The organism is Citrobacter sp. R-1.5.2 (genome assembly GCF_035064245.1).
Taxonomy (GTDB): Bacteria; Pseudomonadota; Gammaproteobacteria; order Enterobacterales; family Enterobacteriaceae; genus Citrobacter.
Genome location: NZ_JASEYC010000002.1, coordinates 171910 through 287252, shown reverse-complemented (window position 1 = coordinate 287252; position 115343 = coordinate 171910). Strand labels below are relative to the sequence as shown.

91 protein-coding genes and 2 pseudogenes are annotated in these 115343 nt (G+C 53.1%); 33 read left to right on the top strand and 60 right to left on the bottom strand.

Going from position 1 to position 115343, the window contains the following annotated elements; all coding sequences use genetic code 11:
* Positions 1 to 77: 77 nt before the first annotated feature.
* From QMN38_RS05335 to QMN38_RS05320, 5 genes and pseudogenes are all read right to left on the bottom strand, one after another.
* Positions 78 to 455 (bottom strand): annotated as a pseudogene (locus QMN38_RS05335) (transposase); the annotation flags it as partial.
* A 250-nt stretch (positions 456 to 705) separates the two neighbouring features.
* On the bottom strand, positions 706 to 951 hold the full coding sequence (locus QMN38_RS05330) for a hypothetical protein (RefSeq protein ID WP_267455941.1): 246 nt from the start codon (positions 949 to 951) through the stop codon (positions 706 to 708).
* Entirely contained in the window at positions 948 to 8039 is a 7092-nt protein-coding gene (locus QMN38_RS26960; RefSeq protein WP_416348256.1) for a hemagglutinin repeat-containing protein, read from the bottom strand. Before QMN38_RS26960 ends, QMN38_RS05330 begins: the two co-directional genes overlap by 4 nt.
* A gap of 117 nt (positions 8040 to 8156) precedes the next feature.
* Positions 8157 to 12854, bottom strand: coding sequence for a two-partner secretion domain-containing protein (locus tag QMN38_RS26955; RefSeq protein ID WP_416348255.1), 4698 nt, complete (start codon positions 12852 to 12854; stop codon positions 8157 to 8159).
* A gap of 12 nt (positions 12855 to 12866) precedes the next feature.
* The gene (locus tag QMN38_RS05320) at positions 12867 to 14504 is read right to left on the bottom strand and encodes a ShlB/FhaC/HecB family hemolysin secretion/activation protein (protein WP_323604745.1); all 1638 of its coding nucleotides are present in this window, start codon (positions 14502 to 14504) and stop codon (positions 12867 to 12869) included.
* Positions 14505 to 15101: 597 nt separating this feature from the next.
* Here QMN38_RS05320 and narP point away from each other — a divergent pair.
* Complete coding sequence (gene narP, locus QMN38_RS05315) at positions 15102 to 15749, top strand: nitrate/nitrite response regulator protein NarP (RefSeq protein ID WP_202038243.1); 648 nt, start codon at positions 15102 to 15104, stop codon at positions 15747 to 15749.
* A gap of 95 nt (positions 15750 to 15844) precedes the next feature.
* Here narP and QMN38_RS05310 read toward each other — a convergent pair whose 3' ends face one another.
* From QMN38_RS05310 to napF, 15 genes are all read right to left on the bottom strand, one after another.
* A complete protein-coding gene (locus QMN38_RS05310) occupies positions 15845 to 16894 on the bottom strand; it encodes a cytochrome c-type biogenesis protein CcmH (protein WP_271440095.1) in 1050 nt (349 codons plus the stop codon).
* Positions 16891 to 17448 carry a thiol:disulfide interchange protein DsbE gene (gene dsbE / locus QMN38_RS05305; protein WP_005129316.1) on the bottom strand — a complete coding sequence of 186 codons (558 nt, stop codon included), beginning with the start codon at positions 17446 to 17448 and terminating at the stop codon, positions 16891 to 16893. The genes QMN38_RS05310 and dsbE overlap by 4 nt, the downstream gene beginning before the upstream one ends.
* Entirely contained in the window at positions 17445 to 19400 is a 1956-nt protein-coding gene (locus QMN38_RS05300) for a heme lyase CcmF/NrfE family subunit (protein WP_323604653.1), read from the bottom strand. Before QMN38_RS05300 ends, dsbE begins: the two co-directional genes overlap by 4 nt.
* A complete protein-coding gene (ccmE, locus tag QMN38_RS05295) occupies positions 19397 to 19876 on the bottom strand; it encodes a cytochrome c maturation protein CcmE (protein WP_005129319.1) in 480 nt (159 codons plus the stop codon). The genes QMN38_RS05300 and ccmE overlap by 4 nt, the downstream gene beginning before the upstream one ends.
* The gene (gene ccmD, locus QMN38_RS05290) at positions 19873 to 20085 is read right to left on the bottom strand and encodes a heme exporter protein CcmD (protein ID WP_020996676.1); all 213 of its coding nucleotides are present in this window, start codon (positions 20083 to 20085) and stop codon (positions 19873 to 19875) included. Before ccmD ends, ccmE begins: the two co-directional genes overlap by 4 nt.
* Entirely contained in the window at positions 20082 to 20819 is a 738-nt protein-coding gene (locus QMN38_RS05285; protein ID WP_271440097.1) for a heme ABC transporter permease, read from the bottom strand. The genes ccmD and QMN38_RS05285 overlap by 4 nt, the downstream gene beginning before the upstream one ends.
* 88 nt (positions 20820 to 20907) lie before the next feature.
* Complete coding sequence (gene ccmB / locus QMN38_RS05280) at positions 20908 to 21567, bottom strand: heme exporter protein CcmB (protein ID WP_005129323.1); 660 nt, start codon at positions 21565 to 21567, stop codon at positions 20908 to 20910.
* Entirely contained in the window at positions 21564 to 22181 is a 618-nt protein-coding gene (gene ccmA, locus QMN38_RS05275) for a cytochrome c biogenesis heme-transporting ATPase CcmA (RefSeq protein ID WP_086523394.1), read from the bottom strand. The genes ccmB and ccmA overlap by 4 nt, the downstream gene beginning before the upstream one ends.
* Positions 22182 to 22194: 13 nt before the next feature.
* The gene (gene napC, locus QMN38_RS05270) at positions 22195 to 22797 is read right to left on the bottom strand and encodes a cytochrome c-type protein NapC (RefSeq protein ID WP_005129332.1); all 603 of its coding nucleotides are present in this window, start codon (positions 22795 to 22797) and stop codon (positions 22195 to 22197) included.
* A gap of 9 nt (positions 22798 to 22806) precedes the next feature.
* Positions 22807 to 23256: a nitrate reductase cytochrome c-type subunit gene (gene napB, locus QMN38_RS05265; protein ID WP_048212558.1), complete on the bottom strand. Its 450-nt coding sequence runs from the start codon at positions 23254 to 23256 to the stop codon at positions 22807 to 22809.
* 132 nt (positions 23257 to 23388) lie between these two features.
* The gene (napH, locus tag QMN38_RS05260) at positions 23389 to 24240 is read right to left on the bottom strand and encodes a quinol dehydrogenase ferredoxin subunit NapH (RefSeq protein ID WP_323604652.1); all 852 of its coding nucleotides are present in this window, start codon (positions 24238 to 24240) and stop codon (positions 23389 to 23391) included.
* Positions 24227 to 24922 (bottom strand): ferredoxin-type protein NapG, encoded by a 696-nt coding sequence (gene napG / locus QMN38_RS05255; protein ID WP_137384108.1) that lies wholly within the window; start codon positions 24920 to 24922, stop codon positions 24227 to 24229. Before napG ends, napH begins: the two co-directional genes overlap by 14 nt.
* A gap of 6 nt (positions 24923 to 24928) precedes the next feature.
* Positions 24929 to 27415: a nitrate reductase catalytic subunit NapA gene (gene napA / locus QMN38_RS05250; RefSeq protein ID WP_271456608.1), complete on the bottom strand. Its 2487-nt coding sequence runs from the start codon at positions 27413 to 27415 to the stop codon at positions 24929 to 24931.
* The gene (gene napD, locus QMN38_RS05245) at positions 27412 to 27675 is read right to left on the bottom strand and encodes a chaperone NapD (RefSeq protein ID WP_048211123.1); all 264 of its coding nucleotides are present in this window, start codon (positions 27673 to 27675) and stop codon (positions 27412 to 27414) included. Before napD ends, napA begins: the two co-directional genes overlap by 4 nt.
* Entirely contained in the window at positions 27665 to 28156 is a 492-nt protein-coding gene (gene napF / locus QMN38_RS05240; RefSeq protein WP_202038234.1) for a ferredoxin-type protein NapF, read from the bottom strand. Before napF ends, napD begins: the two co-directional genes overlap by 11 nt.
* 413 nt (positions 28157 to 28569) lie before the next feature.
* Between napF and eco the strand changes: the two genes are divergently transcribed.
* Entirely contained in the window at positions 28570 to 29067 is a 498-nt protein-coding gene (gene eco / locus QMN38_RS05235) for a serine protease inhibitor ecotin (RefSeq protein WP_271449636.1), read from the top strand.
* A gap of 97 nt (positions 29068 to 29164) precedes the next feature.
* On the opposite strand, the gene mqo is transcribed toward eco, so the two are convergent.
* On the bottom strand, positions 29165 to 30826 hold the full coding sequence (mqo, locus tag QMN38_RS05230; RefSeq protein WP_271440102.1) for a malate dehydrogenase (quinone): 1662 nt from the start codon (positions 30824 to 30826) through the stop codon (positions 29165 to 29167).
* A 278-nt stretch (positions 30827 to 31104) separates the two neighbouring features.
* Here mqo and QMN38_RS05225 point away from each other — a divergent pair, with 278 nt between their 5' ends.
* Positions 31105 to 32352, top strand: coding sequence for a SulP family inorganic anion transporter (locus QMN38_RS05225; protein ID WP_323604651.1), 1248 nt, complete (start codon positions 31105 to 31107; stop codon positions 32350 to 32352).
* Here the strand turns inward: QMN38_RS05225 and mgtE are convergent.
* The 6 genes from mgtE to QMN38_RS05195 all read right to left on the bottom strand — a co-directional run bounded on the left by mgtE (position 32315) and on the right by QMN38_RS05195 (position 39641).
* Positions 32315 to 33751: a magnesium transporter gene (gene mgtE / locus QMN38_RS05220; protein ID WP_323604650.1), complete on the bottom strand. Its 1437-nt coding sequence runs from the start codon at positions 33749 to 33751 to the stop codon at positions 32315 to 32317. The genes QMN38_RS05225 and mgtE overlap by 38 nt on opposite strands.
* Positions 33752 to 33856: 105 nt before the next feature.
* Positions 33857 to 35500: a multidrug ABC transporter permease/ATP-binding protein gene (locus tag QMN38_RS05215; protein ID WP_271440104.1), complete on the bottom strand. Its 1644-nt coding sequence runs from the start codon at positions 35498 to 35500 to the stop codon at positions 33857 to 33859.
* Between the two features lie 75 nt (positions 35501 to 35575).
* Positions 35576 to 36226, bottom strand: a complete 651-nt coding sequence (gene alkB / locus QMN38_RS05210) for a DNA oxidative demethylase AlkB (RefSeq protein WP_416348253.1) — start codon at positions 36224 to 36226, stop codon at positions 35576 to 35578.
* Entirely contained in the window at positions 36226 to 37290 is a 1065-nt protein-coding gene (ada, locus tag QMN38_RS05205) for a bifunctional DNA-binding transcriptional regulator/O6-methylguanine-DNA methyltransferase Ada (RefSeq protein ID WP_323604649.1), read from the bottom strand. Before ada ends, alkB begins: the two co-directional genes overlap by 1 nt.
* 79 nt (positions 37291 to 37369) lie before the next feature.
* The gene (apbE, locus tag QMN38_RS05200) at positions 37370 to 38425 is read right to left on the bottom strand and encodes an FAD:protein FMN transferase ApbE (protein ID WP_323604648.1); all 1056 of its coding nucleotides are present in this window, start codon (positions 38423 to 38425) and stop codon (positions 37370 to 37372) included.
* Between the two features lie 115 nt (positions 38426 to 38540).
* Positions 38541 to 39641, bottom strand: coding sequence for a porin OmpC (locus tag QMN38_RS05195; RefSeq protein WP_271440107.1), 1101 nt, complete (start codon positions 39639 to 39641; stop codon positions 38541 to 38543).
* Positions 39642 to 40382: 741 nt separating this feature from the next.
* Between QMN38_RS05195 and rcsD the strand changes: the two genes are divergently transcribed.
* Positions 40383 to 43052, top strand: coding sequence for a phosphotransferase RcsD (gene rcsD / locus QMN38_RS05190; protein WP_271440108.1), 2670 nt, complete (start codon positions 40383 to 40385; stop codon positions 43050 to 43052).
* 16 nt (positions 43053 to 43068) lie between these two features.
* Entirely contained in the window at positions 43069 to 43719 is a 651-nt protein-coding gene (gene rcsB / locus QMN38_RS05185; RefSeq protein WP_003027592.1) for a response regulator transcription factor RcsB, read from the top strand.
* Positions 43720 to 43831: 112 nt separating this feature from the next.
* Here rcsB and rcsC read toward each other — a convergent pair whose 3' ends face one another.
* Complete coding sequence (rcsC, locus tag QMN38_RS05180) at positions 43832 to 46678, bottom strand: two-component system sensor histidine kinase RcsC (protein ID WP_323604647.1); 2847 nt, start codon at positions 46676 to 46678, stop codon at positions 43832 to 43834.
* 168 nt (positions 46679 to 46846) lie between these two features.
* Here rcsC and atoS point away from each other — a divergent pair, with 168 nt between their 5' ends.
* The 6 genes from atoS (at position 46847) to QMN38_RS05150 (ending at position 54109) form a co-directional block, all read left to right on the top strand.
* On the top strand, positions 46847 to 48685 hold the full coding sequence (atoS, locus tag QMN38_RS05175) for a two-component system sensor histidine kinase AtoS (protein WP_271457298.1): 1839 nt from the start codon (positions 46847 to 46849) through the stop codon (positions 48683 to 48685).
* Positions 48682 to 50067, top strand: a complete 1386-nt coding sequence (gene atoC, locus QMN38_RS05170) for an acetoacetate metabolism transcriptional regulator AtoC (RefSeq protein ID WP_323604646.1) — start codon at positions 48682 to 48684, stop codon at positions 50065 to 50067. The genes atoS and atoC overlap by 4 nt, the downstream gene beginning before the upstream one ends.
* A gap of 195 nt (positions 50068 to 50262) precedes the next feature.
* Positions 50263 to 50922 (top strand): acetate CoA-transferase subunit alpha, encoded by a 660-nt coding sequence (gene atoD / locus QMN38_RS05165; RefSeq protein WP_323604645.1) that lies wholly within the window; start codon positions 50263 to 50265, stop codon positions 50920 to 50922.
* A 2-nt stretch (positions 50923 to 50924) separates the two neighbouring features.
* A complete protein-coding gene (locus tag QMN38_RS05160) occupies positions 50925 to 51575 on the top strand; it encodes a 3-oxoacid CoA-transferase subunit B (protein ID WP_202038220.1) in 651 nt (216 codons plus the stop codon).
* Positions 51572 to 52894: a TIGR00366 family protein gene (locus tag QMN38_RS05155; protein ID WP_318044346.1), complete on the top strand. Its 1323-nt coding sequence runs from the start codon at positions 51572 to 51574 to the stop codon at positions 52892 to 52894. The genes QMN38_RS05160 and QMN38_RS05155 overlap by 4 nt, the downstream gene beginning before the upstream one ends.
* A gap of 30 nt (positions 52895 to 52924) precedes the next feature.
* Positions 52925 to 54109 (top strand): acetyl-CoA C-acetyltransferase, encoded by a 1185-nt coding sequence (locus QMN38_RS05150; RefSeq protein ID WP_323604644.1) that lies wholly within the window; start codon positions 52925 to 52927, stop codon positions 54107 to 54109.
* A 43-nt stretch (positions 54110 to 54152) separates the two neighbouring features.
* Here the strand turns inward: QMN38_RS05150 and gyrA are convergent, their stop codons facing one another.
* Positions 54153 to 56789 (bottom strand): DNA topoisomerase (ATP-hydrolyzing) subunit A, encoded by a 2637-nt coding sequence (gene gyrA / locus QMN38_RS05145; RefSeq protein WP_271440115.1) that lies wholly within the window; start codon positions 56787 to 56789, stop codon positions 54153 to 54155.
* A 158-nt stretch (positions 56790 to 56947) separates the two neighbouring features.
* Here gyrA and ubiG point away from each other — a divergent pair, with 158 nt between their 5' ends.
* The 4 genes from ubiG (at position 56948) to yfaE (ending at position 61946) form a co-directional block, all read left to right on the top strand.
* Positions 56948 to 57676, top strand: coding sequence for a bifunctional 2-polyprenyl-6-hydroxyphenol methylase/3-demethylubiquinol 3-O-methyltransferase UbiG (gene ubiG / locus QMN38_RS05140; protein WP_271440116.1), 729 nt, complete (start codon positions 56948 to 56950; stop codon positions 57674 to 57676).
* Between the two features lie 488 nt (positions 57677 to 58164).
* On the top strand, positions 58165 to 60450 hold the full coding sequence (gene nrdA / locus QMN38_RS05135; RefSeq protein WP_271448514.1) for a class 1a ribonucleoside-diphosphate reductase subunit alpha: 2286 nt from the start codon (positions 58165 to 58167) through the stop codon (positions 60448 to 60450).
* A 111-nt stretch (positions 60451 to 60561) separates the two neighbouring features.
* On the top strand, positions 60562 to 61692 hold the full coding sequence (gene nrdB, locus QMN38_RS05130) for a class Ia ribonucleoside-diphosphate reductase subunit beta (protein ID WP_003834668.1): 1131 nt from the start codon (positions 60562 to 60564) through the stop codon (positions 61690 to 61692).
* Positions 61692 to 61946, top strand: a complete 255-nt coding sequence (gene yfaE, locus QMN38_RS05125) for a ferredoxin-like diferric-tyrosyl radical cofactor maintenance protein YfaE (protein WP_115643144.1) — start codon at positions 61692 to 61694, stop codon at positions 61944 to 61946. Before nrdB ends, yfaE begins: the two co-directional genes overlap by 1 nt.
* 3 nt (positions 61947 to 61949) lie before the next feature.
* On the opposite strand, the gene QMN38_RS05120 is transcribed toward yfaE, so the two are convergent.
* Positions 61950 to 63140 carry an MFS transporter gene (locus QMN38_RS05120; protein ID WP_323604643.1) on the bottom strand — a complete coding sequence of 397 codons (1191 nt, stop codon included), beginning with the start codon at positions 63138 to 63140 and terminating at the stop codon, positions 61950 to 61952.
* 217 nt (positions 63141 to 63357) lie between these two features.
* Between QMN38_RS05120 and QMN38_RS05115 the strand changes: the two genes are divergently transcribed.
* Positions 63358 to 64236 carry a LysR family transcriptional regulator gene (locus tag QMN38_RS05115; RefSeq protein WP_271448516.1) on the top strand — a complete coding sequence of 293 codons (879 nt, stop codon included), beginning with the start codon at positions 63358 to 63360 and terminating at the stop codon, positions 64234 to 64236.
* Positions 64237 to 64298: 62 nt separating this feature from the next.
* On the opposite strand, the gene glpQ is transcribed toward QMN38_RS05115, so the two are convergent.
* Positions 64299 to 65366, bottom strand: coding sequence for a glycerophosphodiester phosphodiesterase (glpQ, locus tag QMN38_RS05110; RefSeq protein ID WP_137384133.1), 1068 nt, complete (start codon positions 65364 to 65366; stop codon positions 64299 to 64301).
* 3 nt (positions 65367 to 65369) lie between these two features.
* Positions 65370 to 66728, bottom strand: a complete 1359-nt coding sequence (gene glpT, locus QMN38_RS05105; protein ID WP_137384134.1) for a glycerol-3-phosphate transporter — start codon at positions 66726 to 66728, stop codon at positions 65370 to 65372.
* Positions 66729 to 67000: 272 nt separating this feature from the next.
* Here glpT and glpA point away from each other — a divergent pair, with 272 nt between their 5' ends.
* The 5 genes and pseudogenes from glpA to QMN38_RS05085 form a co-directional block, all read left to right on the top strand.
* Positions 67001 to 68629 (top strand): anaerobic glycerol-3-phosphate dehydrogenase subunit A, encoded by a 1629-nt coding sequence (gene glpA, locus QMN38_RS05100; RefSeq protein ID WP_323604642.1) that lies wholly within the window; start codon positions 67001 to 67003, stop codon positions 68627 to 68629.
* Entirely contained in the window at positions 68619 to 69878 is a 1260-nt protein-coding gene (gene glpB, locus QMN38_RS05095) for a glycerol-3-phosphate dehydrogenase subunit GlpB (RefSeq protein WP_271448517.1), read from the top strand. Before glpA ends, glpB begins: the two co-directional genes overlap by 11 nt.
* Positions 69875 to 71065, top strand: coding sequence for an anaerobic glycerol-3-phosphate dehydrogenase subunit GlpC (glpC, locus tag QMN38_RS05090; protein ID WP_323604641.1), 1191 nt, complete (start codon positions 69875 to 69877; stop codon positions 71063 to 71065). The genes glpB and glpC overlap by 4 nt, the downstream gene beginning before the upstream one ends.
* A gap of 185 nt (positions 71066 to 71250) precedes the next feature.
* On the top strand, positions 71251 to 71355 hold the full coding sequence (locus QMN38_RS26950; protein ID WP_416348252.1) for an Rpn family recombination-promoting nuclease/putative transposase: 105 nt from the start codon (positions 71251 to 71253) through the stop codon (positions 71353 to 71355).
* A pseudogene (locus tag QMN38_RS05085) lies at positions 71346 to 71720 on the top strand (Rpn family recombination-promoting nuclease/putative transposase); the annotation flags it as partial. The gene QMN38_RS26950 and the pseudogene QMN38_RS05085, both read left to right, overlap by 10 nt.
* A gap of 38 nt (positions 71721 to 71758) precedes the next feature.
* On the opposite strand, the gene QMN38_RS05080 reads toward QMN38_RS05085, so the two are convergent.
* Positions 71759 to 72955: a nicotinamide mononucleotide deamidase-related protein YfaY gene (locus tag QMN38_RS05080; RefSeq protein ID WP_271440128.1), complete on the bottom strand. Its 1197-nt coding sequence runs from the start codon at positions 72953 to 72955 to the stop codon at positions 71759 to 71761.
* Positions 72956 to 73034: 79 nt separating this feature from the next.
* Entirely contained in the window at positions 73035 to 73577 is a 543-nt protein-coding gene (locus tag QMN38_RS05075; RefSeq protein ID WP_048211092.1) for a YfaZ family protein, read from the bottom strand.
* Positions 73578 to 73894: 317 nt separating this feature from the next.
* Between QMN38_RS05075 and nudI the strand changes: the two genes are divergently transcribed.
* The 8 genes from nudI (at position 73895) to arnF (ending at position 81989) form a co-directional block, all read left to right on the top strand.
* Positions 73895 to 74326, top strand: coding sequence for a nucleoside triphosphatase NudI (gene nudI / locus QMN38_RS05070; RefSeq protein WP_271457288.1), 432 nt, complete (start codon positions 73895 to 73897; stop codon positions 74324 to 74326).
* A gap of 289 nt (positions 74327 to 74615) precedes the next feature.
* Positions 74616 to 75755, top strand: a complete 1140-nt coding sequence (arnB, locus tag QMN38_RS05065; RefSeq protein WP_323604640.1) for a UDP-4-amino-4-deoxy-L-arabinose aminotransferase — start codon at positions 74616 to 74618, stop codon at positions 75753 to 75755.
* A 2-nt stretch (positions 75756 to 75757) separates the two neighbouring features.
* Positions 75758 to 76741 (top strand): undecaprenyl-phosphate 4-deoxy-4-formamido-L-arabinose transferase, encoded by a 984-nt coding sequence (gene arnC, locus QMN38_RS05060; protein ID WP_005129419.1) that lies wholly within the window; start codon positions 75758 to 75760, stop codon positions 76739 to 76741.
* Positions 76738 to 78720, top strand: coding sequence for a bifunctional UDP-4-amino-4-deoxy-L-arabinose formyltransferase/UDP-glucuronic acid oxidase ArnA (gene arnA / locus QMN38_RS05055; RefSeq protein ID WP_271440130.1), 1983 nt, complete (start codon positions 76738 to 76740; stop codon positions 78718 to 78720). Before arnC ends, arnA begins: the two co-directional genes overlap by 4 nt.
* Complete coding sequence (gene arnD / locus QMN38_RS05050; protein ID WP_271448524.1) at positions 78717 to 79619, top strand: 4-deoxy-4-formamido-L-arabinose-phosphoundecaprenol deformylase; 903 nt, start codon at positions 78717 to 78719, stop codon at positions 79617 to 79619. The genes arnA and arnD overlap by 4 nt, the downstream gene beginning before the upstream one ends.
* On the top strand, positions 79616 to 81271 hold the full coding sequence (gene arnT, locus QMN38_RS05045; protein WP_323604744.1) for a lipid IV(A) 4-amino-4-deoxy-L-arabinosyltransferase: 1656 nt from the start codon (positions 79616 to 79618) through the stop codon (positions 81269 to 81271). The genes arnD and arnT overlap by 4 nt, the downstream gene beginning before the upstream one ends.
* The gene (gene arnE, locus QMN38_RS05040; protein WP_040230124.1) at positions 81268 to 81603 is read left to right on the top strand and encodes a 4-amino-4-deoxy-L-arabinose-phosphoundecaprenol flippase subunit ArnE; all 336 of its coding nucleotides are present in this window, start codon (positions 81268 to 81270) and stop codon (positions 81601 to 81603) included. The genes arnT and arnE overlap by 4 nt, the downstream gene beginning before the upstream one ends.
* On the top strand, positions 81603 to 81989 hold the full coding sequence (gene arnF / locus QMN38_RS05035) for a 4-amino-4-deoxy-L-arabinose-phosphoundecaprenol flippase subunit ArnF (RefSeq protein ID WP_323604639.1): 387 nt from the start codon (positions 81603 to 81605) through the stop codon (positions 81987 to 81989). Before arnE ends, arnF begins: the two co-directional genes overlap by 1 nt.
* Before the next feature lie 2 nt (positions 81990 to 81991).
* On the opposite strand, the gene pmrD is transcribed toward arnF, so the two are convergent.
* The 9 genes from pmrD to QMN38_RS04990 all read right to left on the bottom strand — a co-directional run bounded on the left by pmrD (position 81992) and on the right by QMN38_RS04990 (position 90349).
* Positions 81992 to 82255: a signal transduction protein PmrD gene (gene pmrD, locus QMN38_RS05030; RefSeq protein ID WP_271440133.1), complete on the bottom strand. Its 264-nt coding sequence runs from the start codon at positions 82253 to 82255 to the stop codon at positions 81992 to 81994.
* A 106-nt stretch (positions 82256 to 82361) separates the two neighbouring features.
* Positions 82362 to 83792, bottom strand: coding sequence for an o-succinylbenzoate--CoA ligase (gene menE, locus QMN38_RS05025; protein ID WP_323604638.1), 1431 nt, complete (start codon positions 83790 to 83792; stop codon positions 82362 to 82364).
* Positions 83789 to 84751, bottom strand: a complete 963-nt coding sequence (menC, locus tag QMN38_RS05020) for an o-succinylbenzoate synthase (RefSeq protein WP_323604637.1) — start codon at positions 84749 to 84751, stop codon at positions 83789 to 83791. Before menC ends, menE begins: the two co-directional genes overlap by 4 nt.
* Entirely contained in the window at positions 84751 to 85608 is an 858-nt protein-coding gene (gene menB, locus QMN38_RS05015; RefSeq protein WP_323604636.1) for a 1,4-dihydroxy-2-naphthoyl-CoA synthase, read from the bottom strand. Before menB ends, menC begins: the two co-directional genes overlap by 1 nt.
* A 14-nt stretch (positions 85609 to 85622) precedes the next feature.
* Positions 85623 to 86381, bottom strand: coding sequence for a 2-succinyl-6-hydroxy-2,4-cyclohexadiene-1-carboxylate synthase (menH, locus tag QMN38_RS05010; protein WP_323604635.1), 759 nt, complete (start codon positions 86379 to 86381; stop codon positions 85623 to 85625).
* Positions 86378 to 88048: a 2-succinyl-5-enolpyruvyl-6-hydroxy-3-cyclohexene-1-carboxylic-acid synthase gene (gene menD, locus QMN38_RS05005; protein WP_323604634.1), complete on the bottom strand. Its 1671-nt coding sequence runs from the start codon at positions 88046 to 88048 to the stop codon at positions 86378 to 86380. Before menD ends, menH begins: the two co-directional genes overlap by 4 nt.
* Positions 88049 to 88135: 87 nt before the next feature.
* Positions 88136 to 89434, bottom strand: coding sequence for an isochorismate synthase MenF (gene menF, locus QMN38_RS05000; protein WP_323604633.1), 1299 nt, complete (start codon positions 89432 to 89434; stop codon positions 88136 to 88138).
* A 94-nt stretch (positions 89435 to 89528) separates the two neighbouring features.
* On the bottom strand, positions 89529 to 89834 hold the full coding sequence (gene elaB / locus QMN38_RS04995) for a stress response protein ElaB (protein ID WP_137384151.1): 306 nt from the start codon (positions 89832 to 89834) through the stop codon (positions 89529 to 89531).
* A gap of 53 nt (positions 89835 to 89887) precedes the next feature.
* A complete protein-coding gene (locus QMN38_RS04990; RefSeq protein ID WP_271455129.1) occupies positions 89888 to 90349 on the bottom strand; it encodes a GNAT family N-acetyltransferase in 462 nt (153 codons plus the stop codon).
* Positions 90350 to 90416: 67 nt separating this feature from the next.
* Between QMN38_RS04990 and rbn the strand changes: the two genes are divergently transcribed.
* Both rbn and QMN38_RS04980 read left to right on the top strand, forming a co-directional pair.
* Complete coding sequence (rbn, locus tag QMN38_RS04985; RefSeq protein WP_271440140.1) at positions 90417 to 91334, top strand: ribonuclease BN; 918 nt, start codon at positions 90417 to 90419, stop codon at positions 91332 to 91334.
* Between the two features lie 64 nt (positions 91335 to 91398).
* Positions 91399 to 92403: a chemotaxis protein gene (locus QMN38_RS04980; RefSeq protein WP_271440141.1), complete on the top strand. Its 1005-nt coding sequence runs from the start codon at positions 91399 to 91401 to the stop codon at positions 92401 to 92403.
* A gap of 58 nt (positions 92404 to 92461) precedes the next feature.
* On the opposite strand, the gene nuoN is transcribed toward QMN38_RS04980, so the two are convergent.
* From nuoN to lrhA, 14 genes are all read right to left on the bottom strand, one after another.
* Positions 92462 to 93919 carry an NADH-quinone oxidoreductase subunit NuoN gene (gene nuoN / locus QMN38_RS04975; RefSeq protein ID WP_003027689.1) on the bottom strand — a complete coding sequence of 486 codons (1458 nt, stop codon included), beginning with the start codon at positions 93917 to 93919 and terminating at the stop codon, positions 92462 to 92464.
* 6 nt (positions 93920 to 93925) lie between these two features.
* Positions 93926 to 95455, bottom strand: coding sequence for an NADH-quinone oxidoreductase subunit M (nuoM, locus tag QMN38_RS04970; protein WP_005129465.1), 1530 nt, complete (start codon positions 95453 to 95455; stop codon positions 93926 to 93928).
* A gap of 251 nt (positions 95456 to 95706) precedes the next feature.
* Positions 95707 to 97548, bottom strand: coding sequence for an NADH-quinone oxidoreductase subunit L (nuoL, locus tag QMN38_RS04965; protein ID WP_323604632.1), 1842 nt, complete (start codon positions 97546 to 97548; stop codon positions 95707 to 95709).
* Positions 97545 to 97847 carry an NADH-quinone oxidoreductase subunit NuoK gene (gene nuoK, locus QMN38_RS04960; RefSeq protein ID WP_006683663.1) on the bottom strand — a complete coding sequence of 101 codons (303 nt, stop codon included), beginning with the start codon at positions 97845 to 97847 and terminating at the stop codon, positions 97545 to 97547. The genes nuoL and nuoK overlap by 4 nt, the downstream gene beginning before the upstream one ends.
* Positions 97844 to 98398 carry an NADH-quinone oxidoreductase subunit J gene (gene nuoJ / locus QMN38_RS04955; protein WP_003028059.1) on the bottom strand — a complete coding sequence of 185 codons (555 nt, stop codon included), beginning with the start codon at positions 98396 to 98398 and terminating at the stop codon, positions 97844 to 97846. The genes nuoK and nuoJ overlap by 4 nt, the downstream gene beginning before the upstream one ends.
* Positions 98399 to 98409: 11 nt before the next feature.
* Positions 98410 to 98952 (bottom strand): NADH-quinone oxidoreductase subunit NuoI, encoded by a 543-nt coding sequence (gene nuoI / locus QMN38_RS04950; protein ID WP_005129470.1) that lies wholly within the window; start codon positions 98950 to 98952, stop codon positions 98410 to 98412.
* A gap of 14 nt (positions 98953 to 98966) precedes the next feature.
* Complete coding sequence (gene nuoH / locus QMN38_RS04945; protein WP_003028063.1) at positions 98967 to 99944, bottom strand: NADH-quinone oxidoreductase subunit NuoH; 978 nt, start codon at positions 99942 to 99944, stop codon at positions 98967 to 98969.
* On the bottom strand, positions 99941 to 102667 hold the full coding sequence (nuoG, locus tag QMN38_RS04940) for an NADH-quinone oxidoreductase subunit NuoG (protein WP_271455131.1): 2727 nt from the start codon (positions 102665 to 102667) through the stop codon (positions 99941 to 99943). The genes nuoH and nuoG overlap by 4 nt, the downstream gene beginning before the upstream one ends.
* Before the next feature lie 80 nt (positions 102668 to 102747).
* Positions 102748 to 104085 carry an NADH-quinone oxidoreductase subunit NuoF gene (nuoF, locus tag QMN38_RS04935; protein ID WP_202038192.1) on the bottom strand — a complete coding sequence of 446 codons (1338 nt, stop codon included), beginning with the start codon at positions 104083 to 104085 and terminating at the stop codon, positions 102748 to 102750.
* Positions 104082 to 104582: an NADH-quinone oxidoreductase subunit NuoE gene (gene nuoE, locus QMN38_RS04930; protein ID WP_006683660.1), complete on the bottom strand. Its 501-nt coding sequence runs from the start codon at positions 104580 to 104582 to the stop codon at positions 104082 to 104084. The genes nuoF and nuoE overlap by 4 nt, the downstream gene beginning before the upstream one ends.
* Before the next feature lie 2 nt (positions 104583 to 104584).
* The gene (nuoC, locus tag QMN38_RS04925; RefSeq protein ID WP_137384160.1) at positions 104585 to 106387 is read right to left on the bottom strand and encodes an NADH-quinone oxidoreductase subunit C/D; all 1803 of its coding nucleotides are present in this window, start codon (positions 106385 to 106387) and stop codon (positions 104585 to 104587) included.
* 211 nt (positions 106388 to 106598) lie between these two features.
* Positions 106599 to 107261 carry an NADH-quinone oxidoreductase subunit NuoB gene (gene nuoB, locus QMN38_RS04920; RefSeq protein ID WP_003028075.1) on the bottom strand — a complete coding sequence of 221 codons (663 nt, stop codon included), beginning with the start codon at positions 107259 to 107261 and terminating at the stop codon, positions 106599 to 106601.
* A 15-nt stretch (positions 107262 to 107276) separates the two neighbouring features.
* Complete coding sequence (nuoA, locus tag QMN38_RS04915) at positions 107277 to 107720, bottom strand: NADH-quinone oxidoreductase subunit NuoA (protein WP_040230134.1); 444 nt, start codon at positions 107718 to 107720, stop codon at positions 107277 to 107279.
* A gap of 626 nt (positions 107721 to 108346) precedes the next feature.
* On the bottom strand, positions 108347 to 109285 hold the full coding sequence (gene lrhA, locus QMN38_RS04910; RefSeq protein ID WP_271440146.1) for a transcriptional regulator LrhA: 939 nt from the start codon (positions 109283 to 109285) through the stop codon (positions 108347 to 108349).
* 924 nt (positions 109286 to 110209) lie between these two features.
* Between lrhA and alaA the strand changes: the two genes are divergently transcribed.
* On the top strand, positions 110210 to 111427 hold the full coding sequence (gene alaA / locus QMN38_RS04905; protein WP_005129483.1) for an alanine transaminase AlaA: 1218 nt from the start codon (positions 110210 to 110212) through the stop codon (positions 111425 to 111427).
* An 83-nt stretch (positions 111428 to 111510) separates the two neighbouring features.
* Positions 111511 to 112110 (top strand): 5'-deoxynucleotidase, encoded by a 600-nt coding sequence (gene yfbR / locus QMN38_RS04900; protein WP_137384161.1) that lies wholly within the window; start codon positions 111511 to 111513, stop codon positions 112108 to 112110.
* Positions 112111 to 112266: 156 nt separating this feature from the next.
* Here yfbR and QMN38_RS04895 read toward each other — a convergent pair whose 3' ends face one another.
* The 3 genes from QMN38_RS04895 to QMN38_RS04885 all read right to left on the bottom strand — a co-directional run bounded on the left by QMN38_RS04895 (position 112267) and on the right by QMN38_RS04885 (position 115341).
* Complete coding sequence (locus QMN38_RS04895) at positions 112267 to 114099, bottom strand: SLC13 family permease (protein ID WP_137384162.1); 1833 nt, start codon at positions 114097 to 114099, stop codon at positions 112267 to 112269.
* Positions 114100 to 114176: 77 nt separating this feature from the next.
* Complete coding sequence (locus QMN38_RS04890; RefSeq protein WP_271440258.1) at positions 114177 to 114854, bottom strand: sugar phosphatase; 678 nt, start codon at positions 114852 to 114854, stop codon at positions 114177 to 114179.
* A complete protein-coding gene (locus QMN38_RS04885; protein ID WP_003028086.1) occupies positions 114847 to 115341 on the bottom strand; it encodes a YfbU family protein in 495 nt (164 codons plus the stop codon). The genes QMN38_RS04890 and QMN38_RS04885 overlap by 8 nt, the downstream gene beginning before the upstream one ends.
* Positions 115342 to 115343: the final 2 nt, after the last annotated feature.

The following is a 115343-nucleotide window of genomic DNA, read 5'->3' as shown; positions in this document are numbered from 1 at the left end:
CCCTAAACTACCTGCTACACCAGGCTTTGTTGAATAAATAAGATTCTGTGCGAACGTCCCTGTAGCTGGCTGGATTTTCAGGCAATACGCACGCTTTCTGGCATACCTGCCTTCGCCATGTTGTTCAGCGCACGTAGCCTCTGCAACCTGACCATCGTAGTCACGCAGTGTCAGTGAACCTTCGAACAGCTGCTTTATCTAATACATAGCTGTTTCCGCTGTAGCGCGACGGTTATATTCCGTTGTCCATTTCCACAATGCATTGCTTCTACTCAGCCGCTGATTAGCAACGGCGCGATTGCGGTCCTCATACTCACCAGGCCTGTAACCCGCTCCCTTCCGGGGAGGAATGAGGGCGCGGATTATCTTACGGGCAGTTCATCGTGACATAACCGGGTATCGTAAGCGCCATCGGCAGCGGCCGACCTGATTTTCCGGAGGGTCTGCCGGAATACGCGTTTCATCACCAGAACGGTAGTGATGGCAAGGTCAGAAAATCATGCAGCCACGGTTGATTAGAGCTATAGGTGTGCCAGTGGGTGATTCTGAACTTCTGCTTTGCCACGGGACTGCCTGCGTTGTCAGGGAATGCGTGATCTGATCCTTCAACTCAGCAAAAGTTCGACTTATTCAACAAAACCATTCTGGAGTGTCTCTTTCATCAGCTCAAGCTCTGTCTTATCCGATACACTCAGGAAGTTATTCTCAACGACGTTTATGCAATTTATTTTTCAACCATACTCCAGCACCTAATACTACTCCTGCGATGCTCCCTTTTTTCAATGCGATATATAGTGCCTCTTCCCATGAAAAAAGGAATGCCCCATCCTTGATGAAGAAAATTGTTGACACTCCTAGTTGACATATGAAAAGAACAACAGAAATTAAGGCAGTACAGTACACAACCAGGAAAAGAAGCCAAAAGATACCAACCTTGTTGAAGAGATTCATTGCTTCTTCTCCCGCTTGTCTAACTCATCTTTTACAGCTTTTCCTGTAAGTTCAGAAGCAGTCGAACCTGTAACTGCACCAATAATATCCTTTGTCACTTGATCAGTTACCGGAGACAATGAATCAACATATTTTCCCCCTAAACTACCAGCCGCACTACCAAAGCCAGTGCTTATCACAGAGTTAGTCGGATCTTCCCCTTTAATCACACTGCCAATCGCAGCACCTCCCATATTGATCGCTGCTGATGCCTGCCAACTTTTACCTGTAGTCGCGGCAGCTGTCACACCGGCGAGAATTGCATCAACATAGCTGAAAGGATCATTCCCGCTAAGTTGTACGGTCGTATTCACGCCCACACCGATTGCCGCATTAAGCACCATACCTTCTTTTATTGTGGTGCCAAGGACACTGCTACCAAATAACAATACCGGGTCTCCAATACTGGTGTTGGATTTATGATAACCCCAGGTATTCATGATGGTTTGTGCTTTCTGCTGCGCCTCTGTCTGTGGCGCTGACTTCATATAATCCTGCCCAGTCAGCATTCCTGCGATCAGCTCTTTAGTTACTGCCTCACCATATTTTGCCTGCATGTCAGATGCATATATCTTCAAATAACTTACCAACTCGGTTCGCTCTGCCGTGCTCAATTCCGCTGGTTCTTTATTGAACTTAGCAACCAGTGCATCGCTACGTTTATCGGCATTCTCAAGTTGTAAAAACTCTTTCGCAGTTTGCAGGGATTTATCGCCTTTTAAGACTTTCTCTGCCAAAGCATCACGTTTTTCCGAGGAGGTACTGCTCAGGAAATTATTCTCAACCGCATTTTTCCCGGCCTGCGCCCCGGCAGCCGCCGACGCCGTACTGTCACCCGACAGACCACCGGCCATCCCTGCTGATATCGTTGCCAGCGTGCTGATGGTCTGCTTCTGATCCTCACTCAGTTGCGACAGATCAGTCACATCAGGATACAGCATACCTGCAATCGCCCGGGCCGCAAGTTCACCCGTTGCCGCACCCGCTGCGCCCGCTGCCGCGCTGTTTCCCTGCATCGCCGCCACTGCACCGCCCAGTATCGCGTGGGCAATAACATTTACCGCAGTATTGCCCTCTGTCGATTTAAGTAGATGCGCTAGCTCCGGTGCTGACGCCCCCGCCAGCGCGGCCCCCATATCACCACCAGCCAGCCCCTGAAGCGCCGCCGTTGCCGCCTGAATCCCCCGCTGAATATCGCTGCCCGTGCCATACTTCGCCAGTTCTTCCTTATACTTCGGCGTATCTTTCAGCTTATCCGCAGGCAGATTCGGATTGTCCTTGCGCGCCTCTTTCAGCGCATTTATCTCTCCCTGTGTTCTGGCAATATCCGCTGCCTGACCGCCAATATCACTGATGAGACTTACCGTCTGCAGCCGCTTCTGCTCTTTCTCTTTGTCAAAAATCGGGCTGATGCTGTCGTTCGCATGTTCTGTATCACGGCTCAGACCGGATATATCCTGCTGCTGGTTCGCTGTATCACGAACCGTAATTGTTCCTACCGCTACCGCCGCCTGCGTAGTTCCTTCCGCATGCCCGCTGTTGCCACCCGCTGAAATCATTCCACCCGGCATATTGCCTTTGAACGTGTCGCCGCCAAAAGAACCGCCGCCGCTCAGGCTGACGCCTGAATGACTGACCTTAAAGTCCGCTTCGTTATGAATGTCCCTGAAACCCAGCGTTCCGGTATCCAGGCTGTTTTTGTCCCCCGTTGCCGTCGAAGCGATTACCGCACCGTCCAGTTGCGTGTGACGTCCCACCGCCACATCAAATCCGCCATCGCCCGCAAAAAGCCCTGTCTGCTCCTGAACCGAGTCATAAGTGCTTTTCATCTTGTCCTGGCTGGCGCTGATATAGCCCGAACCGGTCATGCTACCGAAGGTAAAACTGCCGCCTGCCGCTACGCTGTTCTGCTTCGATTTGTAGTCGTTGCTGTCCTGCTGGCTGCTCATCCACAGGTCTCGACCAATATCCGCGACCACTTTATCGCCGCTGACCTGCGCGCCATTCAGAAGGGCATCGCGACCACTGCTCATCGATACTATGCCTCCGCTGTCCAGCGTGGTCTCCGTCCACGCCGTGCCGTTACCCTTCTCATGTCCTTTTGCCGCATTCACGTTGGCGAAGACGCTGATACCATAGCCATTGGTTCCTCCGCCAATGCTGACCCCTACACCGCCGCCGCTGCTGCTATTTTTCCCGGTTGTCTGTTGAGTGTTTGCCGCACCGCTCAGTACGATATCATTCGCTGCTGCAAGCGTGGTGTCCCCACCCGCCTTTATCTGGCTGCCGCCGATCAGAATATCGCCGCTGTTCCCGCTCTGACCTTTACCCGTCGCCGTAATAGCCAGATTGTTGCCTGCATTCAGGGTGCTGCCTGCCACAGTATCACTCCGGGCATGCTGCTCAGACTTTGATTTCTGGGAAGTCAGAGAAATGCTGACGCCTATACCGTTATTCGGATCGCCACCGGCCTGAGCAACTGCAACCCCCTGCGCAGCCTGCACGCCGGAAAGCGCCGCTTTCGTTGCCTTCAGAGCCGCAAGACGATCGTCACTCTCATCTTTCGCATCCTGCGCTGCTGAAACCGCGCTGTTCACCGCACTGCCCACAGCCCCTGACAACGCCACCGTCAGTCCGCTGGTTTTCTGCTCAAACTTCTCATCACGGGTGCGTTTGTCGTGTCCCGGTTCAATAAGTACACTATCGCCGCGAACAGCAATATCTTTCTGGGCGATGATATCCGCGCCGCCGATATGTGCCTGCTGGCCTGCGGTGATACTGACGTTGCCCCCCGTAGAACCGACCGTACTGAAGCTCTCGCTTTGAGTGGTGCCTTTTTCGCGCAGATCGTGCGTCGTTTTACTGCTACCGATGGTGAAGCCGATCCCGCCCGACCCCATCAGCCCGCTCTTTTTCGTCTCTTTAAAGCGCCATGAGGTATCCGTATTGGTGGCGGCAACGATATCCACATTGTTGTCAGCCCCCAGCGCCACATTGCCGTCACCGGCAACGGCTGAACCCTGTACCAGAATGTTATTCCCGGCGGCGACAGTCACATTGTCCCCGCTCAGCAGCGCACCTTTTTCCCGCGTAGCGCTGTCTTCTTCAATCGTATGGGTAGTCTTTTTACTGAGGAATCCTTTTTTGGTTTTCGTGGTTTCCTGGTAGTGATAATCGCTCTCTGTGGCGGTCGTGAGATTCACATCCCGGCCTGCCGTGACGCCGATATCGCCCTGCGCCGTAACATCCGCTGCCTGCGCACTCACATCGCGCCCGGCAATAATGACGGTGTCGCCGCCGCTGGCAATTTCCGTCCCCTGCTGGCGTACGGCGTCATTGACCACGGTTTTCTTCTTCGCACGATAGCTGTCGCCGTCGGTTGTTGCTTCAGCCAGCAGGTTGACATCACGCCCGGCCAGCAGACCCACATCATTTTCCGCTGCCAGCCCGGCCGCGTGAGAATTAATATCCTGACCCGCTTTCAACACCAGATTGTCACCCGCTGAGACGGTGGTACGGGAAAGCCCGGTGCTGTGCGATTCACTGCCGCCGTTACGGCTATTCTGCTGAGTGGTGGCCGCATTCAGATTGAGATCGTTAACCGCTGTAAGCTGAGCATTCCCTCCCGCGTTAACATTGCTGGCGGTGACGTTGAGGTTATTCCCGGCATTGATACCGAGGTTACCGCCCGCGTTAATGGTGCTACCCTGCCAGTCCACTGACGAACGCCCCGTCTCTGTTATCCAGCGTCCAGAGTGGCTCCGGGCATCGTTAATCTGGTTGGCATTTACCGCAATATCTCCCCACGCATCCATCAGCAATGAGCCACCCGCAGAGAGATTCGCGCCAGTGACGGTGATATCCTTGCCTGCCGAGAGCGACAATCCGTCCTGTGCGGTAATGGATGCCACAGACCCCAGCAGCGTATCTTTAAAGCTCACATTGCGGTATTTATCCCTGGCACTCACATCAATCTGTTCCGCCAGCGTCAGGTTATTGATGTCGCCGCCCAGACTTTCCAGCGTCACCGTTTTTCCGCTAATGGCGGAGCTGACGTTATTGATATCGCCAATCGCACTCAGCGCAAGGTTGCCCCCGGCCTGCATCAGACTATTGTTAAGGTTGTTGATGCTGTTCTGACTGTCGAGAGTGAGATCGTTTCTCGCCAGCAGCGTACTGCCAGCGTTGGTGATATTCCCGCTGGTAAGCTGAACATTATTCCCGGCAATGACGCTACCGTTGTTCACCGTGATATCTTTTGGCGAGAGATATAGCTTCGGTATCATGACCGTCTCACCGTTGACGGTCGCGGCTTCCCACCACAGCATGCTGTGCTCAAGGTTCGCTATCTGATCGGCCGTCAGGGCCACCCCAAATTTCAGCCCCAGCGACTGCTGGGTACTGGCAGCGCTGTCCATCAGATAACGCATCTGGTCAAGATCAGAACCTATACCGTTGATGTAACGACTTCCCGTCTTATTCAGCATGGCGTTACTGACATAGCGGGTATCGAACGCCGCATCACCGAGGAAACGGTAGTCATATTCCGGGTTCAGTTTGAGACGATCGAGCATATAGGCCGATCCCAGAAACTGGTTTTGATCGGTATACGCAACGTTAGTTTCACGCGGCGCTTCGCCCGGTTTGATACCCAGCATGGCATTCAAATCACCAAACAGGCTGGGATCGAGTTGACCAAGGCCATTCAGTTTCGGGTTGACGTTGATCAGGTACGGGCTTTTCGGATCGTCGGAGACGACGAAATAACCGTTCTTTCCGGAAGGCAACGGATACACGCTGGTATCCACCGTTTTGCCCTGATTTTGCCCGGCGGTATTCACGCCCTTCTCGCCTGGGTTAATCAGGCCATTCAGTTGGCCGAGGCTGGCATCACCTTTCTGCGTGGTAGAAACAGAGCTGAGCGTGGCGTCTGATACGCCACCGCTTTCCAGCGTGCCGCCGCCGTTAATCTGCTGCAATGCGTCATGCAGTCGATCGTTCCACGGTGGGGAACTGACGCTCACCGTGTCATTGCCTGCCAGCGCCTGCTTTTGCACCCCATTACTGAGGGTTTGGTTGCTGAGAGTGTTGAGGGTTGGCACAGAAATAGTGGTGCCAACTCCACTGTTCGCCGTGATGCTGGTATTACTAATGTCATTAGTGAAATTCGCTGTAATATTCCCACCCGCACTAATCACTGAGCGGTATGACTCACTATCAGCTGTAAACTCCTTTTTAATTTCCCCTAAAACATACGGAACCCCTATGTATTCGAAGCCATCTTTATTGGGTATAACCAGTCCTCCGTAAGTATCAGTGGACTGATACCATTTACCGTATCTGGGATAGCCCTTAAGTCTCTCAGGGGTTAAATTGCAATTATCAGAGAACCACTCACACCGGTATTCAGCCTCTTGATAAACGATTTCATGCCCGGCTTCGGCAGAAAGATTATTCAACGAATCTCCTCTCAGTATTGCCTCTCTGTCCGAAAGAATATGGCTTGCACGGTTATCCATTATTGTAGCGTTGATAACAATATCCCTACCTGAGGCAATACGTGCGGCATCCCCCGTAGCATTCGCTTCAACTATTGATTCACTTAATATAAAACGACGAATATCATTCCCAACTAAAAGATACTTATAGCTATCGTGGCAGATCTGACTATTTCCGGCACAACTTTCTCCCCAATAGCTCCAGATAATATTTTCAGGTGATTTCAGCCATTCCTGCAGACTAAGCGCAACATCCGGCTTTTTCTTACCATCACCAATCGTGATTGGAAATAAAAATGGTCCCGAAGGTAATGCATTAGAAAATTCCTGTTTTCTCTGACTGAAAGTCAACCCATCCCGCTGGTTTAGCAGATGCCCGGTTTTGATGGTGATATCACCATTCTGGGTTTCGATATTGCCGGAGGTGTTGACCACTTCGCTGTTGGCATTTCCCGCCGCATCTCGCTGCATCCACAGATTGTTGCCTGCGAGGATATCGCCGCGCTGGTTGGTAATGGTGTTGGCATAAAGCGCCAGATTATTTGCCGCGTACAACAGCGCCGTATTAACGATAGCGCCAGCCGCATTGAGCGTCAGAGAACCACGCGTGCCGGTGAAACCATCGACTGAAATATTACCGCGACTGGTCAGCGTAATATCGCCACCGCCCTGTAACGTTCCGGCGGCATTGAGCGCCACGTTGCTGCCGCTGAGGTGGCTCGCACCATTGCCCGTTGTGATTTGCCCGTTATTGCTGAGCTGCCCGCCCGCCGTCAGGTTGAGCGACTGCCCTTGAAGCACGCTACGGTTGTCGATAGCACCTTCGCTGGTCATGGTCAGCGTTTTACCCGCGGCAAACGCGCTTTGCGCAGTAAAGCCATTCACCAGTTTCAGCGTCAGATTACCCAGCGCAACCACCTGCCCCAACGCATCCAGCCCGTGGCTTTCAACGGTCAGATCGCCACCGCTGAACAGTTTGCCTGCCGCATTCTGATTAACCTGACTGGCATTAACACTCAGTTGCGAGTTGCCCAACAGCGTACCGTTATTCGTCACCTGCGTGTATTTCACTGCCAGTTGACCGGCCTGTGTCGTTCCCTGGTTGGTAAAATTGTTACCGGTAAGCGTGGCGCTGTCGGCCAGCCAGTTCCCGCCATTGGTGGCCGTTGCCGCATTCAGAATGAGGTTTGTCGCTTGTAACCAGCCTGCGCCGGAATACTGCGGCGTGGTCAGCGTCATTCCCGCGCCGGAAAGCAGTTTACCGTCATTGAGCGCGCGAGTTGTGGCGTTAAGATGGGTCTCTCCACCGCCCTGCATTAAACCGTAGTTGGACAGCACTGGCGTAGAAAGCGTCAGCTCCTGACGGCTGACAATCTCCCCGGAGGCCTGGTTTATCAAATCGCCGCTCAGCGACAGTGTTGCGCCATTATCCCCTTGTAGGCGTCCGCTGTTGGTCAATGTGCCGGACGTCATGCCCAGCGTCGCACCCTGAATTTTGCCCTCGTTGGTGACTGACGCCGCAGTCAGATCCAACGCGCCGCCGCTCAGCATACTGCCCGCTTTCTGCTGCCTGACCGCGCCGTTCATGGCAAGCGTGAGCGCATTTACGCCGCTAATTGCCGCACTGTTATCGAGGGTTGTCCCCTTCAGCGTAAGATTTTTCGCCGTTCATTGCCCGGAGTTAGTCAGAGAAAGCGCCTGTAGCGTCGCGTTACCCAGCGCGGTAATTTTGCTGCCCGCTGTGGAAGTCAGGTTATTCGCGAGCGTAAGCTGCAGGGCGTCGGCGCTGTGTATTGCCCCATTGTTTGTCAGCGTTTGCGCATTGAGCTGAATCGACTGCCCCTGCCATGTACCATTATTCGTCACATCGCCAGAAGTGAGTTTCAGCGTACCCTGCGTCAGCAGTGAACCGCCTGCTGCGTTAATCAATTCCTGTTGCGGTGAAGCCATCGCCATGCGCGCCATCAGACGCTGACGTGCTTCCAGCGTCAGGCTTTGCAGGCCGGTCAGCGCGCCCTGGTTGTGGATCCGGTTTTGCTGCAGGGTCAGGGTCTTTCCCTGTACCGTGCCGCTGTTATCAAGCTGTGCGCCGTCGAGCGTTACGTCGCTTTCGCTGAGCAGCTTTCCGCTGTTATCAAGCTGCTGCGCGGTCAGTGACATTCCGCCATGACTCATCACATCGCCTGACGTGGTAAGGCCGTTGTTTACAGTCGCCGTCAGATTACCCAGGCTTATCAGCGAGCCTTTGTGCAGCCAGTCATCAGCGGTCAGCGTAAGTTGCTGCCCCTGCAGCGTTCCTTGCGTCGTTATACTGCTGGCATCAAAGGTCAACGCGCCGCCGCTCAGCGTACGGGATGTTATGCCCGTCGTGAGTACATCGCCAGACAGGGCCAGTCCGTTTGTCCCCTGCCACAGACCTGTATTGTTTAACATCGAGGCTGCAAGTGTCAGCCTGTCACCGGCAATACGGCCGGCGCTGTTGATATCATCAGCCCTCAGCGTCAGTGCGCCGCCACTTTGAATGTGTCCGGGGTTGATAAGTCGCCCGGATAGCTTGCCTTCCAGGCCATGTAAACCGTTAAGCACGCCGCTGTTATTCAGCGAGCCGGCAGTGAATGTCAGGACATCGCCCTGCAGTATGCCGGCGTTTTCCATCGCACCGGTATGCACCAACAGCGCATTACCGGCCAGCCATTTGCCTGTGGCATCCGTGGTGAAGGTATTCGCAGAAACCGAGGTACTGTCATTACCCTGAACCAGACCGCTGTTACGGATGGATTTTCCATCCAGAGTGACACTTTTCGCCGCCAGCGTACCGCGGTTATCCAGAGAGGCGGTATTTATCGACGCCCCCTGTTTCGCCACCAGGTTACCCTGGTTTTCAACTGAGTTTGCCAGCGTCAGGTCCAGGGAATCGGCCTGAATATCACCGGCGTTAATTAATGTGCTGCCGTGCAGCGTGAAGTCGGTATTCGTCAGCAGCAGACCGTGGTTTTCCAGCGTATCGAGGCCTAAATCCAGCCCCGCGCCGCTAACCAGTTGTCCCTGCTGACCATTAAACAGATTGCGGGTGGCGAGCTGTAGCACCGAATTACCCTGCACAGTGCCGTTATTCATAAGCTCCGGCGCGGAAATGCTAAGGGATTTTGCTGCAATCGTTTTGTCGTTAAACAACTGCGCTGCAGCCAGTTCGAACAGATTCAGACTGCGCAGCGCTCCCTGATTGTCCAGTCGCTCGCTGGCAGTGATCTTCAGGCTATTCTGAGCCTGAATGCTGCCGCCGTTCCGCAGGATGTCCAGCGTAATCGCCGCCGTACGGGCCTCCAGTTGGCCATCGTTGTCGATACGCTTTCCGCTAAGATGCAACGCTTCGCCGCTGGTTACCTGCCCACCCGCAAGGTTAGTGAAGCGATTGCCATCCCAGGCGAGCGCCTGATTTCCCTGCAGGATCCCACTGTTGCTGAGATCGCCGTGTAATGCCAGCACCTTCGCCGCCAGCATTCCGCTGTTATTCGCACTGGCGGCATGCACGGTCATACCTTGTTGACTGAGTACCTTGCCCTGGTTAGTGAACACGTCGTGTACTGTCGCCGTTACCCCCGCTTCACCTAACGCATTACCGCTGTTTTGCCACGTATTTGCTTCCAGATTCAGCGTGCCGCCCTGCAGCAAACCGGTGTTGTGGAGGGTCTGATTCTTCAGGCTCAATTCACCCACCGACAACACATTCCCGTCGTTATTCACGTCCTGACTGTTCAGCACGAGCGTATCGGCGGCCATGAGTCCGAGGTTATCTGTCTGCTGTCCGTTAACAGATAATGACGTGTCCGCCAGCAGGCGCCCCGCGGTTTCGTTTTTTACCGTCGCATATTCACTTTGCAGATTAACGCCATTAATTTCTCCGCCATTAACCAACTGGCGACCGTTGAGGTGCAATGAACCGTCGGTGGTAATTAGCCCATGGTTGGTCAGATACGGTATATCCAGCGCCAGAGAACGCCGGGCATAGAGCGAACCGCCGCTAAGGTTATCTAACGTATCAATCTGCAGATCCAATGCTGCGTTGCCCTGCATCAGGCCGCTGTTCACAACATGCTGACTGCGAAGCGTTAACGTGTCGGCTACCAGAGAGCCGCTGCTGGTCAGCATTTCAGGTGCAATAATCGAGATGCGTTCAGCGCTGGCGCTACCGCTATGAGTCAGCGTCGCCGCGCTGAGCGTCAGGGTATCGGCCAGCAGTTCACCCTGGTTATCAACTGACTGCTGCGCGCTGAAACCAACGCGTGTGCCGGTGGATTTTCCGCCATGACTGAGCCTGTCCGCCGTTACGTCCAGCGAACCTTTTGCCGCCTGTACACCGTCCAGTGTGACGCTGTTGCCGGTAATCGCAAGGTCCAGACCGCTCTGCAGATGACCGTCCTTGCCAGTAGTCAGCTGCTTTGCGCCTACGTTAAGCGCACCAGCGGCATTAACCTGACCGTTCAGGTTCAGGTTTTGCGCAGCGTTTAACTGTATGCCCTGTTGTCCGGCGATCAGCGAATCTTTCGCGGCGTTGAGGTTTTCAGCATTGACTGTCACCCCCCGGTTGCCAGAGAGGACGCCATATTGTTCAACTGACGCGGCCTGAACCGCCAGAGTGCCATCAGAGAGCAACTTTCCACTATTACGCAGCGTGGCATCAGCCCGGATATCCGCATCGTTTTTCGCGCTTAGGATCCCCTGTTGGTTCAGCGTTGTTGTCTGTACTGAAAGCTGGCTCCCGCTCGCCAGCGTGCCCTTATTATCCAGCGCCCCGCTATGGACCGATACGCTGTTACCCTGCATCAGACCTGTGTTGCTAAGACGGCTGACAGAAGCATCAAGACTGCCGTTTGCCGCCAGTTGACCACCATTCACGAGGTGGTCACCGGAAAGAGACAATGCGCCTCCCGCATTGACCTGTCCCTGATTGTTCATTTCGCTACCGGCCAGGCTTAATGCTCCTTTCGCATCGGCCCGACTGGCGTTATCCAGCGCTATGCGCTGCGCCTTCAGCGTGAGTCCGTTACCTGCAGAGAGCAATCCCCCTTTAGCCGACAGATTACCGTGACTGTTAAGGCTAACATCAGCATCACTCCCTAGCGTGGAGCGGGTCAGCGTCAGCCCATTAGTACTCGCGACATCCAGTTTTTCTTTACTGGTCAGACTACCGTCGTTGATTGTCAGCGAACCGTCACTGCGCAGTGAGGTGTTTTTCTGGCTAACCAGAGTGGTTGCGGCAACGGCTACATTCTGTTTAGCAGCCACGTGCAACTCGCCAACTGCGGCAATCCCGCCACCCTCGATCGTCATCTTGCCATCGCTACCCAACTGCACGTTTGCGCCACTGGAGAGATTTGCTCCTTGTAGCGCTAACGCCCCGGTGCTGTTGATGACCATCCCGCTTGCAGTCTTATGGTTGCCGGTCAACGTGACGCCTTCGCCACTGGCGGAAAGACCACCGTTTGCCAGACTGTTGCCGATCGTTAATTTCCCGTTAGCATTGAGGGTGATATCACCCTGACGGGCATTCAGATTCCCGAGGTTGACTCCCAGCCCTTTCTCGCTGGAGACCAGATGAATACGGTTAGCGTACATCCCACCTAATGCGCCGGTGTCTACCGCAATTTTCGGTGCATCCCCTTCGCCATTCAGCGGGCTCGTCTGGCCATTCGCCGCAACGCGATTCGCCCCGGCGATAACATTCAGATCTTTGGCGTGTAGCGCAGCGTTAATTTCCGTGGCGCGGGCAATAATTGACACCGCATCGCTCTGGCTTCCATCCAGCCCTTTGCCTTCAATGGTAATGCTGCCTTTGCTCACATCCAGCGACTGCAGGTTACCGTTAGCATCCAGCACCGGTTTACCGGTAGTCAGGGTGGCGTTAGGCGTGTTGATAAAACCGCAGCCGTTACAGGTGATGCCATACGGGTTGGCGACCATCACGTTCGCCGCTTTACCCGCCACTTCCGTATAGCCCTGAAGCTGCGAACGGTTAGCGCCAGTAACTTCGTTGATGATCCCTGACGCTTCCTTTCCGGGACGCAGGTTCGGGTTATTCTGGACGATGCCGCCGAGCTGGGTTTGGGTAAATTGCCCGGTCGCGTTGTTGAGGATCAGCCCCTCTTTTCCCACGTTGTAGTCGTTATATTTGTTGTGTGAAATCCCGGACTGGTTCGGCGTGGCAATATTCACCACCGGAACACCATTGGCGGCTTTATCCATCTGCGTATTGCCTTCAGGCGTGATGGCGGCAGCCATCGCCGGGAGCAGCGGTTGGGTAGCCAGCAGGAAACTCAACATGCCACTTAGCAAACGCTGGGAGAAACGCACCTGATCCTTTTTCATCATCCTTGTTCCTTAAAATGCCACCGCAACGTGGTAATACACATTGAGATGATCCGGTGCCAGCCAGTCCGGATAATTCACTGGCGTTCCTACGGTAAACTGACTGGAGAACCAGCGCCCTGAGCTGGTTAATCCCAGCGCGGCCCCCCACAACGTGCCGGAAGCATACCTGTCAACACTATCTTGTTTCAGCCAGCCGCCGTCGAATGCCGCTATCGCGCCAATCTGTCCCAACACCGGCAGCGTAAACAGCGAATAATTCACTTCGTTGCGCCAGTAGCCGCCGTTATCTCCTGAAATGTATTGTTCTTTATAGCCACGTACCGATGTTTCACCGCCCAGCGTCAGGCGTTCGCTGCCGTAAAGGCGGTCCGGTGACCATTGAAAATAGAGGCTGCTCAGCCACCACAGTCTTTCTGTCAGCGGGCGCTGAAAACTGCCGCTGACGCTCCACTTGCGAAATTCTGCCTTTGGCACATCACCCTGTTTATCATTGTCATCCTCTGCGCCAAACCACGGCACGCCCTGGGTGAATGAGGGGTTAAACGTCGCAACGCCGGAAGCAATTTTTTGTGTATGGTTGATACCCAGCGAAACGCTGGAAAGCTTGCGGCTACTGGTTTCCAGCAGGACATCATTCAATCTGTTACGATTGATTCGATGCGTGAGACCCAGCGATGCTGCGGTTTTGATCTCACCGTTGCGAAACAAAACCCAGGAGCCGGTCAGACGATGGGTTTCGCTGTCACCGGTGGAGCGCCAGGCATAGCCATTGTTATCAATGGTGCTGAGGTAGTTACTCCAGCTGTAGCTGTAATCCAGCAATCCGTAGCCGTAAGGAACACTCACGCCAGCGGCAACGTTCTGCGCATCTTTACTGCTGGAAAAATCGCTGCTACGCCCGCCGCTGATAAACCATTTATCCGCCAGCCCAAGCATATTATTGAAAAATAATGCCCCGCTCAGTTGTCCGGTACCGGTACTCTTTTGTCCGCTGTTATCAAAACTGACGGAGCCGTTAACGGGGAATTCAGGCGTGGCGCTCAGATTAACTATTGATAACCCCTGCTGGCTGCCCGGCAAAATTTCAATTTCCACCGGCGTCTGGCGAACCCGGTTCAACTGCTCCATACCCTGTTCAATGTCACGCAGATTGAGAATCTTTCCTTCCAGCCCCGGAAAGATCATTTTCAGCGTGCGCGATGGGACACCTTCCAGACGTATTTGCTGCAATTTTCCTTCAAGCACCGCAATGTGCAGCACCCCAGAGGAGAGATCCTGTTCGGTTAAAAAGGCACGACTGGTGATGTAACCTCGGCTGATATACCAGTCGGAAATTGCATTTGTCAGTTCCGTCAGGCGAGGAATATCCAGGCATTGATTCACCCACGGTGCGGTAAGCTTTGCCGAGGCAGCGGCGGACAACGTCGTTGCGCCGTCAATATCAATGCGCGAAATCATAAAACACGGCCCTTCAGTCGGGGCTGGCATTTTCGACGTGACGGCTTCGGGCAGCGTAACGCTACGCTCCAGCTCTTCACGCTGGCGCTGGTTTTCATTAAGTAGCTGCTGTTGCTGCTGCTGAATGGTATTACGATCCGCAGGAGAGAGTGGTGCGGCAGAAACCGTGGTGAACGGCAAAACTAACATCCCAATCAGTAATGCCAACTTTCTTTCATCCCTGAACTTCACCCTATCCCCCAAAGTACGAAACCGAACTTAGCTGTGCGCCTCTTGCCAAAAAAGCACAAAATGCAAACAAAAGTAAAGGCAATAAATGCGCTTTCACTTTATTCCTATTGCATTTTAGGTTTTTTTATATTCTTAAGTTAAATTACGCTTACTCTATTGGCCCAACCCCATTGCTAGTCACCCATTTGCATGAAGAGCGCTGGGATGAGTATGTCGCGCACGTCGTGCCGCCTGGGTGGCGTCTGCGGAGTTCTCTTCCAACTACTTGCACCTTCAATATCAACATTGCTTATTATTGCCACTTGTTAATGTTGATATTTAATTAATGTTGTCAAACAGCAAATCGAGAATTCTTTCGTCTCGCAAACCGCCACCACCTTGATTCAAATCATAAAGAGTTTTCTTTGTAAAAATTCCAATGAGAGCTTTTTGAGTCAGGATATACTATTTGCACCTGTAAAAAGTAAGGTCACGTTGCCTTATCATCTACGTGATAAATCAGGATTATCCCATGCCCCGGAATATAACGAAATTAAGAGTACTCAGGAGAAGAAGATGCCTGAATTAACACCTTTTAAGGTGATGATCGTTGATGACCACCCACTCATGCGGCGAGGAATTAGTCAATTATTACAACTGGATACCGCATTCGATGTTGTCGCTGAAGCCGGCGATGGCGCAAGTGCTATCGATCTGGCGAACCGTCTGGATCTTGATGTGATCCTGCTCGATCTCAATATGAAAGGCATGAGCGGACTGGATACCCTGAATGCGCTACGTCGGGACGGCGTTACTGCGCAAATTATTATTCTGACCGTTTCGGATGCCGCCAGCGATGTGTACGCCCTGATTGATGCCGGCGCGGATGGCTATTTGCTTAAAGACAGCGATCCTGAAGTTCTGCTGGAAGCCATTCGCGCTGGTGCAAAAGGAGGTAAAGCCTTTAGCCAACGCGTCAGCGATTATCTGCGGGAACGGGAACTGTTTGGCGCTGAGGAAGATCCGTTCAGCGTACTCACCGAACGCGAGCTGGATGTGTTACATGAGCTGGCTCAGGGATTATCGAATAAACAGATTGCATCTGTACTGAACATTTCCGAGCAAACGGTGAAAGTGCATATCCGCAACCTGCTGCGTAAACTGAACGTCCGCTCTCGCGTTGCCGCCACCATCCTGTTTTTACAAACACGCGGAATGCAGTAATCAATAAGATGCCGGATACGACGCCTCAGCGTCTTATCCGGCCTACAAGGCCCACACAGGCCCGAAAGCTGCGCGCCATCGGGCAATCTGAACGCTTATTTCTCCTGCGGTGCCAGCTGTTCCATCGCCTGTTTGATGCTGCGCTCAATTACCGTCCGACGGGTATCATTGGCGGGCAATAATTTCAGCATCATCTCCCACGCCGCAACCGCCTCACCGAAGCGCTGCTGTTCGAAAGCGTTAAAAGCGTACATGCTCAGTACACGCACATTCGCATGTTCGCTCCTGACCAATTGACGTAACAACTCCCCACCGCGACGGTTATCATCTGGATCGGAAGAACGGGTCAACGCTTCCGCATAACCCAGCGCAGCATCGCTGTTTTTAGGATCCAGTCGGTAGGCATTAGCATACGCTTCAGTTGCCGTACTGGCATTACCGAGAACCATGCCTACGCGCCCAAGCATAATCCAGCCTTCAACGTTTCCGGCATCGGTTTGCAGCCGGGTACGTAATCCCAGCGCCAGACGCGCCATATCCTCTTCATTCAGCGGCTCAGCCTTTGGATCTAACGCCCGCTCCAGCAACGCCGGAGCCTGTGCAGTCGCCTGCTGCCAGACCTTAACCTGCTTATAGCTACCGGTTTGGTAATAGCTCACCGCGCCCACCACCAGCGCCACGATAACGCCGGGTATAAAGAGTCCTAATCCACCGCGTTTACCGTCGGGGGTAATATCATCAGGAAATTCTTCCTGCTTCACTCGTACTCGACGGCGTGAGCGGGCAAAAATAATCCAGCCCCCTAAGCCAATTGCCACAACGGGCATCACCCACAGCAGCACAGTCAGCGGTGTCAACGGCGGATCGTAAGTCACGAAGTTGCCGTATCGCGCCACCATGTAATCGACAATTTCTTTCTGACTTTTCCCTTCCTGCATCAGTTCGTAAACCTTCTGACGCAGATCGGTGGCAATCATTGAGTTAGAGTCAGCAATGCTGTTGTTCTGACACTTTGGGCAGCGCAACTGTTCAGTAAGCTGACGGAACTGCTGTTCCTGCGCCTCATCTTTGAACTGCATCACGTCAATAGTGGCCAGCGCCGATCCCGAGATAACCAGCATCAGCAGGCCCAGAAAGAACCTCATTGCGCAGCCTCCTTACTGTATTTATCCCACAATGGTTTGATCTCGCTCTCCCACACCCTGGCGTTTAAGTCGCCGGCATGGCGATAGCGAATAATGCCTTTACCGTCGATAAGGAATGTTTCCGGCGCACCATACACGCCAAGATCCAGCCCGAGCATACCGTCACCGTCAAACAGACTTAAGGCATACGGATTGCCCAGTTCTTTCAGCCAGACGATGGCTTTTTGACGATCGTCTTTATAGTTCAACCCAACGACCCGCACGCCTTGTGCCGACAGCTGGTTCAGATACTGGTGCTCAGCACGACAGGTCGGACACCAGGTCGCCCACACGTTCAGCAGCACCGGTTTCCCCTGCGTCAACACATCAGCCTGGTAATGCTGGCCCGGATTTTCCAGCGACTCCAGACGGAACGTCGGCACCGGCTTACCGATTAACGCCGATTCCAGATTCGTCGGGTCGTCTCCCTGTGCGTTACGTGCCAGTTGCCACAGCAGCGCCGCTGCAATAATGAGAAAAATAATAAACGGAATTAACAATGCATTGCGCTTCATACAGCCTCCGGCGCGTTTCTTTGCGCAGCAGCACGAGGACGTGTGCGCTGGCGATAGCGTGGATCAAACAGGCAGAACAACCCGCCCAGCGCCATCAGCAACCCTCCGGCCCAAATCCAGCGAATAAACGGTTTATAGTACAGACGCACTGCCCACGCGCCGTTGTCCAGCTCTTCGCCTAATGCAGCGTACAAGTCACGCGTCAGCCCGCCATCGATCGCCGCTTCGGTCATCATTGAACTGGTGCTGTTGTAAAAACGTTTTTCCGCATGCAGCGTCGCTTCCGGCTTGCCGTCGCGGGTAACACCAATCACGGCCACGCCCCCCCGATAGTTAGGTCCGGTAATATCTTTTACTTCGCGGAAGGTGAACTGATAATCATGAATAGCGACGCTATCGCCCGCCTTCATACGCACATCGCGTTCAACGCTGTAGTTCTGACTAAAGGCAATACCGACGATGGTGACAGCCAGCCCCACGTGACCTGAAACCATGCCCCAGTAGCTCGGCGTCAGCTTTGTGCCGCGCGAAATACGCAGGAACGCTTCAGACATCGCCAGCACAAATATCCAGCATGCCATTGCCATACCCACGACCGTCATGGCAGCGATACGGTCTTCAAACAGCCACGGCAGCAGCACGGACAGTACCAGCGTGGTAACAAACGCGACAATCAGTAGCGTTTTCAGCTTCCGCGGTCGGTCACGTCCCCAGCGTACCAGTGGCCCAATCCCCAGCAATAGCGCAAACGGTGCCATCAGCCAGGTAAACATGGTATTGAAGAATGGCTCGCCAATTGAAATACTGCCCAGCCCCAGCTGTTTGTGCACCAACGGCAACAGCGTGCCGAGGAGCACCACCAGCATGGCAGCAATCAGCAGCACGTTATTACCCAGCAACAGCGATTCACGCGACCACAGCGCGTTATTCACCCGCGAACGAACCTTGTGTCCACGTACCGCAAACAGCAGCAGGGAACCGCCGATAACCAGCACCATAAAGGCAAGAATGAACATCCCGCGCGACGGGTCAGAGGCGAAAGCGTGCACCGACACCAGTACACCCGAACGCACCAGGAACGTCCCGAGCAAGCAAAGCGAGAAGGCGCATATTGACAGCAGCAACGTCCAGGCTTTAAAGCTGGCGCGTTGTTCGGTCACTGACAGCGAGTGCATCAGCGCAGTCCCCACCAGCCACGGCATAAACGAAGCGTTCTCTACCGGGTCCCAGAACCACCAACCGCCCCAGCCCAGTTCGTAGTATGCCCACGCAGAGCCGAGCACAATACCCAGTGTCAAAAACACCCATGCCGCCAGCGTCCACGGACGGGAAAAACGGGCAAAGGTGCTATCCAGACGCCCGCTCATCAGTGCGGCAATGGCAAAAGCAAAAGCCACAGAGAAACCGACATAGCCCATATACAGCAATGGCGGATGGAAGATCAACCCCGGATCCTGCAACAGCGGATTAAGGTCACGCCCTTCTATCGGGAAGTCCGGAAGCGTGCGGGAAAACGGGTTGGAGGTAAACAGAATAAACAGCAGGAAGCCGACGCTGACCATGCCCATCACCGCCAGTACGCGGGCGACGATATCCAGCGGCATCCGCTGGCTGAAAAGCGCCACTGCGAACGTCCAGCCGCTCATCAGCAGCACCCACAGCAACAGTGAGCCTTCATGCGCGCCCCATGTCGCGGCGACGCGATACCAGACCGGAAGTTGCGTATTGGAGTTGCTGGCGACATAGGTCACGGTAAAGTCATTGACCACAAATGCGTTTACCAGCACCAGAAACGCACCCATCACACAGATAAACAACACCCAGGCAAAGGGGCGCGCAGAGGCCATCATCCGGACATCGCCACGCGCAACACCCCACAGCGGATAAACCGACAGCAATAGTGCAACGCCGAGTGCCAGACACAGTAGCCCATTGCCAATTTCAGGCATCATGACGTTTTATCCTTATAAACACTTTCCGGGCGACGGTGGTTCTCCTGCATCGCTTTTTCAACTTCCGGCGGGGTGTAATTTTCATCATGTTTGGCAAGGACTTCTTTGGCCTGCACATGATTTCCCTGATCCAGTTCCCCCTGAACAACGACGCCCTGCCCTTCACGGAACAGATCCGGCAGGATACCTTCATAAGTCACATCCACCACGCCTTCGGCGTCATAGATGCTGAAGTTAACTTTCAGCGACTGCGGATCGCGCTTCACACTACCCGGCATAACCATTCCGCCAACGCGCAGGCGTTGACCGACTTCCGGCATCTGCTGAGTTTCGCGCTTGCCGTAGAGTATTTCTCCCGGCGTATAGAACAAATCGATATTGGAACGCAGCGCGTAGAGCACCAGCGTGATGGTCAATGCCAGGCCCGCCAGCACCGCACAGGCTATCCATAGCCGATTTTTACGTCGAATATTCACGCCGCCTCCCGTTGAACTTGCGCCGCACGCATGCGCGCTTCTCTCGCCCGCTGCTGCGCCACGCCGCGTAAGATTGCGCGATGCTGTAGTGCAGAATGCAGCACCAGCACCACCAGCGGGATAACGCTCATGGCCACAGCCAGCCAGACATACAAGGCGTAACCGCCCATCGCGAAAAAATCACTCCATGATGCAAATGCAGGGGTCATTGGCGGCCTCTTTTTAAGATCAGTTCACTCACCCACGGGCGGCGTTTTTCCATCAATAAAATCAGATTACGCATGCGCATCAGCGCCAGCGTGACAAACAGGAGTAGATAGCCGACGATCGCCAGGCGCAGTGGCGTACGCATCGCCGGATCAATACTTTGCTGCATGCGGGTCGACCCCTGGTGCAACGTGTTCCACCACTCGACCGAATAGTGGATAATCGGTAAGTTCACGACACCAATCAGTACCAGAATACCGGCTGCTCGTCCCGCCATGCGACGATCATCAAAGGCATGCCACAGCGCAATGGCGCCAACATAGAGAAACAACAGCACCAGCTCAGAAGTGAGTCGGGCATCCCAGACCCACCAGGTTCCCCACATCGGTTTTCCCCATGCAGAGCCCGTCACCAGTGCAATAAAGGTAAACACTGCGCCAACTGGCGCCATCGCTGCCAGCGCCAGATTGGCCATTTTCATTTGCCAGACCAGGCCGATAAATGCGGCAACCGCCATCGACGCGTAAATGCCCATCGACCAGATTGCCGCCGGGACGTGCAGATAGATGATGCGATAGCTTTGCCCCTGCTGATAATCCGCTGGCGCGAAGCCAAATCCCCAAACCCATCCTGTTACCAGAACCACTGCACTGGCAATCGCCAGCCATGGGATAAACCAGCCACAGATCTGATAGAGACGTGGGGGCATCGCCAGTTGATGAAGTGTTTTCCACATAGTTCAGTCACCAGACTCAATAAATTAGTAAATTTCCGTTTTACCGGAGGGCGGCTTCGCCTTGTCCGGCCTACAAGTCATATCTGCGCTATTGCACGCTGATACGTAACGCCGCCGCCGTCGCAAAGGGACTTAACGTGGCGCTTCCTACCAGTAGAGCTCCAAGAATCGCCATGTACCCTTCAACGGGTAAGTGCATCGAGGCGGCGTCCATCGCAGCGGTCGCAAAAATCAACAATGGAATGGTTAGCGGGAGTACCAGCACGCTCAACAGCACGCCACCGCGTTTTAACCCCACCGTCAGTCCCACGCCAGGTGCGCCGAGAAAACCCAGCGTCGGCGTTCCAAGCAGCAACGTCAGCGCCATAATTTGCCAACCATACATATCCATTCCCAGCAGCAATGCCACCAGCGGCGAGAGGATCAGCAGCGGCAAACCAGTTACAACCCAGTGCGCCATTACCTTCGCCAGCACCACGGCCGGTAGCGGCAATGGCAGCAGCATCAATTGTTCGAGGCTGCCATCCTGTAGGTCATCCCGAAATAAACGTTCCAGCGCCAGTAATGATGCCAGCAATGCGGCAACCCAGATAATGCCCGGTGCAATACGCGCCAGCAGCTGTGGCTCCGGCCCTATGCTGAGCGGGAACAGGGTTATGACGATCAGGAAAAACCATAACGGATTGGCGATCTCTGCACTATGACGGAACGCAACCCGCAGTTCTAAACGGAAGATTTGCCACATCATTGCGCGGCCCTCTCGCTGGTCAGCGCAATACGTCGCACTTTATCGGTCTCAACACCCAGAGGCTGGTGCGTGGTAAGGATCACAATACCCCCCTGCTCTGTATGCTGTGCCATGCGCTGAGTCAGTCGCTCAACGCCGTGCACATCAATTGCCGTAAAGGGTTCATCGAGGATCCACAGTCGCGCGCGGGTCAGCCAGAGGCGAGCCAGTGCCACGCGCCGCTGTTGTCCGGCAGAGAGTTGATTAACAGGAATATCTTCATATCCAGCGAGACCTGCCTGCGCCAGCGCCGCCAGACAATCGCCATCGTGATGGAAAAACCGCAGATTCTCCAACGCCGAAAGCCGGGTTTTTATCCCCGGCTGATGTCCGATCCACAGCAGTTCCTGATGGTAACTGTCCCGCACCTGGTGCAGCGATTTCCCTTGCCAGCAAACCTCTCCGGCGTCAGGACGAGCCAGCCCGGTAAGCAACCGCAACAAGGTGGTTTTCCCTGCGCCATTACTCCCGGTAATTTGTACCCATTCCCCTGCATTGACGCGAAATGACAGATCGCTAAACAGTATTCTGTCATCTCGCTCGCAGAGCAGTTCTCTGGCCTCAAGCATCCTGATTATTTACATCCTGTTAAAAGCCCGGTTTGACTTCGCGCATATCTGGCAGTTTGTGTGCTATCCCTTTATGACAGTCAATACAGGTTTGCCCTTCTTTCACGGCCTGGTCATGCATTTTAGCCGCTACGCCTTTCTGGGCGGTTAAATCCATAAACTCGAAGTTGTGACAGTTCCGACACTCTTGCGAATTATTGTCTTTCATACGCCGCCATTCATTTTGCGCCATCGATAAACGGTGGTCTTCAAATTTTTGCGGTGTATCTATCAACCCCAGTGCTTTCGCGTACAGCTCCTTGCTGGCCTTGATTTTGCGGATCATTTTCGGGCCCCACTCATGAGGTACGTGGCAATCAGGGCAAGTCGCGCGCACACCGCTGCGGTTGTTGTAGTGTACGGTTTCCATATATTCCTGGTATACCGTGTTGCGCATTTCGTGACAGCTAATGCAGAACTCTTCAGTATTGGCCTTTTCCATACCGGTATTAAAGCCGCCCCAGAAAATAATGCCGCCCACAAAGCCGATTAACAACAGCGTGCCGAGCGCCAGACGGCTGGGGCGACGCCACCATTGCCAGACGCGCTTAATCCAGCCTGGTTTACGGTTAGAATTTTCCATAATGACCTCTTATTTCCCGTAACCTTTCGAGGGGGTGAAGGTATTTTCAACAATCGGTGCCGCATCAGCCTGCGGGACATGACACTGCAGGCAGAAGTAACGACGCGGAGCGACTTCAGCCAGTACCTTGCCGTTGCTGTCCATAAAGTGCGTCGGGCTGATACGCGGTGCACCGGTGGTGCGGTAGCTTTCAACACCGTGACACTGCAGGCAACGGTTGGTATTGGTCGTCACCTGGTAGCCGTCAACACTGTGCGGAACCATTGGTGGCTGATTCACATAATTCAGCGGCATACGCTCCTGCTCTTTCGGCATGCGAATCGCCCCTTCCTGTGTCCCTGAGACTTCCGGTGACTGGCTCAGATCCACTCCGTTTGCAGCCCAAACGGCCCCACTGACTACCAGGGCCAGCGCGGCTGTCCATTGACTCAGCGCTTTAATCAGGTCATGGCTTTTCATTGTTTAGCTCCCGAACTCCATCGCATTTACACTTCATCCTTTAAGCTGCCTCTTTGTTGGCTGCGCTCCGAAACCCCAGTCACATAGTTACTATGCTCCCGGGGATTTCCTCACTTGCCGCCGCGATGCATCTCAAATGATTTTGTGTATCGTTATTGTAAAAACATCCTCAGAACAGACATCCACACAGCGACCGCAGGCCATGCAATCGCGACTGGTCACCTGCACCGGGCTTTGCTCATCCAGCACCGGCGCACGTAGCACATGCGGTTCCGGGCAAACATGAAAACAATCCATACAGCGGTTACATCTGTTACGTTCTTTTGCCGATACGGTTAATGCACCTTTACTACCCAATACGCCATACAGCGCACCCAGGGGGCAGAGATGCCCGCACCAGCCATGCTCAACAACCAGTAAATCAAATAAAAACAGCGCGAGAATAAGCAGCGCCCCGCTGCCAAAGCCCATTACCAGGCTACGTCCCAGCAAAGAGACCGGATTTATCCATTCCCATAGCAGCGTCCCTGTCAGGGCAGAACCGACCAGGATAACCACCAGCAGGACGTACCGTATATGGCGCGGCAAAGTCGCAGACTGATTCAGGTCAAATCTTCTGCGCAGCCAGCTCGCCAAATCAGTAACCGGATTCATCGGGCAGACCCAACTACAAAACAATCGCTTACCGGCAAGGGCATACAGAACCGTAATAATGGCGGCCCCTGTTAACGCAACTGTTGCGGGCAGGTGCCCGCTGGCCAGGCTTTGCAGGGTGATCAGCGGATCGGTTAACGGAATGGTATCCAGCAACAGGCTGCTGCTGTAATTACCATGCAGGATCCACACGCCCAGCCAGGGACCGCTGAGAAACATTGCCAGAACCAGAAACTGGCTCAGACGACGCAACACCAGCCAGCGATGGCTCCGCCACCAACCTTTTTTCGTTTGTGCTTCACGCCCCGCATCACGTTTACGATTTGCCATTGTTCCCCTCCAGCCAACCGAAGCGGTAATGGTGTCCCAACTCCCCTTTCGCCAGCGACAGCGGTAACACTTTTATTGCCGGCTGTTCCAGTACGCAGACTTTTTCGCATTTACCGCAGCCGGTACAGGCATCGCTATGCACGGTCGGAATAAACCGCGCATGCTTACCGGTACGCATGTTGCGGTCCAGCTCCAGGGTGATGGCCTCATCGATTTTCGGGCACTCGCGATAGCAAACGTCGCAACGCAATCCCTGATAGTTAAGGCAGTTCTCGTGATCCAACAACACCGCCAGCCCCATGCGTGAATCGTCAATAGACTCAATCTCCCTGTCCAACGCGCCGCTGGGGCAAACTTTGGCGCACGGAATGTCTTCACACATCTCGCAGGGGATGTCGCGAGCGACAAAATAGGGTGTTCCGGCCGCCAGCCCGGAGGCCAGCGTTGCCAGTTTCAGCGTGTCGTACGGGCAAGCCTGGACGCACTGACCACAGCGCACACAGGCGCTGGCAAATGCGTCCTCACTCAAAGCCCCAGGAGGGCGCAGCCGCACGCCTGTTGCGCGTGCGGTTTGCTGTTGCAACCCCAGCGCCACGCCAACGACGGCCAGCCCGCCTGCTGCGCGAACCATATCGCGCAGGAAGCGGCGGCGGCCATTTTGGGGTTTTGCTGACCGGGACATAACGCGTTACACCTTCGCCAGTTTCACAGCGCACTTCTTGAAATCCGTCTCTTTGGAGAGCGGATCCGTCGCATCCAGCGTCAGGTTGTTCACCAACTGTGCGGCGTCGAAGAACGGCATGTACACCAGCCCCTGCGGCGGACGGTTGCGGCCGCGTGTTTCAACAATCGAAATCACTTCACCACGACGGGAAACCACTTTGACCTTGTCACCACGGCGCAGATCGCGCGCTTTCGCGTCCAGCGGATGGATAAACAGTACCGCTTCCGGGAACGCACGGTGCAGTTCCGGCACGCGGCGCGTCATGCTGCCGGTGTGCCAGTGTTCCAGCACGCGACCGGTGGAGAGCCACAGATCATATTCTTTATCCGGTGCTTCAGCCGCCGGTTCAAATGGCAGCGCGAAGATGACGGCTTTCCCATCCGGTTTGCCATAGAACTTGTAGCTTTCTCCAGCCTTCACGTACGGATCGTTGCCTTCGCTGTAGCGCCACTGAGTCTCCTTACCGTCAACCACCGGCCAGCGTAACCCGCGCGCCTTGTGGTAATCATCGAACGGTGCGAGATCGTGTCCGTGTCCGCGACCAAACCAGGCATACTCTTCGAACAGCCCTTTTTGCAGGTAGAAACCGAGTTCGCGAGATTCATCGTTGAGTTGATCTTCAGCCAGTTCGCTGACCGGGAATTTCGTGACGGCTGGCGTGGCGAACAGCACGTCATACAACGTCTTACCGCGCAGCTCGGGTTTCTTCGCCAGCAGTTCCTCCGGCCAGACGTCTTCCGTTTTGAATCGGCGGGCGAACTGCACCATTTGCCACAGGTCAGATTTCGCTTCACCCGGTGCTTTAATCTGCTGGCGCCAGAACTGAGTACGGCGCTCGGCGTTACCGTAAGCCCCTTCTTTCTCTACCCACATCGCTGTTGGCAGGATCAGGTCGGCCGCCAGAGCACTGACCGTCGGGTACGGATCGGAAACGATGATAAAGTTGCGCGGATCGCGCCAGCCAGGCATACGCTCTTCGTTGATGTTCGGCCCAGCCTGCATGTTGTTGTTACACATCACCCAGTAGACATTGAGCTTGCCATCTTTCAGTGCACGATCCTGCGCCACAGCATGCAGGCCGATTTTCGCCGGAATGGTCCCCGCCGGAATGTTCCAGTGTTTTTCACAGATATCGCGGTGTTTCTCGTTCGTCACCACCATGTCCGCAGGCAGACGGTGAGAGAAGGTCCCGACTTCACGCGCGGTACCACAAGCGGAAGGCTGACCCGTCAGCGAGAATGGGCCGCAGCCTGGCTGAGAAATTTTACCGGTCAGCAGGTGCAGGTTATAGACCAGGTTGTTCGCCCATACGCCACGGGTATGCTGGTTAAAGCCCATCGTCCAGTAGGAGATGACTTTCTTCTTCGGATCGGCATACAGCTGCGCCAGCTGTTCCAGCTGATCTTTTGGCACGCCGGTCATTTCTGCGGTTTTATCCAGCGTATATTCCGCAACAAACGCTTTGTACTCTTCAAAGCTGATCGGTTCGGAGGCGTCAGAACCGGGGTTTTTCGCCGCTTTTTCCAGCGGATGGGTTGGACGTAAACCGTAGCCGATATCCGTCGCCCCTTTACGCAGGTTAACGTGCTTGCTAAAGAAGTCCTGGTTTATCGCATTGTTTTGAATGATATAGTTTGCGATGTAGTTGAGGATCACCAGGTCGCTTTGCGGCGTAAAGACGATGCCGTTATCCGCCAGCTCAAAGCTACGATGCTGGAAGGTTGAGAGAACGGCGACGTTGACGTTAGGATCGGACAGACGACGGTTGGTAATGCGCGACCACAGGATCGGGTGCATTTCCGCCATATTTGCGCCCCACAGGACGAAAGCATCCGCATGCTCGATATCGTCATAGCAGCCCATCGGCTCATCCATACCAAAGGTACGCATAAAGCCCACAACGGCTGACGCCATGCAGTGACGCGCGTTCGGATCGATGTTGTTCGAACGGAAACCGGCTTTGAACAGTTTTGCGGCAGCGTAGCCTTCCCAGATGGTCCACTGACCGGAGCCAAACATACCAATTGCGTCTGGCCCTTTCTCTTTCAGAGACGCTTTAAACTTCTCTTCCATCACATCAAAGGCCTGGTCCCAGCTAATCGGGGTGAATTCGCCTTCTTTGTGATATTTGCCGTCTTTCATGCGCAGCATCGGCTGCGTTAAACGGTCTTTTCCGTACATGATTTTCGGCAGGAAATAACCTTTAATGCAGTTAAGCCCACGGTTAACTGGCGCATCAGGATCGCCCTGACATGCCACAACACGTCCTTGCTGGGTTCCTACCAATACACCACAACCCGTACCACAGAATCGGCACGGGGCTTTGTCCCATTTGATCGCTTCTTGCTGACCGACTACCGCGCGGGCAACGCCCGGCACGCTTAACCCGGCAGCCGCCGCAGCGGCCGCAACGGCGTTAGCTTTCATAAAGCTACGACGACTGAGTTTCATGGTGTTTCCTCACCTTGCTCATCCTGCTGGTGATAAACCAGCGACACCGCCAGCACGCCCGCAACGTTGCGCACTGACTCAATTGTTTTCATTAGCGTTTCACTATGCTCAGCTTCTACCACCACAATCAGCTGACCGCTTTCCACATCGCTGAGAGCAACTTCGCAACCCGGAAACGAACGTAACTGCGTGGCGATATCGCTGATGTGCTGACTTTTGGCCTGAACGACCAGGCTGCAGACCTGCCAGTTAGTGTCCATGGTTGTACTCCGCATTAATGGCTGATACCGGACAGATAGCGACACACGCGCCGCATCCGTTACATGCCTGATTGTCGAGCTGTGGCTGATAAATACCGGACAGCGTGGGACGAAAGGTAATGGCCATGGGTTCACAGCTATCCTGACAGCGATGGCATTCAACGGACTGATGCGCGAGACAGTTGTCACCGATCGAAAAATTCAGATCCCATGCCCTGGTGTGGCGCGGAAGAAAAAGTGATTCGGGACAGGCCTCTGCGCAGGCGTAACAAAAGCTGCATTCGCCGTGTTTGAAATTTACGCTTGGATAACCGCCCTGGCCTCGCTGCAGGATGTCGGTTTCACACGCCTGGATGCAGGCGTCACAACGGAGGCAATTGGCCAGAAAGTGAGAGTCTTCCTTGCTCCACGGCGGACGAATCCCCGCGTTGGCTTTACGCCAACTGCCTGTCAACATGCCTCGACGGGATAAATCAACCATGACATTGTCCTTCCATAATGACGCTCTCCCTGAGCGGGTTGAACGACAATAAAAAACGCACTATTTATGAGTAGTTATTTTTAACCGTAAGATATTTCAGGATGTGTTAGAGGTGCATACCCCAATTGGGGTAAATGCTGTTGCCGGATCAAAAGAGTGTTGAGTTGGCGGGGAAAAGTGCGCTTTTGCTCACATTTCAATGAGTTATATAGTAAATTATATAACGGAAACACTAAGCAGATAATAATCTCATAATTAAGATAATTCCTGGCATTTATCGCTACTCAAATTCCAAACAATTAATTAATACACTTAAAATATAAGTAAATTTAGATTAATAGACGATGTGAATATGCTAACCTGCACTGGATACGTTCGAAAGACAGAAGAAAGGAAACACTGTGAACAATAAGATGAAGACAATTGTCCCTGCCGCACTCCTCGCCGCCTTCGCCAGCACCTCTGCGTGGGCAACAACCACCGATGCCAGCGCTCAGCCGCTGGAAAAAGTCGCCCCTTATCCTAAAGCGGACAAGGGAATGAAGCGTCAGGTTATTCAGCTTACTCCAGAGAAAGATGAATCTACTCTGAAAGTAGAACTGCTGATCGGACAAACGCTGGAAGTTGATTGCAACAAACATCGTCTTGGTGGAGAACTGGACAGCAAAACGCTGGAAGGTTGGGGCTATGACTACTACGTATTCGACAAAGTCACTTCTCCGGTTTCAACCATGATGGCCTGCCCGGACGGCAAGAAAGAGAAGAAATTCATCACCGCGTATCTGGGTGAAGACGGTATGCTGCGTTACAACAGCAAATTACCGATTGTGGTCTACACCCCAGAAAACGTGGAGGTGAAATACCGCATCTGGAAAGCAGAAGATAAGATTCAGGACGCCGTCGCGCGATAAGTGAGAATGTGCCGGATGGCGGCGTACCGCCTAATCCGGCCTACAGAAGCATTAAGTAGAAATAGGCCGGATAAGCGCAGTGCGATCCGGCTTTTTTTTACAGCGCGATATCCGCTACGGCTTTCTGCTCAGGTTGCGGTTGTGCCTGAGGTTTTAGCTGTGGTTTCGGTGCTTCATCAGCAACCTGCGGTTTATCGTACTTCAGACCCAGTACTTCACTGGTGTATTGCAGCTCTTGCTCCGTCGCATCAACGTTGCCGTTCAGCTTGGTGCCATAAGACGGAATAATCGTTTTCAGCTTCGCCTGCCATTGTGGGCTGGCAACTTTATCTTTAAACACTTTTTCCATCAGATGCAGCATGATCGGTGCCGCGGTTGATGCCCCCGGTGATGCGCCCAGTAGCGCAGCAATGGTTCCCTCTTTATCGCTGACCACTTCGGTTCCCAGACGCAGAACGCCGCCCTTCTCAGCATCGCTTTTGATGATCTGCACGCGCTGGCCCGCTTGCCACAAACGCCAGTCTTCTTTCTTCGCCTCTGGATAGTACTCCTGCAAAGCAGCAAAACGATCGTCATCGCTGAGCATGACCTGGCTTACCAGATATTTGACCAGATCGAAGTTATCCAGACCCACATTCACCATTGGCATAAAGTTGGACGTGGTAGTAGAACTGAGCAGATCCCACAAAGAGCCATTTTTCAGGAATTTGGTGGAGAAGGTCGCGAACGGCCCAAACAGCACCACGCGTTTACCATCCAGAATACGGGTGTCAATGTGCGGTACGGACATCGGCGGCGCGCCGACAGATGCCTGACCATACACTTTCGCCAGGTGACGATTGACCACATCAGGGTTTTCCGCCACCAGGAACTGACCACCAACCGGGAATCCGGCATAGCCTTTCGCTTCCGGGATATCGGTTTCCTGCAGCAGTTTCAGTGCTGCACCACCGGCACCAATAAAGACAAACTTCGCCTTAATGGCGTGTTCCGCTTCGTTGTTTTTCAGATCGGCAACCGTGACGGTCCAGCTATTATCCGCGTTACGCTTAAAGCCGCGAACTTCGGTGCTCAGTTGCAGCGCAAAATTAGGTTTTTTCTGCAACGATGCAATCAGCTGGCGCGTAATTTCGCCGTAGTTCACGTCAGTACCGATCTCAGTACGCGTTGCCGCAACTTTCTGTTTTGGATCGCGACCTTCCATAACCAGAGGCGCCCATTCTTTAATCTGCGCGTGATCTTCAGAATAGCGCATACCGCGGAACAGGGTGCTTTGCTGGAGTGCCGTGTAACGGGCACGCAGGAAATTCACGTTCTCGTCGCCCCAGACAAAGCTCATATGGGGAACCGTGGTAATAAACGAGCGGGGTTCATGCATCACGCCATTGTTGACCTGATACGCCCAGAACTGGCGGGAAATCTGGAAGGCTTCGTTAATTTCGACTGCCTTTTCAATACTGATGCTACCGTCAGCCTTTTTAGGCGTGTAGTTCAGTTCCATAAGTGCGGAGTGGCCTGTTCCGGCGTTGTTCCAGCCGTTTGAACTCTCCTGAGCAACGCCATCCAGTCGCTCTACCATGGTCATTGACCATTGCGGCTCCAGCTCCTGTAAATAGGTTCCCAGTGTGGCGCTCATGATGCCGCCGCCAATCAACAGTACATCCGTTTCCTGCTCTTCCGCCGCTTTCGCTTTTGCTGCCATCGAGACAACATTCAGCCCTACGGCCATGGTGAAGAGCATGGCAGTCACTTTTTTCATAATGTTAATGCCTTACTTTTAGTATCGCTTTTTGCTTTTAGTGCAGGTGAAAATCGAGCGGTAACAACGGTAACACTTAAGTAAAAATAATTAAATATTGTTTATAAATTATATTTAAATTTTAAAAATGTTATTAATACGTTGATTATTTATACGGTTATTGACAATCATTTCTGGAAACCTCCCCGTCAGACGGGTACTATGCTGCGCTTTGCTATTCACCGCACGGATGCCTGTCGGTCTGCTGTCATCAGGCCTTCTCTGACCTGAGAGTAACTATGTCTGCAACACACTCTTCCCCTGCCGCGGTGGCAGAACACACCACCCGCACCGTGTTACGCCAACCCCGCCTGCTGGTTCGTGAAACACTGGCTGGTGTGGTAACCGCCCTGGCGCTGATCCCGGAAGTGATTTCGTTTTCAGTTATCGCCGGCGTCGACCCTAAAGTCAGCCTGATAGCCTCGGTCGTACTGTGCCTGGCGATGTCCTTTTTAGGTGGGCGTCCGGCAATGGTTACCGCCGCTGCAGGATCGGTTGCATTAGTCATTGGCCCGATGGTGCATCAACACGGCGTGCAATACATCCTGCCAGCGGTAGTACTGGCCGGGATTATTCAGATCCTGTTTGGTGTGTTAGGCATGGCACGTTTGATGCGGTTCATCCCCACGGCCGTGATGACCGGCTTTGTTAACGCGCTGGGCATTTTGATTTTCTTTGCTCAGGTTCCGCACTTCTGGGGGAAAAGCCCGTTAATCTGGGGGCTGTTCGTCCTGACGCTGCTGATTGTGCTGTGGGTTCCGCGGTTTATTAAAGCAATCCCCGCGCCGCTTATCGCCATCGTGCTGCTGACTATGTTCACTGTCACCAGCGGGCAACTGTTACCAACCGTCGGTGACGAAGGTTCAATGAGCGGCGGTCTGCCGGGCTTGACGCAGTTACTCGTACCACTCAACCTGCAAACGTTAGCCATTATCTGGCCCTGCGCGCTGAGCATCGCTTTTGTTGGGTTGATGGAGTCATTGTTAACCGCCCGTCTGGTTGACGACCTGACGGTCACCCCGTCGAATAAAAACCGTGAAAGCACTGGACTAGGCGTAGCCAATATCCTGGCCGGTTTTTATGGCGGCATCGCCGGATGCGCGATGATCGGTCAAACGATTGTCAACGTTGAGATGGGTAAAGGACGCAGCCGCGTCTCGACGTTCGCCGCCGGGCTGGTCTTGCTGTTGCTCGTCACCGCACTCAGCGAGGTGATGGCGAAGATACCGATGTCAGTACTGGCGGGAATTATGGTGATTGTGGCGGTGAAAACGTTTAGCTGGCACAGTATCCGACCCACGACGCTGACCAACATGCCGGTCGCCGAAACGCTGGCAATGTTGGTTACCGTCGCCGCGACAGTCTCTACCGGCAACCTGGCAATTGGCGTGGTTGCCGGCATGGTCACGATGTTGATACTGCCGCGCATCGTCAGAGGGAAACGGGCGTCTACATCAAAAACAGCGTCGCCAGACCCAGAAAAATAAAGAATCCGCCGGTGTCGGTGATAGCGGTAATCATGACGCTGGAGCCGACCGCCGGATCGCGTCCGAGCTTGACCATCGTCATCGGGATGATAACGCCCATCAGCGCCGCCATCAGCAGATTGAGCATCATCGCCAGGGTCATCACGCCGCCCAGCGCCATATCATCGTACAGCCACCAGGTGATGCCGCCCATGATTCCGCCCCAGACAAGGCCGTTGATCAGCGCTACCCCCATCTCACGCAGGATCAGAAACGTCAGGTTGCCGGGCTGAATATTCTGCAACGCCAGCGCCCGGACGATCATGGTGATGGTCTGATTACCTGTATTACCACCAATCCCTGCCACAATGGGCATCAGCGAGGCCAGTGCCACCAGTTGTGAAATGGTGTGCTCGAAACCGTCGATTACCCGCGAGGCGATAAAGGCGGTACAGAGATTAATTGCCAGCCACGCCCAACGGGTTTTTACCGCTTTAGTGACCGGAGCGAATACGTCCTCTTCGGCACTTAAGCCCCCCATTCGACGCAGATCGGTATCGGTTTCTTCATAAACCACATCGACGATCTCATCGATGGTTAAGCGTCCCATCAGTTTGCCAGAGGGATCAACCACCGCAGCACTGACCAGGTTATCACGTTCAAACGTACGCGCAGCGTTCTCGGCGATATCTTCCGGAGAAAATGTCAGCGGATCATCCTCCATCACGTCGCTGACTTTACGCTGCACGTCATTAAGCAGAATACAGGTTAGAGTCAGTTCGCCCACCAGGACTTTATTGCGATCGGTTACGAAGAGTTTATCGGTGTTCTCCGGCATTTTTCCCAGCCGCCGCAAGTACCGCTGCACCACTTCCAGCGTCACGTCCGGACGTACGGTGATGACTTCGAACTCCATGATCGCACCGACGCGATTCTTCTCGTAGTGCAGCACCTGACGTACGCGCGCCCGCTCTTCAGCAGGCAGTGATGCCAGCAGTCGACCGGTAAGGTTACGGGGTAAATGCTGTACCAGATAAATCTGTTCGTCGATGTCGAGATATTGCAGCGCATCCAGTAGCTCGCGGTCGCTCATCTCGTCGATCAGGTCATCCCACACATTTTCTGATGCTTCAAGCAGGACGTTGCCGCGTTTTTCACTTTCGACCAGTCGCCACAGGGCGTGACGCTCTTCGGAGGGCAGTGCTTCGAGGGTATCGGCCAGATCGGGTGGCGGCAGATGCGCCACCAGTGCCCCTACCTCAGCAATATCGTCGGCTAACGTACCGACGTCATATTGCTCAGCCAGGGTAAGCTTACCCAATAATGTTGAAATGATGGCTTTATCAGTGGTCAGTAGCCAGATAAGACGAGCACGTTCCTCGTCACGTAGCCTGGCGCTGTTTTTGTTTATTACGGACATCAATCATAAATCCATGATATGAAATATCACCAATCATGATGCCGAATTATGTAAATAACAATAAACGAGGCCGCCGGCTGGATAAAAAACCGGCGGCATGCGGGATCATGCTGTTCGAGCCACCGCATCACGCGAAGCCGCATCACGTTCATCGCCCAGCAGTTCACTCAATTGCCCATTACGCATTTCCAGCAAACGGTCTGCATGAATAAAGTAATGATCGTCATGGCTAATGGCAAAAATGGTTTTGCCCATCTCCTGCATCAGCGGTAACAGGACCTGATAAAACTCCCGGCGGAAATGCGGATCCTGATCGGCGGCCCATTCATCCAGCAGAATAATGTCGCGCTCCTCCGCTAAGGCCAGCAACAGCGCCACTCGCTTTTTCTGCCCTTTCGACAGCTTCAGGTTGAGAATGCGCCCGTCGTTCAGCTCCAGCTTGTGCGCCATTTGCAGATGTTCCAGCCACTTCGCGACCAGAGCAGGAGAAGCGTCTCTGCCTTCGGGTCCTAACAATTTGTCAAACAGCCAGACGTCGGTAAACACCGCAGAGAACAGCTTACGGTAGTCCTCCGGTTTTTCGACAGCAACCGCCTTGCCATCCAGTAAAATCTCACCAGACTGCGGCTGGTACAACCCGGTCAGCAACATCGCCAGCGTGGATTTACCGCTGCCATTACCGCCAATCAGGAAGATCAGTTCACCACGACGAATGGTCAGATTCACTGGCCCAACGGAGAACGCATTATCCTGATAGTGGAAAACCACGTCACGCAACTCCAGCGTTTGCCAGTTCGGAAATGCGGTTGGCCGCGGGAATTCTGCCTTGAAGGGAACCAGGGAAAACTTATTCAGCTTATTGAACGCCACCTGTGCCGTCAGCAGCGTCGGCAGCGCGCCAACGGCGGAGAGCAATGGCGTGCGCAGGAATAGCAACGTCAGCGAATAGGTTGCCGCCACCGCGGTATCCGCCCAGCCCAGACTGTTGGCCATCCAGAATACCAGGCCAATGGCGCCCAGCATCATGATGTTCGACCAGTTGACCGCGCTCAGGTGGAAGGTATCAGCACGAATAATATGGTGGCGGTATTCTTTGGCATCCGGGACGTACAGCTGGTTAAAGATATGCTCTGCACGCTCACGGTTGAGCGTCAGCTCTTTGCGCCCTTCCAGCACCGTCTGGTAGTCGTTGTACAGCTTGTCTTCGGTTTCACGCAGGGTAGCCATGTGTTTATACACCCGCGCCACCAGCACAAATCCGCCCCAGATGGTGATTGCCATCCAGATTGCCGTCACCAGCAGCATTTTCGTCGACAACATGGCCAGATACGCCGCCGACCCCACGGTCAAAATAATCCCCTGTACCAGCTCAGGCAGGCGCACAAAGGCAATGGTAATGTTACGGATATCGCTGGTTAAACCGGCCAGTAACGAGGCGCTACCGATTTGCTCGATACGCTCGACGTGAGTGTCCAGAATACGTTTGATAAATTCGCTACGCAGACGGTAGACAAAGTGGTGTCCCAGCGTGGTGAGCGCCAGCTGTGAACCGAGGGTGACGACCATCAGTAACATCAGCAGGCCAAGAAACTCCGGTAGCACCATCAGCGTGGTGTCGACCGTTTCAATCAGGCGCTGATTGATAAACGCAATCAGCCCAATCCCCAGCGCGGCACTGGCAAGGCTGAGCGCCATGACGCTGATAAATGGCCAGCGATACTGCCGCCAGACAAGAAGTAAAAGTTCCATGCAAACAACCCGGACAAGTAATAACAGCCCGCAGTTTAAACATCTCTTCGCTCACAGCAATAATAATTCTTATTTTTATTCTTTTTTACCTGCCTGGCGAAACGTCAGGTTGTAACGACAATCCCCCGTCAATGGATGATACCCAGTTTTGAGAGGCTGGACGCCGTGATAAAACAGCCGCGAGTTCCCCCCCCATACCACCACATCACCATGCTCCAGCAATACTCGCTTTAAGGGATCGTTGCGCCGTAAGCCACCAAACTGAAAAATTGCCGGCAGGCCCAGCGATACAGAGACGATAGGCGCTCGCAGGTCAGGTTCATCTTTATCCTGATGTAAAGACAGTTTTGCCCCCGGCGTATAGCGATTAATAAGGCAAGCATCCGGTTGAAAATCAGGATAGCCTGCGGCCGTTGCCGCCTGATGGCACAGCTCAGCAAAGACCTCGGGTAATGGCGGCCAGTGAGCGCCAGTTAAGGGATCGACCGGTGAATAGAGGTAGCCATGTTGATCCGTTGTCCAGCCCAGATGGCCACAATTCGTCATGGCTACCGACATCGTATAGCCGCCTGGGGTGACCATCTGGCGAAACGGCGACTGCCTGGCTGTCGCCGCGATTGCCCGCAGTAAAGCAGGTGCGGATTCAAATGCAAAACGCCGCAAAATCACCGCACCTGACGCCAGCGGCTCGTGCCAGGGTTTCTCATCTGCAAAGAGATCGAGCATTATGTTTCCTCGCGGGTGGCTTCACGTTGCAACAGTTGCGCTTTGCGCGTTATTCCCCAACGATAGCCAGAAAGCGCGCCGTCGCCACGGATTACACGGTGACACGGGATCACAATGGCCAGTTTGTTCGCCGCGCAGGCGCTGGCGACGGCACGCACCGCCTTCGGCTTGCCGATAGTGCTGGCCAGTTGCTGATAACTCACCGTCTCACCACAAGGGATTGCCCGCAGCGCTTGCCATACCTGTTGCTGAAAGGCGGTTCCCTGAATATCCAACGGCAGTGACAGTGCAGTATTGCGCGTATTAATCACGGTGATCACCTCACGCACATGTTGTTGAAACTCCGCATTGGCGGGCTCGTCACGTGCTGTCGGAAACAGTTCATGCAATTCTGCTATCAGCGTAGCATCGTCGTCGCCCAGCAAGATCGCGCAGATCCCCCGTTCACTTTCCGCGACCAGGCAGCGACCCAGAGCGCAATCTGCGAGGGTATAGCGCACAGAAACATTACCGCCGCCTTGACGAAATTGCCTGGCGGTCATGCCTAACGCCTGATCCGCTTTGCGGTAATAGCTGCTGCTGTCGGGGAATCCGGCGTCAAGAATCGCCTGCGTGACCGGTGCGCCTTTTGCCAGCGCCTCACGCAGACGACGGGCACGCCATGACTGTTGCCAGGCCTTTGGGGTCATTCCGGTGGTTGCTTTGAACAGGCGATGCAGGTGAAACGGACTCATCGCAACATGCTGCGCAAGAGCTTCCAGTGTGAGGGGGGACTCCTGCTCCAGTAACTGACAGGCGTGGGCTATTTTGTTCAGCCGCTGCTGTTGTGCGCTGTCTTTGTCCGGCTGGCAGCGTTTGCAGGGGCGAAACCCTGCCGCCTGTGCCTGCTCTGCATCCGCGAAGAAACTGACATTTTTGCGCAGCGCATGTTTTGCCCGACAGGACGGCCGACAGAAAATGCCGGTAGTCTGAACAGCAAAAACAAACTGACCGTCAGCACCCGCGTCACGGTCCAGCACAGACTGCCAGCGTTCATCATCAGTTATGTGTAAGAGATTTGTCATGATGGACTCCTTTGTTAAGCATAGCGCTTAGCCTCAGTGTGTCCGCATTGCGGGTTATAAAAACCCGCAATCTTGCTTTTTAATTTTTTTCGCTGACCAGGAAGCTTTTAAATTGCGGCGACATCCAGGTTTTAAACCCGTCGCCTTCTTTAACAATCATATACACCGCCAACCCTTCGCGACGCACGACTTCTTTGGCCTTTTCCGGGCCGAGCACCATTAGCCCGGTATCCCACCCGTCAGCCTCCAGCGCCGTGGGTGCAATCACCGTCACAGAGACCAGATTGTGTTCAATAGGACGACCGGTTTGCGGATCGATGACATGGGACAGACGTTTTCCGTCCAGTTCGTAATAGTTGCGATAGCTACCGGAGGTGCTGATGCCATGTCCATTGATATCGACAATTGCCTGTACCGCGTTTTCACGATCGGTTGGTTTCTGTATTGCTACACGCCACGGTTGCCCCTCGGCATTCATTCCACGGCTGTTCAGAGCACCACCAACAGAAACCAGATAGCGGGCGATCCCTTCCTGTTCCATCAATCGCGCCAGATGGTCAGCCGCATACCCTTCCCCCACGGTGGAGAGATCAACATACAGCGCCGGCAGATCTTTCTGCAGATAATTCTGGTGCGCCTCATTAACCACCTTCAGATGTGCAAGCCCGGTTTGCGCTTTTGCCGCATCAATTCTTGCCTGCGTAGGTGTATGCAGCGGTTGCTGCTGTGGACCAAAGCCCCACAGATTCACCAACGGACCGACGGTGATGTCCATCGCACCGTCAGTTTTTGCGCCAATACGTAACGCCGATGTCACAATATCCGCCAGCGCATCATTCACCGGCCACGGTGACAGGCTTTTTGACTGGTTAAAACGCATCAGCGCAGAATCGTTCTTGTAGGTAGAAAGCAGTTGATCATCAGCATCAAGCTGAGTCTGGATCTTCGCCTGCAACTCTCCGGCGCGTTTGTCATCCAGGCCAACTACACTGACCCGCCAGAAGGTGCCCATGGTTTTACCTTCCAGGACTGTCGCGGTTGAGAACGGGGTCTGGGTTGATTTCGGGGCCTCATCGCACCCAACAAAAAAGAGTGTTACAGCCAGGAGCGCTGCACGACAAAAAATCATATCCATACGTGATTACCCTTATGAAAACGGGCGCAAGAGTACACCAAAAAAGAGTGTTTGTACGTCAGAAAAACGGCATTAAAAAAGGCCCCGTAGGGCCTTTGATAGAAATAAATGCAGATTAGAACTGGTAAACCAGACCCAGTGCTACGATATCATCGGTAGAGATACCGGCATTACGGGTAAAGTTGTTGTCATCCAGCAGGTTGATTTTGTAATCAACATAGGTGGACATGTTTTTGTTGAAGTAGTAGGTCGCGCCAACATCAACATATTTCAGGATATCCTGGTCGCCGTAGCCGCTGTCCAGATCTTTACCTTTGGACTGCAGGTAAGCCACAGACGGACGCAGACCGAAGTCGAACTGGTACTGAGCAACAGCTTCGAAGTTCTGCGCTTTGTTTGCCCAGCCCAGTTTGCCTGCACGCGTTGCGTTGTAGGTCTGGGTGTACTGTGCTGCCAGGTAGACGTTGTTCGCGTCGTATTTCAGACCGCCAGTGTAGGTTTCAGCACGATCGCCGGTACCGAAGTTCAGCTTGTTCTGCTCATCAGTACGTTTGGAGCTGGTAACTGCGGTACCCAGGGAGAAGCCTGCGCCGATATCATAAGTGATAGATCCGCCAACGCCGTCACCGTTCTGATTCAGTGCGTCACGACCGTTGCCAGTCACGCCGGTCATGCCTTCACCTTCCGGACTACCGTTTTTACCCTGGTACTGCAGGGCAAAGTTCAGACCATCAACCAGACCGAAGAAATCAGTGTTACGGTAGGTTGCAAAGCCGTTACCACGCTGCTGCATGAAGTTGTCAGAACCGTAGGTATCGCCGCCGAATTCCGGCAGGACGTCGGTCCAGGACGTGACGTCATAAACCACGCCGTAGTTACGACCGTAGTCGAAAGAACCTGCATCAGCGAATTTCAGACCGGCAAACGCGACACGCGTCCAGGCGTTGTTTTCGTTTTCAGAGGAGTTACCCATGATCTGGTATTCCCACTGGCCGTAACCGGTCAGCTGGTCGTTTACCTGGGTTTCACCTTTGAAGCCGATACGCATATAGGTCTGATCGCCATCTTTAGTAGAGTCATCAGAGAAATAGTGCAGACCGTCGACTTTACCGTACAGATCTAATTTGTTGCCGTCTTTGTTGTAAATTTCAGCCGCATTTGCTGCGCCTGCTACCAGCAGAGCCGGTACCAGGAGGGACAGTACTTTAACTTTCATGTTATTAACCCTCTGTTATATGCCTTTATTGCTTTTTTATGCCACTGCTCACTGGCTAACCCTCATTAACCAGTCGGCAACTTCATTCTCCGCAAAAACACAGAATAATCCAACACGAATATGATACTAATACTTTAAAGATGTTTCATTTATCTATGGAGATGTTTCAAAATATTAACAAAACGGAACTTTTTTTAATTAAGAAAATGGGGCAAATAAGCACGAATAGTCAAGAATCATTATAAAATACCTATACATCAATCACTTGCACAAAACACAACCATAGCACTGAATGATAAAAAAAAATCTTCACTCGCAACTAAAATAGACTCGCTATCATCATTAACTTTATTTATTACCGTCATTCATTCATGAATGTCTGTTTACCCCTATTTCAACCGAATGCTCTGCGTTCGGTTTTTTTTTACCCTTCTTTACACAAACATCACTGTTCTGTGCTACCGATGAAAAACTATAACGACTATTAACTATCTCACCTGTTCACCATCGCTTATAAATCAGGCAAATAATTTCTTGTTATTTAATGCTAAATCTGTAGGTTTCATACCTCTATTTGTACTGTTAGTGACCGGCTGTACACGTTTTCATTGCCTGCCTGGCAACGATACACAACAATAAAAAATGCAGCTCACCGGATGTTGCGTAAGTATGGCAATTCATACATTACCCTTTATACTGCCCCTTCATCTTTAGCGTCGTTTTAACAGGTCATAAACACGAATGAGTCAGTCTGACACAACGGCTTCTACCCGATTCTCCCTGCTTCCGGGAAGTATTACCCGTTTCTTCTTATTACTGATCGTGGTGCTGTTGGTGATGATGGGCGTGATGGTCCAGAGCGCGGTCAACACCTGGCTAAAAGATAAGAGCTATCAGATTGTCGATATCACCCACGCAATTCATAAAAGGGTGGATACCTGGCGATACGTGACCTGGCAAATCTATGACAATATTGCAGCGACAGCCAACTCATCGACTGCTGACGGGTTACAGGAAACCCGACTCAAGCAAGATGTCTACTATCTTGAAAAACCCCGTAGAAAGACTGAAGCACTGATTTTCGGCTCGCATGACAGTTCTACGCTGGAAATGACCCAACGTATCTCAACCTATCTGGATACACTGTGGGGCGCAGAGAATGTCCCATGGTCAATGTATTATCTGAATGGTCAGGACAATAGCCTGATTCTTATCTCAACGCTGCCGCTGAAAGATCTCACTTCCGGCTTTAAAGAGTCGACAATTGGCAACATTGTCGATTCGCGCCGCGCTGAAATGTTACAACAGGCCAATGCGCTCGATGAGCGTGAAAGCTTCTCGTCCCTCCGCCGGTTGGTCTGGCAAAACGGCCATTACTTCACGTTGCGCACAACCTTTAATCAACCAGGACATCTGGCAACCGTGGTCGCGTTTGACCTGCCGATTAATGATTTGATCCCCCCGGGCATGCAGTTGGACAGTTTTCACCTGGAGCCTGATGCCACGTCTACGGCTGAGCATCTCAGTGAAAAAGAGTCGCCTGACAGCGTCAGCATCAACTTTAACAATAGCAAGATTGAGATCTCCTCAGCGCTAAATTCAACGGATATGCGACTGGTCTGGCAGGTTCCCTTTGGTTCATTACTGCTTGATACGCTGCAAAGCATTCTGCTGCCGCTGTTACTGAATATCGCTCTGCTGGCGCTGGCGCTGTTTGGCTATACCACTTTCCGCCACCTTCCTGCCCGTTCAAACGAAGTGGCGCCAAACCTTGTCGCAAATAATGAACTCCGGGTGCTTCGCGCAATCAATGAAGAAATTGTTTCGCTGCTGCCGCTGGGATTATTGGTACACGACCAGGAATCCAACCGCACGGTTATCAGCAATAAAATTGCCGACCATCTGCTGCCACATTTAAATCTGCAAAATATCACCAGTATGGCGGAGCAGCATCAGGGGGTCATCCAGGCCACAATCAATAATGAATTATATGAGATCAGGCTGTTCCGCAGCCAGATCTCAGCCCGCACGCAGATCTTTATCATTCGCGACCAGGATCGCGAAGTACTGGTCAATAAAAAGCTGAAACAAGCGCAGCGACTGTATGAGAAAAACCAACAGGCTCGCGCCGCCTTTATGCAAAACATTGGTAGCGCACTGAAAGATCCTGCCAAAACGCTGGCCATAAATGCTGCTGCACTCAATACGCCCGACAGCCAGAAACTGGCAAACCAGGCAGACGTGCTGGTACGTATGGTCGATGAGATTCAGTTGGCCAATCTTCTGGAAAGCGATGACTGGAAAAGTGAATCAACGCTGTTTTCCGTGCAGGCGTTAATTGACGACGTAGTACCTGAAGTACTGCCAGCCATCAAGCGTAAAGGGTTACAGCTGCTGATTAAAAATCACCTGAGCGCCAATGATGAGCGCCGCGGCGACCGCGATGCCCTGCGTCGTATTTTGCTGCTGCTCATCCAATATGCCGTGACCACGACGCAGATTGGCAAAATTACGCTGGATGTCGACCAGGATGAATCGGAGGCAGAGCGTCTGACCTTCCGTATTCTGGATACGGGGGAAGGCGTCGCGCTGAATGAAATTGATAATCTGCACTTCCCGTTCATCAATGACACGCAGAGCGATCGATATGGCAAAGCGAATCCACTCACGTTCTGGTTGTGCGATCAACTCGCACGCAAATTGGGTGGACATCTGAATATTAAAGCGCGGGAAGAACTTGGAACGCGTTATATCGTCCATGTTAAGATGCCGCTACATGACCAACATGCTGATAATGAAGAACGGTTGTTGGATGACGTCTGCGTGATGGTTGACGTCACCTCGAATGACGTACGCAGCATTGTATTGCGTCAGCTGGAAAACTGGGGAGCAACCTGCATCACCCCCGATGAGCGACTGAATAGTCAAGAATATGATCTCTTTATCACTGATAATCCGTCTAATCTTACTGCCTCAGGCTTGCTTTTAAGCGATGATGAGTCTGGCGTGCGAAAAATTGGCCCCGGTCAGCTGCGCGTCAACTTTAATATGAGTAATGCTATGCAGGAAGCTGTCCTGGAGCTAATAGAAGAACAACTGGCGCAAGAAGAGATCCAGGAACTCCCCCTCGGCGGTGATGAAAACGCCGAACTTCATGCCAGTGGTTACTATGCACTCTTTGTAGACACAGTACCGGATGATGTTAAGAGGTTGTATACTGAGGCAGCAACCAGCGATTTCGCTGCGTTAGCCCAAACGGCCCATCGCCTGAAAGGCGTGTTTGCCATGCTTAATCTGGTACCCGGCAAGCAGTTATGTGAAGCGCTGGAACATCTTATTCAAGAGAAAGATGCTCCAGGTATAGAAAAGTACATCAGCGACATTGACGTTTACGTCAAGAGCTTGCTGTAGCAAGGTAGCCCAATACATGAACACTATGAACGTAATTATTGCCGATGACCATCCGATTGTACTGTTCGGTATTCGTAAATCACTTGAACAAATCGAGTGGGTGAACGTTGTCGGCGAATTTGAAGACTCCACTGCACTGATCAACAATTTGCCTAAATTAGATGCTCATGTGTTGATTACCGATCTCTCAATGCCGGGAGATAAATATGGTGATGGGATCACGTTAATTAAATATATCAAACGCCATTTCCCGAGCCTGTCGATCATCGTTTTGACCATGAACAACAACCCGGCCATCCTGAGCGCGGTACTGGATCTCGACATTGAAGGGATCGTGCTGAAACAAGGTGCGCCAACTGACCTGCCTAAGGCACTGGCGGCACTGCAAAAAGGTAAGAAATTCACCCCGGAAAGTGTCTCTCGCCTGCTGGAAAAAATCAGCGCCAGCGGCTATGGCGACAAACGCCTGTCACCGAAAGAAAGTGAAGTTCTGCGCCTGTTTGCCGAAGGTTTCCTGGTGACTGAAATCGCTAAGAAGCTCAATCGCAGTATTAAAACCATCAGTAGCCAGAAAAAGTCTGCAATGATGAAGCTCGGCGTGGAAAACGATATCGCCCTGCTGAATTACCTGTCATCCGTGACGTTAAGCCCGTCAGACAAAGAGTAATTCGTTTTCATATCATCTGCCTGAAGGCATCGCGTTTATCTGGCCTACGAACAATACAGCGTTGTGTATGTTCTGTAGGCCGGATAAGGCAAACACCACTACCTAGCCTCTTTTATCCCCGCGTTTTTCTCACGCGTTCCGCATAGACAGTCAACGTCTGCTTCAGCACGTCTAACGTCACTGGCTTGGACAAACAGCTGTCCATTCCCGACTCCAGACAGCGCTGCTTCTCTTCCGCCAGAGCATTGGCCGTCACACCAATAACCGGCAGCGTTAACCCCAGTTGGCGAATACGTTGCGTCAAGCGATAACCATCCATATTCGGCATGTTTACGTCGCTCAGCACGATATCAATATGGTTTTTACTCAATACATTGAGCGCGTCCACACCGTCGTTGGCGGTTTTACACTGATACCCCAACGATCCGAGCTGATCGGCCAGTAAACGGCGGTTAATCGGATGATCGTCAACCACCAGAATCATCATGTCATCGTTTGTGGCTCCCACTTTGTCCGGAGCTGGCAGCGCGGTGGAAAGCGCTTCACTACCCAGTTCAACGCTGTAGATATGCGCCAGCAGCGCGGGCAACTCGTGCGGTGATGCCACGCTGTGCACCCACTCTCCAGGCGTTCTTTCCAGTGGAATACCAATGTGGCGACGACAGAAAATCACCATGGCTCGTCCCTTCCACGTCTGCTCCAGCACATCATCAGCAATCAATACATCATTTGCATCAGGTTGCTGCCCCTCATAACGCAGCACCGTCATCCCGGTACGCGTGAGGCTGGATTCGATAAAGTGATAGAGTGACGCGTTTCGCACGGCCAGCCAGCAGCGAGTACTGGCAAGACCATCCACGCTTTTATTCTGTGGGTACTGGGCACCATACAGCGGTATCCGCAGCGTAAACTGGCTCCCCATACCCGGTTCAGAATCGACGGAAATATCCCCGTCCATCATGCTGATCAGTTTCTCACAGATAGCCAGACCCAACCCGGTCCCCTGGAAATTACGCTGCACGCCCGTCCCCACCTGGAAGAAGGGATCGAACAGACGAACGACTTCTTTGGCCGGGATCCCCACGCCAGTATCACGCACACGAATGCTGAGGTAGTCGCCGCTGCACTGAACATGCAGCACAATACAGCCGGTATCAGTAAATTTAATCGCATTACTCAACAGGTTAGAAATAACCTGCTGTAAGCGCATCGGATCGCCATTTAATGCCACGGGCACATCCGGTTCGATGAAACAGTACAATCCCAGTTGCTTGCGTACCACCAGCGGCAGATAGTTGGCCGTAATATGGCTCATCACTTCACGCGGTGAAAATTCGCGCGGTTCAATCTTCAACTGTTCGGATTCAATTTTCGAGAAATCAAGAATATCGCTGATAATCTTCAACAACAGGCTGGAGGAATTATTCATCGCCGTCACCAGGCGATCCACTCCGCTGGGCAGTTCTTTCGTTTGCAGCAGGTCAAGGTTACCGATAATGCCATACAGCGGCGTGCGTAGCTCATGACTCACCGTTGCAAGGAACATTGATTTTGACTGGCTGGCCTGTTCCGCCGCCTGCGCCATCTCCTGTAACGACTCTTCCATTTTCACGCGAGCACTCACATCGACCAGGACGCATATCGCTACGTTCTCATTGCGATAACGTGAATGCACAAAGCTGATTTGCAGATTAGTATTATTGCTGGTCAACACATCGACGAAATTAACCTGCTGGCCGCAGATAATTTGTGTCAACCGTTGCCTGTCTTCATGCGTCAGCATGTTGAGATAGGTATGCGCCAGCTCGTTGCTCAGAATGTTAATGCCATCAATTGTGCGCAGAATACAAATACCGACCGGCGCAGAAGCCACGATTTTACGGTTAAACTGCTCATGCTCTTCCAGGCGTTGGGCATCGCTTTCCGCTGGAATAAAAATACGCCGCTCATACATGCGCGTCAGCATAAACAACGCCGCACCTACCAGCACATTCAGCAGAACCGCATTCAGGATCATCATGCGTATCCGCTCCAGCACCAGATCGACCGGCACGGAGTACACAATACTGAGCGAGGATGGCGGCAGGTTTTTCTTTAACACCAGATTGCGAAAACCCGGCGTGTAGCCAAACCACGAGCGCTCCTGCATCCAGCGCGGTTCAGACTTAATAGTGCCTTCAGGACCGGTGAGTGAAATCAGCGCATGACCATTTTCATCAAGGATGGTCACCCCCATCGGCAAACTGCCCGGTGTGAAGAAGTTCTCCATGCGAATCGGCTGTTCCACACCCAGTAACGCCTGCAGACGATTGGCAAGATAGACCGGCGTCAGCGCATAAAAATACCCCACCCCTGGACGTGGCCCCTGGCTTATCCAGAACAGGTTATTGCCGTTTTCTTCCTGCGGGGCATTGCGATACTTAATGATGCGCTCATGCAGCGCTTTCAGCGCCTCGTCACGTTCGACAGGCATATCCCGCAGACCAAAATTGGCCATACAGAGGTTATCGCTGCCGATCAGGAACACGCGGTTCAAATCATAAGCCGCTGAAAAATTGTCGCGCCAGTAGCGCATAAACCACGCTAATGACTCCAGCGAGCCACGCCAGGCATTACCCATCACCGCACAGTCGGAATCGGCAAACAGCGGTTCAAAATTCGGCACCACGGTTTTATCATCCCGTGCCCGCAATGACATCACGCCGTTTTCTGCCGTTAACCGGTTTTCAGCAATGTATTTCAGCTCTTTTATCACGTCAGAAGTACGCTGAATGTAGCGTTGGGCCTGATCGGAGCTGAGATTAAACTCCTGGCGGATCTCAGACTCTCGCTGGTGCAGCGCATTCACAATGTAGAACACCGAAACAAAAGCAATCAGACACCAGACCAGTAAGGCCAGCGCTCTGAACAGGTAGCGTGAGACTTTTAGGGTTGAATGAACGGAAGCAAGGTATTTCAAAGGGGCGAAGCTCCGCCTCAGGATATCAATAGAGTGTGGTTAAGGTAGCGGTAAATGTCCGGCGTCGCAATGCCCTCTCTTTACGGGAATATGATACACCGCTCTGACACCGTTGTCTTAACCCCTGATAATCGTCGTTTGCCTAAAAAACACTGCACGGATGTGAGAATGCGCAAGCTGAGATGGCTGACGCGTCGTTTATACCCGCGACGTTTACGCAACCAAATGATCATGATGGCCATTCTGATGGTCATTGTGCCGACGATTTCTATTGGTTATATCGTAGAAACCGAAGGTCGGTCAGCAGTCTTATCTGAAAAAGAGAAAAAACTGTCATCGGTGCTCACTCTGCTTAACGGTGCGCTGGGCGATAGCTTTAGCCACTACGCGGATTTACCGCGTGAAGCGCGCATTCGGGCGCTGAATCTTGAGTTGGGCCCCATCACCGAACGGATCACCCAGGCATTTCCTGGCATCGGCGCGGGGTATTACAACAAGGCACTGGATGCAATCATCACCTACGCCCCCTCTGCGTTGTATCAAAGTAATGTCGGTATCACCATCACTGACGATCACCCCGGACGTGAAGTGATGAGCAGCAACGCACCTGTGGTTTTTTCCGGACGACAGGTTCGTGGCGACATCCTCAACTCCATGATCCCCATCGAACGGCAGGGTGAAGTTATTGGCTATATCTGGGCGAATGAACTGACGGAAGATATCCGCCAGCAAGCCTGGAAAATGGACGTCAGGATCATTGCCGTGCTGGCTGCCGGACTCATCAGTAGCCTGCTGTTGATTGTGCTTTTCTCTCGCCGTCTCAGTGCGAATATCGACATTATCACCGACGGGCTCTCCACGCTGGCGCAAAAAACACCAGCCCGACTGCCTGAACTGCCCGGCGAACTGGGACAAATCAGCCGCAGCGTCAATGCGCTGGCACAAACGCTTCGGGAAACCAAAACCCTTAATGACCTGATTATTGAGAACGCAGCAGACGGCGTCATTGCCATCGACAGACAGGGCGATGTCACCACCATGAACCCGGCGGCAGAGCAAATCACTGGCTATCAGCTTCATGAACTGGTCGGGCAGCCCTATGCAACCCTCTTTGCCGATACTCAGTTCTCCAGCCCGGTACTGGATACACTGGAGCACGGCACCGAACATGTCGCCCAGGAGGTAAGTTTTCCTGGTCGCGACCGCACCATTGAAATAAGCGTCACCACCAGCCGGATCCATAACGCGCATGGCGAGCTAATCGGAGCTCTGGTGATCTTCTCTGATTTAACGGCCCGCAAAGAGACACAGCGCCGGCTGGCACAAACGGAAAGGCTCGCGACGCTCGGCGAGTTGATGGCTGGAGTGGCGCATGAGGTACGTAACCCGCTGACGGCAATCCGTGGCTATGTACAGATCATCCGCCAACAAACGTCTTTACCAGAACATCAGGAATATTTATCCGTTGTGCTGAACGAAATTGACTCAATCAATAAAGTCATCCAGCAACTGTTGGATTTCTCTCGCCCGCGACAAAGCCAGTGGCAGCAGGTACGGCTCAATGCGTTGATTGAAGAAACGCTGATCCTCGTGCAAACCGCAGGCCTACAGGCTCGAATCGCATTTACCACAGAATTAGATGCCAGCCTGCCCGCCATCGTCGCCGATCGCGAACTCCTCAAGCAGGTGATCCTTAATATTTTAATCAATGCGGTGCAGGCGATAGCCGCACGGGGCGAAATTCGAATCCGCACCTGGCAATATTCAGCCTCACAGCAGGCGGTGATGATTGAAGATAATGGCAACGGTATCGATATTGCCATTCAGAAGAAAATATTCGACCCCTTCTTTACGACCAAAGCGTCAGGTACGGGTCTTGGACTGGCGCTAAGCCAGCGCATAATCAACGCGCATCAGGGGGATATCCACGTGACAAGTATGCCGGGCTGCGGCGCAACCTTCACCCTGATTTTACCTCTTAACCCGCAGGGAAATCCGTCAGAATGAAAACGACCTACCGTATTCTCATCGTTGATGACGAAGAAAATGTTCGCCGTATGCTTACCACTGCGTTTTCCCTGCAAGGGCATGAAACGCACTGCGCCAGCGATGGAAAAGCCGCGCTGACTCTGTTTGCTGATACGCATCCTGACGTGGTACTGATGGACATCCGTATGCCAGAGATGGACGGTATTGATGCACTGAAAGCCATGCGCGCCCAGCAGCCGCGGATCCCCGTGATTCTGATGACGGCCTACGCCGAAGTGGAGACCGCAGTAGAAGCTCTCCGTAGCGGCGCGTTTGACTATGTGATTAAACCCTTTGATTTGGATGAGCTCAATCTGGTCATTCAGCGCGCACTACAGCTTCAGGCAATGAAGCAGGAGATCCGCAATCTGCATCAGGCGCTAAGCACCAGTTGGCAATGGGGGCATATCCTGACTACCAGCCCGGTGATGATGGATATTTGTAAAGACACGGCAAAAATCGCCCTCTCACAGGCGAACGTACTGATTAGCGGCGAAAGTGGCACAGGAAAAGAGCTGATTGCCCGCGCCATCCACTACAACAGTAAACGCGCCAACGGCCCCTTTATCAAAATCAACTGTGCGGCCTTACCGGAATCCTTACTGGAAAGCGAACTGTTTGGCCACGAAAAGGGGGCATTTACCGGTGCACAAACCCTACGCCAGGGGCTGTTCGAACGCGCGCATCAGGGAACGCTTCTGCTCGACGAGATTGGTGAAATGCCGCTGGTTCTGCAGGCTAAACTGCTGCGTATTTTGCAGGAAAGAGAATTCGAGCGCATCGGCGGACACCAAACTATCCGCGTCGATATCCGTATTGTTGCCGCCACCAACCGCTGCCTGCAAACAATGGTGAAGGAAGGAACGTTCCGCGAAGACCTGTTTTATCGGCTTAACGTGATTCATCTGACCCTTCCCCCGTTACGCGAACGCCGCGAAGACATCGCCCTGTTAGCGAATCACTTTTTACAAAAATTTAGCTCAGAAAATCAGCGGGATATCATTGAGATCGATCCCACGGCGATGTCCATGCTTACCGCCTGGCCATGGCCAGGGAACATTCGTGAACTGTCTAACGTCATCGAACGCGCGGTGGTCATGAATACCGGTGCGGTGATTTTTGCCGAAGACCTGCCTGCGCAGTTCCGATCGCCTGTCAGTACCGTAACAGAGGTAAAAGCAGTTCAGACCGGAGAACGCAATCTGAAGGAAGAAATTAAGCGTGAGGAAAAACGCATCATCCTTGAGGTGCTCGACAATCAGGATGGCAACCGCACCCGCACCGCGCTAATGCTGGGGATCAGTCGGCGCGCTCTGATGTACAAATTGCAAGAGTATGGTATTGATCCGTCAGGCTCCTGATACCTAAATTTGCTATGCAGAATTTTGCACACTGCGCAAAAATCTGCATAGCAACTCCACATCCCCCTCGCCAGCTAATAAAAATAAATCATAAAATTCAAATAATTAAAAAATAATTTCGCTATTTGTCATTCTGGCACCCGGCTTGCAATTCCCTGAGCGTACCCAAAATGGAGTATGCAAAAGGGAAACATAATGAAAACAAAACTGATTACTTTACAAGACGCAGCGAGCTTCTTTCGTGACGGCATGACCATCATGGTCGGCGGTTTTATGGGGGTTGGCACGCCACCTCGCCTTGTCGAAGCCTTACTTGAATCTGGCGTCAGGGATTTGACGTTAATTGCCAACGATACCGCATTTGTCGATACCGGTATCGGCCCCTTAATCGTCAATGGTCGCGTGAGCAAAGTGATTGCCTCGCACATTGGCACCAACCCTGAAACCGGTCGCCGCATGATTGCCGGTGAAATGGACGTACTACTGGTGCCGCAAGGCACTCTGATTGAGCAAATTCGCTGCGGTGGCGCAGGCCTTGGCGGTTTTCTCACGCCAACCGGCGTCGGCACCGTAGTGGAAGATGGCAAGCAGACCATGACGCTCGATGGCAGAGTCTGGTTGCTCGAACGTCCATTACGTGCCGATCTGGCGCTAATCCGCGCACACCGCGCTGACACGCTTGGCAACCTGACCTATCAACTTAGCGCCCGTAATTTTAACCCACTGATTGCCCTCGCCGCCGACATCACACTGGTTGAACCGGATGAAATGGTCGAGATCGGTGAACTCCAGCCAGACCATATCGTTACCCCCGGTGCCGTTATCGACCATATCGTCATTCCACAGGAGAGCTAATCATGGATGCTAAACAACGTATTGCGCGCCGTGTGGCGCTTGAGCTTCACGATGGGGATGTCGTCAACCTGGGGATTGGTCTGCCGACAATGGTTGCGAACTACCTGCCCGCTGACATTCATATCACATTGCAGTCAGAAAATGGTTTTCTCGGTCTGGGGCCGGTCACAACCGCGCATCCCGACCTGGTAAACGCCGGTGGGCAACCGTGCGGGATTTTACCAGGCGCGGCCATGTTTGATAGCGCCATGTCGTTTGCGTTAATTCGCGGCGGCCATGTCGATGCCTGCGTGCTCGGTGGGTTACAGGTCGATGAGCAGGCCAACCTCGCCAACTGGGTGGTTCCCGGAAAAATGGTTCCCGGCATGGGAGGGGCGATGGATCTGGTGACCGGCGCGCGCAAAGTGATTATCGCGATGGAGCATTGCGCAAAAGACGGCTCAGCGAAGATCCTCCGACATTGCACCATGCCGCTGACAGCACAACATGCGGTGCATATGCTGGTGACCGAACTCGCTGTTTTCCGCTTCATTGACGGAAAAATGTGGCTTACGGAAATCGCGGAAGGATGCGATATCGCCATGCTGCGTGAAAAAACCGAAGCGCAGTTTGATGTCGCCGCCGAGCTGATTATCCTGCGAGGTGATGCATGATCGGCCGCATTGCTCGTTTTATGACGCGCGTGGTCAGCCGCTGGCTGCCCGACCCGCTGATTTTCGCCATGCTGCTAACGCTGTTGACCTTCGGCATCGCGCTGTGGCTGACGCCACAAACGCCAGTCAGCATGGTGAGATTCTGGGGTGATGGTTTCTGGAACCTGCTGGCTTTCGGCATGCAGATGGCGCTGATCATCGTCACAGGCCATGCGTTAGCCAGTTCGGGACCGGTGAAAAGTCTGCTGCGTACGGCAGCGTCTGCCGCCAAAACCCCCGCTCAGGGTGTCATGCTGGTGACGTTTTTCGGTTCAGTCGCCTGTGTCATCAACTGGGGTTTTGGTCTGGTAGTGGGAGCGATGTTTGCCCGTGAAGTCGCACGCCGGGTACCCGGCTCCGACTATCCCCTGCTGATTGCTTGTGCCTACATCGGTTTTCTCACCTGGGGGGGTGGCTTCTCCGGTTCAATGCCATTGCTGGCGGCAACGCCAGGCAACCCGGTTGAGCACGTCGCAGGGTTAATTCCGGTCGCAGATACGCTGTTTACCGGTTTCAACATCTTCATCACCGTGGCGCTGATCGTCGTGATGCCGTTCATCACACGCATGATGACGCCAAAACCGTCTGATGTGGTAAGCATCGATCCGAAGCTGTTACTGGAAGAAGCTGATTTCCAGAAAAAACTGCCACCCGACGCCCCGCCATCGGAAAAACTGGAAGAGAGCCGCATTCTGGCCCTGGTAATCGGGGCATTAGGGATTGCTTATCTGGCCCTCTATTTCACTGAGAAAGGCTTCAACATCACCATCAACACCGTCAACCTGATGTTTATGATTGCCGGTCTGCTGCTGCATAAAACGCCTATGGCCTATATGCGTGCCGTTAGTGCTGCCGCACGTAGCACCGCCGGCATCCTGGTGCAGTTCCCCTTCTACGCCGGTATTCAGTTGATGATGGAGCACTCTGGCCTCGGTGGATTGATTACCGAGTTCTTCATCAACGTCGCCAACAAAGACACCTTCCCGCTGATGACCTTCTTCAGTTCAGCACTGATTAACTTTGCCGTGCCGTCTGGCGGTGGCCATTGGGTTATTCAGGGACCGTTCGTCATGCCAGCCGCTCAGGCCCTTGGTGCCGATCTCGGTAAGTCAGTAATGGCTATCGCCTATGGCGAGCAGTGGATGAACATGGCGCAGCCGTTCTGGGCGCTACCTGCATTGGCTATCGCCGGATTGGGGGTGCGCGACATCATGGGGTATTGCATCACCGCCCTGCTCTTCTCAGGCGTCATTTTTGTCATTGGATTGACCTTGTTCTGACAGCCATTACTTACATAAAGGAACAGAAAAATGAAAAACTGTGTCATTGTCAGCGCGGCACGTACCGCAATCGGTAGCTTTAATGGCGCACTGGCGACCACCAGCGCTATCGAGCTGGGATCAACCGTGATAAAAGCGGCAATTGAGCGCGCTCATCTTGATCCACAGCAGGTTGAAGAAGTGATTATGGGTAACGTGCTGCAGGCCGGTCTGGGACAGAATCCGGCGCGTCAGGCATTGCTAAGAAGCGGTCTTTCCGACACCGTTTGCGGATTCACCGTCAACAAAGTGTGTGGCTCCGGTCTCAAAAGCGTGGCGCTTGCGGCTCAGGCGATCGCAGCCGGACAGGCCCAGGCACTGGTCGCTGGTGGAATGGAAAACATGAGTCAGGCCCCCTACCTGTTAGAGGCTAAAGCCCGCTGGGGATATCGCCTCGGTGACGGGCAATTGTCAGACGTCATTCTGCGCGATGGGCTGATCTGTGCTGAACATGGCTACCATATGGGGATTACCGCCGAGAACGTCGCTAAAGAGTACGGCATCAGCCGCGAAATGCAGGATGAACTGGCACTGCTATCACAGCAGAAAGCCGTTGCCGCAATAGAGTCCGGCGCTTTTCAGGCCGAAATTGTCCCCGTCAGCGTACAATCACGTAAGAAAACCCTCATTTTTGAACGCGATGAGTTTCCCAAGGCTGACTCCACGGCGGAAGGTCTTGCCGCATTGCGTCCGGCCTTCGACAAAGCCGGCACTGTTACCGCTGGCAACGCCTCGGGGATTAACGACGGTGCTGCCGCGCTGGTGGTAATGGAAGAGTCGGCAGCGCTGGCTGCTGGGCTAAAGCCGCTGGCGCGAATCAAAGCCTGGGCCAGCGGCGGCGTCGCCCCGGCGATGATGGGCATGGGACCCGTTCCGGCCACGCAAAAAGCGTTACAACTGAGCGGACTGCAGCTGTCGGATATCGATCTTATCGAAGCCAATGAAGCATTTGCCGCACAGTTTCTTGCCGTCGGCAAAACGCTGGGGTTTGATGCGCAAAAGGTCAACGTTAACGGTGGTGCGATTGCGCTGGGCCACCCTATCGGCGCCAGCGGCGCGCGTATTCTGGTCACATTGCTGCACGCGTTACAGGCACGGGATAAAACGCTCGGTCTGGCAACGCTGTGTATCGGCGGCGGCCAGGGTATCGCGATGATCGTGGAGCGGATGAACTAAAAAAAAGGGCCGGATTTCTCCGGCCCTTTTCATCACAACTTAATTACTCTTCTGCGTCATCTGCCGCATCGTCGTCGCTCTCAGCTTCAGGAGCGATATCATCGTCCCCTTCCGCAGCACTACCGTCGATGGAGTCAAGTTCTTCATCATCAACCGGTTCAGCAACACGTTGCAGACCGACGACGTTTTCATCTTCCGCCGTGCGGATGAGGATCACGCCCTGGGTGTTACGCCCAACCACGCTGATTTCCGACACGCGAGTACGCACCAGCGTACCGGCATCGGTGATCATCATGATCTGGTCGGTATCTTCAACCTGTACCGCGCCGACAACAGAGCCGTTGCGCTCGGTAACCTTGATGGAGATAACGCCCTGCGTCGCACGAGACTTGGTCGGGTACTCTTCCGCCGCGGTACGCTTACCGTAGCCGTTCTGCGTTACGGTCAGAATAGCGCCTTCACCGCGCGGAACAATCAGAGAAACAACTTTATCTTCTCCTGCCAGCTTGATACCGCGTACACCGGTCGCGGTACGACCCATCGCACGAACGGCATCTTCTTTAAAGCGCACCACTTTACCGGCAGCAGAGAACAGCATGACTTCATCAGAACCTGAGGTCAGATCGACGCCAATCAGCTCATCACCATCATTGAGGTTAACCGCAATAATACCGGCAGAACGCGGACGGCTGAACTCGGTCAGCGCCGTTTTCTTCACCGTACCGCTGGCGGTCGCCATGAAGACGTTCACACCCTCTTCGTACTCGCGTACCGGCAGAATTGCGGTGATGCGTTCGTTGGCTTCCAGCGGCAGCAGATTGACGATTGGACGTCCACGCGCGCCACGGCTCGCTTCCGGTAGCTGATAAACTTTCATCCAGTACAAACGACCACGGCTGGAGAAGCAGAGGATCGTGTCGTGAGTATTGGCCACCAGCAGGCGGTCGATAAAGTCTTCTTCTTTAATACGTGCTGCTGATTTACCTTTCCCGCCACGACGCTGCGCTTCGTAATCGGTTAACGGTTGATATTTCACATAGCCCTGGTGAGACAAGGTTACGACAACATCTTCCTGGCTAATCAGATCTTCGATGTTGATGTCAGCGCTGTTCGCGGTGATTTCAGTACGACGTGCGTCGCCGAACTGCTCACGAATCAGCTCCATCTCCTCACGGATAACTTCCATCAGACGATCGGCACTGCCCAGAATGTGCAGCAGTTCAGCAATCTGCTCCAGCAGCTCTTTGTATTCGTCGAGCAGTTTTTCATGCTCAAGGCCGGTCAGTTTCTGCAAGCGCAGATCCAGAATCGCCTGGGCCTGCTGTTCAGTCAGGAAGTACTGACCATCACGCACGCCAAACTCAGGTTCCAGCCATTCAGGACGCGCAGCGTCATCACCCGCACGTTCCAGCATGGCAGAGACGTTACCCAGTTCCCAGGAACGAGCAACCAGTGCCGCTTTCGCTTCAGCTGGGGTCGGTGCACGACGGATCAGTTCGATGATCGGATCGATGTTGGCGAGAGCAATCGCCAGCGCTTCGAGGATGTGCGCACGGTCACGGGCTTTACGCAGTTCAAAAATAGTACGGCGGGTAACCACTTCACGACGGTGACGAACAAACGCAGCGATAATATCTTTCAGGTTCATGATCTTCGGCTGACCATGGTGCAGCGCAACCATGTTGATACCGAAAGAAACCTGCAGTTGGGTCTGGGAGTAGAGGTTATTCAGCACCACTTCCCCAACCGCGTCGCGTTTCACTTCAATCACGATGCGCATACCGTCTTTGTCAGACTCGTCACGCAGTGCGCTGATACCTTCAACGCGTTTGTCTTTTACCAGCTCGGCGATTTTCTCGATCAGGCGTGCTTTGTTCACCTGATACGGAATTTCATGCACGATGATGGTCTCACGGCCAGTTTTCGCGTCAGCTTCGACTTCTGCACGTGCGCGAATGTATACCTTGCCGCGACCGGTACGGTAAGCTTCTTCGATACCACGACGACCATTGATGATCGCTGCGGTCGGGAAGTCCGGACCCGGAATATGTTCCATCAGCCCTTCAATGCTGATGTCTTCATCGTCAATATATGCCAGACAGCCGTTGATCACTTCCGTCAGGTTGTGCGGCGGAATGTTGGTTGCCATACCTACCGCGATACCGGACGAACCGTTCACCAGCAGGTTAGGAATTTTGGTTGGCATGACGTCTGGAATGCGTTCGGTGCCGTCGTAGTTATCGACGAAATCAACCGTTTCTTTTTCCAGGTCAGCCATCAGCTCGTGTGCGATTTTCGACATACGGATTTCCGTATAACGCATCGCAGCTGCGGAGTCGCCATCGACAGAACCAAAGTTACCCTGACCATCCACCAGCATGTAACGCAAGGAGAATGGCTGCGCCATACGAACAATGGTGTCGTAAACGGCGGTATCACCATGAGGGTGGTATTTACCGATTACGTCACCAACGACACGGGCAGATTTTTTATAGGCTTTATTCCAGTCGTTGCCCAATACGTTCATGGCGTAAAGTACGCGACGGTGTACCGGCTTCAGGCCATCTCGGACGTCCGGCAGCGCACGGCCAACAATGACCGACATCGCATAATCCAGATAGGAGCTCTTCAGCTCTTCCTCAATGTTGACCGGTGTAATTTCTCTCGCAAGGTCGCTCATCTAACCGCTATCCCTCTACTGTATCCCGGATTCAAAGGTCGCAAATTATAACACACCCGTGCAGATTCAGGTAAATGGATTCCCCCAGACAGAGGCTTTATTCATCCCGTCAGGCTGATATACTCGTTTGCATTGCAAATTTAGGAGTAGAAGCCCCAATGAATGCCGAAAAACCGCCGGTAACTCACAACGTTGACCATGAAGAAATTGCCAAGTTTGAAGCAGTCGCGTCACGCTGGTGGGATCTTGAGGGTGAATTTAAGCCTCTGCACCGCATAAACCCGCTGCGTCTGGGCTATATTGCCGAGCGGTCAGGTGGTCTGTTTGGTAAAAAGGTACTCGACGTCGGCTGCGGCGGCGGGATTCTGGCAGAGAGCATGGCGCGTGAAGGCGCAACGGTCACCGGCCTGGATATGGGGTTTGAACCCTTACAGGTGGCAAAACTGCATGCGCTGGAAAGCGGCATTCATGTTGAGTATGTGCAAGAGACAGTCGAAGAACACGCCGAGAAATATGCGCACCAGTATGACGTCGTCACCTGTATGGAAATGCTGGAACACGTACCGGACCCGCAGTCGGTGGTCAGAGCCTGCGCCAAACTGGTCAAACCCGGCGGCGAAGTGTTTTTCTCCACGCTCAACCGTAACGGTAAGTCCTGGTTGATGGCCGTGGTCGGCGCGGAATATATTCTGCGCATGGTGCCTAAAGGTACACACGATGTGAAAAAATTTATTAAGCCGGCTGAATTGTTACAGTGGGTTGACCAGACGGTGTTGAAGGAACGTCACATGACCGGTCTGCATTACAACCCCATCACCAACACCTTCAAACTGGGCCCCGGTGTGGATGTGAACTATATGGTGCATACCACCGCCAAAAGCGAATAAACCGGCGCTCATGGCCTGATGCCGCTGAATTGTAGGCCGGATAAAGCGCGCCAGCGCCGCCATCCGGCACGACACCGAGCGTCAATGCCTGATGGCGCTTCGCTTATCAGGCCTACGTGATTACGCATCACCTACTCATCCTGAGTAGGTGCCTTAGGGCAATTTTTGTGCCAGATCATAAGAACTTTCTTTGCCTTAGATGAAGAAATCAGCACTCGATCAAATTTTCTATTTTTTTTCTCAATTATTGACATCCCCGCCAGGCCTTATAAGACGCGCACTTAGCGATTCTTACCCTTTTGCAACCTCAATTTAACCTCAAAATCAACTCTTGTACTGAAAAGAATCCCTACTAGAATACTCACCATATAGCGTCTATTTTATCAAACAACCCCTACATATAGTATTTATCCACAGACTTAGTCACAACGTGGCACTGTGGATAATATGGGGGATATTTTTTCTTTCACGGACAGGTAAAAAACCACATGAATCAGAGTCTGCTGGTGACAAAGCGTGATGGTAGTACAGAGCGCATCAATCTCGACAAAATCCATCGAGTTCTGGATTGGGCGGCAGAAGGACTGAATAACGTATCGATTTCACAGGTCGAGTTGCGCTCCCACATTCAGTTTTATGACGGTATCAAGACTTCCGATATCCATGAAACAATCATCAAAGCTGCTGCGGACCTGATCTCCCGCGACGCGCCGGATTATCAGTACCTGGCTGCTCGCCTGGCAATTTTCCACCTGCGTAAAAAAGCCTACGGCGAGTTTGAACCGCCTGCACTTTACGACCATGTTGTGAAAATGGTTGAAATGGGCAAATACGACAATCATCTGCTGGAAGACTACACGGAAGAAGAGTTCAAGCAGATGGACTCGTTCATCGAGCACGACCGTGATATGACCTTCTCTTATGCTGCGGTAAAGCAGTTAGAGGGCAAATATCTGGTGCAAAACCGTGTGACCGGTGAGATTTATGAAAGCGCGCAGTTCCTCTACATTCTGGTCGCGGCCTGCCTGTTCTCTAACTATCCGCGTGAAACGCGTCTGCAATATGTAAAACGTTTCTACGATGCCGTTTCAACGTTCAAAATTTCGCTGCCGACACCAATTATGTCCGGCGTGCGCACCCCTACCCGTCAGTTCAGTTCCTGTGTACTGATCGAGTGTGGCGACAGCCTGGATTCGATTAACGCCACGTCCAGCGCGATTGTAAAATACGTTTCTCAACGTGCTGGCATTGGTATCAACGCGGGTCGCATTCGTGCGCTGGGTAGCCCTATTCGCGGCGGTGAGGCGTTCCACACGGGCTGTATCCCATTCTACAAACACTTCCAGACAGCGGTGAAATCCTGCTCTCAGGGCGGCGTGCGCGGCGGTGCCGCTACGCTGTTCTACCCGATGTGGCATCTGGAAGTGGAAAGCCTGCTGGTGTTGAAAAACAACCGTGGCGTAGAAGGTAACCGCGTCCGTCATATGGACTACGGTGTGCAGATCAACAAGCTGATGTATACGCGCCTGCTGAAAGGCGGTGACATCACCCTGTTCAGCCCGTCCGATGTTCCGGGTCTGTACGACGCATTCTTCGCCGATCAGGACGAGTTTGAACGCCTGTACACAAAATATGAAAACGACGACAGCATCCGCAAACAGCGCGTGAAAGCAGTTGAGCTGTTCTCGCTGATGATGCAGGAACGTGCTTCTACTGGTCGTATCTACATTCAGAACGTTGACCACTGCAACACCCACAGCCCGTTTGATCCGGCTGTCGCACCGGTACGCCAGTCCAACCTGTGTCTGGAAATCGCACTGCCGACCAAACCGTTGACCGATGTGAACGACGAAAACGGTGAAATCGCACTGTGTACGTTATCCGCATTCAACCTTGGTGCTATCGACAGCCTGGATGAGCTGGAAGAACTGGCCGTACTGGCTGTGCGTGCTCTCGATGCGCTGCTGGATTACCAGGATTATCCAATTCCGGCCGCTAAACGTGGTGCCATGGGCCGTCGTACGCTGGGTATTGGCGTGATCAACTACGCCTACTGGCTGGCGAAAAACGGTAAGCGTTACTCTGACGGCAGCGCAAATAACCTGACCCACAAAACCTTTGAAGCCATTCAGTATTACCTGCTGAAAGCCTCTAACGAACTGGCAAAAGAGCAAGGCGCATGCCCGTGGTTCAACGAAACCACCTATGCGCAGGGTATTTTGCCGATCGATACCTATAAGAAAGATCTGGATGCCATTGCCAACGAGCCGTTGCACCTGGATTGGGAGCAACTGCGTGAGTCCATTAAGACCCACGGTCTGCGTAACTCCACGCTTTCTGCGCTGATGCCGTCGGAGACCTCTTCGCAGATCTCCAACGCCACTAACGGCATTGAACCGCCGCGCGGCTACGTGAGCATTAAAGCATCCAAAGATGGCATTCTGCGTCAGGTTGTGCCGGACTACGAACACCTGCACGACGCGTACGAACTGCTGTGGGAGATGCCGAACAATGACGGGTATCTGCAACTGGTAGGGATCATGCAGAAATTTATCGATCAGTCGATTTCTGCCAACACCAACTACGATCCGTCACGCTTCCCATCAGGAAAAGTGCCGATGCAGCAGTTACTGAAAGACCTGCTCACCGCCTACAAATTTGGTGTCAAAACGCTGTATTATCAGAACACCCGCGACGGTGCGGAAGATTCTCAGGACGATCTGGTACCATCCATTCAGGATGATGGCTGCGAAAGCGGCGCATGTAAGATCTGATGAATGATGCCGGGTGGCGCTATGCTTACCCGGCCTACGATTGCACGGTTTGTAGGCCGGAAAAGGTGCTTGCACCGCCTCCGGCGCACATCCCACAAAGGATTCACATCAATGGCATACACCACTTTTTCACAGACGAAAAATGACCAGCTTCTGGAACCGATGTTTTTCGGCCAGCCGGTGAACGTCGCCCGCTACGACCAGCAAAAATATGACATCTTCGAAAAACTGATCGAAAAGCAGCTCTCTTTCTTCTGGCGTCCGGAAGAAGTCGACGTTTCACGTGACCGCATTGACTTCCAGGCACTGCCGGAACATGAAAAACATATTTTTATCAGCAACCTGAAGTATCAGACGCTGCTGGACTCTATTCAGGGGCGTAGCCCGAACGTGGCTCTGCTGCCGCTGATTTCTATCCCTGAGTTGGAAACCTGGGTGGAAACGTGGGCATTTTCCGAGACTATCCACTCCCGCTCTTATACCCATATCATCCGTAATATCGTTAACGATCCCGCGGTGGTGTTCGACGATATCGTCACCAACGAACAGATCCAGAAACGCGCGGAAGGTATTTCCAGCTACTACGATGAGTTAATCGAGATGACCAGCTACTGGCATCTGCTGGGCGAAGGCACGCATACGGTTAATGGTAAAACGGTTGTCGTCAATCTGCGTGAACTGAAGAAAAAACTGTATCTGTGCCTGATGAGCGTTAACGCGCTGGAAGCTATTCGCTTCTACGTCAGCTTTGCCTGCTCTTTCGCTTTTGCGGAACGTGAACTGATGGAAGGCAATGCAAAAATCATTCGTCTGATTGCCCGTGATGAAGCCCTGCATCTGACCGGCACCCAGCATATGCTGAACCTGCTGCGCAGCGGTGTCGACGATCCAGAGATGGCCGAAATTGCCGAAGAGTGTAAACAAGAGTGCTATGACCTGTTTGTACAGGCCGCGCTGCAGGAAAAAGAGTGGGCAGATTATCTGTTCCGTGACGGTTCGATGATCGGTCTGAACAAAGATATCCTGTGCCAGTACGTTGAGTACATCACCAATATCCGTATGCAGGCTGTTGGCCTTGATCTGCCATTCCAGACACGCTCTAACCCGATCCCGTGGATCAATACCTGGCTGGTATCCGATAACGTCCAGGTTGCACCGCAGGAAGTGGAAGTCAGCTCTTACCTGGTCGGCCAAATCGACGCCGAAGTTGATACCGACGACCTGAGTAATTTCCAGCTCTGATGGGCCGCGTTACTCTGCGCATCTCTGGCACACAACTGCTGTGCCAAGATGAACATCCTTCCCTGCTCGCCGCGCTCGAATCGCACAACGTTGAAGTCGAGTATCAGTGCCGTGAAGGTTACTGCGGTTCTTGCCGTACCCGCCTGGTGGCGGGACAGGTTGACTGGATTGCAGAACCTCTGGCGTTTATTCAGCCGGGCGAGATATTGCCCTGCTGTTGCCGGGCAAACGGGGATATTGAGATTGAAATGTAGTGCTTAGTGGACTTCATGCGCGGAGACCAGTACCACGTCGCCGCGTCTTTTCATCTGCATGATATACAACGCCCCGGCCAGCACCACCAGCAAAGCCCCGACCAGGTAAATCGCCCGATACCCCACGCCTTCAACCATCATCCCCATGATGAACGCACCAATCGCCATTCCCGCGTCCATTGCATTGAAAAACAACGAATTGGCAACACCGATTTTGTGCGGCTCCACCGAGCTAATAATTTGTGTCTGAAACACAGGCGTCACTGAGCCATAGCCGATACCGATCAATCCGCCGGCCAGAATCATCATCATACTCCCGTTGGTGTAACCCAGCGCCACCAACCCAACGGTGAAGGCCAGTAAGCACGGGTAAACCACGTATTTCGGCCCTTTTTTATCACAGATATTGCCGGTAAAGGTTCGGCAGACCATCAGGCAAATAGCGTAGCAAAGCAGGAAATTACTGGCAGCTGCCATCAAATCCAATTCGCGGGCATACAATGCAAGGAAGGCTGAAACACCCGCATAGGAAAAGGTCATAAAGAATGTCACCATCGCGAAAGGCAGCGCAGCGCGGTCAAACATGGCGGCAAAGCCCAGCTTCGGTTTAGATCCATCAGCGTGACGAATCACTGGCGGTACGGCGACAATCAGTGACAGCACAATCCCCAGCGCAGCCACGGCCGTGCACAGCCAGAATGCGGCGGTGTATGCTTCCCAGCGCGCCATGTTCAGCCCGACCCATGGCCCAACCACCATCGCCAATCCCATGGCTAACGAGAAAAAACTGATGCCCTCCCCACGTCGGGAGGCCGGTATCAACCGCGCGGAAATCGTTCCTTTTACCGTGGTTATAACGCCAAACGTTACACCATGAAGCACCCGAATCAGCAGGAGTGATTCAATTGAATGGCAAACCGGATACAGCGCAGTGACCACCAAAAAGGCCAGAGAAGAGAGCACCAGAATCGTTTTATTCGAATATTTTCCCACCCACTGCCCGGCAAAAGGACGAACAAGAATGGCTGCGCCCAAAAAGAACGTGACTAATAAACCGGCCTTATCAGGAGTCGCATGCAGGCGATCCGAAATATAGATCGGAAGCAGGGTCAGCAGGACATAAAAAACAAAAAAGATAATAAAGCTGATAATTGTTATTGCCCAAAAATCCTTCGTCCACAGTTTTTCTTTCATTTTCGACAACCTGTTCAGACGGCGCACGCAGGCAACGCTCAGCTCAACTGAACCACGGACAGGTGCGTCAAAATGTGATTTATACCCGTCATACTTCACGTTGCTTACGTGTTGGCTACGCCAATTATTTTGGGTACTGAATGTAGAAAGCAAGTATAAACAGGCCTATGATATTAGAGAAATTAATCATTTTAATTATATTAATTAGAGATAACTAATGACGCTAACACAGATCCACGCCCTGCTTGCCGTTCTTGAGTACGGTGGTTTCACCGAAGCCAGCAAACGGCTCTATATGACCCAATCGGCAGTGAGTCAGGCTATTTCAGCGCTTGAAGAAGAGCTGGGCATCGATATTTTAATCCGTGAGCGTCGAAAAGATATTCAGCTAACGCCAGCAGGTTCCCGGCTTATCCCACACCTTCGTGAGATTATCGTGCAAACGCACGCGGTCAAAGAGATTGCCGAGCAGGAGAAGCAAAACCCAATTCGTACCCTGCATATTGGCTGTTTTCCCAGTGCCTGCGCCTGCATTTTACCCGGCATCATCCGCTACTTTGAGCATCAGCACCCTACTATCAAAATCATACCCTACGAAGAGAACAGCAACGAGATAGTGGATTCACTCCGCAATGGGAGCATTGATGCAGGCTTTGTACACTTCCCGGTCAGCAATATGTATTGCGTACCTGTCATTCGTGACAGATTCACCGTAGTGGTCCCCGAAAGCCACCCGCTGGCAGCCAACACCACCGTTTCGCTGGAAGAACTGATGGGAGAACCGCTGATTATCAGTAAAGGCCGCTATGAATTAAGCATCATGACATTGTTTAAAGAAAAAGGGATTGAGCCAGTTATTAAATACGAATTTAACCATCCGGATACCGCAATGAGTTTTATTCGCCAGGGGCTGGGGATTGCATTACTACCGGAACTCACGCTGAAGGCAGTTGGCGGGGAAATTCGCTCTGTAGCGCTGGAGCCAACGTTTTATCGACAAATATCGTTATTGGCAAAAGAGCCGCCGGTAGACGGCAGCCCTTTATTTCTACTGCAGGCATATATGGAATCGTTGACTGCTGACGGCCTCATCTAGCAATCTGCTCACGCTTCACAAATAAGGCCTGCGAGAATACGTTCATCGCAGGCCTTCTGCCGTTACTCTTTATGCAGGAATTTTACCGCTTTGTCGGGGAAGTCGGTGAACAGCCCGTCAACGCCCGCCTTGTTGTACAACACGTCATACAGCTGGTTTACATCCGTTGCATAATCCGGCAACTGATCGGCACGAACAGTATATGGATGCACCACCATCTTGTTCTGGTGCGCGTCCTGTACCATACCCGTTAATGAGATATTGCCCTTACTGGACTTCTCATCAACCAACATATGGTAGTCCGGCCCAATGCCATCCGCATACTCCGCCACCTGCTTCATGGCACCCGGTTTGAACATCCAGTCGTAGTTGTAATTTACCCAACTGCCGTCTGGTTTTTTCTCCTGAGTTTCATTCCAGTCAGTGTACGCAATCAACTGCACCAGATTGAGATCCATCCCCATCTTCGGTTCCAGTTCATTTTTGATGCGTTTTAACTCCGCAACATCAAAGCACTGCAGATAGACATTGTCTTGTTTACCGGTGTACCCGTACTTTTTCAGCACTTCCAGCGTCTTAGCGGCGATGTCCTTCCCTTCCTGGTGATGGAACCACGGCGCTTTCATTTCCGGGTAAATGCCGATGTTTTTGCCAGTTGAATGATTTAATCCCTGAACAAACTCAATTTCTTCTTCGAAAGTGTGCACACGGAAATCAGATTTACCCATCGGGAAACGCCCTGGATATGTCTGTACCTTTTTGCCATTTTCGATATCGAAACCTTCGGTAAATTTCAGCGATTTGATCTCATCCAGCGTAAAGTCGATGGCATAGTAACGCCCATCTTTACGCGCACGATCCGGGAAGCGCTCAGCAACATCGGTTACGCGGTCAAGATAGTGGTCATGCAGGACAACCAGGTGATCATCCTTGGTCATCACCAAATCCTGCTCCAGAAAATCCGCACCCTGAGCATAAGCCATCGCTTTCGCAGGCAGCGTGTGCTCGGGTAAATATCCGCTGGCACCACGGTGTGCAATGACAATTTTATCTGCGGCAACCGCCGCACTGCTAACAACCATACCTGCCAGCATCAGCGCTACGCTGAGACTTTTCAATGTGGTTTTCATCCATTAGCCCCCGTTACGCTTCAGCATCATTTCTGCATGATGGCGTTTTTCACCAATCATGACGACCACCAGCAGAATCACCGCCAGTACGCTACCGCCAATCATCACCATGAAGCCGCCATCCCAGCCGAAGAAGTCAACGGTGTAACCTACAATGGCGCTCGCCGCTACAGAGCCGCCCAGGTAGCCGAACAGTCCAGTAAAGCCTGCCGCCGTCCCCGCCGCTTTTTTCGGTGCCAGTTCCAGCGCATGCAGACCGATCAACATGACCGGGCCGTAGATCAGGAAGCCGATGATAATCATACAAGCCATATCCACGTTCGGATTGCCTGCCGGGTTCATCCAGTAAACGACCGTCGCGATGGTGACCAGCGTCATAAAGAACACACCTGTGGCACCACGGTTACCGCGGAAGACTTTATCCGACATCCAGCCGCACAGCAGCGTACCTGGAATACCGGCATACTCGTACAGGAAGTAAGCCCAGGACGATTTATCCAGCGCAAAATGCTTCACTTCTTTCAGATAGGTCGGTGACCAGTCCAGGATACCGTAACGCAGCAGATAGACGAACACGTTGGCGATAGCGATATACCACAACAGTTTATTCGGCAGTACGTATTGCATGAAGATCTGCTTCGCAGTCAGCTCTTCTTCCGCTTTTTCGTTGTAATCATCCGGATAGTCGTTCTTGTACTCTTCGATAGGCGGCAGGCCACAGGACTGCGGCGTATCACGCATCATCGCAAAGGCGAACAGCGCAACGACTATCGCACCAAAGGCAGGCATGTACAGCGCAGCTTTCCAGTCGTTAAACCAGGCCATACCCAACAGGAACAGCAGCGGAGGCAGACCGCCACCTACGTTATGCGCACAGTTCCAGACGGAAACGATGCCGCCACGCTCTTTCTGCGACCACCAGTGCACCATGGTACGGCCACACGGCGGCCACCCCATCCCCTGGAACCAACCGCAGAGGAACAGCAGCACAAACATGACTGCAATGCTGGATGTCGCCCACGGCACGAAGCCCATGAACAGCATCACCGCAGCAGCCAGAATCAGACCCGCTGGCAGGAAAACGCGCGGATTCGAGCGATCCGAGACGGACCCCATGATGAATTTCGAAAATCCGTATGCAATGGAGATACCGGACAACGCAAAGCCCAGATCGCCACGAGAGAAACCCTGTTCAACCAGATACGGCATGGCCAGAGCAAAGTTCTTACGTACCAGATAGTACGCGGCATAACCGAAAAAAATCCCCAGGAAAATCTGCCAGCGCAATCGACGATAAGTCGGATCGATCTCCGCTGCAGCTAAACGCGCTTTGTGTGGCGCAGGTTTAAAAATACTCAACATATATAGTAGCCTCCGTGGCCGTCTTTCATTCGAAGGAAACACTGCAGATTGCCGTAACAACCCTACCGCTCCCAGTGTGGCCGCGATGTTAAGGAAACATTCAGGGCAATAATGTGAATTACAGCACAGATTGTTACACATTTATGACAAATGTTCATAAAAGCGCACGGAATCACGTTTCATTTTCGAATTATGAGCGATTATGCGCGAAATCAAACAATCCATGTTTTTTATGTGGCTAAATGATAAAAAACGAACTGTGAGGAAAAACAATGAAAACTCGCGACTCGCAAACAAGTGACGTGATTATCATTGGTGGAGGAGCAACAGGTGCAGGGATCGCACGCGACTGTGCCCTGCGCGGATTGCGCGTCATCTTAGTAGAACGCCACGATATCGCGACAGGCGCGACGGGCCGTAACCACGGTCTGCTGCACAGCGGAGCACGTTACGCTGTTACTGATGCTGAATCTGCCCGCGAATGCATTAGCGAAAACCAAATTCTGAAACGTATCGCCCGCCATTGTGTTGAGCCGACGGACGGTCTGTTTATTACGCTGCCAGAAGATGAACTCTCTTTCCAGGCAACCTTTATTCGTGCCTGTGAAGACGCGGGCATCCGCGCAGAAGCGATTGATCCACAGCAGGCGCGTATTATCGAACCTTCGGTAAACCCGCAACTGATTGGCGCAGTGAAAGTACCAGACGGTACCGTTGATCCTTTCCGCTTAACCGCCGCCAACATGCTGGATGCACGAGAGCACGGTGCGATTATCTTAACGGCCCATGAAGTGACGGGGCTGATTCGTGAAGGTGCGACCGTGTGCGGGGTGAACGTACGCAACCATCTGACAGGCGAGATGCAGTCTCTGCATGCGCCGGTGGTCGTTAATGCCGCCGGGATCTGGGGTCAGCGCATTGCAGAATATGCGGATCTGAGCATCCGTATGTTCCCGGCGAAAGGTTCTCTGTTGATCATGGACCATCGCATAAACCAGCATGTTATCAACCGCTGCCGTAAGCCATCTGACGCCGATATTCTGGTCCCTGGCGATACCATTTCACTGATCGGTACAACCTCACAGCACATTGATTACGACGATATCGACAGCAACCGCGTCACCGCAGAAGAGGTGGATATTCTGCTGCGTGAAGGTGAGAAGTTGGCGCCAATTATGGCGAAAACTCGCATCCTGCGTGCTTACTCCGGTGTGCGTCCGCTGGTGGCAAGCGACGACGATCCGACCGGCCGTAACGTCAGCCGCGGTATTGTGTTATTCGATCACGCCACGCGCGACGGACTGGACGGATTTATCACCATTACCGGTGGCAAACTGATGACCTACCGCCTGATGGCGGAATGGGCCACCGACGCAGTGTGCCGAAAACTGGGCAATTCTCGCCCTTGTACGACCGCAGAGACAGCACTGCCAGGCTCGCAGGAGTCAACCGAACACACGCTTAAACGCGTTATCTCTTTGCCAGCGCCACTGCGCGGCTCAGCGGTCTACCGCCATGGCGACCGCACCCCGGCATGGCTTAGCGAAGGCCGTCAGCACCGTAGCCTGGTCTGTGAATGTGAAGCCGTCACCGCAGGTGAAGTGCAATATGCCGTTGAAAATTTAACCGTCAACAGTTTGCTCGATTTACGTCGTCGCACCCGCGTCGGGATGGGGACGTGTCAGGGCGAATTGTGTGCCTGCCGCGCCGCAGGTTTGCTACAACGTTTTAATGTCACTACCGCCGCACAATCTATCACCCAGCTTTCTGAATTCCTCAACGAACGCTGGAAAGGCGTGCAGCCTATCGCGTGGGGAGATGCACTGCGCGAAAGCGAGTTCACCCGCTGGGTTTATCAGGGGTTATGCGGTCTGGAAAAGGAGCACCAGAATGAAATTTGATACCGTCATTATCGGCGGCGGTCTCGCCGGGCTGATGTGTGGCCTGCAACTGCAAAAAAGCGGGTTGCGCTGCACGATTGTTACCCGCGGCCAAAGCGCTCTGCACTTTTCCTCCGGCTCACTGGATTTGCTCAGCAACCTGCCAGATGGTCAACCGGTAACCGACATTGAAGCAGGGCTGAATGCACTGCGTACTCAAGCTCCGGGTCATCCTTATAGCACCATCGGAACGCAGACTGTACTGGCGCTGGCGCAGCAGGCGCAGAATCTGTTGGAAGAGTGTGGAACACATTTGCACGGTAAGGTTCATCAAGCTCATCAACGTGTAACACCGTTGGGAACCCTGCGTTCAACCTGGCTTAGTTCGGCGGAAGTGCCGGTCTGGCCGTTATCAGCACAACGCATCTGTGTGGTGGGAATTAGCGGCTTACTGGATTTCCAGGCGCACCTGGCCGCAGCCTCACTGCGCCAGCGTAACCTCAGCGTCGAAACGGCTGAAATCGATTTGCCAGAACTGGATGTCCTGCGTGATAACCCAACCGAGTTTCGTGCCGTCAACATTGCACGTCTGTTAGATAACGAAGATAAATGGTCGCTGCTCTATGACGCCCTGCTGCCAATCGCAAAAACCTGCGACATGATAATTATGCCAGCCTGTTTCGGTCTGGCTGACGATCGGCTCTGGAAGTGGCTCAACGACCGCCTGCCCTGCTCACTGATGTTATTACCCACTTTACCGCCATCAGTGTTGGGCATGCGCCTGCATAACAAATTGCAGCGCCAATTTGTACGCCAGGGTGGGGTGTGGATGCCTGGCGATGAAGTGAAAAAAATCACCTGTCAGGATGGCGTTGTCAGCGAAATCTGGACCCGCAACCATGCCGATATTCCATTGCGTCCACGCTTCGCCGTGCTCGCCAGCGGCAGCTTCTTTAGCAGCGGACTGGTTGCCACGCGTGAGGCCGTTCATGAGCCGATTCTCGGTCTGGATGTACAACAAACCGCCACACGTGCGCAATGGTATCAGCGTGACGTTTTTGATCCGCAGCCGTGGCAACAGTTTGGCGTAACCACCGATGCTGAACTGCGTCCATCGCTTGCAGGAAAAACAGTAGAGAATATGTTTGCCATCGGATCGGTACTTGGCGGTTTTGACCCTATCGCCCAGGGTTGCGGAGGCGGAGTGTGCGCAGTGAGCGCTTTACACGCCGCTCATCATATTGCGAAACGTGCAGGAGGCCAGCAATGAGCGACACACGTTTTGAAAGTTGTATCAAATGCACAGTGTGCACCACAGCCTGCCCGGTAAGCCGTGTCAACCCTGGTTACCCTGGCCCTAAACAAGCCGGCCCTGACGGTGAACGTCTGCGTTTGAAAGATGGTGCGTTATACGACGATGCGCTGAAATATTGCATCAACTGCAAACGCTGTGAAGTGGCCTGCCCTTCGGATGTCAAAATTGGCGATATCATTCAACGCGCTCGTGCCAAATACGACACGACGCGTCCATCGATACGTAACTTTGTCTTAAGCCATACCGATTTGATGGGCAGTGTTTCTACGCCGTTCGCACCCATCGTGAACACCGCTACATCATTGAAACCGGTGCGTCAACTGCTGGATTACGCGTTAAAAATCGATCATCGCCGTACGCTGCCGAAGTACTCCTTTGGCACCTTCCGCCGCTGGTATCGCAGCGTTGCCGCACAGCAGGCGCAGTACCAGGATCAGGTCGCCTTTTTCCACGGCTGTTTTGTGAATTACAACCATCCCCAGCTCGGCAAAGACCTGATCAAGGTGTTGAATGCGATGGGTACCGGCGTACAACTGCTGAGTAAAGAGAAATGCTGTGGTGTACCACTGATCGCCAACGGTTTCACCGATAAAGCACGTAAGCAGGCGGTAAGTAATGTGGCTTCACTGCGAGAAGCGATTGACGGAAAAGGCATCCCGGTTATTGCCACCTCTTCAACCTGTACCTTTGCGCTACGCGATGAATACCCTGAAGTGCTGGATGTCGACAACTCAGGTCTGCGCGAACATATTGAACTGGCTACACGCTGGCTGTGGCGCAAGCTGGATGAAGGGAAAACGTTGCCGCTGAAAACGTTGCCGCTAAAAGTGGTCTATCACACACCCTGTCATATGGAGAAAATGGGCTGGACACTCTATACGCTGGAACTGCTGCGACAAATTCCCGGACTTGAACTGACTGTGCTGGATTCACAGTGCTGCGGGATCGCCGGAACTTACGGATTCAAAAAAGAAAACTATCCGACGTCACAATCAATCGGCGCACCGTTATTCCGCCAGATTGAAGAAAGCGGCGCGGATATCGTCGTGACCGACTGCGAAACGTGTAAATGGCAGATTGAGATGTCAACAAGCCTTCGCTGCGAACACCCTATCACCCTGCTTGCCAAAGCGTTGGGTTAAACCTGTTGCCCGGTGTCATTTGCTACCGGGCATTTTTTTGCGTAGCCCGTTCCGCTTAATTGAATACGTTGCAGTCGGGCGTATTTATCTCTGATTCACCCACGCAAAGACCCCATTTTCCGCATGCAGCGCATATTAAAAGTGGATACCGTCACGCCATCTTCTCTTTCCGGTGACGGACTACCATGGCTAAATCCACTACATCTACACCGCATGATGCCGTTTTTAAAAAGATAATGTCTTACCCTGAGATGGCTCGGGATTATCTGGATATACAGATCGCGATTTGATGGGATTAGTGGACCGCCTGGTCTCGCTGTTAGTTACAAGCACCGCTAATGACAGCCAGCTACAAACGCTATTTAATTACCTGCTACAGTACGGTGACGTTTCTCACGTCAGCGAATTTATCCATGAAGTTGCCGAACGTTCCCCCCGCCACAAGGAGAGGTTGATGACAATCGCAGAGAGGCTAAAACAAGAAGGTCACCACAATGGGCTACAACAAGGGATACAACAAGGATTAGCGCAAGGAGTACAGAAAGGTACGCAAGAAGAAGCCTTACGTATCGCGCGCATGATGCTGGTAAATGGAATTGATCGTGATTTGGTTCGGTTAATTACTGGGCTATTGCCTGACGATGTCACAGAATGAGTCAGATCGGGAAGGTTTTTAGCCTTCCCAATCAATCATTAAATCGTGAGCGATTCAACCACTTCTATCCAGCCATGTTCCCCGGCAATATCCTGACCATTTAGCCAACGCCGCAGCATATTAAGCGCCATCATTGCGCAAACTTCCTGACGAATAGCCAAACTGTAGCGATTTGCATTGAGTCGCACCCGCAAGGCATGCGTGCCGTCAGGTGTTGCCAGTGCGAAGTTAATATGTTCGTTTTCGAAACCCGATACCGCCAGCGCCAGTTCGGCATAATGGTTGCCGCGTCGCTCGGTTATCCAGTGCGCCGTTTGTGCCAGCGTTTCTTCCTGAGATGGCACCACCTCGCTCGCTAACAGCGGGGCACTGGCGCGAGACAGCTGCAGAGCAATTAAGCCTCCGGTAAATTGCTCGCTCAGCGTCAGACTGTACTGGCGCTCCTGGAGCTTACGGGTAATTTGCGCAGGTAACCCTTCGGTACCTTCAAAAATCATGTTCTGGCCGGCAACGCGTTTCACCTCTGGCCATAGCGCCAGCATCGCTTCACGTTGGGAATCAGGCCCGGTTAACTTCAGCTCGATAATCGGCATCGACGAGCGATATCCCATTGTCACCCCTGGCGGTAAAACCAGAGAGTCCAGGCTCTGTGCCAGATCGCTTTCAGAACGACCAAAGGTCGTTAAGCGCAGGCATAGCGGGGGCTGAGAGAGAGAAAAACGTTCACGCAGGCGCGGCAGGATCTCATGTTCAACCATGACTTTAAATTCTGACGGCACACCCGGCGTAAAAAACATCAGGCAGCGATTAAGCTTCACGGCGAACCCGCAGGCCGTTCCGACCGGATTATTAATAAACTCCGCGCTGGCCGGAAGTTCAGCCTGTTTGCGATTGCTCGGTGCCATCACACGTCCCCGCTCACGGAAAAAACGCGTCATTTCGGCCAGCCACGCTTCATGCAGAACCAGCCCTTCACCTTTTGCGGTTGCCGCCGCCAGTGCGCTCAAATCATCGCTAGTCGGCCCTAAGCCACCATTGACGATCAGCACATCAGCATGTTCGCTACGCTCACGCAGAATAGCGACCAAATCATTCAGATTGTCGCCTACCGTATTGCGGCGTGTTAATGGTAATCCCTGATTAAAGAAAAAATCGGCCAGCCAGGCGGCATTGGTGTCGACGATTTGTCCGTGCAACACTTCATCCCCGGTGGATAGCATCTCCACGTTTAACATCGTGTTCTCCTGCTTTTATGATGAAAACACTATAACGCAAGGAGGGGGGAAGGCGCGACTGAACGCCGCGCCTGGTAGATTAGAAACTGGCGTTAACCCCGATGTATGGGCCGTCAGCAATCGCGTTATCGCGGTTGCCATCTTTACCCGCCAGATTCAGGTAACGGTAACCTGCTTCAATGCTCAGCGGACGCATAATCGTCAGGCGCGCACCAGCATTTGCTTCTTCATAGCTGTCGATCCCGCTGGAGAGTGAGTCCGGGGAGTAGTAGTATTCGCCAAACAGACGGAAACTGTCGCCAATCGGCCACTGTAAACCACCACCGACAGCTGCCGCGTAGCCTTCATCACCGTCTTTTGGGTTGGTATAGATACCTTTCCCACCGACTGTTGCCAGCAACGGACCCAGAGGGATATTCAGACCAAGGCCAAGCCCTGCAACATCACCGTCGTCATCGTTATGCATCCAGTTGCCGCTAACAGCCAGTCCGGTGGACTCAGTACCCATACCAAAACCGAGGTTAGTGTAATCTTCGCCAGCCTGACCGCTAATGCTAATCGCATTCGCCGACGCAGAAACAAACAGCATTCCGGCAAAACCCAGTAATAAACTTTTTTTCATTTTCTATCCTTTCCAGCAAGAATCAAAACATAGCCCCAAAACCGCTGGATTGTACTGCCAGATGGCGAGGAATCAATGAGCTAAAAAAGCGATGCAATGACATATTGTAACTAAATACTACCCGCAATGTTTCAGTAAGGTTAAGTTCTTACCTGAAATTGACGATGAAAGGCACCTGATTGCCGTTTTCAACAGACAACCTTCTTTTCCCCGGCAAAGCAGGCTTAAACAGCAATGAAGCGTTTTTTCTGTCGCCTGCAAAAGGTAAGATATGTTAACGATGGACTCCTCCGCCCTCCCCTACAAGGAACAGACTAATGCGTCAAAGAACGATTGTTTGCCCACTCATTCAAAATGAAGGCTGTTATTTACTGTGCAAAATGGCCGACGATCGCGGCGTTTTCCCTGGTCAGTGGGCGTTGTCTGGCGGCGGCGTTGAGCCAGGAGAGCGTATCGAAGAAGCCTTACGTCGGGAAATCAGGGAAGAACTGGGAGAACACCTCGAGTTATCGCAGATTACCCCCTGGACCTTCAGTGACGATATTCGAACCAAAACCTATGCTGATGGTAGCCAGGAAGAGATTTACATGATTTATCTCATCTTCGATTGTGTTTCCGCTAACCGTGAAGTGAAGATTAACGAAGAGTTCCAGGACTTCGCCTGGGTTAAACCGGAAGATCTCGCCCAATACGATTTAAACATCGCCACACGTAAAACGTTAACATTGAAAGGGTTATTGTCAGCTTAAATGGTGATAGCAGTAGGATATTGATCCTTCAGATCATGGCATTGCACTCATCATTCAGCAGCAGGGCTGCAATGCCATAGCCACGACAAAACACTCGTAAAAATCATTTATTTTCAGACAAATAAAATAATCTCCTCCACATCCCCCTTTATATCTCCAACCTTAAACTCTTAAGGATAAATTAACCTTCAGTCTTTAACCTTTGTGGCCTGATGAAATAATTAACGATGCCCCTGTTTATCACTAAAAATAAAACTGCGGTGGCGTTAAATGGCTTGAAGGAATAATGATGTCTGACTTTTTGCCTTTCTCCCGTCCGGCAATGGGTGATGAAGAACTTGCCGCAGTTAAGGCGGTTCTGGATTCAGGGTGGATAACCACGGGTCCTAAAAATCAGCAGTTGGAAGACGCTTTCTGCCAGCTCACAGGAAACCAAAACGCCGTTGCCGTCTGTTCTGCGACGGCAGGTATGCACATTACGCTAATGGCGCTGGGTGTGGGTGAAGGCGATGAAGTGATCACCCCGTCGATGACGTGGGTATCTACACTCAACATGATTGTCCTGCTGGGCGCCACACCGGTTATGATCGATGTCGACCGCGATACGCTGATGGTGACCCCCGAACACATTGAAGCCGCTATCACACCACGAACCAAAGCTATTATTCCCGTGCATTATGCCGGGGCCCCGGCCGATCTTGATGCCATTTACGCCATCGGTGAACGCTACGGAATCCCTGTTATTGAAGATGCAGCGCACGCCGTCGGAACGTTATACAAGGGGCGTCATGTTGGTGCTCGTGGTACCGCAATCTTTTCCTTTCACGCGATCAAGAATGTGACCTGTGCAGAGGGTGGGTTAATTGTTACTGACGACAGCCAGCTCGCTCAACGGCTTCGCAGCCTGAAATTCCACGGCCTGGGTGTAGATGCTTATGACCGTCAAACCTATGGTCGCGCGCCGCAGGCTGAAGTTCTCGCGCCGGGATACAAGTACAACCTGACTGACATCAACGCCGCCATCGCCCTGGTGCAGTTGAACAAGCTGGATCGTCTGAACGCGCGCCGGGCGCAAATTGCGCAGCAGTATCAACAAGCGCTGGCCGATACGCCGTTTCAACCGCTCACCCTGCCTCAGTGGTCGCATGTGCACGCCTGGCATTTGTTCATCATTCGCGTGGATGAAGCCCGCTGTGGACTGGGCAGAGATGCTCTGATGGAAGCACTAAAGGCCAGAAATATTGGCACAGGCCTGCATTTTCGCGCGGCCCACACGCAGAAATATTATCGCGAACGTTTCACCGATCTTTCTCTGCCTAATACCGAATGGAATAGCGCTCGCATTTGTTCACTGCCGCTATTTCCCGACATGACCGACGATGACACACAACGCGTCATTACGGCACTTCGCCAGATTGCAGGACAATAAGCATGTTTGAAGCCTCACCGATTAGTAAAGTCTCGGTGGTCATTCCCGTTTTTAACGAACAGGAAAGCCTGCCAGAATTAATCAGGCGCACCAGCGCCGCCTGCGAAAAACTGGATACTGAATATGAAATCCTGCTCATTGATGACGGTAGCAGTGACAATTCAGCTCAACTGATGATGGACGCCTCCCAGGCACCGAACAGCCATATTGTCTCTATTCTGTTGAATCGAAACTATGGGCAACACTCGGCGATTATGGCCGGTTTCAGCCACGTCACTGGCGACTTGATCATCACGTTGGATGCTGATTTACAAAACCCGCCCGAGGAGATCCCACGGCTGGTTGCCACGGCAAAAGAAGGCTTCGATGTCGTCGGAACGGTGCGTCAGAACCGCCAGGACAGCCGCTTTCGTAAGACCGCCTCACGGATGATCAATCATCTGATTCAGCGCACGACCGGTAAAGCCATGGGCGATTACGGCTGTATGCTGCGCGCCTATCGCCGTCACATCGTCGATGCAATGTTGCATTGCCAGGAGCGCAGCACCTTTATTCCGATCCTGGCTAACATCTTTGCCCGCCGCGCCACGGAAATCCCGGTACACCATGCCGAGCGTGAATTTGGCGACTCAAAGTACAGTTTCATGCGTCTGATAAACCTGATGTATGACCTGGTAACCTGCCTGACCACCACGCCATTGCGTATGTTGAGCTTGCTGGGCAGCATCATTGCCGCCACAGGTTTTACCCTGTCGGTCCTGCTTGTGGTTCTTCGCCTGACGCTCGGCCCGCAGTGGGCGGCAGAAGGTGTGTTTATGCTGTTTGCAGTGCTGTTTACCTTTATCGGCGCGCAATTCATTGGCATGGGATTACTCGGCGAATATATCGGTCGCATCTATAACGATGTCCGCGCACGCCCTCGCTATTTTGTTCAACACGTTATCCGTCCACAAACCACGCAGTCAACTGAGGAAAACCGCGCATGAAAGCCGTCGTATTTGCCTATCACGATATGGGATGTCAGGGGGTTCAGGCCCTGTTGGATGCGGGTTATGACATCGCTGCTATTTTTACGCATGCCGATAACCCAGGTGAAAAAGCGTTTTTTGGCTCAGTTTCCCGCCTCGCTGCCAGCGCAGGAATTCCGGTGTACGCTCCTGACGAGGTCAATCATCCGCTGTGGATCGAGCGGATCGGCCAACTCGCCCCCGATGTGATCTTCTCATTCTACTATCGCCATTTACTCAGCGATGAGATCCTGCGTATTGCGCCTGCGGGAGCCTTTAATCTGCATGGCTCATTGCTGCCCAAATATCGTGGCCGTGCACCGCTGAACTGGGTATTAGTCAATGGCGAAACCGAAACAGGTGTGACGCTTCACCGCATGGTCAAGCGCGCAGATGCCGGTGCCATCGTCGCCCAGCAACGCATTACCATTTCCCCCGATGACGTGGCGTTAACCCTGCACCATAAATTATGCCAGTCTGCCCGCGAGGTACTGGCGCAGGCGCTGCCAGCCATCAAAGCCGGTGATTTTCAGGAATACCCACAGCAGGAAGCCGACGCCACCTGTTTTGGTCGCCGCACGCCGGAAGATAGTTTCCTCGACTGGAACAAACCCTGCGCACAACTGCATAACATGGTTCGCGCAGTGTCCGATCCATGGCCTGGTGCATTTAGCTATGCCGGTACACAAAAATTCACCATCTGGTCATCACGCCAGAGTGCAAATACATCTGCGGCGCTGCCGGGAACGGTTATCTCCGTATCACCATTGCTGATTGCCTGTGCCGATGGCGCACTCGAAATCATTACCGGGCAAGCGGGTGATGGCATTACCATGCAGGGCTCACAGCTGGCACAAGTTTTGGGTCTGGTTGCCGGTTCTCGCCTCAACAGCCAGCCCGTTTCCGCCAGCAAACGTCGCACCCGCGTGTTGATCCTTGGCGTTAACGGTTTCATTGGCAACCACCTGACCGAACGTCTGCTGCGCGAAGATAACTACGAAATCTACGGGCTTGATATTGGCAGCGATGCGATTGAGCGTTTTCTGCAACACCCACGATTCCATTTTGTGGAAGGTGATATCAGCATTCACTCCGAATGGATTGAATATCATGTGAAAAAATGCGACGTCGTGCTGCCACTGGTCGCCATTGCCACGCCGATTGAATATACCCGCAACCCGCTGCGCGTCTTCGAACTCGATTTTGAAGAAAACCTGAAAATTATTCGTTACTGTGTCAAGTACCGCAAACGCATCATTTTCCCGTCAACGTCTGAAGTCTACGGTATGTGTACCGATAAAGACTTCGATGAAGACAGCTCCAACCTGATCGTCGGCCCGGTTAATAAACCGCGCTGGATCTACTCGGTCTCTAAACAACTGCTGGATCGCGTCATTTGGGCATACGGTGAAAAAGAAGGATTACGTTTCACCTTATTCCGTCCGTTTAACTGGATGGGACCGCGTCTGGACAGCCTGAACGCCGCACGTATCGGCAGTTCACGCGCCATTACCCAACTGATCCTGAATCTGGTGGAAGGCTCTCCCATCAAGCTGATTGAAGGCGGCAAGCAGAAGCGCTGCTTTACCGACATTCGTGACGGTATCGAAGCCCTGTTCCGCATCATTGAAAACGATGGCGGACGCTGTGACGGCGAGATCATCAATATCGGTAATCCGGATAATGAAGCAAGTATTCAGGAACTGGCTGAAATGCTCCTTTCCTGCTTCGAAAAACATCCATTGCGCCAACACTTCCCGCCGTTTGCTGGTTTCCGTGACGTCGAGAGTAGCAGCTACTATGGCAAAGGCTACCAGGACGTTGAGCACCGCAAACCCAGTATTCGTAACGCCAAACGTTGCCTGAACTGGGAACCAACAATCGAGATGCAAGAAACGGTTGAAGAGACGCTGGACTTCTTCTTACGCAGTGTGGATATCACGGAACACACATCATGACCAAAGTGGGCTTGCGCATAGATGTCGATACATTCAGGGGGACACGCGAAGGCGTGCCCCGCCTGCTGGAGACATTGAACCGGCATAACGTTCGGGCAAGTTTCTTTTTTAGCGTCGGGCCCGACAACATGGGACGCCATCTCTGGCGTCTGGTGAAGCCGCAATTTTTGTGGAAGATGCTGCGCTCAAACGCAGCCTCGCTCTACGGGTGGGATATTTTACTGGCCGGCACCGCGTGGCCTGGAAAAGAAATTGGCCTGGCCAATGCGGCCATCATTTCGCAAGCTGCCCGGTATCACGAAACAGGCTTACACGCCTGGGATCATCATGCCTGGCAATCACGAAGTGGCAACTGGAACGATAAACAGCTGATTGATGATATTTCGCGGGGCATTAATGCGCTCGAAACGATCATCGGCCAACCCGTCACCTGTTCTGCCGTCGCTGGCTGGCGTGCCGACTCGCGCGTCGTCGAAGCGAAAGAAACATTCCATCTGCGCTATAACAGCGATTGCAGGGGAACATCGTTATTCCGTCCTGTACTTGAAACAGGAGAAATGGGGACGCCACAAATTCCGGTCACGCTACCGACATGGGATGAGGTGGTTGGTCAGGAGGTACAGGCAGCGGACTTCAACGACTATATTCTCTCCCGCATTCAGCGGGACAAAGGCACCCCGGTCTACACGATTCACGCAGAGGTGGAAGGCATTGCTTTTCAGCAGAAATTTGACGATCTGCTCATTCGTGCCGCCGACGCAGGAATTACGTTTTGTCCGCTGGGCGAACTGTTACCAGACGATATCAGTACACTGCCAACGGGCCAGATCGTTCGTGGCAAAATACCCGGCAGAGAGGGATGGCTCGGCTGCCAGCAACCCGCGAGTGTGACACCATGAAATCCGCACGTTACGCCCTGGCATTTGTCGCATTTATTGCACTGTATTTTATTTTACCCATCAATAGCCGCCTGCTCTGGCAGCCCGACGAAACGCGCTATGCTGAAATCAGTCGGGAAATGCTGACGTCTGGCGACTGGATCGTCCCACATTTTTTAGGGCTACGCTATTTTGAAAAACCCATCGCGGGATACTGGTTAAACAGCATCGGGCAATGGTTGTTTGGCGCAAACAACTTTGGCGTCAGGGCGGGGGCTATTTTTGCAACCCTACTGACTGCACTTCTGGTCGCCTGGCTGGCAATGCGGCTATGGCGTGACAAACGCACGGCCATACTCTCTGCCGTCATCTTTCTAACGTTTTTCTCTGTTTACAGTATCGGAACCTATGCGGTACTTGATCCCATTATCGCGCTGTGGCTAATGGCGGGTATGTGCTGTTTTTGGGAGGGAATGCAGGCCACCACCAGAACAGGTAAAATTGTCGCCTTTTTGCTGTTAGGACTCACCTGCGGCATGGGCGTGATGACCAAAGGCTTTCTCGCGCTCGCTGTCCCCGTCCTCAGCGTGTTGCCATGGGTTTTCGTGCAAAAGCGCTGGAAAGAGATCTTTATTTACGGTCTGTTGTCGATTATCAGCTGTATCGCCATTGTCCTGCCGTGGGGGCTGGCGATTGCACAACGCGAACCTGACTTCTGGCACTACTTTTTCTGGATTGAGCATATTCAGCGTTTTGCGCAGGATGATGCCCAGCATAAAGCGCCATTCTGGTACTACATACCGGTTTTCGTGGCAGGTGCCTTACCCTGGCTCGGGCTACTACCGGGCGCATTGCGTACCGGCTGGCGTGAACGGGATGTACCACGTAGCGCCTTATACCTGCTGAGCTGGATTATTATGCCGATACTGTTTTTCAGTATCGCCAAAGGGAAGTTGCCAACCTATATTCTTTCCTGCTTCGCGCCGCTGGCGATCCTTACCGCGCGGTTTGGCTTGCAGGCTGCTGAAAAAGGTTCTGCAGCCCTGCGCGTCAACGGTTGGATCAATATTCTGTTCGGTGTTATTGGTATTGTCGCCACATTTATCGTGTCCACGCTCGGACCGTTGAAGACACCGGTCTGGTCGCATATCGAAACGTATAAAGTGTTTTGCTCATGGGGTATCTTTATCACCTGGACACTATTTGGCTGGTATACGCTTAATAACAGTGAAAAAAACTGGAAATTAGCAGCGCTCTGCCCGCTGGGGCTGGCGCTGTTGTTCGGCTTCTCAGTACCTGACAGGGTAATGGAATCCAAACAGCCACAGTTTTTTGTCGAGATGACCAAAGAGTCGCTGGAGTCGAGCCGTTATATTTTCACCGACAGTGTTGGCGTTGCCGCTGGCCTGGCCTGGAGCCTGAAACGCGATGACATCAACATGTACGGGCAAACAGGTGAGTTAAAATATGGCCTTAATTATCCGGATGCCCAGGGACGCTTCGTTAGCCGGGATGACTTTGCCGGCTGGTTGGCGCAACATCGTCAGGAGGGGATCATTACGCTCGTGCTGTCAATTTCGAAGGATGAGGATATTAATCAGCTTGCCATTCCTCCCGCTGACTATATCGACAATCAGGGGCGCCTGGTCTTGATTCAGTACAGGCCTAAATGATCTGGCTAACCTTAGTCCTTGCCAGCCTGCTCAGTGTCTGTGGACAATTGTGCCAAAAGCAGGCCACCCGCCCGGTACCCGCCCACGCGCGAACACGCTATATCGCGCAGTGGATTGGTCTGGCGCTGGCCTGTCTGGGACTGGCCATGCTGCTCTGGCTGGCAGTATTGCAGAATATTCCCGTCGGTATCGCCTACCCGATGCTAAGCCTGAACTTTGTATGGGTCACGCTGGCAGCATGGAAAATCTGGCGCGAACCCGTCACAACGCGTCACTGGCTGGGGGTTGGGCTACTCATCACCGGCATCTTTATTCTTGGGAGCGCGGTGTAATGGGCATCTTTTGGGGGCTGTGTAGCGTGATTATTACGTCGGTTGCTCAGCTAAGTCTGGGTTACGCGATGGATAATCTGCCGCCCATGCTGCAACCGCTGGCGTTTATCTCCGCCGTTTTTTCAACCAGCAGCAGCGCATTCGCCTTGTATGGCGGGCTGGTAGGTTATTTACTGTCAGTGATGTGCTGGCATAAAGCCCTGCATCAGCTCGCGCTGAGCAAAGCCTATGCCTTGCTCAGCCTCAGCTATGTGCTGGTGTGGATCGCATCAATGATTTTACCAGGCTGGCAAGGAACCTTCTCAGTAAAAGCCCTGGTGGGTGTGCTGTGTATTATGGTGGGACTAATGACCATATTCTTACCTGCCCGCCAACACACGCCCTGAGATCAATTATCGTCAGACAGTTGTCGCAGACGCTCCCATTCTTCGCAGAGATACTGTCTGGCATCAATGATTTTAATCACTCGCGATGTGTCACGGTTAATACAATACTGGGCATCTTTTAGCGGTGACAGCAGATCGCCGACTTTTACACGCTCGCAGGCTTGCGCTTCAGCCAGCATTTTCAACGAACCACCGGTATCACAAAGTACAATATAGAGCCTCCCTGCTTTTTGGTTACAGCAAGACTTCTTCACATGCCATTCCATAGCGCACCTTTTGCTATTGATTTTCACAATAGGTTACACTTTAGCAGATAAACCAAAGGACAATGGCCCAGGAATGGCAATTATGCGAGATAAATTTAATGTTTTCTTAATCTTTACCGCGGGTACGGACCCACTCCAGCAGCGCCCGGCGAGAAATCTTAATACCGCCGCTTTTCAATTCTGCGGGTAAGGTTAGCCAACGAACGGGTTGCTGGAAACGTGCCAGCTTATCTTTCACCCATTCTGCCAGATCAATACTTCCGACTTCGGCATCGTACTCCACAACCGCAACGGGGCGATGGCCAAACTCTTCATCTTCGATTGGCACAATAAAAGCTTGCAGAACATGGGGATGCGATGTAATAACGCGCTCCACCTCTTCCGGCTGGATCCCTTCTCCGCCACTAAAAAACAGGTTGTCCATCCGCCCGACAATGGTTAACTTGCCATCATGCACGATGCCGCGATCGCGGGTGGCAAACCAGCCTTGCGCATTAACCAGCGGATAAAGCTGTCCGTTACGCCAGTAACCTTGCGCCATGCTGGCGGCACGAAGCCAGACTTCATCATCAACAATCCTGACTTCTCTGCCCGGTAGTGCAGAGCCGACATCTGCCTTACCATCAGCTTCTTTCGCACAAACCGTGGAGGCAAATTCCGTCAACCCGTAACCGCACCAGCAGCGAATACCCTGCTCACGCGCTTGTTCTGTCAATTCAACAGGAATCGCCGCGCCGCCCAGCAGCACGGCCTTTAGCGATACCGGTGTGTTATTGACCAACAGTCGCCAAAGCTGCGTGGGAACCAGCGAAGCATGGGTACAACCCGCCAGCATCTGCTCTAACGGTTGCTTATCGCGCACGGTCATACGTGCGCCCGCAAACAACCAGCGCCACATTATCCCCTGACCGGAAACGTGAAATAACGGTAGCGAGAGCAGCCAGTCATCGTCTTCGCCAAATGGCATCAGTGACAGCACCCCCTGCGCACTCGCCAAATGCGCCTGACAAGTATGTACCGCCGCTTTAGGCAGTCCGGTTGAGCCGGAGGTTAACGTCATTGTGCTCAAGCGCTGAGGCAACCAGACGGCAGCATGCTCGCCAGACTGTTCCAACATCCGCAGCGGTGTCAGGCCCGGAAGCGGACCTTCGCCTTCCAGATCCAGCACAAAACGCAGCGTCAGATCCGGGATTAACACATCCAGCAACGACTGTGGCAACTGCGGGTTCACTGGTAAAATTCGTGCCCCGCACTGCAACAATGCCAGCCAGGCCAGCAGCGGATGGGGATGATTCCAGGCGCGGAGCAATATGCCATCGCCCTCTTCTACCCCTTGAGCCGCAAAGCCGCTTGCCAGACGATCGACTCGAGCACAGAGATCGCCCCAGCTTAACAGCTCATCGTTAAGGCGTAAGGCTGGCGCGTCCACACGAGCCTGTCGCCAGTGACGCCACGGCCAGTCAGTAAAATCAGGCGTATCGGACAATCGCTCCAGGCCCGATGCGCTTGCGCCATCGGGCATTTCCCACTGGGTCATAGCAATCGTTCCAGCGCATCAACCTCAATGCACGGCAACGTACTGCCTGGCCACGAGCGTACCTGCTGGCATTGCATCAGGTTGAGCGTATCCAGACCAGGGATAGTCTGTGGCGTCAACCAGGCAGCAATGCGTGCTAGCTGGGTTAAGCCCAGGCTCGATTCGATAGAGGAGCTGATCACGGCGGTGAGACCGAGCGCGTGTGCGGCTGCAACCTGCTCACGAACCTTGTCGAGGCTACCCGTCAGCGTAGGCTTGATGACGACAGCCTTCACACCCTCTTCGGCCATAAAGGTGAAATCGGCTTCACGCAGACTTTCATCCCAGGCAATGGCAATCCCTGTTTCACGTGAGAACGAGCGGGAATCATCACGGGTTTTACACGGCTCTTCGAGGAAGGCAATGCGCCCGCGATACTCAGGATTGACATATTTCGCAAACTGCTGGGCTTTCAGCGGCGTCCAGGCACGATTGGCATCAAGCCGCAGGTGCAGTTCCGGGATCGCCTCCAGCAACAGGTTGACGACCATACCGTCGCGAACAGCTTCATACAGACCGACTTTTACCTTCGCAACTTTCTCGCCAGGCATGTCTGCCAATTGCAGCACCAGATCGTCAGGATCACCTGTACACAACGGCGCAGCACGATAGTCCGCCGCCTCAGGCAACGTACCCGCAAGCTCGGCCAGCGCACAGCTAACACCAAATGCAACGGCAGGCAGCTGTGGCAAGGATGAATCCCCCTGCAGCCAACCGTTGACCCAGGCCAGCAGCGCAGTTTGCGCCTCTTCCCAGGTTTCCTGGCTGAAGCCCGGTAGTGGAGAGATCTCTCCCCACCCTTCGCGCTCGCCGTCACGAAGACAAACGTACAGCCCGTCACGCGTTTTTAACCGCCTGTCACGCAAAATCACCCCCGCGTCCATGGGGATCTGCCAACGGTATACCTGCGCGCTACGCATTACGGATTCCGTTTGAATTTGCTGAAGTCAGGCTGGCGTTTCTGGTTAAAGGCGTTACGGCCTTCCTGACCTTCTTCAGTCATGTAGAACAGCATGGTCGCGTTACCGGCCAGTTCCTGCAGACCCGCCTGACCATCGCAGTCGGCATTCAGTGCAGCTTTCAGACAACGCAGCGCCATCGGGCTGTTTTGCAGCATTTCACGACACCAGCGCACCGTCTCTTTTTCCAGATCGACCAGTGGAACCACGGTATTGACCAGGCCCATATCCAGCGCCTGTTTTGCATCGTATTGACGGCACAGGAACCAGATTTCACGTGCTTTTTTCTGACCGACGATACGCGCCATGTAGGACGCACCCCATCCTCCGTCGAAGGAACCGACTTTCGGGCCAGTCTGACCAAAGATGGCGTTTTCAGCCGCAATAGTCAGATCGCACATCATGTGCAGCACATGGCCACCACCGATGGAATACCCTGCCACCATCGCGACAACCGGTTTCGGACACGTGCGGATTTGGCGCTGGAAGTCCAGCACGTTCAGATGATGCACGCCGGAGTCATCCTGGTATCCGCCGTAATCGCCACGTACTTTCTGATCGCCACCCGCGCAGAACGCTTTATCGCCCGCACCGGTCAGAATAATCACGCCAATATTGTCATCATAGCGAGCATCCGCCAGCGCCTGAATCATCTCTTTGACGGTGACAGGACGGAAAGCATTGCGTACATGCGGACGATTAATGGTGATTTTTGCGATACCGTCGGTGGATTTCTCATAGCGAATGTCGGTGTAGCCTTCAGAGCAGTCGAGCCATTCTACCGGTGCGTAAAGCATTGTTTCATCAGGATAGATCATAAAATGTCCTATAGTCAGCGACGCAGAATCTGAGCCAGACAGTCCACCACGCCAGCGGGATTCTCCCGATGCGCGTTGTGTCCGGCGTTACGAATCACATGGTTCGGTACGGATATTTCCGCCGCCAGAGCGCGGAATTTATCGTCACGTTCACCACATAAATAATAAAACGGAAATGTGCGTGTTTTCAGTTGCACACGTAAATCAGGTTGTACGGCCAGCGAGGTGGCTTCCAGCATTGCCGCCAACGTTTCACCCTTATTCTGGCAGCGTAAAGCGACCAGCGCCTCTCTTTCGGTCGCATCCAGCGAAGCGAAAACTGGTTGCTGGTACCAGTCATTAAACACATCGTGCAACGGCTCACGGCGAAAACGTGCGGCCCAACGACCATCTGAAAGACGGCGCTGAACGCGCTCATCTTCATGTTGTAAGCCAGGGTGCCCACCTTCAACAACCAGACCGCAGAGTCCCGGCATCCCCTGACAGGCCGCCATCATTGCGGCTCTGCCGCCAAGGGAATATCCCACCAGCCAGTAGTTAAGTATGTTGTAACTAAGCAGCGTGTTACGCAGCAAATCGCTGACGTCATCAAATCCGTTCACGCTGATATCAGCAGAACCGCCGTGGCCAGGCAGGTCGATATACAGCCGCGAATAATCCGGGAATGCTTCACCGACCGCCTGCCATTCCCGGCGATCGCCGGAAAATCCGTGCAGGAAAACCAGCCAGGGGAAATCCACCTGACCCGTGTTCGCCTGCGCGTGCAGGATCATAGATGACTGACCTGCGCCAGCAGTTGCTGCAGGGTTTGCGCCCCGTCAGTTTCATTCACTACCAGCTCAATCACCGTTGCCACCGGAGTACGCCAGGCGTTCGTCAGCGCGCTCTCCAGTTGCGCCCAGTTCTCCGGGCGGTGATATTTGAGGTCAAACATAGCCGCGGCATGCTCAAAATGGACGTTCTGCGGCATCAGATAGAACCGTTCGCGCTCGCTTGCTGGCGTCGGCAGCAGGGAGAAAATCTGTCCGCCGTTATTATTCACAACAATCAGGACAAACGGTGCGGAAACCTGGCGCAAAAGCGCCAGCGCATTCAGGTCATACAGCGCGGATAAATCGCCAACAATAGCCAGCGTCGATTTCGCACTGGCACGCTGTACGCCAGCCGCCGTTGATAGCAGACCGTCAATGCCGCTCGCACCGCGGTTGCTGTAAACCGGGAAACCTGCCGGAAGCTGAGACAGCGCGTCAATCAACCGTACAACCAGGCTGTTCCCCACGAACAACTGTCCCTGCTCTGGCAGATACTCGCGAATACGGTGCGCCAGCTGTGCTTCGCCAAACGTGTCGCGGCGGGCTTCTACCGCCTGCCATGCCTGTTGCGCCAGCCGCGGGATCTCCACACACCAGGGCTGGCGTTTCTCTGCCGGATGCAGCTCCAGCCAGTCGCCTACTTTTGCCACCAGCCGGCGTCCACGATGATGAGCCGGATCCAGACGTCCTTCGATATTGTCGACAATCCAGAATTCCTGTGGGTTGCAATTGGCCTGCCATTGCAGCAACCGTTTACCGGTCAGACTACTGCCGAGCTGCACCACAATCTGCGCCTGCTCTAATTCTGCTACCGCTTTCGCGTTCCCCAGCCACAGATCGGCGCAGGGCAACGGCTGTCCGGTTTGCGACAGCACATCACCAATGAGTGGCCAACCTAATGTCTGCGCCCAGAGCGCAACTTTCTTGCCCTCTTCGGCGCTCATGCGCCCGGCAAGTACCACCCCACGTTTTTGCCGCCAAAAAAACCAGTCGCGCTGTTTATCACTTTCCAGTCGACGCGCTTCGCGCAACCAGGGTTTATCATCCTGCCACCAGTCACCAAGACGCTGCTGCCAGGCCAGACCCGTTTCGTCCATCTCGCCATACAAGGGTTCTGCAAACGGACAGTTAATATGAACCGCCCCGCTATGCAGCGCGGCTAAGGCATTATCGATAGTAGACACCAGCCAGCTTGCCGGAATGTCCTGCGTCGGGCGTGGTAAAGAGAGCGTTTGCGACGGATGCGACGCAAACATGCCGGCCTGACGAATCGCCTGGTTAGCGCCACAGTCAATAAGCTCAGGCGGTCTGTCAGCGGTGAGTAAAATCAGTTTTTCACCGGTCAGCCCTGCTTCAATCAGCGCCGGATACAAATTCGCTACCGCCGTACCAGAGGTGACAATAACGGCAACAGGTTGCCTGCTGACTTTCGCCAGGCCTAAGGCGAGATGTCCCAGTCCGCGCTCGTCAAAATGGGTATGATGAATGAAAGCGGGATTTTCCGCTGCCGCTAAAGTCAACGGCGTCGAACGAGAGCCAGGGGCAATGCAAACATGCCTGACGCCGTGGCGAGTGAGTGCTTCCAGAATGACCGCCGCCCAGCGTCGGTTAAATGCGCTTACTGACATGAGATTGTCCGGTATCAATATTGCGACACAGTATAAAGAATCGAATAAATGGATTTTTGATATGAGTCGGGAATATACACGAAATCATTATCCTTCCATCTGTAATAAAGTACGTAACCCTGCCGCTTTATTATCTATTTCTTGCCATTCTTGCTCAGGATCTGAACCGCGCACGATCCCCGCCCCGGCATACAGGCGTACGACGTTTGCGCTAATTTTCGCTGAACGTAATGACACGCAAAACTCGCTCTGACGCAATGAAAGATAACCCGCGGAACCGGCATACCACTCGCGTTCAAAGGGTTCATTATGTTGGATAAATTCACGCGCCAGCTCGCGCGGAATACCCGCTACGGCTGCGGTAGGCTGTAGTTGTACCAGACAAAGCGTATCGTCCGCCTGATTGAGCGCAGTCCAGATACAGCGGCGCAGATGTTGTACTTTGCGCAGTCTGAGTACCTGCGGCGGCAGGACATCGAGGGTTTGCGTACAGTTTTGCAGCCGTTGGCAAATATCTTCCACCACCAACATGTTCTCACGCTGATTTTTATCGTCCTTCATCAGCCATTCACCAAGCTGCCAGGCGCGATGATCGTCAGGGTGATTGGCGACTGTTCCGGCCAGCGCCTCAGTGCGCAGTGCCGTGTCACGCCGTCTATACAGACGTTCAGGGGAAGAGCCAAGAAAAGCAGATTCGGCGGAAAACGCCATATAGAAGTGGTAACAATTGAGATTTAAACGACGACTGGAGGCCATAACTGCCGCGGCATTAACTGGCAGAGAAAACTGTAAATCGGTCGCACGCGCCAGCACCACTTTGTCGAGTTCTTCCTCAGCAATGGTCTGCGTGGCAAGCTCAATAAGGCGAACCCAACCGTCTTTATCCGGCCAGTGCTGTTCTCCCGTCAAAATCAAACGCAATGCGGGAAGCGGTTTTACCTGCGCAAGTGTTGAAATAAATGCAGCGGCCTGCGCGGCATCTTCACGCAACGACACGTCGCTATACAGGTGGAGTCGTAAGGTCGCAACCCCGGCACAGCGTCGCCATTCCAGGCGAGGCAGCAATAAATTACCGCGCTGCGGCTCAAACGCATTCAGGCCCCAGACACGCAGTTCGGGGTGATTATCATGTTGGCGTAAAAACCGTTGGGCGGATTCCAGTGAGGTGAATGTCGCAACGGCGCCCAGCACAGCCGCTTCTTCATCGCCGTTACGTTGCTGCCAGTAAAACTGAGGCCAGACGGGCTGGCTGGCCAGCCATCCTAAAGCGTCAAAAGCATCGTTCAGTGGGAAAGGTATGTCGTAAATACGAATGCCAGGTGCTGCCGGTATCTCTTGCGACAAAATGCGCATCAGACTTTCCAGCGCAGTAGTGATTGAATGCACGCGGACCTCTCCCTGTTAAAAACCTCTCATTATACGGGGTACTGAGCAGAAAAAGCAGTACCCCCGTATAGGGAGTGCGATGACAGCGCTATATTTATCGCCGTGCCAGCAATAATCCCATCACTAAACCAACTGTCGCCCCCACGCCGATCCCACGCCAGGGTTTTTCGTGTACATAGTCATCTGCCCGGCAAACTGCCTGCTTTGCTCGATAATAGTAACTGTCAGAGGCGTGACTAACGCGGTTTCTCACCTCTTCTAACGCCTGCTCAGCCCGCGCTTTCAACTCAAGGTACTTCTGGTCGGCAGGATCGCCGGAAGAACGTAGCACTTCTGCCAGCGTTTCGCTCAACAATTCCAAATCGTCATCAATACGTGATTCGTAAGAATGAAAAGACATTATATTCTCCCTTTCTATTGACGTACCCGCTAACTATAGACGACAGGGGCTGTTTACGCTTGATGACCCTCACGCGCCATGCCGATGTGTGGAATACCATCTTCGTCATAGATCTCCGTGACTGGAACAAAACCAAATTTTGCATAAAACGATTGCAGATGCGCCTGGGCCCCTAGGTATAACGCCTTATGCGGCCAATGCTGCGTACAGGAGGCCAGCGTTTGCGTCATTAACTGCTGTCCCAATTTTTCGCCGCGTAGCGCTTCGCTGACAATCACCCGGCCAATCACTACCGGCTCCAGATCATCGTCACTTTTCAGAATCCTCGCATACGCCACCAGTTCATCATTATGCCATCCCAGAATGTGACGGTTCTCGCCGACTAAGTCGTCGCCATCCACGTCCTGATACGGACATTGCTGCTCAACAACAAATACCGCGCAGCGAAGCTGAAGAATGGCATACAGCTCCTGAACACTCAGCTTTGCATGATGGAGATCTTGCCAGTGGATCATTGTCTGCCCCTTTGTTGTGATAACCTGAACACCCTGCCTCATTAATGGCGAAAAGTGTAACGTAAAGATGGAATTACTATTTTTAGGTACGTCTGCGGGAGTTCCCACACGTTCTCGCAATGTAACGGCAATATTACTGAATCTGCAACACCCTACTCAGGCAGGTTTGTGGCTTTTTGATTGCGGCGAAGGGACGCAGCATCAAATGCTTAGCACCCCGTTCAACCCGGGCAAACTTGATCGTATTTTTATCAGTCATCTGCATGGCGATCACCTTTTTGGTTTGCCGGGGTTGCTGTGCAGCCGTTCAATGGCGGGAAACGTCCAGCCATTGACGCTTTATGGCCCGAAAGGGTTACGAGAATTTACCGAAACAGCCTTGCGACTAAGCGGCTCCTGGACCGATTACCCGCTGGATATTGTAGAAATCACCGCCGGTGAGATTGTGGATGACGGCCTGCGCAAAGTGACCGCGTTTCAACTGGAACATCCGCTGGAGTGCTACGGTTTTCGTGTTGAAGAACACGACAAACCCGGTGCGCTTGATGCCAACGCGCTCAAAGCGGCAGGCGTTAAACCAGGCCCTTGTTTTCAGGATCTCAAAGCGGGAAAAACTATCGTGCTGGAAGACGGGCGCACCATTAGCGGGGCCGATTTTCTCGCCCCGGCGATTAAGGGAAAGTCCGTCGCCATTTTCGGTGATACCGGACCCTGTGCGAGCGCTATCGAACTGGCAAAAGGGGTGGACGTGATGGTACATGAAACCACGCTGGATTCGTCCATGGAGGAGAAAGCCAACAGCCGCGGGCATAGCTCCACCCGTCAGGCCGCACAACTGGCGCGGGACGCTGGTGTGGGCAGACTCATCATGACCCACGTCAGCTCACGCTACGATGCAAAGGGCTGCCAGCGGTTACTTGAAGAGTGCAGAGCGCTGTTCCCGGCAACGGAACTGGCTCACGATTTCGCCATTTTCACCGTTTAACGCTTTATTTTTCCGCCTCAATGCCGATAACAGTGGAAAGGCTGGCTTTCACACTGAGGACAGGATGAACAATTTCCAGAAAGATATTGATGACAGGACCAATCTAACCTTGTCTAACCGCTTTGAGCTGCTGCTGTTTCGCCTCGGCAAATCGGTTGAAGAGCAGAAATCAGAGCTGTTTGGCATCAACGTTTTCAAACTCCGTGAAATCGTTCCGATGCCGACATTTACACGCCCTGCCGGCATGAAGGCTCCGCTGTTAGGCATGGTGAATATCCGGGACCAGGTGATTCCGGTGATCGACCTGCCTGCTGTCGCTGGGTGTAAACCCGAAACCGGGCTTAATATCCTGTTGATCACAGAGTACGCCCGCAGCGTACAGGCATTTGCGGTGGAGTCAGTAGAGAACATTATGCGCCTCGACTGGCAGCAGGTGCACACTGCGGAGAAAGCCGTCAATGGTCGGTACATCACCAGTATTGCTTGTCTGGACGACGACAAAGAAACCAACAATTTGGCGTTGGTGCTTGATGTCGAACAGATCCTGTATGACATTGTGCCGTCCAACCACGATTTACGTGCAACCGACCTGAAAACCAGCAAATTCAATATCACGCCGGGTGCGGTGGCCATTGTTGCGGAAGACTCCAAAGTTGCGAGGGCGATGCTGGAGAAAGGACTGAACGCGATGGAAATTCCGCATCTGATGCATGTCACCGGCAAAGATGCCTGGGACAAAATTCAGCAACTCTCCGAAGAGGCACAAGCGGAGGGTAAGCCTGTCAGCGAGAAAATCGCCCTGGTGCTTACCGATCTGGAAATGCCAGAGATGGACGGTTTCACACTGACCCGTAAGATTAAAACCGACGAGCGTCTGAAGAAGATCCCGGTTGTCATCCACTCTTCACTGTCCGGTAGCGCCAACGAAGATCACGTCCGCCGGGTTAAGGCCGATGGCTACGTGGCAAAATTCGAGGTCAACGAATTATCTTCTGTGATTCAGGAAGTGATGGAGCGCGCAGCAAAAGATGTTAGTGGTCCTTTGGTGAGCCGTCAGCTTTCCGCCTGATAGCCCTGACCCCATAAAAAAACCCGCCGAGGCGGGTTTTTTCGTTTCAGCGTATCGCTTACATCAGCGGCGTCGCCAGCTGCACGATGCTGATCAGCGGTTGTGGGTAGATACCCAGCACCAGCACCAGCAGTGCAGAGATCAGCACCACGATACCGCCCGCGCTGTACTGCCAGTTAGACGGTGCATCGCGGTTCAGTTGCTGCGGTGCGCTCAGATACAGGCTCACAGCAACGCGCAGGTAGTAGTACAAACCAATCGCGGAGCCGACCACCACAGCGGCAACCAGCCACCACAGGTTAGCCTGCACACCGACGGCCAGTACGTAGAACTTACCGATAAAGCCCAGCGTCATCGGGATACCCGCCAGAGACAGCATCATCACCGTCATCACTGCCGCGAGGATCGGACGATGCCAGAACAGACCACGGTAGGAGAACAGAGAATCTGCATCCGGACCACGGTACGGGCTGGACATCAGGCTGACCACACCGAACGCGCCGAGGCTGCTGAACAGATAACCGGCCAGGTAAACGCCAACCGCTTCCATCGACATCTCGCCGCTCTGCAGAGCAATCAGCGCCACCAGCAGGTAGCCGAGGTGAGAGATAGAAGAGTAACCGAGCAGACGTTTGATATTGGTCTGGCTCAGCGCCATCAGGTTACCGAAGATGATGGAAGCAAAGGCAATCACGCCCAGCACGATACGTACCGCTTCGCTGTCGCCAACCGGCGCATACAGGAACAGACGCATCACCACGCCGAAGATAGCGATTTTGCTCGCCGTCGCCAGGAAGGTGGAAACCGGGGCCGGAGCACCCTGGTATACGTCTGGCGTCCACAGGTGGAACGGAACCAGCGAGAGTTTAAAGCCGAGGCCCACGATCATCAGACCGAAGCCCGCCAGCAGCAGCGGCTCATGCAGCATGCCGTCACCGAGGCTCTTACCAAGTGCAACGAACGACAGGTTGCCGGACTGTGCGTACACCAGCGCCATACCAAACAGCAGGAAGGAAGACGCTGCGGCAGACAGGATGGTGTACTTGATACTGGCTTCCAGTGAACGCTTCTGACGGAAGGCATAACCGACCAGGCCAAACAGCGGCAAAGAGATCAGTTCGATACCGAGGAACAGCGCCGCCAGATGGTTAGCATTGGCGAGCAGAATTCCACCCAGCGCGGCAATCAGCACCAGCAGGTAGAACTCTTCCCGGTTGTCGTCGTAGCCTTCCAGCCACGGGTAAGCGAAGGTACAGGTGGCAAGGCTCGCCAGCAGCACCAGTCCGGTGTAGAGCATAGCGAAACCGTCAACCCGCATCAGCGGGGTGACGTCCATGGCGCCCGCCTGGCCAACAAACCAGAGCGAAACCAGCGCGGCGTTAAGCCCAATGACCGACAGCGTGGCATTGAGGAAGTGATTGCGTCGCCACGCAATGGAGAGCATCACAACCACCACCGTCAAGCCGACGATCAGCAGCGGTAGCAGCGCAATCAGGTGTTGTGGAGTTATTGTCATGGCGATTTACGGCCTTGTAGTAGTAACGGAATTAACAAACCACTGCTGGATGTTGCTCATCGCAGAATGCGAGGTATCCAGAATCGGCTGCGGATAGAAGCCAAGCAGTACCAGAAGCACAACCAGCAACAGGATGATAAACAGCTCACGCAGCGACATCCCTGGCAGTTCAACACTGGCAATCTGGCTTTTCGCCTTACCAAAGTAAGCGCGATGCAGCATCGCCAGCGAGTACACAGAAGCAAACACCAGACCAAAGGTTGAGATCACCGTAATGACCGGAACCACCTGGTAGCTGCCGAACAGAATCATGAATTCGCCAACAAAGTTACCTGTACCCGGCATACCCAGCGTACAAACGGCGAAGAACATGGACAGTGCAGGCAACCATTTCATTTTGCCCCACAGGCCGCCCATCATACGCATATCACGCGTGTGCAGACGTTCGTACAACTGTCCACACAGAATGAACAGGCCGGCTGCGGACAGACCGTGAGCGATCATCTGGATAACCGCACCCTGGTACGCCAGCTGGCTGCCGGTGTAGATAGCAATCAGTACGAAGCCCATGTGCGATACGGAGGTGTAAGCGATCAGACGTTTGATATCGTACTGATTAAAGGCCATCCACGCGCCGTAGAAGATACCGATAACGCCGAGCCACATTGCGATAGGTGCAAACTCAGCCGACGCGTTCGGGAACAGCGGCAGAGAGAAGCGCAGCAGACCGTAAGCCGCCGTTTTCAACAAGATCCCCGCCAGGTCAACGGAACCTGCGGTCGGTGCCTGGGAGTGCGCATCTGGCAACCAGCCATGCAGCGGAACCACCGGCATTTTCACCGCAAACGCGATGAAGAAGCCCAGCATCAGCAGATATTCCACACCGTGGGACATCGGGGTATTCAGCAGCTCTTCATAGTTGAAGGTCCACACGCCGGTCGCTTTATAGTGCACAAACACCAGCGCCAGGATGGCAATCAACATCACCAGACCACTCGCCTGGGTATAAATGAAGAACTTGGTCGCCGCCGTGATACGCGTTTTACCGTCAGAGGCTTTATGCCCCCACAACGCGATCAGGAAGTACATCGGCACCAGCATCATTTCCCAGAAGAAGAAGAACAGGAACATGTCGATGGCAAGGAACACGCCGATAACGCCGCCCAGAATCCACATCAGGTTCAGGTGGAAGAAGCCCTGGTATTTTTCGATTTCATTCCAGGAGCACAGTACCGCCAGAACACCGAGCAGACCGGTCAGCACTACCATCAGCAGCGATAAACCGTCGATTGCTAAGTGAATAGAGATGCCGAAACGCGGGATCCACGGCAGGATAAACTCAGACTGCCACTGCGGAATGCCAGCGGATTGCGTCAGTGAATAGCCACCCTGCAACCACAGTTGCAGGCCAAGCGCCAGCGTCAGTCCCATGGTAATCAGCGCTATCCAGCGCGGCACCTTCACGCCAAAGCGTTCGGTCTGCCAGCACAGGAAGCCACCGATAAAGGGGATTAATATCAACCAGGGTAATAACATAGCTAAGTATGTCCCTTATATTTACTCCTGCTCAGGCTGTCTCACTCGTCAGCCCAAATCCCGGCAGTGCTCGCAATCCTCACGTACTTCAGTACGCTCCGGTTGCTCTGCGCTGGCGGTATTCGGTCTGACTTCGCCGATGACGCCTGTACTTCAGGAACAGATTTTCAACGAATTCTAAAAATTATTTTTGGGTTTGTAGGCCGGATAAGCGAAGCGCCATCCGGCAATCGTTCATCCAGCCAACAAACTCAACGCAGTACCATCAACAGTGCCAGTACAACGACAGCGCCAATGCTCATTGATGCTACATACCAGCGCAGATAGCCGTTCTCGCTTAACAGCAGGCCTTTACCTGCAAAGCGGGAAAGGATAGCCGGGATGTTCATCATTGCGTTCAGCGGATCGCGTTTCAGCAGCCAGGCGATGCCGAGGAACGGCTTAACGAACACTTTGTCGTACAGCCAGTCAAAGCCCCAGGCGTTATACCACCAAGTCCCCAGCAGACGGCCTGGCGCACTGTTGGCAATCGACGTCACCAGCGTACGTTTACCCAGCCACAACCATGCTGCGATCAAGATGCCTGCAATTGCTACGATACCGGAGGTAATTTCCAGCGTCATGACACGACCATGCGGCAGCTCGGTCGTTGCAGGCAGAACACCCTGCAGCGGCGGCACAATCAGCGCACCAACGAAGGTGGACAGGATCATCAGCACAATCAGCGGCAGATGATGGGTAATCCCCTTCCCTGCGTGAGCGTGAATTTGTTCTTTACCGTGGAACACGATGAAAATCATACGGAAGGTGTACAGAGAGGTCATGAACGCACCGACCAGACCTGCAACCATCAGATTGATATGACCGTTCGCCATCGCACCGGCCAGAATCTCATCCTTACTGAAGAAGCCTGCGGTAATCAGCGGCAGAGCCGACAGCGCCGCGCCACCAATCAGGAAGCAGAGATACACCAGCGGAATAGACTTACGCAGGCCGCCCATCTTGAAGATATTCTGTTCGTGATGGCAGGCCAGGATAACCGAGCCGGATGCCAGGAACAGCAGCGCTTTAAAGAAGGCATGCGTCATCAGGTGGAAAATAGCCGCATCCCACGCTTGTACGCCGAGAGCCAGGAACATATAACCAATCTGGCTCATGGTGGAGTACGCAAGAACGCGTTTGATGTCGGTCTGTACCAGCGCAGCAAAACCCGCCAGTACCAGAGTGACGGCACCGATAATCCCCACCAGGTGCAGGATTTCAGGCGTCATCAGGAACAGGCCATGGGTACGTGCAATCAGGTAGACACCGGCGGTAACCATCGTCGCGGCGTGGATCAACGCGGAGACAGGCGTCGGGCCGGCCATCGCATCAGCAAGCCAGGTCTGCAACGGCAGCTGCGCAGATTTACCCACCGCACCGCCCAGCAGCATCAGGGTTGCCCACATCAGCATGTTGTTACCGTCTGCAAAGTGCGCAGGCGCCAGTTCCACCATTTCGCGGAAGTTCAGCGTGCCCAGCTCGTTGTAGAGGATGAACAGCGCGAAGGCGAGGAACACGTCACCGACACGGGTTACCACGAAGGCTTTCATTGCCGCAGCGCCATTCTTCGGATCGGTATAATAGAAACCGATCAGCAGATAGGAGCACAGGCCCACGCCTTCCCAGCCGAGATACATCAGCAACAGGTTATCCGCCAGTACCAGAACCACCATGCTGGCGATAAACAGGTTGGTGTAGGCGAAGAAACGAGAGTAGCCCTCTTCTCCGCGCATATACCAGGAGGCGAACATGTGGATCAGGAAACCGACGCCGGTCACCACCGAGAGCATAGTCAGCGACAGGCCGTCCAACACCAGGTTAAAACCGATGTTGAAGTCGCCGACCGACATCCACGTCCACAGCGGCTGGCTGTAGGCCTGTTGACCATTGGCAAAGAAGTCAACACCAACAAACGCGGTCACCAGCGCCGCCAGGCCAATCGACCCGACGCCCACGGTTGCGGACAGATTCTCTGACCAACGACCGCGAGAGAACGCCAGTAATACAAAGCCAATAAATGGCAGAATAATGGTTAAGGCAAGCATGTTCATCCACGCATCTCACTTACTGAATCGATGTTCAGGTTCTGGCGACGACGATGAAGTTGCAGCAACAGTGCAAGTCCAATGCTCGCTTCAGCAGCCGCGAGGCTGATGGCAAGAATGTACATCACCTGACCATCGGTCTGGCCCCAGTAGCTCCCGGCGACCACGAAGGCCAGCGCGGAGGCATTAATCATGATTTCCAGCCCAATCAGCATAAACAGCAGATTGCGGCGGATAACCAGACCAGTTAAACCCAGTACGAATAAGACAGCCGCGAGGATCAGTCCATGTTGTAAGGGGATCATGCGTGCTCCTCCGTTTTTCTTTTCGCGCGGTCATCAGTGCGATTGCTCAGCACTTCACCGGAACGCTCTTCGCGACCAACGTGGAAGGCCACAACCAGACCCGCCAACAGCAGCATCGAAGCCAGTTCAACCGCCAGAACATAAGGTCCAAACAGGGAAATGCCGACTGCTTTCGCGCTGATTGGCGTACCGTCAATGCCCTGATCGTTAACACCCAGGATGGCATACACAATCACCACCAGCATGATGGCCGACAAAATCGCCGGGCCAATCCACACCTGCGGTTTCAGCCACTGACGTTCCTGTTCGATTTCAGAACCACCGAGGTTGAGCATCATCACCACGAATACGAACAGCACCATGATGGCACCCGCGTAGACGATAATTTCCAGCGCACCGGCGAAGTAAGCGCCTAACGAGAAGAACACCCCAGAAATCGCCAGCAGCGAAATAATCAGGTACAGCAGTGCGTGTACCGGATTGGTGTGGGTGATCACCCGCAAGGTTGCGAGAATGGCTATCAGGCCACAGATATAAAAAGCGAACTCCATTGCCCCTCTCCTTACGGTAACAGGCTCTTGACGTCGATAGGCTTAGCTTCGTTCTCTGCTTCGCCTTTATCTTTGCCGTCGATTGCCATACCTGCCATCCGGTAGAAGTTATATTCCGGGTATTTGCCCGGACCGGAGATCAGCAGATCCTCTTTCTCGTAAACCAGGTCCTGGCGCTTGTATTCACCCAGCTCGAAATCTGGAGTCAGCTGAATAGCCGTTGTCGGACAGGCTTCTTCGCACAGACCACAGAAAATGCAGCGTGAGAAGTTAATGCGGAAAAACTCCGGATACCAGCGGCCATCTTTGGTCTCTGCTTTTTGCAAAGAGATACAGCCAACCGGACACGCTACCGCACACAAGTTACAGGCAACGCAGCGCTCTTCACCGTCTGGATCACGGGTCAGTACGATACGACCACGAAAACGGGGCGGTAGATAGACCGGCTCTTCCGGGTACATCTGCGTTTCGCGTTTTGCGAACGCATGCAGGCCGATCATCCAGATACTACGTACCTGGGTGCCGAAGCCTACTAACAATTCTTTTAAGGTCATGGTCTTTGTGTCCCTTATTGCGCCTGCCAGAGAATGACAGCCGCCGTTACCAGCAAGTTGACGAGCGTCAGCGGCAGACAGACTTTCCAGCCGAAGGACATTACCTGGTCATAACGAGGACGCGGTAACGACGCACGAATCAAAATGAACATCATCATGAAGAACGCGGTTTTCAGCGCGAACCAGACGAATGGCGGTAAGAACGGGCCATGCCAGCCACCGAAGAACAAGGTAACCATCAGCGCGGAAATGGTGACGATACCGATGTACTCGCCCACAAAGAACAGACCGAATTTCATGCCGGAATATTCAATGTGGTAACCATCGGCCAGTTCCTGCTCGGCTTCTGGCTGGTCAAACGGGTGACGGTGACACACCGCTACGCCCGCGATGGCAAAGGTGACAAAACCAAAGAACTGCGGAATAACGTTCCAGATATCGGCCTGGTTATTGACGATGTCGGTCATGTTAAATGAACCGGCCTGCGCCACCACACCCATCAGGGACAATCCGAGGAACACTTCGTAGCTCAGCGTCTGCGCAGACGCACGCATCGCACCGAGCAGCGAGTATTTGTTGTTGCTCGACCAACCGGCGAACAGCACCGCGTAGACCGCGAGGCCTGCCATCATCAGGAAGAACAAGATCCCGATGTTCAGGTCAGCAACCACCCAGTTCGGACTCACTGGCACAATAGCAAAGGCCAGCAGCAGCGAGGTGAAGGCGATCATCGGTGCCAGAGTAAAGATGACGCGATCCGAGAATTTCGGGATCCAGTCTTCTTTAAAGAACATCTTGATCATATCCGCAACCAGCTGGAGTGAACCACCCCAGCCCACACGGTTCGGTCCGTAACGGTTCTGGAACAGACCCAGCAGACGACGTTCACCAAAGCTCATGAATGCCCCGCAGGTGACCACCACCAGCAGGATCACCACCGCTTTGAGAATGCTCAGCAGGATCTCAATCAGATCGGGTGTAATCCAACTCATTGTTGTGCCTCCTGCAGATCCTCAAGACGCGCACCTGCCAGAACCGGCGCGATGCCAGGCATGCCCATCGGCAAACCAACCTGCCCTGCCGTTAAGCCTTCAGCGATTTCAACCGGCAGCGTGACCGTGTTGCCATCGTAGCTGAAAGAAACGCGTGTGCCGGCATTGACACCCAACTTCGCGGCATCTGCCGGGTTGAGTTTGATGTACGGCTGCGGCATGCGGGTCTGGAAGACCGGTGCACGCTGGGACATTTCATCACTACCAAACAGATGGTAGTACGGTGCGATACGCCACTGACCATCCTGAGCCTTGAAGCTGTCCGGAATGGTAGTGAAGTAATCCAGGCCACCTTCAGATGCTTCAATCAGACGCACGCCCGGATCGCCATGACGCAGTTTACCGCCCACTTCATCCTGGAACTTGTTCCACGCTTGTGGGGAGTTCCAGCCTGGTGCCCAGGCAAACGGAATTTGTGAACGCGGTGCAGACGGCTGGTTGTTCCCTTCCATCGAGAAGGCGAACATGGTGTCTTTATCCTGCGGCTGGCGCGGCTCGTGCACACTGATGTTAGCGCGCATGGCCGTACGACCACTGTAACGGTGCGGCTCACGCGCCAGTTTCTGCCCACGAATACGGAAGCTGGCATCCGGTGCGGCATCTTTAATACCCGCCAGCTGCGGCAGCTTCTCAACGACCGCATCGATAACGTGGTCGAGCTGCGTCCAGTCCACTTCACGGCTCTGTACGGTGCTGTGCAGCGAATGCAGCCAGCGCCAGCTTTCCAGCATGATGGTGTTGCTGTCGTAATAGGACGGGTCATAGACCTGGAAGAAACGCTGTGCACGGCCTTCGTTGTTGATAACCGTACCGTCGCTTTCGGCAAAGCTAGCGGCGGAAAGCACCAGATGGGCATTTTCCATGATTGCTGTACGCTGATGGTCAACGACCAATACCAGCGGCGCTTTAGCCAGCGCAGCATTTACGCGAGTCGCTGAAGCATGGCGATGCAAATCGTTTTCCAGCACCACAACGGCGTCAGCACGACCTGTTTCCAGTTCAGTCAGCGCATCGTCAAGGGAACCACCGCCAATCATGCCCAGGCCCATGCTGTTAACAGAGCGGGCAATCATGGTGATGCCAACATCTGCGCCACGGCCTTTTAGCGCCTTCGCCACGTTGGCAGCAGCCTGAATCACTTCGGCGCTACCGGCGTTAGTACCGGAAATAATCAGCGGTTTCTTCGCCCCGGCCAGTGCCTGAACGATAACGTCAATTTTGTTCTGCAGGTCACGGTCGATGCCGTCAACTGCCGGTGCGTTGTTATCCAGCGCATGGGCGATAGCAAAACCTAAACGCGCCTGATCTTCAACCGGCGCACGGTAGGTCCATGCCGCGATATCATCCAGACGGGTGTTATCGACGTTGGTCACGAACAGCGGATGTTTGGCTCGCTGGCCAATGTTTAGGATTGCGGCGATCTGCCAGTCGGCCACTTTCTGTGCCGCTGCCATTTCACGCGCTTTCCCCTTCACCGCCTGACGCACAGCCAGCGCAACACGTGCCCCGGTCTGGGTCACATCTTCGCCCAGCACCAGAACCGCGTCGTAAGATTCGATTTCACGCAGTGCCGGGGTATGAATACCGCCGTCACGCAGCACACTCAGCGCCAGTTGCAGACGTTCCTGCTCACCCTGGGCGATACCGGTATAGAAGTTATCCGCACCCACCAGTTCACGCAGCGCGAAGTTGCTTTCAACGCTGGCACGCGGGGAGCCGATACCGATCACTTTCTTCGACTGACGCAGAATATCTGCCGCCCCCTGCATCGCCTGCTCAGCGTTCAGGGTGATCAGGTCATCACCACGACGCTGTACCGGCTGACGCGGCCTGTCTTTCAGGTTCACGTAACCATAGCCAAAACGACCACGGTCACAGAGGAAGTAGTGGTTTACGGTACCGTTGTAGCGGTTTTCGATACGACGCAACTCGCCGTAACGCTCACCTGGGCTGGTGTTACAACCAATGGAACACTGCTGGCAGATGCTCGGCGCAAACTGCATATCCCATTTACGGTTATAACGCTCGGAGTGCGTTTTATCAGTGAACACACCGGTCGGGCAGATTTCTACCAGGTTACCGGAGAATTCGCTTTCGAGCGTGCCGTCTTCCGGGCGACCGAAATAGACGTTGTCATGTGCGCCATACACGCCCAGATCCGCGCCGTCCGCATAATCTTTGTAGTAACGCACGCAGCGGTAGCAGGCGATGCAGCGGTTCATTTCGTGAGAGATGAATGGCCCCAGATCCTGATTGCGGTGAGTACGCTTAGTAAAGCGGTAGCGACGGAAGCTATGACCGGTCATTACCGTCATATCCTGAAGGTGGCAGTTACCGCCCTCTTCACAGACCGGACAGTCGTGTGGGTGGTTAGTCATCAACCATTCCACCACGCTTTCACGGAATTGCTTCGCTTCTTCGTCGTCGATAGAAATAAAGGTGCCTTCGGTAGCCGGTGTCATACATGACATCACCAGGCGACCACGCGTATCTTCCGCGTTTTGATATTGCTTCACCGCACACTGGCGGCAAGCACCGACGCTCCCAAGCGCCGGGTGCCAGCAAAAGTATGGAATATCAAGGCCGAGAGACAGACAAGCTTCCAGCAGGTTGTCCGCTCCGTTGACCTCATATTCTTTGCCGTCTACATGAATCGTAGCCATAGTCAGCATGCTTCCAGTTGGCTCGGTCATAACCGAGCGTTAATCGAATTTCTTATCGCGACACAGGGTTATCCCTGTAATCACCAGCGCTCTTTCAGCAGGTTCGGCTGAATACCACTAATCACGTGGGTATTGCTGAAAGTCTGCTTAATGCCAGCTTCGAATTCTTCGCGGAAATATTTAATGGCGCTCTGCAGCGGTTCAACCGCGCCCGGTGCGTGTGCACAGAAGGTTTTACCCGGGCCGAGGAAACGACACAGTTGCTCAAGTGTCTCGATATCCCCAGGCTGGCCTTCTCCACGCTCCAGCGCACGCAGAATTTTCACACTCCACGGCAGACCGTCACGGCACGGCGTACACCAGCCGCAGGACTCGCGGGCGAAGAACTCTTCGAGGTTGCGCACCAGCGGTACCATGCCAATCTCGTGGTCAACCGCCATCGCCAGCGCGGTACCCAGACGGCTACCTGCTTTACCGATGCTTTCGAATTCCATCGGCAAGTCGAGATGTGCCTCAGTGAGGAAGTCGGTTCCCGCTCCGCCCGGCTGCCAGGCTTTGAACTTCAGGCCATCGCGCATGCCGCCCGCGTAATCTTCGAGGATTTCACGCGCAGTCGTGCCAAATGGCAGCTCCCACAGGCCCGGATTCTTCACGCGACCAGAGAAGCCCATCAGTTTGGTGCCCGCGTCTTTGCTCTTCGAAATGTTCTGGTACCACTCCACGCCGTTGGCGAGGATAGCCGGTACGTTACACAGGGTTTCGACGTTGTTCACGCAGGTCGGTTTACCCCATGCACCAGAGCTTGCCGGGAACGGCGGCTTGGAGCGCGGGTTCGCGCGGCGACCTTCGAGGGAGTTAATCAGTGCAGTTTCTTCACCGCAGATGTAACGCCCTGCCCCGGTGTGCACGAACAGTTCGAAATCGAAACCGGTGCCCATGATGTTTTTACCAAGCAGACCGGCTTCGGTCGCTTCGGCAATCGCGCGGCGCAGATGCACAGCCGCTTCGATATACTCACCGCGCAGGAAGATGTAACCACGGTACGCTTTCAGCGCAAACGCGGAGATCAACATACCTTCTACCAGCAGGTGCGGCAGCTGTTCCATCAGCAGGCGGTCTTTATAGGTGCCCGGCTCCATTTCATCGGCGTTACACAGCAGGTAACGGATGTTCATGGATTCGTCTTTCGGCATCAGGCTCCACTTCAGACCGGTGGAAAAACCTGCGCCGCCGCGCCCTTTCAGGCCAGCGTCTTTTACCTGGTTGACGATTTCATCCGGTGACAGCCCGGTCAGGGCCTTACGCGCACCTTCATAACCGTTCTTGCTACGGTATTCGTCCAACCAGACTGGCTGTTTATCATCGCGCAGACGCCAGGTCAGCGGATGTGTTTCGGGAGTACGGATAATGTCTTTCATTTATACCGCTCCAACAGTTCAGGAATGCCTTCCGGGGTTAAGTGAGCATGGGTATCGTCATCGATCATCATGTTCGGCCCCTTGTCGCAGTTCCCCAGGCAACAGGTCGGCAGCAGCGTAAAGCGACCATCAAAGGTCGTCTGCCCCGGCTTGATGTTGAGTTTTTTCTCCAGCGCAGCCTGGATCCCCTGGTAGCCATTGATATGGCACACGACGCTGTCGCAATAGCGGATCACGTGGCGACCTACCGGCTGGCGGAAGATCTGGCTGTAGAATGTCGCAACACCTTCGACGTCGCTTGCCGGGATACCCAGCACGTCAGCGATCGCGTAGATCGCCCCATCCGGCACCCAACCACGCTGTTTCTGAACGATTTTCAGCGCTTCAATGGACGCCGCACGCGGGTCTTCGTAGTGGTGCTTCTCGTGCTCAATCGCTTCACGCTCAGCCGCACTCAGCTCAAAAGCCTCGGTTTGTGGTTGTTGATTCTCGTGCATAATTAGCGGTCCACATCTGACATAACAAAATCGATACTACCCAGATGGACGATAAGGTCGGACACCAGGCTGCCACGTACTGCTACCGGGATCTGCTGCAAGTGCGCATAACTCGGGGTACGGATACGAGTACGGTAACTCATGGTGCTGCCATCGCTGGTCAGGTAGTAACTGTTGATACCCTTGGTCGCTTCCACCATCTGGAAGGACTCGTTCGCCGGCATAACCGGGCCCCACGAAACCTGCAGGAAGTGGGTGATCAGGGTTTCGATATGTTGCAGCGTGCGCTCTTTCGGTGGCGGCGTGGTCAGCGGGTGATCCGCTTTGAACGGGCCTTCCGGCATATTATTGAGGCACTGCTCAAGGATGCGCAGACTCTGGCGCAGCTCTTCAACTTTCAACATGACACGGGTATAGCAGTCGGACACACCACCACCAACCGGAACTTCAAAGTCAAAGTTCTCATAACCAGAGTACGGACGTGATTTACGCACGTCAAAATCAATACCCGTCGCACGCAGCGCAGCACCGGTACAGCCCCAGTCCAGCGCTTCTTTTTTGCCGTATGCGGCAACGCCCTGAGAACGACCTTTCAGGATGGTGTTACGCAGTGCTGCTTTCTCGTAGGAATCCAGACGCTTCGGCATCCAGTCAAGGAAGTCACGCAGCAGTTTGTCCCAACCGCGCGGCAGATCGTGTGCGACACCACCGATACGGAACCAGGCCGGGTGCATACGGAAACCAGTGATCGCTTCGACAACGTCATAGATTTTCTGACGGTCGGTAAAGGCGAAGAATACCGGGGTCATTGCGCCGACGTCCTGAATGAACGTGGAGATGTACAGCAGGTGGCTGTTGATGCGGAACAGTTCGGAGAGCATGACGCGAATCACGTTCACGCGATCCGGTACGGTAATGCCCGCCAGCTTTTCGACTGCCAGCACGTACGGCATTTCGTTTACGCAGCCGCCGAGGTATTCAATACGGTCAGTGTACGGAATATAGCTGTGCCAGGACTGACGCTCACCCATCTTTTCAGCACCACGGTGGTGGTAGCCGATGTCAGGTACACAGTCGACGATTTCTTCGCCATCAAGCTGCAGGACAATACGGAACGCACCGTGTGAAGACGGGTGGTTAGGACCGAGGTTGAGGAACATGAAGTCCTCATTTTCGGTGCTACGCTTCATGCCCCAATCTTCTGGCTTGAAGGTCAGTGATTCCATTTCCAGATCCTGTTTGGCTTTGGTCAGCTCAAACGGATCGAATTCAGTCGCACGCGCAGGATAGTCTTTACGCAGCGGATGGCCTTCCCAGGTATGCGGCATCAGTAGACGCGTCAGGTGTGGGTGGCCTTCGATATCGATGCCAAACATTTCCCAGGTCTCACGCTCATACCAGTTGGCGTTCGGGAACAGTTTGGTGAAGGTCGGTACGCGCAGGTCGTTTTCAGACAATGCCACCTTGAGCATGATATCGCGATTGCGTTCAATGGAGATCAGGTGGTAGAAAACGGAAAAATCCGCGGCAGGTAATCCTTCGCGGTGCGTACGCAGACGTTCATCCATGCCGTGTAAGTCAAACAGCATGACGTAAGGTTTCGGCAGTCTCTTTAAGAAATCGCCAACTTCGAGTAACTGTTCACGCTTGACCCAGACAACGGGTACCCCGGTGCGAGTCGCCTGAACGGTAAAGGCATCCGGCCCAAAACGGTTGCGCAGTTCGCCAATGACCGGGTCATCGAGGTGATCCCGTGTTTGCCATGCAGCGTCTTGCGCGGTTAAGTCGGTCATATTGTTCACCATTGCAAATGGTTCGTGGTAGTCGGCAGTGCTTCGCGCTGTTTATCCACTTCATCCTTCAAGCTGTCTCGGTGTTGGCTGCCTTCCCTCACCCCAGTCACTTACTGATGTAAGCTCCAGGGGATTCGCTCAGTTGCCGCCTTGATACACCTTGAATGATTTTGTGTATGTCTAATAGTTCACGAAGCGCAATGTTGCTGCCGACAGGCGCAAATTAAATCTCGTCTGGTGTACGAAGATTCGTTACAGCAATACGTTCGCCGCGTTTACGCTCGCGTTCTGACTGCATATTGGCGCGATAAACGCCCTGATCGCCAACCACCCAGGAGAGCGGACGGCGTTCTTTGCCAATGGAGTCTTGCAGCAGCATCAGTGCCTGCATGTACGCTTCTGGACGCGGCGGGCATCCCGGGATGTACACATCTACCGGAATAAATTTATCAACGCCCTGCACTACCGAGTAGATATCGTACATACCGCCGGAGTTGGCGCATGCGCCCATGGAAATAACCCATTTAGGTTCCAGCATCTGATCGTAGAGGCGCTGAATAACCGGGGCCATTTTGGTAAAGCAGGTTCCGGCTACGACCATCAGGTCAGCCTGACGCGGTGATGCACGCAGAACTTCCGCACCAAAACGGGCCACGTCATGCACGGCGGTAAACGAGGTCACCATCTCTACGTAGCAGCAGGAAAGGCCAAAGTTATATGGCCAAATTGAGTTTTTACGGCCCCAGTTAACCATGTCATGCAGCTTGCCCATGAACACGTTTTTGTTAACTTCTTGCTCCAGGGGGTCGGTTACGATCTCCTGTTTTTGCAGGGGGTAACGGTCGTTCTCACCGTTAGGATCTATGCGGGTGAGCGTATAATCCATCTTAATGCCTCGCGGTTAGCGTTGACGATTAGCGATACTGTTCGTTTCCGGGTTCATACGCTCGCGGCGTGAACGCGCGGGCGTCCAGTCCAGCGCGCCAATACGCACCAGATAAACCAGACCTGCCAGTAACACAAAAATAAAAATTGCAGCTTCCACAAAGCCAATCCAACCGCTTTCACGGATAGAAGTTGACCATGCGAACAGATACAGCGCTTCAACGTCGAAGATAACGAAGAACATGGCTACCAGATAAAACTTGGCAGACAGGCGCAAGCGGGCGGTGCCGACCGAGTCGATACCTGATTCAAACGGCACGTTTTTAGATCTCGCGCGTGCGCGACCACCTAAAAACCAACCGCCGACGAGCATCAGGCAGCACAGGCCAATGGCGACAATAAGAAAGATAGCGAATGCCCAGTGATGAGCGATGACTTCAGTGGATGTTGACATACTCATTGCTTACTCATCAAAAGTAGCGCCAAATTCTCTGCTCTTTTCGGCAGATGAACGCCACATCGATTCATGGGGAGGAATAAAAAAAACCTTACAATCACTGTAGAAAATCATTTATACAGCCAATTGATGGGGTTTTTTACTCCTTTCTATAACCTTTTGTCAACTTTAACAAAAGTTTCCTCACATTATTTTACACTGTTCCAACTTCATTAACATAAAGTGCTCTTTAGACTAATTTCGATCGCATCATCAGTCATTTTTAATGTTGTTGAATCGTGTCCGTTGTGAAGTAAAAAAGATAATACACGTCTATTTTGACAGGAATTCGCACAGATGCCTCCCCCTAAATGGGAGTATTTTCTTGATCTGTGACACGCTTTTGTTAATTCACCATAAAAAACAGCAACAATTTCTCTAGTTTTTTAACATGGGAATGAACAGCGCCTCGAATGATTATTTTTTGCACTATTTGCAGGTGATTTTTTTACCTACTGATTTTGTTAAGTTTTGGTATACAAAATGGCATCTCCGACCATTATTTGCATAAAAAAAGAGCCGCTGGATGTTTTTTCATCACCAGCGACTCTTTTTTGCACTTACATTTTATAACGATTATTTATGGTACATCACTCGAAGTCGCCCTCAACAATCAGCGAGTCGTCTCCCCCTTCAGGGGTAAACTGGTTGTATTGCCACGGATTTTGATAGGTCTGCATCGACTTAAAGATCACCTGAGCCAGCTCATTTTGTGAGGCAGGGTCGCAGCACAGCAAGTACTCCGTTTCCGGCAACGGTGGCAATCCGTCCGCCGCGCCCAGTACGCGTAAATCAGGGCTCATCATTTCTACAGGACGAGCAGTCACGCCCAACCCCGCCTTCACCGCCGCACGCACAGCCGCTAATGTTGAAGCAACATAGGCCAGACGCCACGGGATCTGCGCAGCATTCAGTGTTGCCAGTACCATATCGCGGAACGGGCTCGGATCGTCCAGCAGCACCAACGGTACCGGTTCACCTTTTTGTAAAATATATTCGGCCGCACAATACCAGTGCGTCGGTGAGGTACGCAGATTCAAACACTCGAAATCGCCTGGCCGATTAGTCGTCACCACCAGATCAACTTCTTGTGACTTCAGCATATCCACCATGTAGGCGTTGCGTTTCACTCTGACATCCAGCGCAAGCTTCGGATAAACCGAACTTATCCGGTTCAGCAGAAAAGGAAGGATGGTATCCGCTGACTCATCAGAAGCGCCAATAGTTAACACTCCCTGAAGATTGTTAAACATTAATGATGAGCATGCCTCATCATTAAAACGCAATATTTTTCTGGCGTAACCCAACAGCTGAATCCCATGCTCGGTCAGTAGTTTGTTACGTCCATGGCGCGCGAACAACTCTTTCCCCACAAGTTGTTCGAGGCGTTGCATTTGCTGACTCACCGCAGACTGAGTGCGACATACCGCAGCTGCCGCAGCCGCGAAGGTATTCAGATCGGCAACAGCAACGAAGGTTCTCAGCAGATCGAGGTCGAGGTTAATTATCGGACGATTTGCATTTATCATAATTTTTCACTTACTCGCGGGTCATACCGGGTTAATGCTGTGCATTCAGAAACAAACAACTCCATTTGTAATGGACCTCCCTCGCCGTTTCACCAAGTGTAACCGGGTGAAAATAAGGATGTATTTGCTTTAACAAACGAAACAATTCCTCTTCAGCGCTATTTAATACCCGTGGTACTCATCGGAATATAGCAACGAGAAAGAGTCACTTTTTAGCTATTGGATGATTCTGACTAATGGAGAACATGTAAACTTTGTAAATTTAAAAAATAGTTAACGAACACTAATTTACACATTAAAAACTAACTTTTCAGTATGTTAGAAACTCTCAACTAACATTGGAATTATCGCAAAACACAAGTTGCGCGCCATTTCATGGGACTTATCTTAACCTAAAACCACTATATTTATAAGTGTTATCGCGAATTAATCGAAGCAAAAAGGTGTTAACTCAGACTGCCGGTTTTCGTATTATTAACGCGTTCAATAAATACTGTTTAAATATTAAATAATAATTAATTAAGAATGCCACCATTCATTAATTATACTTAACAATAGATTCACACCGCGCCGTTGTCAGATCAGGTCGATAACAGTTTGTCAGGCTAAGACCTCAGTATTTTCGAATTGCGCAAACAACAGATACTGCCAACCACGCACCGCTTTGCACATCTCACTATTTTTCGCCAAACAAATCACCATACCCAAGCTGCCACAACGATACATATAACCATAAAATACAAGATATCAAGATTATAATTCCATATTAATTTCATTATTTAGTTGTTAACAGTTAATTATAACCTCGCAACTTTCGAAATCTTCTACTAAAGACCCTTCAAAACTCACCGTCGGGGGAGTACATTGTTCTGTGCTGACTTCCACGGCAGGGAGTGGCATTCACAGCTAAAAAGGTCAAGATTCATGTCCCCCATTGAAAAATCCAGCAAATTAGAAAATGTCTGTTATGACATTCGTGGCCCGGTTCTGAAGGAAGCAAAGCGCCTGGAAGAAGAAGGCAATAAAGTTCTGAAACTCAACATCGGCAACCCTGCGCCATTCGGGTTTGAAGCACCAGATGAAATTCTGGTCGATGTGATCCGCAATTTACCTACCGCACAAGGGTATTGCGATTCAAAAGGTCTTTATTCAGCCCGCAAAGCGATCATGCAGCATTACCAGGCCCGCGGGATGCGCGATGTTACCGTGGAGGATATTTATATCGGTAACGGCGTTTCTGAATTAATCGTTCAGGCGATGCAGGCGTTGCTGAACAGTGGGGACGAAATGCTGGTTCCTGCGCCTGATTACCCGCTGTGGACAGCGGCAGTATCGCTCTCTGGCGGTAATGCCGTGCACTACCTGTGTGATGAATCATCAGACTGGTTCCCGGACCTTGATGATATTCGGGCAAAAATCACCCCGCGCACGCGAGGGATCGTCATCATCAACCCAAACAACCCTACCGGCGCTGTCTACTCCAAAGAGCTGCTGATGGAGATTGTTGAGATTGCTCGCCAGAACAACCTCATTATCTTTGCTGACGAGATTTATGACAAAATTCTCTATGATGATGCCGAGCATCACTCAATTGCGGCAATGGCCCCGGATCTGCTGACTATTACCTTCAACGGCCTGTCAAAAACTTACCGTGTCGCGGGGTTCCGTCAGGGCTGGATGGTACTGAACGGACCGAAGAAACATGCCAAAGGGTATATTGAAGGTCTTGAAATGCTGGCCTCCATGCGTTTATGCGCCAACGTTCCAGCGCAACACGCCATTCAAACCGCGCTGGGTGGATACCAGAGCATCAGCGAATTTATCATGCCAGGCGGACGTTTGTATGAACAGCGCAACCGGGCCTGGGAATTACTTAATGATATTCCGGGCGTTTCCTGTGTGAAACCGCGCGGTGCTCTGTATATGTTCCCGAAAATTGATGCCAAACGCTTCAATATTCACGATGACCAGAAAATGGTACTCGATTTCCTGCTGCAGGAAAAAGTCCTGCTGGTCCAGGGCACTGCATTCAACTGGCCGTGGCCGGATCACTTCCGTATCGTCACGCTACCGCGTATTGATGATATTGAAATGTCGCTGAGCAAGTTTGAGCGTTTCCTGTCCGGTTATCACCAGCTGTAATCATGCAAAGTGCTACCGGGTTTGCATCCGGTAGCACTCTCTGCGCAAAATACCGTTACTGAAGTCACAGAGTAAGGGTCGTTATGAAGCAGAGCCACTTTTTTGCCCACTTATCCCGTCTGAAGCTCATCAACCGCTGGCCGCTGATGCGTAACGTACGCACCGAAAACGTCTCCGAACATAGCCTGCAGGTCGCCATGGTCGCCCATGCACTGGCCGCGATTAAGAACCGGAAATTTGGTGGTCAGGTTAACGCAGAGCGCATCGCGCTACTGGCGATGTACCACGACGCTTCCGAAGTACTGACCGGCGACCTCCCTACCCCGGTAAAATACTTCAACTCACAAATTGCTCAGGAATATAAAGCCATTGAGAAAATTGCCCAGCAGAAGCTGGTCGATATGGTTCCGGATGAATTACGCGATATCTTTGCGCCATTAATTGATGAGCACGCCAGCAGCGATGAAGAGAGATCGATTGTGAAGCAGGCCGATGCCCTGTGCGCCTATCTGAAATGTCTGGAAGAGCTTTCGGCCGGTAACAACGAGTTTCTGCTGGCGAAAACACGGCTGGAAAAAACGCTGGAGTCACGGCGTAGTGAAGAGATGGACTATTTTTTAGCGGTCTTTGTCCCAAGCTTCCATCTGTCGCTGGATGAAATCAGTCAGGATTCACCGCTGTAAGTTTGTGGCGACGCTACCTTTGTAGGCCGGATAAGATCCGGCATCGTGCGCCATCATGCCTGATGGCGCTACGCTTATCAGGCCTACAAGACTGGAGACGCTAAACGATCCCGTAGGCCGGATAAGGCGTAGCCGCCATCCGGCGCATAATAAAAATCAAAACGGGAACAGCATCGGGATCATCACCACACACACCGCCATCACGATCACCGTAAATGGCACCCCAATTTTCACGAAGTCGCTAAAGCTATAGTTACCCGGCCCCAATACCAGCGTGTTGACGGGTGATGAGACTGGCGTCATAAAGGCCGCGGATGCCGCCATTGCAATCACCATCGCAAAAGGATACGGCGAAACCCCCATCGACTTCGCCGCCGCCAGCGCAATCGGCGCCATCAGCACTGCTGTTGCGGTATTCGAGATAAATAAGCCAATGGTCGCGCACAGGACAAACAGACAACCCAACATCATGTACGGGCCATATCCCCCACCGACGTCCATGAGTCCTTTTACCACCAGATCGACACCGCCGGTTTTTTGTAAAGCCAGCGCGAAAGGCATCATCCCGACGATCAAGATAATGCTTGGCCAGTGGATCGCCTTATAGGCGCTCTCTGCATCAATACACCGGAATTTCCCCATCAGCAGGCAGGCGATAATTGCGGCCACCGTATTGGGGATTTCATCCGTCAGCATTAACGCAACCATCAGAACCAGGCAAAAAATCGCGTGGGGTGCCTGACTGTGTGCCGGAGACGCTTCACTGACTTCAACCGGCATGTTCAACACCACAAAATCGCGGCCTTTTTTCCCAAGCGCGGTGATGAGTTTCCAGTTACCCACCACCAGAATGATATCGCCCATCAGCAACGGTTCATCCACCACCGCGCCGTCCATCGCCGTACCATCACGCTTCACCCCGACGACGTTCAGGCCGTAACGTGTACGAAACGCGATTTCCCGTACCGTTTTACCGATCAGTTCTGATTCAGGGATCAACGAAATCTCAGCCATCCCCACATCGAGCGCCTGTTCGGAAAAATACTCGCCGCGCAACACCATCGGCTCCAGCAATTGTTCACTGCAGAATTCGCGCAGATCGACATCGGCCGCGGACATATCAATGAGCAAAACGTCGCGGGCACGGAACTCAGAAACCCCATTAACGTCCACAATCACGCGCCGAAAGCGACGCCAGCGTTCAACACCAATAACGTTTGCCCCATAGCGCTCACGCAGCTTCAGGTCGTCAAGACGCTGGCCAATCATCGGCGAGCCTGGACGAATCGCCAGGCGGCGGGCGCGCCCCGTCAGACGATACTCTTTGATAAGATCGCGAAAGGTCCGGCGTTTCCAGCCATCCCCCTGCTGCCCGGAGTCCTCACCCTTGAGCATAAAACGCATCAACAGCATGTAAATAATGCCGAGCACCAGAACAACCAGCCCCAACGGAGTCACGCTGAAAAAACTGAAACCGTTTAGTCCTTCGCGCAGTAACTCACTGTTGACGACCAGGTTCGGTGGCGTCGCCACCAGCGTCATCATGCCGCTGATAAGCCCCGCGAAGCTAAGCGGCATCATCAGGCGTGAGGGAGAGGTTTGCATGCGCATAGATACGCTTAAAACAACAGGAATAAAAATCGCGACTACACCGGTGGAACTCATAAAAGCGCCGAGCCCGGCGACGGTGATCATCAGCAAAACCAGCATCTTGACTTCACTACTACCGGCAACCTTCACCAGCCAGGCCCCCATCACCGTTGCCACTCCGGTACGCACCAGGCCGTCCCCAATGATAAATAAGGCCGCTATCAAAATAACGTTAGGATCGCTGAAACCAGAAAATGCCTCTGAGATGCTCAGTGTTCCACTCAGAACAAAGGCAATGATGACCAACAGAGCAACTGCATCCATACGCACTCTGCCAGTGGCAAACAAAACGACGGCAATCGCCAACAATGAGAGAACCCATATCAATTCACCGTTCACAACATATCCTTGTTAAATGAGAGGGATGGATTGAGTTTGCCATAAAAAAGCCCCAACAGTCTGGGGCTAAATCACGATCAGGTATTTCTTATAACAACCACATTTCCGTTGGGTTGCTTGGTCACGGAAATCTGTTCCAGACTGGTCAACGAAAAGTCGACCTCATCCAGACGCGGCGTGTCCGACGGCGCGTTGACCGCGATCACATGACATCCGGCAGCCAGGCCAGAGAGTACCCCAGCGGGCGCATCTTCAACCACCGCACACTCCTGCGGTGCAAGGCCTAGCAGTTGAGCGCCTAACAGATATGCATCTGGCTCTGGTTTGCCTCTCTTTACCCGCTCAGCAGTGACAAACACTTCAGGCGCAGGAAGGCCAGCAACACGATGGCGTGCCCGCGCAACGGGCATCGACCCCGAGGTCACAATCGCCCAAGGGATACCCGCTTTATTCAGGTGATTGAGTAAATCAATCGCCCCGGGTAGCGCGGTGATTCCATCCGTTTCAGTCGCTTCGATATGCTCCAGACGCGTGAATTCCGCCGCAATCTCCGCGTCAGACTTGCCAGGCATAAAGTGCCGCAAGGAGGTAATTGCCTGCTTGCCGTGAATAAAACCGAGTACCTCGTCATGATCGAGACCAAAACGATCGGCCCAGTTACACCACGCACGTTCTACGGCTGGTAAGGAATCGACCAGCGTCCCATCCAGATCAAACAGAAAGCCTTTGCACTGCACGCTCGCCCCCTCAGGCATTAATGATTTGGTTAATTTCATTCGCGCTCAGGTGATACTGACGCGGGCAGGAGTGCCAGACATTCAGCATGCGCTGATATTTTTCCCACATTGGGGTCTGAGCGTTGAAGCCATGTGTACCGGCATCAAAGTGGGTATAACGGCCTTCCACGTTCACCATAAAACGAACATACCCGAGGAAACGGGCTTCCGTTGCGGCATCAAAGCCAAGGAACGTCACGCGGCGTTCATCAATAGCCTGTGCATCTTTAAGGTTAGTCCAGGACACGTGTAATGCGTGATACATCTCCATAATATCGATAATCGTACGACAGGTTTCTTCCGTCAGCTCACCAAACTCACGATCCAGCTCGCGCATCTGCAAGCCGTAACCGCGTTCAATAATCGTCTGCAAACGACGATAACGCTCGGCGTTGGTCGGATCGAGCATGGTCATCATTTTGTACTGGTTCGACAAAATAAGACGTTGAGCGTTGGTCATTTCCATTT

What these genes read in the sequence shown, in the direction of transcription:
- QMN38_RS05330 (WP_267455941.1), bottom strand. Translation starts at nt 951, where the DNA reads ATGAATCTCTTCAACAAGGTTGGTATCTTTTGGCTTCTTTTCCTGGTT.
- QMN38_RS26960 (WP_416348256.1), bottom strand. Translation starts at nt 8,039, where the DNA reads ATGCTGAGCGGCGGCGCGTTGGATCTGACTGCGGCGTCAGTCACCAAC.
- QMN38_RS26955 (WP_416348255.1), bottom strand. Translation starts at nt 12,854, where the DNA reads ATGAAAAAGGATCAGGTGCGTTTCTCCCAGCGTTTGCTAAGTGGCATG.
- QMN38_RS05320 (WP_323604745.1), bottom strand. Translation starts at nt 14,504, where the DNA reads ATGTTAGTTTTGCCGTTCACCACGGTTTCTGCCGCACCACTCTCTCCT.
- narP (WP_202038243.1), top strand. Translation starts at nt 15,102, where the DNA reads ATGCCTGAATTAACACCTTTTAAGGTGATGATCGTTGATGACCACCCA.
- QMN38_RS05310 (WP_271440095.1), bottom strand. Translation starts at nt 16,894, where the DNA reads ATGAGGTTCTTTCTGGGCCTGCTGATGCTGGTTATCTCGGGATCGGCG.
- dsbE (WP_005129316.1), bottom strand. Translation starts at nt 17,448, where the DNA reads ATGAAGCGCAATGCATTGTTAATTCCGTTTATTATTTTTCTCATTATT.
- QMN38_RS05300 (WP_323604653.1), bottom strand. Translation starts at nt 19,400, where the DNA reads ATGATGCCTGAAATTGGCAATGGGCTACTGTGTCTGGCACTCGGCGTT.
- ccmD (WP_020996676.1), bottom strand. Translation starts at nt 20,085, where the DNA reads ATGACCCCTGCATTTGCATCATGGAGTGATTTTTTCGCGATGGGCGGT.
- QMN38_RS05285 (WP_271440097.1), bottom strand. Translation starts at nt 20,819, where the DNA reads ATGTGGAAAACACTTCATCAACTGGCGATGCCCCCACGTCTCTATCAG.
- ccmB (WP_005129323.1), bottom strand. Translation starts at nt 21,567, where the DNA reads ATGATGTGGCAAATCTTCCGTTTAGAACTGCGGGTTGCGTTCCGTCAT.
- napC (WP_005129332.1), bottom strand. Translation starts at nt 22,797, where the DNA reads ATGGAAAATTCTAACCGTAAACCAGGCTGGATTAAGCGCGTCTGGCAA.
- napB (WP_048212558.1), bottom strand. Translation starts at nt 23,256, where the DNA reads ATGAAAAGCCATGACCTGATTAAAGCGCTGAGTCAATGGACAGCCGCG.
- napH (WP_323604652.1), bottom strand. Translation starts at nt 24,240, where the DNA reads ATGGCAAATCGTAAACGTGATGCGGGGCGTGAAGCACAAACGAAAAAA.
- napG (WP_137384108.1), bottom strand. Translation starts at nt 24,922, where the DNA reads ATGTCCCGGTCAGCAAAACCCCAAAATGGCCGCCGCCGCTTCCTGCGC.
- napA (WP_271456608.1), bottom strand. Translation starts at nt 27,415, where the DNA reads ATGAAACTCAGTCGTCGTAGCTTTATGAAAGCTAACGCCGTTGCGGCC.
- napD (WP_048211123.1), bottom strand. Translation starts at nt 27,675, where the DNA reads ATGGACACTAACTGGCAGGTCTGCAGCCTGGTCGTTCAGGCCAAAAGT.
- napF (WP_202038234.1), bottom strand. Translation starts at nt 28,156, where the DNA reads ATGGTTGATTTATCCCGTCGAGGCATGTTGACAGGCAGTTGGCGTAAA.
- eco (WP_271449636.1), top strand. Translation starts at nt 28,570, where the DNA reads ATGAAGACAATTGTCCCTGCCGCACTCCTCGCCGCCTTCGCCAGCACC.
- mqo (WP_271440102.1), bottom strand. Translation starts at nt 30,826, where the DNA reads ATGAAAAAAGTGACTGCCATGCTCTTCACCATGGCCGTAGGGCTGAAT.
- QMN38_RS05225 (WP_323604651.1), top strand. Translation starts at nt 31,105, where the DNA reads ATGTCTGCAACACACTCTTCCCCTGCCGCGGTGGCAGAACACACCACC.
- mgtE (WP_323604650.1), bottom strand. Translation starts at nt 33,751, where the DNA reads ATGTCCGTAATAAACAAAAACAGCGCCAGGCTACGTGACGAGGAACGT.
- QMN38_RS05215 (WP_271440104.1), bottom strand. Translation starts at nt 35,500, where the DNA reads ATGGAACTTTTACTTCTTGTCTGGCGGCAGTATCGCTGGCCATTTATC.
- alkB (WP_416348253.1), bottom strand. Translation starts at nt 36,226, where the DNA reads ATGCTCGATCTCTTTGCAGATGAGAAACCCTGGCACGAGCCGCTGGCG.
- ada (WP_323604649.1), bottom strand. Translation starts at nt 37,290, where the DNA reads ATGACAAATCTCTTACACATAACTGATGATGAACGCTGGCAGTCTGTG.
- apbE (WP_323604648.1), bottom strand. Translation starts at nt 38,425, where the DNA reads ATGGATATGATTTTTTGTCGTGCAGCGCTCCTGGCTGTAACACTCTTT.
- QMN38_RS05195 (WP_271440107.1), bottom strand. Translation starts at nt 39,641, where the DNA reads ATGAAAGTTAAAGTACTGTCCCTCCTGGTACCGGCTCTGCTGGTAGCA.
- rcsD (WP_271440108.1), top strand. Translation starts at nt 40,383, where the DNA reads ATGAGTCAGTCTGACACAACGGCTTCTACCCGATTCTCCCTGCTTCCG.
- rcsB (WP_003027592.1), top strand. Translation starts at nt 43,069, where the DNA reads ATGAACACTATGAACGTAATTATTGCCGATGACCATCCGATTGTACTG.
- atoS (WP_271457298.1), top strand. Translation starts at nt 46,847, where the DNA reads ATGCGCAAGCTGAGATGGCTGACGCGTCGTTTATACCCGCGACGTTTA.
- atoC (WP_323604646.1), top strand. Translation starts at nt 48,682, where the DNA reads ATGAAAACGACCTACCGTATTCTCATCGTTGATGACGAAGAAAATGTT.
- atoD (WP_323604645.1), top strand. Translation starts at nt 50,263, where the DNA reads ATGAAAACAAAACTGATTACTTTACAAGACGCAGCGAGCTTCTTTCGT.
- QMN38_RS05160 (WP_202038220.1), top strand. Translation starts at nt 50,925, where the DNA reads ATGGATGCTAAACAACGTATTGCGCGCCGTGTGGCGCTTGAGCTTCAC.
- QMN38_RS05155 (WP_318044346.1), top strand. Translation starts at nt 51,572, where the DNA reads ATGATCGGCCGCATTGCTCGTTTTATGACGCGCGTGGTCAGCCGCTGG.
- QMN38_RS05150 (WP_323604644.1), top strand. Translation starts at nt 52,925, where the DNA reads ATGAAAAACTGTGTCATTGTCAGCGCGGCACGTACCGCAATCGGTAGC.
- gyrA (WP_271440115.1), bottom strand. Translation starts at nt 56,789, where the DNA reads ATGAGCGACCTTGCGAGAGAAATTACACCGGTCAACATTGAGGAAGAG.
- ubiG (WP_271440116.1), top strand. Translation starts at nt 56,948, where the DNA reads ATGAATGCCGAAAAACCGCCGGTAACTCACAACGTTGACCATGAAGAA.
- nrdA (WP_271448514.1), top strand. Translation starts at nt 58,165, where the DNA reads ATGAATCAGAGTCTGCTGGTGACAAAGCGTGATGGTAGTACAGAGCGC.
- nrdB (WP_003834668.1), top strand. Translation starts at nt 60,562, where the DNA reads ATGGCATACACCACTTTTTCACAGACGAAAAATGACCAGCTTCTGGAA.
- yfaE (WP_115643144.1), top strand. Translation starts at nt 61,692, where the DNA reads ATGGGCCGCGTTACTCTGCGCATCTCTGGCACACAACTGCTGTGCCAA.
- QMN38_RS05120 (WP_323604643.1), bottom strand. Translation starts at nt 63,140, where the DNA reads ATGAAAGAAAAACTGTGGACGAAGGATTTTTGGGCAATAACAATTATC.
- QMN38_RS05115 (WP_271448516.1), top strand. Translation starts at nt 63,358, where the DNA reads ATGACGCTAACACAGATCCACGCCCTGCTTGCCGTTCTTGAGTACGGT.
- glpQ (WP_137384133.1), bottom strand. Translation starts at nt 65,366, where the DNA reads ATGAAAACCACATTGAAAAGTCTCAGCGTAGCGCTGATGCTGGCAGGT.
- glpT (WP_137384134.1), bottom strand. Translation starts at nt 66,728, where the DNA reads ATGTTGAGTATTTTTAAACCTGCGCCACACAAAGCGCGTTTAGCTGCA.
- glpA (WP_323604642.1), top strand. Translation starts at nt 67,001, where the DNA reads ATGAAAACTCGCGACTCGCAAACAAGTGACGTGATTATCATTGGTGGA.
- glpB (WP_271448517.1), top strand. Translation starts at nt 68,619, where the DNA reads ATGAAATTTGATACCGTCATTATCGGCGGCGGTCTCGCCGGGCTGATG.
- glpC (WP_323604641.1), top strand. Translation starts at nt 69,875, where the DNA reads ATGAGCGACACACGTTTTGAAAGTTGTATCAAATGCACAGTGTGCACC.
- QMN38_RS26950 (WP_416348252.1), top strand. Translation starts at nt 71,251, where the DNA reads ATGGCTAAATCCACTACATCTACACCGCATGATGCCGTTTTTAAAAAG.
- QMN38_RS05080 (WP_271440128.1), bottom strand. Translation starts at nt 72,955, where the DNA reads ATGTTAAACGTGGAGATGCTATCCACCGGGGATGAAGTGTTGCACGGA.
- QMN38_RS05075 (WP_048211092.1), bottom strand. Translation starts at nt 73,577, where the DNA reads ATGAAAAAAAGTTTATTACTGGGTTTTGCCGGAATGCTGTTTGTTTCT.
- nudI (WP_271457288.1), top strand. Translation starts at nt 73,895, where the DNA reads ATGCGTCAAAGAACGATTGTTTGCCCACTCATTCAAAATGAAGGCTGT.
- arnB (WP_323604640.1), top strand. Translation starts at nt 74,616, where the DNA reads ATGTCTGACTTTTTGCCTTTCTCCCGTCCGGCAATGGGTGATGAAGAA.
- arnC (WP_005129419.1), top strand. Translation starts at nt 75,758, where the DNA reads ATGTTTGAAGCCTCACCGATTAGTAAAGTCTCGGTGGTCATTCCCGTT.
- arnA (WP_271440130.1), top strand. Translation starts at nt 76,738, where the DNA reads ATGAAAGCCGTCGTATTTGCCTATCACGATATGGGATGTCAGGGGGTT.
- arnD (WP_271448524.1), top strand. Translation starts at nt 78,717, where the DNA reads ATGACCAAAGTGGGCTTGCGCATAGATGTCGATACATTCAGGGGGACA.
- arnT (WP_323604744.1), top strand. Translation starts at nt 79,616, where the DNA reads ATGAAATCCGCACGTTACGCCCTGGCATTTGTCGCATTTATTGCACTG.
- arnE (WP_040230124.1), top strand. Translation starts at nt 81,268, where the DNA reads ATGATCTGGCTAACCTTAGTCCTTGCCAGCCTGCTCAGTGTCTGTGGA.
- arnF (WP_323604639.1), top strand. Translation starts at nt 81,603, where the DNA reads ATGGGCATCTTTTGGGGGCTGTGTAGCGTGATTATTACGTCGGTTGCT.
- pmrD (WP_271440133.1), bottom strand. Translation starts at nt 82,255, where the DNA reads ATGGAATGGCATGTGAAGAAGTCTTGCTGTAACCAAAAAGCAGGGAGG.
- menE (WP_323604638.1), bottom strand. Translation starts at nt 83,792, where the DNA reads ATGACCCAGTGGGAAATGCCCGATGGCGCAAGCGCATCGGGCCTGGAG.
- menC (WP_323604637.1), bottom strand. Translation starts at nt 84,751, where the DNA reads ATGCGTAGCGCGCAGGTATACCGTTGGCAGATCCCCATGGACGCGGGG.
- menB (WP_323604636.1), bottom strand. Translation starts at nt 85,608, where the DNA reads ATGATCTATCCTGATGAAACAATGCTTTACGCACCGGTAGAATGGCTC.
- menH (WP_323604635.1), bottom strand. Translation starts at nt 86,381, where the DNA reads ATGATCCTGCACGCGCAGGCGAACACGGGTCAGGTGGATTTCCCCTGG.
- menD (WP_323604634.1), bottom strand. Translation starts at nt 88,048, where the DNA reads ATGTCAGTAAGCGCATTTAACCGACGCTGGGCGGCGGTCATTCTGGAA.
- elaB (WP_137384151.1), bottom strand. Translation starts at nt 89,834, where the DNA reads ATGTCTTTTCATTCTTACGAATCACGTATTGATGACGATTTGGAATTG.
- QMN38_RS04990 (WP_271455129.1), bottom strand. Translation starts at nt 90,349, where the DNA reads ATGATCCACTGGCAAGATCTCCATCATGCAAAGCTGAGTGTTCAGGAG.
- rbn (WP_271440140.1), top strand. Translation starts at nt 90,417, where the DNA reads ATGGAATTACTATTTTTAGGTACGTCTGCGGGAGTTCCCACACGTTCT.
- QMN38_RS04980 (WP_271440141.1), top strand. Translation starts at nt 91,399, where the DNA reads ATGAACAATTTCCAGAAAGATATTGATGACAGGACCAATCTAACCTTG.
- nuoN (WP_003027689.1), bottom strand. Translation starts at nt 93,919, where the DNA reads ATGACAATAACTCCACAACACCTGATTGCGCTGCTACCGCTGCTGATC.
- nuoM (WP_005129465.1), bottom strand. Translation starts at nt 95,455, where the DNA reads ATGTTATTACCCTGGTTGATATTAATCCCCTTTATCGGTGGCTTCCTG.
- nuoL (WP_323604632.1), bottom strand. Translation starts at nt 97,548, where the DNA reads ATGAACATGCTTGCCTTAACCATTATTCTGCCATTTATTGGCTTTGTA.
- nuoK (WP_006683663.1), bottom strand. Translation starts at nt 97,847, where the DNA reads ATGATCCCCTTACAACATGGACTGATCCTCGCGGCTGTCTTATTCGTA.
- nuoJ (WP_003028059.1), bottom strand. Translation starts at nt 98,398, where the DNA reads ATGGAGTTCGCTTTTTATATCTGTGGCCTGATAGCCATTCTCGCAACC.
- nuoI (WP_005129470.1), bottom strand. Translation starts at nt 98,952, where the DNA reads ATGACCTTAAAAGAATTGTTAGTAGGCTTCGGCACCCAGGTACGTAGT.
- nuoH (WP_003028063.1), bottom strand. Translation starts at nt 99,944, where the DNA reads ATGAGTTGGATTACACCCGATCTGATTGAGATCCTGCTGAGCATTCTC.
- nuoG (WP_271455131.1), bottom strand. Translation starts at nt 102,667, where the DNA reads ATGGCTACGATTCATGTAGACGGCAAAGAATATGAGGTCAACGGAGCG.
- nuoF (WP_202038192.1), bottom strand. Translation starts at nt 104,085, where the DNA reads ATGAAAGACATTATCCGTACTCCCGAAACACATCCGCTGACCTGGCGT.
- nuoE (WP_006683660.1), bottom strand. Translation starts at nt 104,582, where the DNA reads ATGCACGAGAATCAACAACCACAAACCGAGGCTTTTGAGCTGAGTGCG.
- nuoC (WP_137384160.1), bottom strand. Translation starts at nt 106,387, where the DNA reads ATGGTGAACAATATGACCGACTTAACCGCGCAAGACGCTGCATGGCAA.
- nuoB (WP_003028075.1), bottom strand. Translation starts at nt 107,261, where the DNA reads ATGGATTATACGCTCACCCGCATAGATCCTAACGGTGAGAACGACCGT.
- nuoA (WP_040230134.1), bottom strand. Translation starts at nt 107,720, where the DNA reads ATGAGTATGTCAACATCCACTGAAGTCATCGCTCATCACTGGGCATTC.
- lrhA (WP_271440146.1), bottom strand. Translation starts at nt 109,285, where the DNA reads ATGATAAATGCAAATCGTCCGATAATTAACCTCGACCTCGATCTGCTG.
- alaA (WP_005129483.1), top strand. Translation starts at nt 110,210, where the DNA reads ATGTCCCCCATTGAAAAATCCAGCAAATTAGAAAATGTCTGTTATGAC.
- yfbR (WP_137384161.1), top strand. Translation starts at nt 111,511, where the DNA reads ATGAAGCAGAGCCACTTTTTTGCCCACTTATCCCGTCTGAAGCTCATC.
- QMN38_RS04890 (WP_271440258.1), bottom strand. Translation starts at nt 114,854, where the DNA reads ATGCCTGAGGGGGCGAGCGTGCAGTGCAAAGGCTTTCTGTTTGATCTG.
- QMN38_RS04885 (WP_003028086.1), bottom strand. Translation starts at nt 115,341, where the DNA reads ATGGAAATGACCAACGCTCAACGTCTTATTTTGTCGAACCAGTACAAA.